Raw genomic sequence first — 114,675 nt, forward strand, 5'->3', positions numbered from 1 at the left:
TATCTGCAGTTGCCGGTGGGTGACAAACGTCGTTCAGGTTTCCTGATCCCTAACGCGAAATACAGCACCACCAACTATTTCGAGTTTTATCTTCCGTATTACTGGAACATCGCGCCGAACTTCGATGCCACCATTACGCCGCACTACATCCATAAACGTGGCAATATCCAGTGGCAGAACGAATTCCGCTACCTGACGCAGGCCGGTTCAGGTCTGGTCGAATTTGACTATCTTCCCTCAGACAATGTGTATCAGGATGAATACAACGCCGGTCAGCATCCGGGTGAAGACAGCAAACACCGCTGGTTGTTCTACTGGCGACATGCGGGTGTGATGGATCAGGTGTGGCGCTTCAACGTCGACTACACCAAAGTCAGCGACTCCACCTACTATAACGATTTCGATTCAAAATACGGCTCCAGTACCGATGGCTACGCGACGCAAAAATTCAGCGTCGGCTATGCGCTGCAAAACTTCAACGCCACGGTGTCGACCAAACAGTTCCAGGTATTCGATAGCCAGTCCCGCAGCAGTTACTCTGCGGAACCACAGCTGGACGTCAACTGGTACCAGAACGATGTCGGGCCGTTCGACACGCGCATTTATGGCCAGGCAGTTCACTTTGTGAACACACAGTCGAATATGCCGGAAGCGACCCGTGTTCACCTCGAACCGGTCATCAATCTGCCGTTGTCGAACGAGTGGGCCAGCCTCAACACCGAAGCTAAGCTGATGGCGACGCACTACCAGCAGACCAACCTCGAAACGTGGAACGGAAACAGCAGCAATAACCAGCTTGATGAGTCCGTCAGCCGCGTACTGCCGCAGTTTAAAGCCGATGGCAAAATGGTCTTTGAGCGTGACATGAACTGGGAAGAAGGCTACTCCCAGACGCTGGAGCCGCGCGTGCAGTACCTGTACGTGCCGTATAAAGACCAGAGCAATATCAATAACTACGACTCCTCGTTGCTGCAGTCTGATTACAGCGGCCTGTTCCGTGACCGTACCTATGGCGGCCTTGACCGCATCGCGTCAGCTAACCAGGTCACGACCGGCGTCACAACTCGCGTTTATGATGCCGCTGCCGTTGAACAATTTAACGTTTCAGTAGGTCAAATCTACTATTTCACCGAGTCTCGTACCGGTGATGACAATATCAACTGGGAAAAAGACAACAAAACCGGCTCGCTGGTGTGGGCGGGCGATACTTACTGGCGCATCTCTGATCGCTGGGGTCTGCGTGGCGGCGTTCAGTACGATACCCGTCTGGACAACATTGCCAACAGCTCCGCGACCATTGAATATCGTCGTGATGAAGACCGTCTGATTCAGTTTAACTATCGCTACGCCAGCCCGGAGTATATCCAGGCGACGTTACCCAGTTCTTATTCAACACGTGAGCAGACGAAAGACGGGATTTCTCAGGTGGGCGCAGTGGCAAGCTGGCCGTTGGTTGACCGCTGGTCAATCGTTGGGGCTTACTACTTCGACACCAATTCGAACAAGCCTGCCGACCAGATGCTGGGCGTGCAGTACAACTCCTGCTGTTATGCGATCCGCGTCGGTTACGAGCGCAAACTTAACGGCTGGGATACCCAAAACAACCAGAGCAAATACGACAACGTTATTGGCTTCAACATCGAGCTCCGTGGCCTCAGTTCCAACTACGGCCTCGGCACACAGCAGATGCTGCGCTCGAATATTCTGCCGTATCGTAGTTCCTTGTAATGACATTAATTTGCAACGAAAACCGCCATTGCGGCGGGTAAAAATGGAAAAAGTATGAAGAACTGGAAAACGCTGCTTCTCGGTCTCGCTATGATAGCGAATACCAGCTTCGCGGCCCCGCAGGTTGTCGATAAAGTAGCTGCCGTCGTCAATAACGGCGTCGTGCTGGAAAGCGACGTTGATGGTTTGATGCAATCGGTGAAACTTAATGCCGGTCAGGCCGGGCAGCAGTTGCCGGATGACGCCACCTTACGCCATCAGATCCTCGAACGTCTGATCATGGACCAGATTGTTTTGCAGATGGGCCAGAAAATGGGCGTCAAGGTCACTGACGAGCAGCTCGATCAGGCGATCGCCAACATTGCTAAACAGAACAATATGTCGATGGATCAGATGCGCAGCCGTCTGGCCTACGACGGGATCAACTACAACACCTACCGCAACCAGATCCGCAAAGAGATGATCATCTCTGAAGTGCGTAACAACGAAGTGCGTCGCCGCATTACCGTGTTGCCGCAGGAAGTTGAGTCGCTGGCGAAGCAGGTGGGCAATCAGAACGACGCGAGCACAGAGCTGAATCTGAGCCATATCCTGATCGCGCTGCCGGAAAACCCGACCTCCGATCAGGTCAACGAGGCTGAAACCCAGGCGCGTTCTATTGTCGATCAGGCGCGTAACGGTGCGGATTTCGGCAAACTGGCGATCACGTACTCTGCTGACCAACAGGCGCTGAAAGGCGGACAGATGGGCTGGGGTCGTATCCAGGAACTGCCGTCTATTTTCGCACAGGCGCTGAGCACCGCGAAGAAAGGCGATGTGGTTGGTCCTGTCCGCTCCGGCGTTGGTTTCCACGTGCTGAAAGTGAATGACCTGCGCGGTCAGTCGCAAAGCATTTCAGTGACCGAAGTTCATGCCCGCCACATCCTGCTGAAACCGTCGCCGATCATGAGCGACGATCAGGCACGTGCGAAGCTTGAGCAAATCGCGGCAGATATTAAGAGCGGCAAAACCAGTTTTGCTGATGCGGCAAAAGAATTCTCCCAGGATCCCGGCTCTGCTAACCAGGGCGGTGATTTAGGCTGGGGCGCGCCAGATATGTACGATCCGGCATTCCGTGATGCGCTGACCCGGCTGAACAAAGGCCAGATGAGCGGCCCGGTTCATTCCTCTTTCGGCTGGCATCTGATTGAACTGCTGGATACCCGCAACGTTGATAAAACCGACGCGGCGCAGAAAGACCGTGCTTACCGTATGCTGATGAACCGTAAGTTTGCGGAAGAAGCCGCCACCTGGATGCAGGAACAACGCGCCAGCGCGTATGTGAAAATTCTGAGCAACTAATGACGTATCGTGTCGTAATCACTCCCGGCGAACCTGCCGGGATTGGCCCGGATCTCGTGGCTCAGCTCGCGCAACGCGACTGGCCGGTCGAGCTGGTCGTTTGTGCAGATGGCGATTTACTGATAAACCGGGCGGCAACGCTCGGTTTGCCGTTGACGCTCCTGCCTTATCACCCCGGGCAACCCGCACTCCCGCAACGCGCGGGCACGCTAACCCTTCTGCCCGTTTCCCTGCATGCTCCGACGGAGCCCGGTGTTCTCAACGTGCTTAACGGCCCCTATGTGGTTGAAACGCTGGCACGCGCCTGTGATGGTGCCGTGAGCGGCGAGTTTGCCGCACTGATCACCGGCCCGGTGCATAAAGGTATCATCAATGATGCGGGGATCGCGTTTACCGGCCACACCGAATTCTTCGAGGAGCGTTCACAGGCCAGCAAAGTGGTTATGATGCTGGCGACCGAAGAGTTGCGGGTGGCGCTGGCAACTACGCATCTGCCACTGAAGGCCATCAGCGACGCCATCACGCCGGATCTGCTGCGGGAAGTGATCACCATTTTGCACGACGATCTGCAGAACAAGTTTGGTATTGCGCATCCGCACGTGCTGGTGTGCGGTCTGAATCCGCACGCGGGTGAAGGCGGCCATATGGGAACGGAAGAGATAGACACCATTATTCCGGTACTGGAAGAGATGCGCGCGAAGGGAATGCACCTGAGCGGCCCGCTACCTGCCGATACGCTCTTTCAGCCGAAGTATCTCGACCATGCGGATGCCGTGCTCGCAATGTACCACGATCAGGGCCTGCCCGTGTTAAAATACCAGGGCTTTGGCCGTGGCGTAAACATTACACTAGGCCTGCCTTTTATTCGAACTTCCGTTGACCACGGCACCGCCCTTGATTTGGCGGGCAAAGGCGAAGCGGAAGTCGGCAGTTTTATTACGGCGCTTAATCTCGCCATCAAAATGATTGTTAACTCTCAATGAATAATCGAGTCCATCAGGGCCACTTAGCCCGTAAACGTTTCGGGCAAAACTTCCTCAACGATCAGTTTGTGATCGAAAGTATCGTCTCGGCTATCAATCCACAGAAAGGCCAGGCGATGGTCGAAATCGGCCCTGGTCTCGCAGCACTGACAGAACCCGTCGGCGAACGTCTGGATAAGCTCACTGTTATCGAGCTTGACCGCGACCTGGCGGCACGGCTGAAAACACACCCGTTCCTCGGCCCGAAGCTGACGATTTACCAGCAGGACGCCATGACCATGGACTTCGGCAAACTGTCTCAGGAGATGGGACAACCGCTGCGCGTCTTTGGTAACCTGCCTTATAACATCTCCACGCCGCTGATGTTCCACCTGTTTAGCTATACTGATGCGATTGCTGACATGCATTTCATGCTGCAAAAAGAGGTGGTTAATCGTCTGGTTGCAGGACCAAACAGTAAAGCGTATGGTCGATTAAGCGTCATGGCGCAGTACTACTGCCAGGTTATCCCGGTGCTGGAAGTGCCGCCTGGCGCGTTTACGCCGCCACCGAAGGTGGATTCCGCCGTAGTACGGCTGGTACCTCACGCCGTGATGCCGCATCCGGTGAAAGAGGTGCGTGCGTTAAGCCGCATCACCACCGAAGCGTTTAACCAGCGCCGTAAAACGATTCGCAACAGTCTGGGGAATGTCTTCAGCGTTGAGGTTCTGACAGCGCTGGGAATCGATCCGGCCATGCGCGCCGAGAATATTTCCGTCGCGCAGTATTGTCTGCTGGCAAACTGGCTGACCGACAATGCCCCCACGAAAGAGAGCTAAAGTATGAACGATAAGCCCCTTGTTTGTGTGCAGGTGCAAAGCGTTTACATCGAATCCCAGTCCTCCCCGGACGAAGAACGTTACGTTTTCGCTTATACCGTCACCATCCGCAATCTGGGGCGATCGTCCGTCCAGCTTCAGGGCCGTTACTGGTTAATCACCAACGGTCATGGTCGTGAAACTGAAGTTCAGGGCGAAGGCGTCGTTGGCGAGCAGCCGCATATCGCCCCTGGCGAAGAATTCCAGTATACCAGCGGCGCTGTCATTGAGACGCCGTTGGGCACCATGCAAGGCCATTATGAGATGGTCGATTTACACGGGAACGCCTTCCAGATAGACATTCCCGTATTCCGTCTGGCTGTACCAACTCAAATTCACTAATACAATGTCGACATACTTAATCGGTGACGTTCACGGTTGCTACGATGAACTGATTTCATTGTTGAAACAGGTAGATTTCTCACCTGAACGTGACACCCTTTGGCTGACTGGCGACCTTGTTGCTCGCGGCCCTGGTTCGTTAGAAGTTCTGCGTTTTGTTAAATCGCTTGGCGATAGCGTACGTATGGTGCTCGGCAACCACGATCTGCACCTGCTGGCTATTTTCGCCGGGATCAGCCGCAATAAACCTAAAGATCGTCTGACGCCGTTGCTGGAAGCACCAGATGCCGACGAGCTTATCAACTGGCTGCGCCGTCAGCCATTGCTGCAAATCGATGAAGAGAAGAAGCTGTTGATGGTCCATGCCGGCGTCACGCCGCAGTGGGATATCGACACGATGAAGCAATGCGCCCGCGATGTAGAAGCGGTGTTGCGCAGCGACTCCTATCCCTTCTTCCTGGATGCGATGTATGGCGACCTGCCCAACCACTGGTCGCCGGAACTGAGCGGCCTCGCCCGGCTGCGTTTCATCACCAATGCCCTGACCCGCATGCGCTACTGCTTCCCTAACGGGCAGTTAGACATGTACAGCAAAGAGTCGCCGGAAAATGTCCCGGCGCCGCTGAAACCGTGGTTTGCACTGAAAGGGCCGGTGACGGACGAATACAGCGTGGTGTTTGGTCACTGGGCGTCGCTGGAAGGCCAGGGAACCCCGGAAGGGATTTATGGTCTGGATACTGGCTGTTGCTGGGGCGGTGTATTGACCTGCCTGCGCTGGGAAGATAAAGCATACTTTATCCAGCCATCAAATCGCCAGATGGATCTGGGTGAAGACGACGAGGCCGTTGCTTCATAATTGCCCCTCTCCCGGCAGGGAGAGGGCGTTTCATCAACGGCGTTCCAGGATTTCAAAACAGTAACTGTGCGAGTTCTGTCCATCGGCGTCGTGGAATTCGCTAAAAACCGATTCCCATTCATCCGGATCGTAATCCGGGAAATGGGTATCGCCTTCCACTTCCGCGTCAATATGCGTCAGATAAAGACGCTGGGCTTTCGGCAGGAACTGCGCGTAGATACGCCCGCCGCCAATCACCATGATCTCTTCAACGTCACCGCAGGCAGCGATGGCTTCATCCACCGATTTCACCCACTGCACGCGATCATCAGTGCCCGGCTGGCTGCTGATGACGATATTCTTCCGCCCTGGCAGAGGACGACCGATGGATTCCCACGTCAGGCGTCCCATCACCACCGGCTTGTTTAACGTATTGCGTTTGAACCAGGCGAGATCGGCTGGCAAATTCCACGGCATGGCGTTTTCCATGCCAATTACGCGATCTACCGCTAACGCCGCAATCAGACTGATCATTGAAAGTTTCCCGGATACAAAAAATTGCCGCCACTATACGGAAAGCAAAATCTTTCGTCGACTGGCGTCAGAGTAAAGAAAGCGAAAAATTCTCGATTTGCTGGCGAGTCCACGTCCCGGAAATGGACCGCCAGCATTACAGTAGTTAAGAAACAAAACGTTAGCCGTAAAGTGTGCGTAACATCACATTTTTACGTTACGCCGTCGGTCGACTTTCCGGTTCGTCCTCAGCGTTACCGGTGTGTTTCCCCTCTTCCGTCCCCTGCCAGCCATGACGCTGAATAATCGACAGATGATTACGGTCTTCATTGATGATGCCGGTCAGCATCGCGCTGGTGCGCTTATACACCGCAGCAAAGGAAGCCTCGTCCTCTTCCGCCATGTCCACCATCTCTTCCACCATCCGCTCGTTAAAGCGGCGGAACAGGTCAGCACGCTCGCGCGCTTCGTACGGGCCAAGCCCCAGCGCTTCCAGCGTCATGCGACCGGACTTGAGCGCCCCTTCGAAAGTTTCACGCTCAGGCGCTTCAACGCCTGCCTGGCGCAACTGAATGTAATGATCCACATCGCGGGCACGGGAGACGATTTTCAGCGTCGGGAAGTGCTCTTTCACCAGCATCGTCAGTTGCAGACTGGTCTGCGGATCATCAATAGCATTGATGAGGACTTCGGCTTTCGCCGCCCCCGCCGATTCGAGTAAATCGACCCGCGTCGCGTCGCCGTAAAAAACTTTCATATCGAATTTACGCAGAGTATCCACGTGGTCGGGATCGTGATCGAGAATAACCATTTTCACGCCGCTGGAGAGCAGCAAACGACCGGCAATCTGCCCATAGCGCCCGAATCCGGCGATGATCACGCGCGGCTGCTCTTCGTCGATCTCATCGGCCTCACGCTCCTCGCCGCCGCCGGATTTTTCTAAACGAGTCAACAGTACCAGCAGGACAGGCGTCGCCGCCATCGACAGCGCCACCGCCAGCGTCAGCGCTTTGGCCCACTCGGGATCCAGTACATCCGCCATTTGCGCCGCGCCAAACACCACAAAGGCGAACTCACTGCCCTGCCCTAACAGCACGGCAAACCAGCGACGTTGCGCCTTCGGTACGCCCAACGGACGCGCCACCAGCCACAGCATCAGCAGCTTAATCAACAGGAAACCGGCGAGCAGAATGAGGATACGCAGCGGGTGCGTCACCAGGGTACCGAAATCAACGGACATACCGACGCCGATAAAGAACAGTCCCAGCAGCAACCCTTTAAACGGTTCGATGTCGCTTTCCAGCGCGTGGCGGTATTCCGAGCTGGCTAACAGCACCCCGGCCAGAAACGCCCCCATCGCCATCGACAGCCCGACCTCTTCCAGCAACAGTCCGAAACCAAACACCAGAAACAGCGCCACGGCGCTGAACACTTCCCGCAGACCAGAGCGGGCGACAAAGCGCAGCACCGGACGGGTCACGTAGCGGCCCAGCAGAACCACCAGCACCAACGCCGCCGCCACTTTCAGCGCCGATAGCGCGAAAGCGCCAAGGGTCGTTGCCGCGCCACTGGTTGCCAGTAGTGGGATCATCGCCACCAGAGGGATCGCGGCGATATCCTGAAACAGCAGCACGGCAAAGGCACCGCGCCCCATGGGTGTCAGGGTCAGGTTGCGTTCATTCATCGCCTGCATAGCGATCGCCGTGGAGGAGAGCGCCAGTGTCATGCCGATCAGTTCCGCTACTTTCCAGTCGAGGCCCAGCAGCATACAGAAACCGCCGATCAGCACGCCACAGGCGACCATCTGTAACGCGCCGCCGCCAAATACCGAGGCGCGCAACTTCCACAGCCGCTGCGGATCAAGTTCGAGACCGATGACGAACAGCATCAGCACCACGCCAATTTCCGCAAAGTGGAGAATCGACTCCGCGTCAGTTACCAGACGCAACCCCCACGGGCCGATAATACAACCGGCAATCAAATACCCGAGTACCGATCCCAGTCCCAGGCGAACGGCAATCGGTACAATCAGCGCCGCCGACCCCAGATAAATCAGCGCCTGTATCAACGTATGACTATCCATGCATCGCCTCCTGCCAGTCGATGAGCCGCTGTCTGAAGTGTCGCGCCTGCGCCTGCAGCGTTTCATCGTCGCAAACAAAGGTGCAGTGCATGGCAAATGGCGGCAACCATTTCAGGCCGCAGTAAAGCGCCGTCGCCTGTAGCGGCTGCGCCAGTACGTCAAAGCCGGGATGGGAACCGATATCGAAATGGCTTTCGCCGCCGCCGGTAGTGACCGCCCACATCAGGCTTTTACCGTGCAGCGCCTTGCCACCGTGACCGTAGGCCCAGCCGTGTGAGAGGACTTTGTCGATCCACAGTTTGAGAAGCGGAGGAATGCTGTACCACTGCATCGGATGTTGCCAGACGATCAGGTCGGCGCGGGAAATCGCCTCCTGCTCGGCAGCAACATCGATATTAAAATCGGGGTAAAGATGATAAAGCGAACGGATTTCGACGCCGTCGAGTTCCCTGACCTGCTCAATCATCCGTTTATTCGCATGCGAATGATGCGGATAAGGATGGGCATAAATAATTAGAATCATGACTTTCTCAGCTGGCTTTAACGCGTGATGTTAATCATAAGCGATTGCCGCTGAAAACGACATGAAAGCGCGTCGTCAGTGATATTTCTGCATAATGGTCATTTGTGCGGTTTTAGTTAACGACAGCCCGCGCGTCTCCGGCGCAAACATGACGGAAACCACCAGCCCCACCAGCGAAATTAACGCCCCCATCAGCATGACGGCATTAATGCCATATTCAGTAATAAACACCGGCAGCGCCCAGGTGGAAATGACCGTCCCGATACGGCTAATGGACATGATAACGCCCACCGCCGAAGCACGAATTTCCGTCGGAAAGAGCTCATTGGGATACAGCCACTGCAAAATACCGGGGCCGCCAGAAAAAAAGGCATAAACCGCAAAAGCAACGACCACCAGCCAAATACCCAGATTGCTCACCAGCCCTAAAACGGCCAGCGCCAGCGTCATCATCGCGAAACTGCCAATCAATAACGGACGACGACCTATTTTATTCAGCCAGTACATCGCCGGAATACAGCCCAGCATAAAAAACAGGCTGATGACCACATTCCCTAATGCCGCATCTCGCCCGTGATCCCAGCCTAATAAGCCAACGATTTGTGGGCCAAACGTATAGATGGCAAACATCGGGATCACCTGGCAGGTCCAGATCACCGCCACGAACAACACGAACGGAAAATGGCGTTTATTGAACAGCTGCATAAACCGCGTTTCCTGCTGTGTCTCTTCGTCAAACACCACCGGTTCGCCAAACAGCTTCAGCATCATCTGCTCGCACTCTTTGATTTTCCCTTTACGCAGCAACCAGCGCGGTGACTCAGGCAAATCAAAGCGGCCAATCAGGATCAGGACGCAGGGAATAAAGGCGCTGCCCAGCATCCAGCGCCAGCCGCCTTCGACGTCGTGCAGCCAGAAACCCACCAGATCAGCGCAGGTGGCGCCGACATACCACATCGCAGCAATAAACCCGACCGCGAACGCACGCTGCCGTGTATTGGAGAATTCGGTAATCATCGATGTTGCAATGGGATAATCCGCCCCGATGACAATGCCAATGAGCACACGCATCACCAGCAATTCCGCCGGCGACGACACAAACATGGTGGCGACAGAAATAAGGCCGATGGCGATAATATCGATAAGAAACATCTTACGGCGACCCACACGGTCGCAAATATAACCAAACAGCGACGTACCAACGAATAATCCGGCCAGTGTTCCTGCGCCGAGTAAGCCAATCCATTCGGCATCCAGATTTAATTCTGGCGTCAGTTGCCCCAGCGCCACCCCAATAATCACCAGCACGTAGCCATCAAGAAACGGGCCGCCGCTTCCCCACAACATGATCCGCCGGTGTATTGAGGTAAAATGAATGTCGTCGAAATTCCTGGGTTGCATTGCTGCCTCCAGTCTCACTGACAAAAAAAGAAATTCCCGCCGCCGATGCTGGCGGGAAAACTAAGAAGACGTTTTATCCGTAACGATATTCCACACCGAACGTGCCGCGCGGGTATTCCCATTTCTCCAGCGCGCTGTCCAGTCCAAGAATTCGGCAGGTGCCGCATTCCAGACAACCGGCATAATCAAAACGAACTGAACCGTCGTCCTGCTTTTTATACAAACCTGCCGGGCAGGCTTTGGTTAATATTTCCATCACCTGCATATCAGGTTGCGATTTCACGATGATGTGAGGATTTTCTTCATCGACGTTGAATTTATTGATGCCCAGTTTGACGTCGACATTCACAGGCGTACTCATATCGCAGTCACTCCCTTAATGCCGTCCTTAATCAGATTCATAAAGCCCACGCGTTTCGCATGCTGGAGGACGGTTTTACGCAACGGCACAGGCGCTTTGCCGGTCACGGTGAATAATTCTTTCGCAATACCAACGGCCATTTCCGGGTAGGCGGTGAACATTCTCGGGTTATCCAGAAACGCGGGCATACGCTGGTACATTTTCATGTCCCGCAACGGTCCCTCTTCGAGGTGGCGAAGATAAGCGCCAAGCCCTTGCTTGCTGAAATCCCCTTTCGCCATCGCCGACAACACCGTTTTCGCCGCCGCTTCACCTGACGCGATGGCTAAATCCATACCGCGAATGGTAAAGCCGAGATTCATACACATGCCCGCGGCATCCCCGGCGATCAGCACACCGTCGCGTACCAGTTCCGACTGCATGCGCAACCCGGCTTCCGGCACCACATGCGCGGCATATTCAAGCATCTTGCCACCGGCAATCAGCGGGGCGACCGCCGGGTGCTGTTTAAAATCTTCCAGCATCTGCGGAACGGATTTTTTCGCATCCTTGATATGGTGCAGGCCGCAGACCAGCCCGAGAGAAATCGTGGATTCGTTGGTATAGAGGAAACCGCCGCCCATCAGGCCATCGGTCGGCGAACCGGCAAACAGCCAGGCTACGCCTTCGTTATTCTGTAAGTTAAAGCGATTCTCCAGCACCTCTTTCGGCAGCTCGATCAGCTCCTTGACCCCGACCGCCACGTTTTCCGCTGCGACCCGTTTTGTCATCCCGAGCTGTTCGGCAAGCAGGGAATTCACCCCGTCCGCCAGAATCACCACTTTCGCTTCCAGCACATCGCCATCGGCTTCAACGCCGACGACTTTGCCGTCTTTTTCCACCAGCCGATCAACGCGAATACCGGTAATGCATTGCGCGCCGGCATTCTCGGCCTGCTCCATCAGCCAGGCGTCAAACTTCCCGCGCAGCACCGACCAGGACACCTCGCCCGGCTGACGCTCGCCGCCGTTGAAGTAGTCGACGGTCAGGGCGCCGGTCTGCGTCATAAAAGAGAGTTTTTCCCGGGCGATCACCCGTTCCACCGGGGCGTGTTCGGCAAACCCCGGAATGATGCGTTCCAGGCTGTGAGCGTACATGCGCCCACCAGTTACGTTTTTCCCACCAGCGACATTTCCGCGCTCTATCAGCAGAACCTGCGCTCCTTCCCTGGCGAGCATCAGCGCGGCAACGGAACCTGCCAGTCCCGCGCCAACGATAATGGCATCGAAGATATCTTCGGACATAACGACTCCAGTACAGACAGTACACGGCAGAGCGCGTGCGCCACTCTGCCGTTCAGGATCAATTCGCCAGCTGGCGGGTCAGGGCCGGGAGGATCTTAAAGAGATCGCCCACGATGCCGTAATCCGCATACTGGAAGATCGGCGCATTTTTATCTTTATTGATGGCAACGATAGTCTGTGCGCCACTCGCCCCCACCATGTGCTGGATCTGACCGGAAATGCCGATTGCCAGATACAGCTCTGGTTTGAGGATCAGATTCGAAATGCCGACATAGCGCTCGTGCTCCATCCATTTCTCGTTTTCCGCCACCGGGCGGGAGCAGGCCAGTTCGGCGCTTATGGCATCGCACAGCGCCGCGGCGATAGCAATGTTTTCTTTACTGCCAATGCCGCGACCGACGCTGACCACCAGCCGGGCTTTGTCCAGATCCACGGAATTGCTTTCCCGGACGCGGGTAGCCGTACGGATAACGGCGGTTGACGGTGCAATCCACTGTACAGGTTGTGCTGCTCCGCTGCGCGCGGTGTCTGGCTGGGCGGCGTCAAAAGCGCCGGTGCCGAGCGTCACCACCTGGAAGGAAGACTGTAACGTCTCTTCGCCAAACGCCAGACCGCCAAACACCATATGTCGGGTGGTGACGGTGCCGCCATCGGCATGCATACTGGCGACGTCGTTCGAAACCGCAGCGCCAAGGCGCGCGCCCAGTCTGGCTGCCAGCAGTTTACCGCGACGGGAGTTCGGCAGCAGGATCAACCCGCCATTCCCCTCGCCTTGCATTTTTTCCGCCATCGCACCGGCATAATCTTCCACAATGCGATCGTCCGGTTTGCCGGTCAGTTGCCACACCTGGGTAGCCCCCAACTGGAACGCACTGACGCTTTGTTCTTCATTTAACGTGAAAACCTGAACGGCTTCGCCCAGAGCGCTTGCGCCGCCCATCAGTTCCGGCAGGCGGGAAAGGGTGTCGCTGAAAACCCAAACACTGGAAAACTTACTCATAACACCCCCTCTTATTTGATGAGCTTGCGCAGATGATCGGCAAAAGCCGCGATGTTGTCGTCACCATCACCTTCAATGATGATGTGCTGACGGGCTTTCTGTTTCGGCGCAGTCACCTGCTGTGCGGAAAGCGCAGTAATCTGCCCGATGCCTGTATCCGCCGCGCTCCATGCCTGTACCGGTTTTTTCGCCGCGCCAAGAATGGCCTTCATAGACGGAATTTGCGGGGCGTTGATATCGGTGGAAACCGCCAGCACTGCCGGTAACGGTACCGTCAGCGTTTCGGTTTCTTCTTCCAGCTCGCGCATCACCACGACCGCGTCCTGCGTTAACGAGACAATCTGACTGATGCCATTGAGCGCCGGAACCTGCAGCGCTTCGCCAAGTAGCAGGCTCACCTGCTGGGCGTAGAGATCGGCAGAACCGTCGCCGCAGAGGATCAGATCAAAACCCAGTTTTTTCGCCGCTGCCGCCAGTCCGGCCGCGGTCTGGTGAGGTAACGCATGTTCAAACTGAGCATCCACCACGACCACCAGTTCATCGGGGCCGCGAGAAAGGACATCTTTGCGCCCTTTGGCGTTGTTCAGCGCTTCTCCGCCTACACTCAGCGCAATCACCTGCGCCTCCGGCATCTGCTGTTTCAGCTGATTCGCCGCTTCAATGGCGTTCAGATCGTACTGGCTGATTTTGACGGCGGCGCGGGAAAAATCCAGAGAACCGTCGCTGCTATTTACCGTAATATCCTGTTCATCGGCAACGCACTTATAGCATGTAATAATCTTCATTACATCTCCTGATATATTCATCTTCTGTCTTCAATGGCGGCAATGAAAATACAAGTATCATGAAGCCATACATAAAAATAAAACCTCAGTCACCAATATTGAACAGATCATTATTTTTTATGGTTAACGTTCAATAGTGTTATACCTCTCACCAATATTGAAAGAGAGGTAAACTAAACAGCAACATTTAAAAATCTAACTCGCTGTTTTTATTTAAAAAATATCATATACCCCAAAGAGAGTAGACGACCTGTTTTCACCGCCCGCCAGAATGTGACCGTCATAACAGAATCAGCGACTTTTAATACCCATCATAATCTCAGGAATGTTGTGATTTATGTTAATAAATATTTAAAACCTCGTTATTTCCCAGGTAAAAACCAGCTGGATAATGTATTGCGTCTTAATTACGTCATCCACAAAATGAAACTGGAATCTATTTATGAACAAAGAAAAGAAAAAAGTGGGAATAGAGCCAAAAGTATTTTTCCCACCCTTAATTATCGTTGGCATATTATGTTGGTTAACCGTCCGCGATCTCGACGCAGCAAATAACGTGATTAACGCGGTCTTCAGTTATGTCACCAATGTCTGGGGATGGGCATTTGAGTGGTATATGGTCGTGATGTTTGGTGGCTGGTTCTGGCTAATTTTTGGTCGTTATGCCAAAAAACGTCTCGGCGATGAGCCGCCAGAGTTCAGCACCGCCAGCTGGATTTTCATGATGTTCGCCTCCTGTACGTCAGCCGCCGTGCTGTTCTGGGGATCGATTGAAATCTACTACTACATCTCCTCGCCGCCGTTCGGGTTCGCGCCCTACTCCGTACAGGCGAAAGAGATGGGTCTGGCCTACAGTCTGCTTCACTGGGGACCGCTGCCGTGGGCAACCTACAGCTTCCTGTCAGTGGCATTTGCCTACTTCTTCTTCGTACGCAAAATGGATGTGATTCGCCCCAGCAGCACCTTAATCCCGCTGATCGGCGAAAAACACTCCACCGGCTTAGTCGGCACCATTATCGACAACTTCTACCTCGTCGCGCTGATCTTCGCGATGGGCACCAGCCTCGGGCTGGCGACGCCGCTGGTCACCGAGTGTATTCAGTTCCTGTTCGGCGTTCCGCATACGCTGCAACTGGACGCCATCATCATCTTCTGCTGGATCGTGCTGAACGCGATTTGCGTGGCCTGCGGTCTGCAGAAAGGGGTGAAAATCGCCAGTGACGTGCGTAGCTACCTGAGTTTCCTGATGCTGGGTTGGGTGTTCATCGTCGCGGGCGCCAGTTTCACCATGAACTACTTCACGGACTCCGTGGGGACGTTGATGATGTATCTGCCGCGCATGCTGTTCTATACCGACCCGATCGCTAAGAGCGGCTTCCCGCAGGGCTGGACCGTCTTCTACTGGGCCTGGTGGGTTATCTACGCCATTCAGATGAGCATCTTCCTCGCACGTATCTCGAAAGGCCGTACCGTACGTGAACTGTGCCTCGGGATGGTCGCCGGTCTGACCGCCGCGACCTGGCTGCTGTGGACCATTCTCGGCAGTAACACGCTGCTGCTGATTGACCACAACATCATCAACATTCCGCAACTGATTGAACAACACGGCGTTCCGCGCGCCATTATCGAAACCTGGGCGGCGCTGCCGTTACGGACCGCCACCATCTGGGGCTTCTTCATTCTGTGCTTTATCGCCACGGTGACGCTGATCAACGCCTGCTCCTATACGCTGGCGATGTCGACCTGTCGTGCGGTGAAAGACGGTGACGAGCCGCCTCTGCTGGTGCGTATTGGCTGGTCCATTCTGGTCGGCGTTATCGGTATCGTTCTGCTGGCGCTGGGCGGGTTAAAACCGATTCAGACCGCCATTATCGCCGGGGGCTGCCCGCTGTTTTTCGTCAACATCATGGTCACGCTCTCTTTTATCAAAGACGCCAAAGTGCACTGGAAAGACTGATTCTCTCCACGGAAAAAACGACACATTAAGAGGTTATCGAGATGGATTTTAGACTGAATGACGAGCAGGAACTGTTTGTCGCCGGTATTCGCGAGCTGATGGCCAGTGAAAACTGGGAAGCGTATTTCGCCGAATGCGATCGTGACAGCATTTACCCGGAGCGTTTCGTCAAAGCGCTGGCGGATATGGGCATCGACAGTCTGCTCATCCCGGAAGAGCACGGCGGACTGGAGGCCGGATTCGTCACCGTTGCGGCGGTGTGGATGGAACTGGGCCGTCTCGGTGCCCCGACCTATGTGCTGTATCAGTTGCCCGGTGGGTTTAACACGGTGCTGCGCGAAGGGACGCAGGCGCAGATCGACAAGATCATGGCATTCCGCGGCACGGGTAAACAGATGTGGAACTCAGCGATCACCGAGCCGAGCGCGGGTTCCGATGTGGGAAGTCTGCAAAGCCATTATACCCGCAAGAATGGCAAGGTTTATCTCAATGGCAGCAAGTGCTTCATCACCAGTAGTGCGTACACTCCGTACCTGGTGGTAATGGCGCGAGATGCCGCGTCACCGGATAAACCCATCTTCACCGAGTGGTTCGTCGACATGACGAAGCCTGGCGTTAAGGTCAACAAGCTGGACAAGCTGGGCCTGCGCATGGACAGTTGCTGCGAAATTACGTTTGACAACGTCGAGCTGGACGAAACGGACATGTTTGGCCGCGAAGGCAACGGCTTTAACCGTGTGAAAGAAGAGTTTGATCATGAGCGCTTCCTCGTGGCGCTCACCAACTACGGTACGGCGATGTGCGCGTTTGAAGATGCGGCGCGCTATGCCAACCAGCGTGTGCAGTTCGGCGAGACCATTGGTCGCTTCCAGCTGATTCAGGAGAAGTTCGCGCACATGGCTATCAAGCTGAACTCGATGAAAAACATGCTGTACGAAGCGGCATGGAAAAGTGATGAAGGCACCATCACCTCGGGCGACGCGGCAATGTGCAAATACTTCTGCGCCAACGCGGCGTTTGAGGTAGTCGATACCGCGATGCAGGTGCTGGGCGGCGTCGGGATCGCCGGTAATCATCGCATTACCCGTTTCTGGCGCGACCTGCGCGTCGATCGCGTCTCCGGTGGGTCGGACGAAATGCAGATCCTGACGCTCGGTCGTTCCGTGTTGAAACAGTACCGTTAACCGGATCCTCCGGGACAGTGTTCCGGAGATCTCAGGGAACTCATTAACGAGGAGACATTATGACAACGCATTTACCGATGCCCGAATTTGGCCCTCTGGCCGGGCTTCGCGTGGTCTTTTCCGGTATCGAAATCGCCGGGCCGTTTGCCGGGCAGATGTTTGCCGAATGGGGCGCAGAAGTCATCTGGATAGAAAACGTCGCATGGGCTGACACTATCCGCGTCCAGCCGAATTACCCTCAGCTTTCGCGCCGCAACCTGCGCGCGTTGTCGCTGAACATCTTCAAAGACGAAGGTCGTGAGGCGTTCCTCAAACTGATGGAAACCACCGATATCTTCGTTGAGGCCAGTAAAGGCCCGGCGTTTGCCCGCCGTGGCATTACCGACGACGTGCTGTGGGAGCACAATCCGGCGCTGGTTATCGCCCACCTGTCCGGTTTCGGGCAGTATGGCGACCCGCAGTACACCAATCTTCCGGCTTATAACACTATCGCGCAGGCATTCAGCGGTTATCTGATCCAAAACGGCGATAAAGACCAGCCGATGCCCGCCTTCCCCTACACCGCCGACTATTTCTCCGGCATGACGGCAACGACCGCCGCGCTGGCCGCACTGTATAAAGCGAAAGCCACCGGCAAAGGGGAAAGCATTGATATCGCCATGTACGAAGTCATGCTGCGCATGGGTCAGTACTTCATGATGGACTACTTCAATGGCGGTGAAATTTGCCCGCGGATGACCAAAGGCAAAGATCCGTACTACGCCGGTTGCGGTCTCTACACCTGCAAAGATGGTTATATCGTCATGGAACTGGTGGGGATCACGCAGATTGAAGAGTCGTTCAAAGATATCGGTCTGGCGCATCTGCTCGGCACGCCGGAAATTCCGCCGGGAACGCAACTGATCCACCGTGTCGAGTGCCCGTACGGGCCGCTGGTGGAAGAGAAGCTGGATGCCTGGCTTGGCGCGCACACCATTGCAGAGGTGCAAAGCCGCTTCGCAGAGCTGAACATCGCCTGCGCGAAAGTGCTGACCATTCCTGAGCTTGAGCACAACCCGCAGTACGTGGCTCGCGAATCTATCACCCAGTGGAAAACCATTAATGGCGAGACCTGTCGCGGCCCGAACGTGATGCCGAAATTCAAAAATAACCCGGGCCAGATCTGGCGTGGCATGCCGGACCACGGCATGGATACCGCCGCCATCCTGCAGAACATCGGCTATAGCGATGCGGACATTCAGGGGCTGGTGGCGAAAGGGCTGGCAAAAGTCACAGAGTAACCGTCTGTTGCCGCCAGGCCGGGGGTCTGGCGGCACAACAATAAAAGCGTGGAAACAGAGCGAATGGATGTGATTGGCGAACAGAATTTGCGGCAGATGTGGGACGATCTGGCGGAAGTTTATGACGATAAAACGGCGTTGATCTTTGAGTCAGCCCGTGGAGAAGTGCGGCAATTCAGTTACCGCAGTCTGAATGAAGACATCAACCGTACCGCGAATCTCTTCCACGCTCTCGGTATTCAAAAGGGCGATAAAGTTGCCCTGCATCTGGATAACTGCCCGGAATTTCTCTTTTGCTGGTTCGGGCTGGCAAAAATCGGCGCCATTATGGTGCCAATTAACGCGCGCCTGCTGTGTGACGAGAGTACCTGGCTGATTCAGAACTGCCAGCCGCGCATGGTGGTCACGACTGAGAATTTCTGCGCCATGTATCAGAGCATACTGGCGCAGAAACAGACCTCGCTGGAAAATGTGCTGCTGATTACGGAAAACGAAGCGCCCACCGGTACGCTGGATTTCCTGCGGCTGCACGCGCAGCAACCCGCCACACTGCAATATGACGTGCCGCTGTCGACCAGCGACACCGCTGAGATCCTGTTTACGTCCGGCACCACGTCACAACCGAAAGGGGTGATCATCACCCACTACAATCTGCGTTTTGCCGGTTACTACACCGCCTGGCAGACCGCGTTACGGCAGGACGATGTTTACCTGACCGTGATGCCCGCGTTTCACATTGACTGCCAGTGTACGGCGGCAATGGCGGCCTTCTCCGCCGGGGCTACCTTCGTCCTGCTGGAAAAATACAGTGCCCGCGCCTTCTGGGGGCAAATCATCAGACATCAGGCCACCGTTACCGAATGCATCCCGATGATGATCCGCACGCTGATGGCGCAACCGCAGGCGAGCAACGAAAAACAGCACCGTCTGCGCGACGTGCTGTTCTATCTCCACCTTTCCGTGGAAGAGAAAGACGCGTTTGTCTCCCGTTTCGGTGTCCGGCTGCTGACCTCGTATGGTATGACGGAAACCATTGTCGGTCTGATTGGCGATCGCCCCGGCGACAAGCGGCGCTGGCCCTCCATCGGCCGCCCCGGTTTTTGCTACGAAGCGGAGATCCGCGACGGCAACAACCAGGTACTTCCCGACGGGCAGACGGGCGAGATTTGCGTCAAAGGCGAGCCGGGAAAAACCCTGTTCAAAGCTTATTACAACCGCCCCGACGCCACCGCAAAAGCCTATGACAACGGCTGGCTGCATACCGGCGATTACGGCTACCGCGATGCCGAAGGCTTTTTCTACTTCGTTGATCGCAGCAGCAACATGATTAAGCGCGGCGGTGAAAACGTCTCGTGCAGTGAAATCGAAAATATTCTCTCGTCGCATCCGCAGATTATGGAAGCGGTGGTGATCGGCGTTGCCGACAGCATTCGCGATCAGGGAATTAAAGCCTTCATCGTGCTCAATGAGGGAGAAACGCTGAACGAAAGCGAGTTCTTCTGCTGGTGCGAGAAAAAAATGGCGAAATTCAAGGTGCCGTCATTACTGGAAATTCGTCAGGATTTGCCGCGCAACTGCTCGGGAAAGGTAATCAAAAAACACCTGAAATAAATGACCGAAAGGAATGAAAACATGAGCGATTCATTACATCTGACTCGCAATGGCGGGATTCTGGAAATTGTGCTCGACAGACCGAAAGCCAACGCCATTGACGCCAGAACCAGTTATGAAATGGGCGACGTCTTTCTGCAGTTTCGCGACGATCCTGAACTGCGCGTCGCCATCATCACCGGCGCCGGTGAACGGTTCTTCTCCGCTGGCTGGGATCTGAAATCCGCTGCGGAAGGCGAAGCGCCGGATGCCGACTTTGGTCGCGGTGGTTTTGCCGGGCTGACCGAAATTTTCAACCTCGATAAACCCGTCATCGCCGCCGTTAACGGCTACGCGTTCGGCGGCGGTTTCGAGCTGGCGCTGGCGGCGGATATGATCGTCTGTGCGGAAAACGCCAGTTTTGCCCTTCCCGAAGCCAAACTGGGCATCGTGCCGGACAGCGGCGGCGTGCTGCGTCTGCCGAAATTTCTGCCGCCGTCCATCGTCAATGAAATGGTAATGACCGGGCGGCGAATGGATGCCCAGGAAGCACTGCGCTGGGGGATCGTCAACCGCGTGGTCAGTGCCGGTGCGCTGATGGAGAGCGCTCGCGAGCTGGCCGCACAAATCACCACCAGCGCGCCACTGGCGGTCGCAGCGCTGAAAGAGATCTACCGCGCCACCAGCGAACTGCCTGTTGAAGAGGGCTACCGGCTGATGCGCAGCGGCGTGCTGAAGCATTATCCCGGCGTGCTGCACTCCGAAGACGCCACCGAAGGCCCGCTGGCGTTCGCCGAAAAACGCGAGCCACAGTGGAAAGGCAGATAAACTCGCCCTGCTCCGGCTCGCCCGGAGCAGGCCCTCGCAGGAGTCAGTCGTGAGTTATTATGTGTTTGAAGGTCTGGTGCCGGTGGTTCACCCCACCGCCTGGGTGCACCCCACGGCAGTTATTATCGGTGACGTGATAGTTGGCGAAGGGGTGTACATCGGCCCGCTGGCCTCGCTACGCGGCGACTACGGGCGGCTGATTATCGAGCGCGGCGCGAACATCCAGGACAGTTGCATCATGCACGGCTATTGCGACACCGATACCATCGTGCGCGAAAACGGGCATATCGGGCACGGCGCGATCCTCCACGGCTGCGTTATTGGCCGCGATGCGCTGGTCGGCATGAACAGCGTGATCATGGATGGCGTCATTATTGGCGAGGAGAGCATTGTCGCGGCCATGAGTTTCGTCAAAGCCGGGTTCAGCGGCGCACCCCGGCAGATGCTGGTGGGCACTCCGGCCCGCTATCTGCGTGACGTCACTGATGAAGAATTGCGCTGGAAGCAGCTTAATACGCAGGAATATCAGGATCTGGCACCGCGTTGTCGGAAAGGGTTACGCGAAACAGTACCGCTGAACGAGCCGGAAGCGCATCGCCCCCGCTTACAGGGCACCACGGCAGTAAAACCAAAGCATCAATAACAACAGGCGCACGCGGCGCCTGTTGGGTATGGCCTTAGCGGCGCATGGATTTTGACAACATCCACTGCCACTTCTGCTCGCGGTTAAGCTCACCTGGCGGCACAACGCTTAAACGCGTCGCGCTATTACAGACCACCTCTTTTGTCAGACGGGTGGTTCTCAGCCGGGAATAGAGCGCGGGGCTGATTTTCTTCACTTTGACCAGACGCTGGCACTGACAGCCGCGACCGGCAAGTTTATTGGGGATCATTTTAGTTTCACATTCGATTTCGCCCACTTCGGCGAGAATGTAGGAAAGGGTATTAATTGCTTTGCTATGTTCGATGTCGAATTCGATAGAGATTTCTCTGGCAGTAATCCAACGATTTTGCGCCATCATCCAGTCGGCAATTAACAAATACAGCGGTTTATCGATATATTCTTCACACATAGATACTCCATTCTATCAAGCCAACAATTTCTCTGGCGGGGCTGATGTCACGGTAGTATACCGCGTCAAAGCCATGCTAAAAGTAAGGTTATTGGAAAGATAATAACGAAGCAACACGGTGATTAGTGTGAACCACGACGTGCCTGGAACAATATTGAAAATTAGTGTGGTTAAACGACAGAATGCAGTGGCAAATGCCACTGCACAGGGTTAATTGTCCAGTTCACCCATCGTTTTAACCTGATCGCGGTTAATTTGTTCGGTTTGGCCCGTTTCTGCATTTTTGTAGGAGACCAGGCCGGTATCCTCATCCACCTGCGGTTTGCCATCAGTCACAATCGTACGGCCATCGGTGGTTTTCATCGCCTGATTTGACGAACACCCCGCCACTGTAAACAGCGTCGCAGCCGCCAGAACCGAACTGATCAAAAGTGTATTACGCATGGTGTTTCCCCCTGCTTTTCCGTTAAGAATAATGATCTGTCTAATCATTTTAGGCTAACTGACGGGGTTAAGCGGGAAAACCAGAACACTCTGAAGAGAGGATATCGGGGAAACCCCGGCGAACAAATGCCCGCCGGGGGTATGACTTACTTGCTAATTTGCGCGTGCATTTCCTGAACGGAAATCACCTTTTCGGTGGCGTCGGAGTTCAGCGCCATGGCGGTGGCGAAACCGCCGTTCAGCGTGGTGTCATAATGCACTTTGTACTGCAGCGCGCTGCGGCGAATCAGCTTGGAGTCTTCAATCGCCTGACGTCCTGCAGTGGTGTTGATGATGTAGGTATATTCGCCATTCTTGATACGATCCTGAATGTGCGGACGCCCTTCATGCACCTTGTTCACCAGACGCGGGTTGATACCCGCTTCACCGAGGACAATCGCGGTGCCGTGGGTCGCATCCAGCTCAAAGCCCTGTTTCAGCAGCTTGGCGGCAAGATCCACCACACGTTCTTTGTCACCTTCGCGAACAGAGAGCAGCGCGCGACCGTTTTTCTTCATCGTCGAGTTGCTGCCAAGCTGTGCTTTAGCGAACGCTTCGGCGAAGGTACGGCCCACACCCATCACCTCCCCGGTAGAGCGCATTTCCGGCCCTAACAGCGGGTCAACGCCCGGGAATTTGTTGAACGGCAGCACCACTTCTTTCACCGAGTAGTACGGCGGGATAACCTCTTTGGTCACGCCCTGCTGCGCCAGCGTCTTGCCGGTCATCACACGCGCCGCCACTTTCGCCAGCTGAACGCCGGTGGCTTTGGAAACGAACGGCACGGTACGCGCCGCACGTGGGTTGACTTCAATCAGATACACTTCGTTGTCTTTCACCGCAAACTGCACGTTCATCAGACCACGCACCTGCAGTTCGAAAGCCAGCTTCTGCACCTGCTGGCGCATCACATTCTGAATTTCCTGGCTCAGGGTATAGGCTGGCAGCGAACACGCGGAGTCGCCGGAGTGCACGCCCGCCTGCTCAATGTGCTCCATGATACCGCCAATCAGCACCATTTCGCCGTCGCAGATGGCGTCAACATCCACTTCCACTGCGTCGTCGAGGAAGCGGTCCAGCAGCACGGGCGCGTCGTTGGAAACGCTGACTGCCGTCAGGAAGTAGCGGCGCAGATCGGCTTCGTCGTAGACGATTTCCATCGCGCGGCCACCGAGTACGTAAGACGGGCGCACCACCAGCGGATAGCCAATCTCTTTCGCCTTCTCAACAGCCATTTCAATGGCGGTGACGGTGGCGTTAGCCGGTTGTTTCAGCTTCAGACGGTCAACCGCCTGCTGGAAACGCTCGCGGTCTTCGGCTCGGTCAATGGCATCCGGGCTGGTACCGATCACCGGGACGCCCGCGGCTTCCAGCGCACGCGCCAGTTTCAGCGGCGTCTGACCGCCGTACTGAACGATAACGCCTTTCGGCTTCTCGATGCGGACGATTTCCAGCACATCTTCCAGCGTCACCGGCTCGAAGTACAGGCGGTCGGACGTGTCGTAATCGGTGGAAACCGTTTCCGGGTTACAGTTGACCATGATAGTCTCGTAACCGTCTTCGCGCAGCGCCAGCGAGGCGTGTACGCAGCAATAATCGAATTCAATGCCCTGGCCGATACGGTTTGGACCGCCGCCGAGGACCATGATTTTTTCGCGGTCAACAGACGGGTTCGCTTCGCACTCATCTTCATAGGTGGAGTACATGTACGCGGTGTCGGTGGCGAACTCCGCCGCACAGGTATCGACGCGTTTATAGACCGGATGCAGGTCGTACTGGTCACGCAGCTTGCGGATTTCCGCTTCGCGTACGCCCGCCAGTTTTGCCAGACGCGCGTCAGCAAAGCCTTTGCGCTTCAGCACGCGCAGGAAGTCAGCGTCGAGGCCATTGATGCCGACATCCGCCACTTTCTCTTCCAGACGCACCAGCTCTTCAATCTGCACCAGGAACCAGCGGTCAATGTTGGTCAGGTTGAACACACCATCGACGGACAGCCCTGCACGGAACGCATCGGCGATGTACCAGATACGCTCAGCGCCCGCGTCTTTCAGTTCACGGCGAATTTTGGTCAGCGCTTCCGGATCATCAAGGCTCACTTTCGGGTCGAAACCGGTGGCGCCCACTTCCAGACCGCGCAGCGCTTTCTGCATTGATTCCTGCTGCGTGCGGCCTATCGCCATCACTTCCCCGACCGATTTCATCTGGGTGGTCAGGCGGTCGTTAGCACCGGCAAACTTTTCGAAGTTGAAGCGCGGAATCTTAGTCACGACGTAGTCGATGGACGGCTCAAACGACGCCGGAGTGCGACCGCCGGTGATGTCGTTCATCAGTTCATCGAGGGTGTAACCCACCGCCAGTTTCGCCGCCACTTTGGCAATCGGGAAGCCGGTCGCTTTCGAGGCCAGCGCCGAAGAGCGGGAGACGCGCGGGTTCATTTCAATCACAATCAGGCGACCGTTTTTCGGATTCACCGCGAACTGAACGTTCGAACCGCCGGTTTCAACGCCAATCTCACGCAGTACCGCCATCGAGGCGTTACGCATGATTTGGTATTCTTTGTCGGTCAGGGTTTGTGCCGGGGCAACGGTGATGGAGTCACCGGTGTGAATGCCCATCGCATCGAAGTTTTCAATGGAGCAGACGATGATGCAGTTGTCGTTCTTATCGCGCACCACTTCCATTTCATACTCTTTCCAGCCAATCAGCGACTCATCAATCAGCAGTTCGTTGGTCGGGGAAAGGTCGAGACCGCGTTCGCAAATCTCTTCAAATTCTTCACGGTTATAAGCGATACCGCCACCAGTGCCGCCCATGGTGAAGGACGGACGAATGATGCACGGATAACCGACGTCAGCCGCCACTGCCAGCGCTTCTTCCATGGTGTGGGCGATGCCGGAGCGCGCGGTGTCGAGGCCGATTTTCTTCATCGCGACATCGAAACGGCGGCGGTCTTCAGCTTTGTCGATGGCGTCAGCGGTGGCGCCAATCATGGTCACGCCAAACTCCGCCAGCACGCCCTGACGCTCCAGCTCCAGCGCGCAGTTCAGCGCCGTCTGGCCGCCCATGGTCGGCAGCACCGCGTCCGGACGCTCTTTTTCGATGATTTTGCGTACCACTTCCCAGTGAATCGGCTCGATGTAAGTGGCATCGGCCATTTCCGGGTCGGTCATGATGGTCGCCGGGTTGGAGTTCACAAGGATGACGCGGTAACCCTCTTCGCGCAGCGCTTTACACGCCTGGGCACCGGAGTAGTCAAATTCGCAGGCCTGGCCGATAACAATCGGGCCAGCGCCAAGGATCAGGATGCTTTTAATATCTGTACGTTTTGGCATGGTTCTCTCAGCTCCTGATTATTTAGCGGTCTTACGGTAGGTCTCAATCAGTTCGATAAAGTGATCGAACAGTGGCGCCGCGTCGTGCGGGCCCGGGCTGGCTTCAGGGTGACCCTGGAAGCTGAACGCCGGTTTGTCGGTGCGATGGATCCCCTGCAGGGTACCGTCAAACAGCGATTTGTGGGTGACGCGAAGGCAGGCAGGCATTGACGCTTCGTCCACCGCAAAACCGTGGTTCTGCGCGGTGATCATAACCGTGTTGTTGTCGATATCTTTTACCGGGTGGTTGCCGCCATGGTGGCCAAACTTCATTTTGACGGTTTTGGCACCGCTCGCCAGAGCCAGTAACTGGTGGCCGAGGCAGATACCAAAGACCGGAATGTCGGTTTCAAGGAACTGTTTAATCGCCGCGATGGCGTAATCGCACGGTGCCGGGTCGCCAGGACCGTTGGAGAGGAAAATACCATCCGGGTTCATCTTCAACACCTCGTCCGCCGGGGTCTGCGCCGGAACTACCGTCAGGCGGCAGCCTCTGTCCACCAGCATACGCAGGATGTTACGTTTGGCGCCGAAGTCGTAGGCCACAACGTGGAATGGCAGTTCGTCTTCTTTTTTCGCTTCCGGCAGGTCGCCGGCCAGCGTCCAGCTGCCTTGCGTCCAGCTGTAGTTCTCGGCGGTGGTCACTTCTTTCGCCAGGTCCATGCCGTTCAGGCCAGGAAACGCGTTGGCTTTTTCCCGTGCCAGCGTGGCGTCAGGGTTATCACCAGCGATGATGCACCCATTCTGGGCGCCCTTCTCGCGCAACAAACGCGTCAGCTTACGGGTATCGATATCGGCAATCGCCACAATGTTGTGACGCTTCAGGTAAGAAGAGAGATCTTCGGTATTGCGGAAGTTGCTGGCAATCAGCGGCAGGTCGCGAATGACCAGACCTTGCGCATGTACCTGAGAGGATTCTTCATCAGCGGCGTTGGTGCCGACATTACCGATATGAGGATAAGTAAGAGTGACGATTTGGCGGGAGTAGGAAGGATCAGTGAGGATTTCTTGATAACCGGTCATTGAAGTATTGAAAACGACTTCCCCAACCGCCGTGCCCGTTGCCCCTATGGCCCGACCGTGAAACTGGGTTCCGTCTTCCAGAACCAAAAGCGCTGACTTTATCAAAACACCCTCCAAAGAATATTCACTCACTTTATCTGCATATTAATTCACAACTACAGGATGAATCAATGCAAATCTGCTGCCCGCGAATTTCTGGCAAACGGCGGCATTCTGGAGATTCGGGGGGTAAAAGTCAACTCAAAACACCAATTTTGCGTGTTATTTTGCGCCACTGGACAAGTTATCCGCTTTTAACAGGCAAAATGATCAGCAAAGTGAGTACAGAAAACGCTTGCGTGACTAAAAGAATGTCATTCACGCTGCCGGAGAGCAAAAAAGTAGACCATCTGGTCAAAATTTACAATTTATCAACACAAATGAGAAAGAAAAAGCCGACTAATAAGCATTTAGCACAGAAAGAGGAACATAACACAAAAAATAAAAGGGCAATAAAACTATTGCCCTATGCAATCAACAGCTTATGACTGCTAATACCACATCACGAACGGTAATACATCTTACAAATTATTCAAATTCAGCACGTCACGCATGTCAAAAAGGCCGCTTTTCTTACCTTTCAGCCACAATGCCGAACGAACCGCGCCGTTGGCGAAAGTCATGCGGCTGGACGCCTTATGGGTGATTTCAATTCTTTCGCCGATATCAGCAAACATCGCGGTATGTTCACCAACAATGTCACCCGCACGGACGGTCGCAAAACCGATGGTGCCAGCAACACGTTCACCGGTATGCCCTTCACGGCTGTAAACGGCACACTCTTTTAGATCTTTATCCAGCGCGTGAGCGATGGCTTCGCCCATTGCCAGCGCGGTGCCTGACGGCGCATCCACTTTATGGCGATGGTGCGCTTCAATGATTTCAATGTCGGTGTAATCGCCCATGACCTTCGCCGCCTTTTCCAGCAGCTTGAGCATCACGTTAACGCCAACGCTGAAGTTGGCGGCGAACACAATGCCGATGTCCTGTGCCGCAGCCTGAATGGCTTGTTTTCCGGCGTCGTCAAAGCCGGTGGTGCCGATGACCATCCCTTTGCCGTTTTCGCGGCAGAACGCCAGATGCGCCAGCGTGCCTTCCGGGCGGGTGAAATCGATAAAAATGTCAAAATCGTCTTTTACCGCCTGCAGACTGCTTTGCACGGTAACGCCGGTTTTGCCCATCCCCGCTAACTCGCCCGCATCACTTCCCAGCAGGGAAGAACCTTCGCGCTCCAGCGCCGCACCCAGTTGTACGCCCTCCAGCTGTGCCGCCGCCTGAATTAACTGACGCCCCATACGTCCGCCCGCGCCCGCAATAGCGACGCGGATTTGTGCATCATGCATATCTATTCTCTTGTGTTGATTTCAGGTAAACCGTTTTTCAGAGTAACCAGCCTCAGCCGGGGCCGCCATCTGAAAACGCCAGTAATTAGAATTTAACGTTAAGTGGCGGGAGATATCAGTAAAAAACATCATCCTCAGCGAAAACCGCAGGATTCCCTGATCACCAGCGCTGGTGGCAGAATAATGCGTTTCGGCGGCTCGTCATTGCCCTGAATCCGACTGAAAAGCAGCTCTCCCGCCTTGCGACCAATCTCTTTTGCCGCCACCGAGACAGTGGTCAGCGCCGGTTGTACCAGCGCGGCTTCGGTAATGTCGTCAAAGCCCACCAGCGCAAAGTCGCGCCCCACTTCCCGCCCCATTTTGCGCAGCGCCTGCATGACGCCCAGCGCGACAATGTCCTGATAACAGACGGCGGCGGTGATCTGCGGGAACTGGCTGAACAGCATTTCCGCCACTCGCGCGCCGTCGCTCTGGCTGGCCTGCGAGGTGACTATCCAGTCCTGATTGGGCGAAATACCGCTTTCCAGCAACTTACTGGTGTAACCGCCAATACGTTGCGAACGAGTGCCAGAATTGAGGCTGCCGCCAATAAACGCAATGTGCTGGTGTCCCAGTCGGAGCAAATGCGCCGTCGCCATCTGGGTGCCGAGAAAGTTATCGGTCCCGACAAAATCAAAATCAGGATCGTTCAGCGGACGCACCACCATGATGGCCGGAATATTGCGTCGCTTGAGCCCGTCGAAAAAGGCCTGTGGGGTTTCCCGGGCGGCACACAACACCATACCGCAGGCGTTATTGCGCATCAGTGAGTCAACAAACTTCTGCTGGCGCTCTTCTGACTCTTCGCTGTTCGCCAGAAACAGCAGCATCTCATGGCGCTCCATTTCATGGCTTAACCCTGCCGTCATCTCACCATAAAAAGGGTTGGTGATGTCGTGCAGCAGCAGACCGACCTGGTTGCTGCTGCGGTTGCGTAAATTGGCAGCAGTCTGGTTATAGACGTAACCGGATTCGTCCAGCGCCTTCAGCACTCGCTCCCGGGTGGCCTGCGAGATACGCCCGCGGTTGCGCAGCACCATCGATACCGTGGCGGTTGAGACCCCCGCCATCCCGGCGACCTGCGCCAGCGTTATTGTGGTCATAACGTCCTCCTTCGTTCCCTCCAGATTAATCGAATAACCTGTAAATTGCATTTTTCCTTGTGAAGCACTTCACACTCTCTGTTTCAGGAGGCCATTTCCTGCGGTTTTTGACAGGTTAATCGCGTTAACCACTCTTCCACATTGAGGTTAATCGATTAATCTTAATTTAACGCAGAGGGAGTTCGCTAATGAAAAAGACGACTTACGATAAATATCCTGAAATGACCGTGTCGGGCTACGATCAACACGCCTGCCGCGGCTGGGACGCGATTATCGCTGAACTTCGCCACCGGATCGCCGGGAAAGCGAAAACCGTGCTGGTGATCGACTGCTACCCTGGCGTCCGGCTCGAAGAACTGGAGCAGGCGTTGCAGGCTGAATTCAGTACCGCTCGCTGGATCAACGCAGAGACCGCACGCCGTGACGAACAGGCGTTACATGCCCTGCTGGCCCGCAACCTGACCGACGACCGGGTTTTTGGTGTGCTCTCCTGCCATCAGTTACCTGAGTTTTTCGAGCCAGTCGCTCTCGCTAACCTGCAAAAGCAGGTGGAGACTACCCCGGAAGCGCTGGTGATTGTCTACGGCCCGGGTGCCGCGCTGGTGCATCCCGGCGATGTGCTGGTGTATGCCGATTTGCCGCGCTGGGAGATCCAGATGCGGATGCGCAGCGGCGAACTCGGCAACTGGGGCGCGGAAAACCACAACGAAGATATCCTGCGCCGCTACAAACGCGCCTTTTTCATCGAATGGCGGGTGTTCGACCGCCATAAAACCCCGTTGCTCAAACGCGCCGATTATCTGCTGGATACCACCGTGGCGAATGCGCCGGCGATGGTCAGCGGTGAGGCGCTGCGCGCCGGGCTGGAACAGCTCACCCGTCGTCCATTCCGCGTCGTGCCGTTCTTCGACCCCGGCGTCTGGGGCGGCCAGTGGATGAAACAACAATTTGATCTCGATCCCATGAAACCCAACTACGCATGGTGTTTTGACTGCGTGCCCGAGGAAAACAGCCTGCTGATGCGGTTTGGCGACGTGCGGATCGAGATCCCCTCTCTGGATTTAGTGCTGCTGCACCCGCGCGCGCTGCTGGGCGAAAAAGTCCACGCCCGCTTCGGTGCGGAATTTCCGATCCGCTTTGATTTTCTCGACACCATTGGCGGGCAGAATCTGAGTTTTCAGGTGCATCCGCTGACGGAATACATCCAGCAGCAGTTTGGCATGCACTACACCCAGGACGAGAGTTACTACATTCTCGACGCTGAACCCGGTGCGGTGGTGTATCTCGGTGTACGTAGCGGTACTGAACCGCAGGCGATGTTTGATGATTTGCGCCAGGCGGCGCGGGGCGAAAAAGCGTTTGACGACGCGCGCTTCGTTAATCAAATCCCGGCCTGCAAACACGATCACTTTTTGATCCCGGCGGGAACCGTCCACTGTTCCGGCGCGGGCACGATGGTGCTGGAAATCAGCGCCACACCGTACATTTTCACCTTCAAGCTCTGGGACTGGGGGCGCCTCGGTCTCGACGGACTGCCGCGCCCGGTGCATCTCGATCACGGCGAGCAGGTCATCGACTGGCAGCGCGATACTGAATGGGTGCATCAGCATCTGGTGAACCGCATTGACGTGCTGGCGGAGGGCGACGGCTGGCGCGAAGAGCGAACCGGGTTGCACGAACGCGAGTTCATCGAAACGCGCCGTCACTGGTTTACCGGCCCGGTCACCCACCATACTGACGGCGGCGTGAACGTTCTCAATCTGGTGGAGGGTGCGCAAGCGCGGGTTGAAAGCCCGAACGGCGCATTTGAACCGTTCGTGGTGCATTACGCCGAGACGTTCATCATTCCGGCGAGCGTGGGCGAGTATCGCATCACGCCGTGGGGCAAAGGGGTGGGTCAGCAACTGGCGACGGTAAAAGCCTGGGTAAGGGGATAACGATGATTCATGTGATGGTGGCCTCTCACGGCCCGCTGGCAGCGGCGATGCGGGAGAGCGCTGAAATGGTGTACGGCGCATTGCCGCACGTTTTTACCGTGACGCTGACGGGCGAAACCGGCATTGAAGGCTTTAAACAGGATTTTGCCCACGTGCTGCACACCGCCAGCCGGGGCGCTGACGGCGTACTGGTACTGTGCGATATGCAAAGCGGAACGCCGTGGAACGTCGCCTGCCAGTATGCGTTTTCGCCTGCGGTGTCGCCGCCGGTAAAGGTCATTGGCGGCGTGAATCTTCCGATGCTGCTGCAGACCGACGAGGTGCTGGATTTTCAGGACGTTCACGCGGCAGCGGCGCAGTTGCTCGCCCTGACGCAACCGACGCTGGTCGTGGCCGAAGCAAACACCAGCGCCCAGTCTGACGATTTTTAAGGAGCCCATTATGAGCATTTCATTTGTACGTATCGATGACCGCGTCATTCATGGGCAGCTCGTCACACGCTGGGCCAAAGAGCTGCCCTGTGATGGCATCGTGGCGATAGATGATGCCGTCGCGGCCGATCCTCTGCTCTCTTCGGTCATGAAAGGGGCGGTGTCCGATACCAAAGTGTGGCTATTTGATACCGCCACCGCGATCGAGAAACTGCCCAAAGTTATTGCCAGTGATAAGCGCTATTTCGTCATCGGCAAGTCACCGGTCACGCTGCAAAAAATAGAACAGGCAGGCATCAGCCTCAAAAACAGCAACGGCAAAATCAACGTTGGCCCGATGAGCGCCCGCGCTGACACGGTCACCATCGGGCCCAATCAGTCAGTTAATGCCGGAGAAATCGCCGCTTTCGACTGGTTGAGCGCGCATGGCCATCATATCGAATTCCGTCTGGTACCGGATGCCAGTCATTACAGCTGGCAGGACGCCCGACAAAAAATGAAATAAGGAGCAGACGATGTTTATCGAAGCGGCATTAATTGGCGTGCTCTGCTATCTGGGCGCGCTCAGTAGTCCCTGGCTGTTTGGCCTGACGGGCGGCTGGTATCTCATCACCCGCCCGCTGGTCTCCGGCATGCTGGTGGGGGTGATCCTCGGTGATATCAAAACCGGGATCATGATTGGCGTGGCGGTGCAGGCGGTGTATATCGCCATGGTGACGCCCGGCGGCTCGATGCCCGCCGACCTGAACTTTGTGGCCTTTCCGGCCATTGCGCTGGGTATTCTTTCCGGCAAAGGGCCGGAAGTAGCGGTCGCGCTGGCCGCCACTATCGGTATTGCAGGCACCATTCTGTTCAACGCCATGATGGTGTTGAACTCCTTCTGGAATCACCGTGCCGATACGGCGCTGGAGCGCGGCGATGAGCGCGGTATTTACCTCAACAGCGCCATCTGGCCGCAGGTCACCAATTTCCTGCTGCGTTTTGTGCCGACGTTTATCGCCGTGTACTTCGGCGCGCAGTACATCAGCGAATTTATGGACAGCCTGCCGAAAGTGGTGCTTTCCATTATGAACGTGCTCGGCGGCATTCTGCCGGCAGTGGGGATTGCTATCCTGCTCAAGCAAATCATTAAGAACTACACCATGCTGATCTACTTTCTCGTTGGCTTCGTGTGCATCGTTTTCCTGAAGCTGAACATGGTCGCTCTGGTGATTGTCGGCGCGCTGCTGGCGCTGATTCACTACAACTATAAACCGGAAGCGCCTCAGGCTGCGCCTTCTGCCCCGGTGGCTGATGATGAGGATGAATTCTGATGGAAGACCGTAAACTGACCCGTAAAGATCTGCGCCGCTGCTGGCGCGCGTGGATGATGCACAACCTGTCGTCGATGAGTTTTGAGCGTCTGGAATCGTTCGGCTTTTGCCTGAGCATGCTGCCCGTCGCGCGGAAACTCTACCCGGACGCCGCCGGGCGCACCGAAATGCTGCGCCGCCACGCCTCTTTCTACAATACCGAGCCGCAAATTGGCGCCATTGTGAACGGAATGGCGTTGGGTCTTGAAGAGAAAAAGGCCAACGGCGAGCCGATCGACGGCGACACGATTAACACCCTGAAAGTCGGGTTGATGGGACCGCTCGCCGGGATCGGCGACTCGATGATCCCCGGCATGCTGATCCCGATCCTGCTCAGTATCGGGATGGCGCTGGCGGCAGGCGGGAGTGTCTTAGGTCCGCTGTTTTATATCGTCGCCTGGCTGGCGATCATCATTCCCGGCTCCTGGTATCTGTTTTTAAAAGGCTACCAGATGGGTTCCGGCTCCGTGGAAATTCTGGTGAGCAGCAAATCCGCCCGCCTGCGTGAAGCGCTCTCACTGCTCGGGGTATTCGTGATGGGCGGTGTGGCGGCGAGCTACGTGAAGCTCGGCACCGGGCTGGAATTCATCACTAAAGACGGCGTCAATATCCACGTGCAGCAGATGCTTGATGGTATCTTCCCGCAACTGCTGCCGCTGGTGGTGGTGCTGGGCACCTGGTATCTGATGGCAAAACGCGGCGTGTCGCCAGTGAAAGCGATGATTCTGTTGCTGGTACTGGCGGCGATTGGCGTCGCCAGTGGATTGTTTGCCGGGTAACCACAACAAAACCGGGGCACACGCCCCGGTCTGTCAGGGATGAAAGTTTTGCCACAGCGCGACCGCTTTATCAGGCCGCGAGATAAACTGGAAACGGGCGGGATCGTCGATAAACTGCTGATAAATCGGCGCTGATGTGATGCCAAACTCCTCATACTGCCGGGGGGCTATCACCTGTAACCGGCCTGGCACATAATGCGGATTATGCAGCCAGACGATCTGTGATTCCTGCACCAGCGGATACCACGCCAGTCCTTTATGCGCGCGTACCGCGTCATACTCAAAGCCGTATTCCCGATCACACCAGGCACCGAACGTCAGCGGCTCGTCCGGGCTCGCGGAAATCGTGGCATGGCCCCAGCCCGGCGGCACCAGCACTTTGTCTCCCGGTCCGGCGATAACGGCGAAACAGCGCCCTGGATCGTCTTCAACATATTCCTGCATGTAGATAATCGCTTTCCCCTGCCAGATCTCATACAGCTCAGGCGGCGACCAGCCGCTGTGCTGACTGATGCGATGCACATGTCCCTGGCTGCGAATCGGTTCTTCACCCAGTTGCCCGGCGGCGTAAGTGACGACACCGAACAACAGCATCCGTTTTTGCAGCTCTTCACGATCCTGGATGCGTGCCACGTCCATCGCAATGGCATACACCTCCTGCGGCCCGTCGCACTGCGGATCACGCAGCGACGGGCGGATTTGATCGAGAGTGCGGATCTCCGGCATCGGGCCGGTGACATCATCGCCATAACTGAAGCCCATCGGCTGATGGTGAATGGTCATGTCGAGGCCGTATTCAGCCATTTTGCACCTCCCTGACCTGCACCTGCCGATCGTCTTCCACTACCCGCCAGGCAAATCCGCCTGCCAGCGCGGCATAATCGTGCCCGGCGGTGGACGACCAGACCGCCAGCGCCGAGAGGATCTCCGTGCCGGTATTGATCAGGCGATGTGCGGTATACCCCGGAATGATGTGCACCGAGCCGGCAAAAACCGGTTCGAGGCGCATCGCGCCTTGTTCATCCTGAAGCAGCAGCAATCCATCACCGCGCAGGCCAAAATAGACTTCACCCTGTTCACGCAGGGCATGGAAATGACCGCGGGTCATAAAATATTCGTCGCCGACTTTTCCGGGGTGAAGATGGGTCACACCTGTAAACAGCTCGCCCGAACCGGATGGGGTATCCAGCATTTCAACGTCATAAACAATCTGTTGGGGATCGGCATGCTGCCAGCCGGAGAAATCAGCAAAGACACCGTGGAGATCGGCGAGACGAGTGGTTTTGCGTAATAGCGGGGTGCGCGAAAACACCCCCGTCAGCCAGTCGACGTGCGGCGGCTGAGACAGAACAGGTTTCATGTTTTTCTCCGGCCCGAGGAGAACAACAAAACAAGCATAGCAGATTAATCGATTAACCCTGTGACCGAATCGACGCTTTATCACAACAGTCACCACCCGGGTGACTGTTGTCTTTCAGGAGGGGAAATTACTGGATTTCGCGGACGTCCATCCGCAGCTCTTTCGGCACTTCAAAGACGATATTTTCTTCGCGGCCTTCCAGCGGAACCGCCTCACCACCGCCCAGTTCCTGCAAACGTGCAATCACGTTCTGCACCAGGATATCCGGTGCCGAGGCACCTGCCGTGACGCCAACGCAGTTCGCGCCTTTTACCCAGTTTTCCTGAATGTCGGTCGCATCGTCGATAAGAAAGGCGGTTTTGCCCATCCGCTGCGCCAGTTCGGCGAGACGGTTGGAGTTTGAGGAGTTTTTGGAGCCGACCACCAGCACCACATCGGCCTGTTCCGCCATCGCGCGCACCGCTTCCTGACGGTTGGTGGTGGCATAGCAGATGTCGTCTTTGCGCGGGCCGACGATTTTCGGGAAACGCTGACGCAGCGCGTCAATCACATCCGAGGTATCGTCAACCGACAGCGTGGTCTGAGTCATAAACGACAGTTTGGTTTCGTTTTTGACATCCAGCTTCCAGACATCATCCGGGGATTCCACCAGATACATGCCCCCTTCCGGGTTGCTGTACTGGCCCATCGTCCCTTCCACTTCCGGGTGTCCGGCGTGGCCGATGAGGATCGATTCTTCACCACGACGACTGGCGCGGGCAACTTCCATATGGACTTTGGTCACCAGCGGGCAGGTGGCATCAAACACCGTCAGATCACGGCTTTTCGCTTCATTGCGTACCGCTTGCGAGACACCGTGTGCTGAAAAAATCAGGATCGCGCCGTCCGGCACTTCGCTGATCTGCTCGATAAAAATCGCCCCGCGTTCACGCAGGCTATCGACCACGTAGCGGTTATGCACCACTTCGTGACGGACGTAAATCGGCGCGCCGTAAATCGCCAGCGCGTTTTCCACAATGCTGATAGCGCGGTCTACACCAGCGCAGAAACCGCGCGGGTTGGCCAACAGAATCTGCATTTAAACCTCCAGCGCCGGATCGATTTCCAGCACTTCGACATCAAAATGGACGGTCTGGTCTGCCAGCGGATGGTTGAAATCCACCATAATGGAATCACCGTTAATCTCGCGGATCACACCAGGCATTTCGCTGCCATCCATTGCGGTAAAGAGCATAATCGCGCCGATTTCCGGCTCGCCGGCATCCATAAATTCGCGACGGGAAAAGTACTGGATGAGATCCGGGCTGGAGACGCCAAAGGCGGCATCCGGCTCCAGCGAGAAGGATTTCTTCTCCCCCTCTTTCAGCCCCAGCAGGTGCTGTTCCAGCCCTTCTGACAGCGACGCGTCGCCCAGACGAAACAGTGCCGGTTTGCCATTGCTGCGGGTCGACTCGGCCGTTGAACCGTCGTCAAGCTTCAGCGTGAAATGCACCAGTACGGCGCTATTGCTCTGTACGGATTTAGACATTCAAATTTGCCTATGGTTTTGCCTCATCGGTTTGCCCGGTGGCGCTTCACTTACCGGGCCTACGTCAGGCCGACATTCTGTAGGCCGGGTAAGCATAGCGCCACCCGGCATTTCTGATTACGCTTGCTTCTTCGCAGCCGCATTCGGCAAAAAGCCTTCCAGCACAATCAACGCTGCGCCGATACAAATCGCGGTATCGGCAAGGTTGAAGGTCGCAAAGTGCCAGTCGCCGACGTAGAAATCGATCATGTCGACGACAAAGCCGTGCCACAGGCGGTCAAACAGGTTGCCCAGCGCCCCGCCGATGATTAACGCGTAGGCGATGTTATTCAGCTTCTGCGTCGCTTTTGAGCGGTACATCAGTACCGTCAGCACTACGCAGATACCGATAGCGATGCCGGCAAAGAACCAGCGCTGCCAGCCACCGCTGTCGGCAAGAAAGCTGAACGCCGCGCCATAGTTACGCGCATAGTGCAGATTCAGCGACGGAAACAGCGAAACCGTATCCCCCAGCGCAAAATTCTGGAGGATCAGGTACTTGCTGCCTAAATCGATAATCAGCACCGCGACGACCACCCACAGCCAGCGCAGTCCGGTAGAACAGACAGAGTTACTCATCAGGCAAACTTACGTTTTTCACCGTCACCGGCGACGTTGCTGACACAGCGTCCGCAGAGTTCTGCGTGTTCCGCCACCAGGCCGACATCAGTGGTGTAATGCCAGCAGCGCGGGCATTTATCACCTTCGGCTTTGCTCAGGGCGATTTTCAGCCCTTTCAGCAGTTCACTCTGCTGAGCGTCTGCCGTCGCCCCGGCATAATCCGCAACTTTCGCGCCGGAGGTCAACAGGACAAATCGCAATTCATCGCCCAGCGCGGTGAGCTTCGCAGAGAGTTCCGGCTCGGCAAACAGCGTCACCGCTGCTTCCAGAGAACCGCCCACTTTCTTATCAGCACGCGCCTGTTCGATCACCTTGTTCACTTCGCCACGGACTTTCAGCAAGTCATCCCAGAAAGCATCGTTCATTGGCTCGGTTGCCGCCAGGCCAAACAGCCCGTCGTACCATTCGCCAGTGAAAACATACTTCTCACGGGAGCCCGGCAGATAACCCCAGATTTCATCAGCGGTGAAGGACATGATCGGCGCCATCCAGCGCACCAGCGCTTCCGCAATGTGGAACAGCGCGGTCTGGCAACTGCGACGGGCAACGCTGTCGGCTTTCGCGGTGTACTGTCTGTCTTTGATGATGTCGAGATAGAACGAGCCCATTTCGATGGAGCAGAAACGCATCAGGCGCTGCACCACTTCGTGGAAATCGTAGGACTCATAGGCTTTAACAATGTCTTCCTGCGCCGCTTTCGCGCAACCCACCGCCCACCGGTCCAGCACCACCATCTCTTCCGGTTTCACCATGTCTTTTACCGGATCAAACCCGTTCAGGTTCGCCAGCAGGAAGCGCGCGGTGTTACGGATACGACGATAGCTGTCGGCGGCACGTTTGAGGATCTCATCGGAGACCGCCATTTCACCGGTGTAGTCCGTTGATGCCACCCACAGACGCAGAATATCCGCGCCCAGTTTGTTCATCACATCCTGCGGGCTCACGGTGTTGCCGATGGATTTGGACATTTTGCGTCCCTGACCATCCACGGTGAAGCCGTGAGTCAACACCTGGCGATACGGCGCTTTGCCTTTCATCGCCGTGGAGATCATCAGCGAGGACATGAACCAGCCGCGATGCTGGTCAGAACCTTCCAGATACATATCGGCGGCATGACCGGCAAATTCCGGGCGCACATCAACGACGGACGCGTGAGTGGATCCGGAATCAAACCACACGTCGAGCGTGTCTGGTACTTTCTCGTAGCTGTCGGCGTCATCACCCATGATGTCGCGCGGGTCGAGATCCCACCACGCCTGGATGCCGTCAACTTCCACACGTTTCGCAACGGCTTCCATCAATTCCAGCGTGCGCGGGTGCAGTTCATGCGTTTCTTTATGCACGAACAGCGACATCGGCACGCCCCAGGTACGCTGACGGGAAATACACCAGTCAGGACGGTTAGCGACCATTGATTCAATACGCGCCTGGCCCCAGTCCGGGATCCACTGCACGCCTTTGATTTCCGCCAGCGACTGCGCACGCAGGCCTTTTTGATCCATGCTCACGAACCACTGCGGCGTGGCGCGGAAGATGATCGGCGTCTTATGACGCCAGCAGCACGGGTAGCTGTGCTGGAGTTTTTCTACATGCAGCAGCGCGCCGCTGTTACGCAGAATATCGACGATAATGTCGTTCGCTTTGAAGACGTTGATGCCGTCCAGCGCCGGGTATGTACCTGGCAGGAAGGAACCGTCCGGGCCCACCGGGTTTGCGATTTCCAGACCGTATTTCAGGCTGATGCTATAGTCGTCCGGACCGTGACCGCCGGCGGTATGTACCGCACCGGTACCCGCTTCCAGCGTCACGTGATCGCCGAGGATCGCCGGGACGTCGAAATTGAGGAACGGATGCTTAAAGCGCATCAGTTCCAGCGCATCGCCTTTGACAGTACCAAGCACGGTGTAATCGGTGATATTTGCGCGTTTCAGCACGCTTTCCAGCAGATCTTTCGCTACGATCAGCGCCTGACCTTCAACCTGTACCAACGCATAGTCAAATTCCGCCGACAGGGAGATTGCACGGTTTGCCGGTAACGTCCACGGCGTGGTGGTCCAGATCACCAGTGAGATCGGGCCGCTGACACCAGGCAGGCCAAATTTGCCCTTGATGGCGTCCTGATCGACCGCCTCAAACGCCACATCAATAGACGGAGAGGTTTTGTCGTAGTACTCGACTTCCGCTTCCGCCAGCGCAGAACGGCAGTCCACGCACCAGTGCACCGGCTTCGCCCCTTTCAGCAGGTGGCCGTTGCCGATGATTTTGCCCAGCGCACGGATGATGTTGGCTTCGGTTTTGAAGTTCATCGTCAGGTACGGATGCGACCAGTCGCCCAGCACGCCAAGACGGATAAAGTCTTTTCGCTGACCATCAACCTGGCCTGCGGCGTACTCACGGCATTTAGCGCGGAACTCGGCGGCAGTGAACTTCTCGCCTGGCTTACCAAATTCCTGCTCAACTTTCAGTTCGATAGGCAGACCGTGGCAGTCCCAGCCTGGAACATAAGGCGAGTCATATCCCGCGAGTCCTTTGGACTTCACGATAATGTCTTTCAGAATCTTGTTGACCGAGTGACCAATATGAATGCTGCCATTCGCATAAGGAGGGCCATCATGCAGAATGAAGGTTTTTTTGCCTTTTTTCGCCGCACGGATGATGCCGTACAGGTCATCATCGGTCCAACGCGCCAGCATTCCCGGTTCGCGCTTAGCGAGGTCGCCGCGCATCGGGAACCCTGTTTCCGGCAAATTCAGGGTCGATTTATAGTCACTCATCAGATTCTCGGTTCCGTATTTAAAACTCGTTCAGGCATTACGCCGGGTTGGATAGCCCAAAAAAATCACGGGCGGTTAATTCATCACGCGCAATCTGCGCTTTTAGTTCATCCAGCGACGCGAATCGCTGCTCATTGCGTATTTTTTTACGCAGTATGACATCTATATGGCGACCATAGAGGTCCATTACAACATCTAACAGATGTACTTCGAGCTGTTGGCGTACGCCAGACACCGTGGGCCGGGTGCCAATATTCGCAACACCAGGCAGGAGTGTGTTACCTAATCCTGCGACTTCCACCGCATAAACCCCTTTTACCGGGGAGACCTGACGACGCAGCGGTAAGTTCGCCGTCGGGAAACCGATGGTGCGCCCAAGCTCATCGCCATGCACCACACGGCCAGAAATAATAAAAGGATGACCCAGCAATTTCTCTGCCTGCAGCAAATCGTCTTCCGCCAGCGCCTGACGCACTGCGGTGCTGCTGATACGCACGCCCCCTTCACAGAAAGTTTGCGTACTGGTGACGTTGAAACCAAACTCCGCACCCGCCTTTTGCAATAACAAGAAATCCCCCTGGCGACCCGCGCCAAAGCGGAAATCATCACCCACCGCGAGATACTGTACACCAAGACGTTTTACCAGCAGATCGCTGATAAATGTTTGCGCCGTCAGGGCGGCAAAGCGACGGTCGAAGCGGAGGCACAAGACATAGTCAACGCCGCTTTCGGCCAGATAGCGCAGTTTTTCACGCAGGCGCGTCAGACGCGCGGGGGCTTTTTCAGCCGAAAAAAGCTCAAGCGGCTGCGGTTCAAAAATCATGACCACCACCGGCACGCCACGCTCGCGGCCTTCTTCGCGTAAACGTTGCAGCAACGCCTGATGCCCACGATGTACGCCGTCAAAATTACCGATGGTCAGCACACACCCGTGCGGGGCCTGACTCAAATTATGTATGCCGCGTATCAGCTTCATGTCTGGCTCAAAACAGTGAAAATCGTTCGAGTATACCTTGTACAGCAGTCAAGGTTAACCCGCGATTACACTCCGCAGCAGAAAGAGATAAGGATTTCATCAACCTTGACGGTAATGGCGAGAAAAACTGCCGTTATGCTGCGATTTTTGTGCCAGAAAAGCTGTATTCGGCAGGCGCAAGCTGTTAGAATCCTGCGCCATCACTACGTAATCAAGTGTCGTCACATTAACGGCGCTTATTTGCACAAATCCATTGACAAAAGAAGGCTAAAAGGGCATATTCCTCGGCCTTTGAATTGTCCATATAGATCATATTTGGGAGTTGGACCTTGGCTAATATCAAATCAGCTAAGAAGCGCGCCGTTCAGTCTGAAAAGGCTCGCAAGCACAACGCTAGCCGTCGCTCTATGATGCGTACTTTCATCAAGAAAGTATACGCAGCTATCGAAGCTGGCGACAAAGCTGCTGCACAGAAAGCATTTAACGAAATGCAACCAATCGTGGACCGTCAGGCTTCTAAAGGTCTGATCCACAAAAACAAAGCGGCTCGTCATAAGGCGAACCTGGTTGCTCAGATCAACAAACTGGCTTAATCGCCCGCTTGTTATCCGCTTTGTAAAAAAGCCCGCTTAACGCGGGTTTTTTTATGTCTGTCATTCAGCGCTTCGGCAACGTAAACAGGGATTTATAGTCACGATGACAGATGCGCTGCACTGCCGGGTGCTGAATCATCCGCTCGGCAAAAATGGCGTGATACTCTTCCATCACACTGTCCAGACGTCCCACCTCCACGATGTTTTCATCGGCATAAAGATCGCTGGCATACAGCGTTGGCGCAACAAAAATGGCATTGTGCGCGGCGCCAAAAGCTTTCATCAGCGCGGCATCGTCGAACTCACCAAGGATCTCCACTTTTAACCCCTGGGTGTTGATCCAGTTCAACAGCTTGCGACCTAACATGGAACGACGACCCGGGATCAGCAGGCGTCGCTCTTCCAGGCACGCCGGAAACGGCTTTTTCGGTAGCGGGCTCATGCTCCAGAAACTGACGCTGCACTCACCGATTTTTACCGAAAACAGCCCTTCCTGTTGCGTGGAGTCGATAGGGCAATCGGAGATAATCATGTCCAGTTTGTGCTGGCTGAGCTGCTCAAGCAGCAGTTCGTGTGTGGATTCAAAACAACGCAGGTGGATCTGTTCATCTTCCACCACGGCGGCATCCAGAATACCGCTCACCAGCCGTTTCGACAGCGCATCCGCAACGCCAACATCGAACAGCAGATTCGCCTCTTTGCGATAGTTGACGACATCCAGCATCTCCTGGCTGAGCGTGAACATCTTGTCCGCGTAGCGGAACACCAGTTCCCCCAGTTCGCTTGGCTCAAGCCCCCTGCCCTTACGTTTGAACAGCCGCCCCTGCAGGCGTTCTTCGAGGGCTTTGATCTGCCCGGTGATGGTTTGCGGCGTCAGGTAGAGTACTTCCGCCGCACCTACGACAGATCCCTCTTTGTAGACATGCCAGAAATAATAAAGATGGTTGTAATTGATATGAGACATGCTTTCACTCCCTGATAAATGTCGTAAAAAGAGCCCCGCAGGGCTCTTTTTTATTCAGGCGGTTCTGACGTCGCCGCGCATCTGGAAGCGTAGCAGACAATAACCGACAACGGCCGAAGCAATGGAGCCAATCAAGATGCCCAGTTTCGCCCAGTTAATCAGCGCCGGATCCACGCCGCCAAACGCCAGGCTGGCGATGAAAATCGACATTGTGAAGCCGATTCCGCACAGGACGCCCACCGCCATGATTTGTCTGCAGGTGGTGCCCTCCGGCAACGACGCCCATTTTAGTTTTAGCGCCAGCCAGCAGAATAAACCAATGCCCAGCGGTTTCCCAATAAACAGGCCGGCAATAATGCCTAAAGGCAACAGCGACATCAGCCCTTCGGGCGTGACGCCGTCGAGGGAAACCCCGGCATTGGCAAAGGCGAACAACGGCAAAATCAAAAACGCGACCCACGGGTGCAGAACGTGCTCAAGTTGCTTTGCCGGTGATTTTCCTGCTTTTTCCTGTAAAGGGATCAGGAAACCAACAATCACCCCGGCGAGCGTCGCGTGAACGCCGGATTTCAGCACCGCCGTCCATAGGATCGCCCCCACCAGAATATAAATGCCTGTCCGACGCACGCCGCTCAGGTTCAGCGCCACCAGCACTACAATTGCCGCTGCAGCAACGCCCAGCGACAACAGTGACAAATCGTTGGTATAAAACAGTGCGATAATCACAATCGCCCCGAGATCATCGATAATCGCCAGCGCCATCAGGAAGATTTTCAGTGCTGCCGGAACGCGGCTGCCGAGCAACGCCAGCACACCCAGCGCAAAGGCGATGTCGGTCGCCGCCGGGATCGCCCAGCCTTCGCGAGCAATCGGATCCTGCGCATTAAACGCCAGATACACCAGCGCCGGCACCACCATCCCACCCAGCGCGGCGATCACCGGGAACACCGCCTGATGGCGGCTGGCGAGCGATCCCTGCAACAGTTCACGCTTGACCTCAAGACCAATCAGCAGGAAAAACACCGCCATCAGGGCATCGTTAATCCACAACAGCATGTTTTTATTGATTTCCAGCGCGCCCACCCGCAACTGCACAGGGGTTTCCAGAAACGAGTGATAAATGCCGCTGGTCGCGCCAGTATTCGCCAACAGCATCGCCAGCGCGGCGGCAAGAATAAGGATGATGCCACCGGATGCATCACTGCTAAAAAAACGGTGTAAATATTTCATGTCAAATCCCGATTCACTTCGATAAAACAGAATAATAGAAATGATACCCGGTCGATTCACTCGAAAAAAGCAGCTTATTTCTGCTTAATAACTCGTAAAAAACGAAAAAAAAGACGCTCAATGAGCGTCTTTTGCAGGAAGGAATTTGCGAGAAGTTAAATCGCCCCTAAATCCTGCCACGGCTGACCTTCACCGCAATTCAGATCAGGTTGCATGCCCTGGTTCCACCACTGAGCCTGGTAAGAATGACCGTTGTAAGTCACGATCTCACCTTCTTTACCAGCGTCAAAACCATAATAGATTTTCTCAGCATCCCAGGTCCCGCCGACAGATACCGGGGTATCGTCTTCTTCTGGTTCGTCGTCAACCGGTTCGTCATCTACTGGTTCAACATCAATCGGATCTTCATCCGGCACAACCGGTTCGTCAGTGGATGAATCCTCTTCGCCAGTGGTATTAATGCCTTTGAAGTAGAACGGCTCCATATCCACGACTTCATTTTCCATTTCATAACCCAGACCTTCACGTGCCGCATTCAGCAGTACACCGTTGTCCTGATCAATAGTCCAGGTAAACAGACCGCCCAGATTATGGCGAGCCGCATATTCACCTTTCAGTTTCACAGAACGTGGGGTGTCGAGAGACATAAAGACGCCACTGTTTGGGTTGAACAGGAAATCAGCATTTGCCACGTCATCGGTATAGACGTTGAAGCCATTACGACCTTTCTGGTTTTCCAGATCCAGATAGTTATAGATGGTGTCATACCATTCGGTGCAACCCGATTCAAAGGTCCCGGTCGTGGTACCCTGCCCCGGGTTGTACGTCCCTTTCAGCGGAGAGAAAGAGCTGATCTCTGCGTTGCGGGCGTTACGGGTATAACCGGCATAACCGATATTGATACGATCTGACGGGAAACCTTCGGCGATCAGGTAATCAACCACCGCTTCAACACTCCAGCTGCCTTCATTCAGCGGCGTCAGGTTGGTGTGGTGAGTCAGTTCTGCCGCCCACGGCGTACCAAAGAAGTCATAGGTCATGACGTTGATGCCATACAGACCGGCATCCAGCAACGCTTTCACATTGGAGTAGCCCAGCACATCAACCACGGCGGAGCTGGCGATAGACACTTTCACATCGCTGCGACCAGCTGCATTCAGCTGCGTTTTCAGCTCCTTGATAAGCATCGCGTAGTTCGCGCCATCTTCCGGACCATGCGGGTTGCCGTTACCAGCGTTGTTCGGATATTCCCAGTCAATATCCACTTCGCTGAACATCGGGAACTGTTTGAACAGTTTCACGACGCCCGCAGCAAACACTTTACGGGAAGCGTCGGTTTTCGCCATTTCGTGGAAACCGTTACTCATGGTCCAGCCACCGATACTCATGGAGAGCGCCAGTTCATGGCCCATGGTTTTGGCTTTCGCCTGCAGATCGCGCAGACCGCCCAGCAGACCATGCGTGGTAGATTCAGTAACTGTTTTCGGATCGACATCCCAGCCGCTGGTTTCCAGGTTGCAGTTGACATAAGACTGGAAATCACCCCACGGGTCGAGGAAAGTCGGCTCATTCGTGACTTTGCCGGTCTGAGAAGCGGCGTTATTGATGGTGGACTGCTTTTCGCCCTGATCGCCAACGATGCCCAGGAAACCAAAAATGATTTTGTCGTAAGCGGTAGGCGCAACATTCGCCAGGTCATATCCACGACCGCGGCTTTCCGGCGTATCCTGGCCCTGCAGACGACCGTCATACTGAGACCAGTCGGTGTAGTAACCAAATACTTTCGGCTTATTGGCTTTCTTATAACGGTTATATACCGGCGTCGCGACGCGAGCCGAAGTATAGCTATATTTTTCAGTTTCAGTCGCAGGTTTAAAACCATCTACGGCATTACTTTGCTCAGTACGGCTGTCGCCCTTAATTAATTTAGACATTCTGATTACCTCGTGAATTTTCGTTTAAAATGCACAGCGATGTGCTGTGGACATACCCTCCCACGATTGCAGAAAATAAGGTAATCACGAATAACAACAATAAAACACGGACAGGCAGGATGATAAAATCAATTTACATCATTGGAATGACACCTCTAAATAATAATAGCCACCGCGTATACCCCCTTCAACTTAAAGCAAATAAAATCCTTTAATATCAATGATATATAATGTTATTTATATATTATATATCTCTCTATTTCCAAAAATGGACAATGTCGCCCATGAAAGAGTAAGAGTTATTCATTAGCTGTGCCAATATTTAACACGTCACTTATTGATTAAGGTATCGCTATGAGCCGCTATATACTCAACGAGAATTTTATTTTTAGCGAAGAAAGTTTAGAAATAGAAAACCGGGACAACGCCAGAAAAATAAAAATGACGCCAATGCGCGCACGTTGCCTGAGCTTACTGATTGAAAAACGTGCAGAAAAAGTGATTGATAAAGGAACTATCACCGCTGAACTGTGGGGAGTGCGTGGTCAGTTTGTCAGTGATGCTAATCTGACTCAACTGTTATATCTGCTGCGCAAAGATCTGCGTGATGTGGGCATCAATGATTTTATTATTACGGTTCCGCGCATTGGCCTGCGGGTGAATCAGGAGACGCGCATCACTGCGGTTGCAGCGCCACTGTATCTGACGAAAGAGAAGAAAATCAAACCAGAGACAGTGCTTATTTCCACGTTGCTTTGTCTTCTTTCACTGCTGGCAACAGTGGGGTTATTTCAGGCTATCTCAGCGAGTTAATAAACAAAAAACCCGAAAGGATCGCACCTTTCGGGTTTTATTCACCATGCTCTGCGCTTAGCGCGTCAAATCATCGAAGAATTTTTTTACGCCGTCGAAGAAGCTTTTGGAGCGCGGGCTGTTTTTCTCACCCGTCGGGCCGCCAAAACTTTCCTGCAGATCTTTCAGCAACTGTTTTTGCTTCTCGTTAAGACCGACCGGGGTTTCCACCACCACACGACACAGCAGATCGCCCTGGGCGCCGCCGCGGACGGATTTTACACCTTTACCGCGCATGCGGAACAGTTTGCCGGTCTGCGTTTCATGCGGCACTTTCAGCATCACGCGACCATCCAGCGTCGGCACTTCGATTTCCCCTCCGAGGGCAGCCATGGCGAAGTTAATCGGCACTTCGCAGTACAGATTATTACCTTCGCGCTCGAAAATCGGGTGCTGTTTTACCTGTACCTGAACGTACAAATCGCCTGCTGGTGCGCCATGCTCACCAGCTTCGCCCTCACCTGCCAGGCGGATACGATCGCCAGTATCCACGCCTGCCGGGATTTTCACCGACAGCGTTTTGGATTTCTCAACGCGACCATGACCGTGGCACTTGGTGCACGGATCTTTAATTAGCGTACCGCGGCCCTGACAGTGCGGACAGGTCTGCTGCACCGCAAAGAAGCCCTGGCGCATTTGTACCTGGCCGGAACCATGACAGGTCGGACAGGTCTGCGGTTGGGTGCCGGGTTTCGCGCCATTGCCGTGGCAGACGTCGCACTCTTCCAGCGTCGGGATACGGATCTCTTTCGTGACGCCGCGCACCGCTTCTTCCAGCGTCAGCTCCATGTTGTAGCGTAAATCCGCCCCGCGTGCGGCGCGCTGACGACCACGACCGCCGCCAAAAATGTCGCCAAACACGTCGCCGAAGATGTCACTGAAATCAGCGCCACCGCCAAAGCCGCCGCCGAATCCGCCACCACCCATACCGCCCTGTTCGAATGCGGCATGGCCGTACTGATCATACGCAGCGCGTTTCTGATCGTCGGTCAGGATCTCGTAAGCTTCCTTGATCTCTTTAAATTTGGCTTCAGCGTCTTTATCACCCTGGTTACGGTCCGGGTGAAATTTCATGGCAAGGCGTTTGTACGCCTTTTTGATTTCACGCTCTTCCGCGGTTTTGGAAACGCCTAAAACCTCGTAGTAGTCTCTTTTAGCCATCTCTTTTCATTGCCCTTAACATGCGAGCACGGGCGGAGAGGAAACCTCTTCGCCCGTGCCAGTCTTTACCCGTTCAAAGGGCGATTATTTTTTGTCTTTCACTTCTTCGAACTCAGCGTCGACAACGTCGTCGTCTTTCGCGTTGTTCTCAGAAGCATCAGCGGAACCCGCCTGCTGCTGGGCGTGCTGCTGTTGAGCAATTTCCAGCAGTTTCTGGGAAGCCTGCGCCAGCGCCTGCATTTTCGCTTCGATATCCGCTTTATCTTCACCTTTCAGCGCGGTTTCCAGCGCGGTCAGTGCAGACTCGATAGCGGTTTTATCGTCTGCCGGCAGCTTGTCGCCCGCTTCTTCAACCTGCTTACGGGTGCTGTGCAGCAGATGGTCACCCTGGTTGCGGGTCTGAACCAGTTCTTCGAATTTACGGTCAGACTCAGCGTTAGCTTCCGCTTCGCGAACCATTTTTTCGATTTCATCTTCGTTCAGGCCAGAAGAAGCCTTGATGGTGATCTTCTGCTCTTTACCGCTGTTCTTATCTTTCGCGGAAACGTGCAGGATACCGTCAGCATCGATGTCAAAGGTAACTTCGATCTGCGGCATGCCGCGCGGTGCCGGGTTAATTCCATCCAGGTTGAACTGACCCAGAGACTTGTTATCGCCAGCGCGTTTACGCTCACCCTGCAGCACATGGATGGTTACCGCAGACTGGTTGTCTTCCGCAGTCGAGAACACCTGGCTGTGTTTGGTCGGGATGGTAGTGTTTTTGTTGATGAGCGAAGTCATCACGCCGCCCATGGTTTCGATACCCAGCGACAGCGGGGTAACGTCCAGCAGCAGTACGTCTTTCACATCACCAGTCAGTACACCGCCCTGAACCGCAGCGCCGATAGCGACAGCTTCGTCCGGGTTAACGTCTTTACGCGGCTCTTTACCGAAGAACTCAGCCACTTTCTTCTGAACCATCGGCATACGCGTCTGACCACCGACCAGGATCACGTCCTGCACGTCAGAAACGGACAGGCCAGCATCCTGCAGCGCCACTTTCAGCGGCTCGATGGAACGGTTCACCAGGTCTTCTACCAGGCTTTCCAGTTTCGCGCGCGTCACTTTAATGTTCATGTGTTTCGGACCGGTCGCATCTGCTGTGATGTACGGCAGGTTAACGTCGGTCTGCTGAGCAGAAGAAAGCTCGATTTTCGCTTTCTCAGCCGCTTCTTTCAGACGCTGCATCGCCAGCGGATCGTTACGCAGGTCAATGCCCTGATCTTTCTTGAATTCGTCGACCAGATAGTTGATCAGACGGGTATCGAAGTCTTCACCACCCAGGTGGGTATCACCGTTGGTTGCCAGAACTTCAAAGGTTTTTTCGCCGTCAACTTCGTCGATTTCGATAATAGAGATATCGAAGGTACCACCACCGAGGTCGTAAACCGCGATAGTACGGTTGCCAACTTCTTTATCCAGACCGTAAGCCAGTGCGGCAGCGGTCGGTTCGTTGATGATACGTTTGACTTCCAGACCTGCGATACGGCCAGCATCTTTGGTTGCCTGACGCTGAGCATCGTTAAAGTACGCCGGTACAGTGATAACCGCTTCAGTTACCGGCTCACCCAAGTAATCTTCCGCCGTTTTCTTCATTTTTTTCAGCACTTCTGCAGAGATCTGCGGCGGTGCCATTTTCTGACCTTTCACATCAAGCCATGCGTCGCCGTTGTCAGCGCCGATGATTTTGTACGGCATGATAGAAACGTCACGCTGAACTTCTTCATCCTGGAAGCGACGGCCAATCAGGCGTTTGATCGCGAACAGCGTATTTTGCGGGTTCGTCACTGCCTGACGTTTAGCCGGCTGACCAACCAGAGTTTCACCATCGTTGGTATAAGCAATGATAGAAGGCGTGGTGCGATCGCCTTCGGCGTTCTCAAGCACACGTGCCGTCGTGCCGTCCATAATCGCTACACAAGAGTTGGTTGTACCCAGGTCGATACCAATAATTTTACCCATCTAAACGTCTCCACTAAAAATTCGTCAACATGTGGTTGTGAACCTGTAATAAGGGCGAAACGTGCGGTTTCAAGCTCCCTGAATCGTTTTTTTTCAGGTTCACCACTGCGGTTGACTACTAGATGGGGTCGCATCGCCGGGCATCAAGGGGTCAGGCAAAAATATTTTCATTACCCGCAGTGAGATCATGGACACACTTTGTGGGCCTGATTATGATGCCGCGCCCCGCAACCAGAGGAATCGCGCGGGGTATCGATATTTCACCATTTTATGATGATTTTTGAGGAATTATGGGCAACACAACGTTGGCTAATCCGGCTCCGCTGGGTCTGATGGGTTTCGGCATGACTACGGTTCTGCTGAACCTGCACAACATCGGGCTTTTCCCGCTTGATGGCATTATCCTGGCAATGGGCATCTTTTACGGCGGTATCGCGCAAATCTTCGCGGGACTGCTGGAGTATAAAAAAGGCAATACCTTTGGCTTAACGGCGTTCACTTCTTATGGTTCGTTCTGGCTGACGCTGGTCGCGATCCTGTTGATGCCGAAAATGGGCCTGACTGATGCAGCAAACTCACATTTCCTCGGCGTTTACCTGGGGCTGTGGGGCGTGTTCACGCTGTTTATGTTCTTTGGAACGCTGACCGGCGCGCGAATGCTGCAGTTCGTTTTCCTGAGCCTGACGGTGCTGTTTGCATTGCTGGCGATAGGTCATCTGGCGGATAACGAGAGCATTGTGCATGTTGCCGGTTGGGTGGGCATCGTCTGTGGGGCGAGCGCGATTTATCTGGCGATGGGTGAAGTGTTGAACGCGCAGTACGGCCGCACCGTACTGCCGATTGGTGAGAAACACTAATTAGCCGTTTGTGCCCGGCGGCGCCTCGCTTGCCGGGCCTGGCAGACGGTAACTATCCCGTCGCAGCCAGAATCCAATTCCCATTCCCATGAGCGACAACGCCAGCACATACCACGCAGGCGCCAGCGGCGACACAACCATCAGCATGGTGACCGCAATCGGCGTCAGACCGCCAAAAATCGCATAAGATACGTTGTAGGAAAACGAGATGCCGGTGAAACGCACTTCCGCCGGGAACGACCGCACCATCACATAAGGCACCGACCCCACCACGCCAACGCACAGCCCCACGAGACCATACAGCGGCATCAGCAATTCAGGATGCGTACCAACCCCGTGATAAAACGCCCAGCTCGCGCCTGTCAGGAATAATGACCCGATGATAAGCGTAAGCCCCGAGCCGAAGCGATCCGCCGCGAAGCCCGCGATCAGACAACCGAAACAGAGCATAATGGTGGCGATACTGTTGGCCTGCAGCGTTAACGCCGGGGCAAAACCGTACTGTTTCTGCAGCCAGACCGGTGACATCAAAATTACCACCACAATTCCAGCGGACAACAGCCAGGTGAGCAGCATGGAGATCACTACCGCCTGCCGGTGTTTCGTCACCACCGTTTTCACTGGCATCTCTTCCGCCAGCGCTTGACGTTCCTGCAGCTCGATAAAAATGGGAGTTTCCTGCAACCAGCGGCGCAGATACATCGCCACCAGGCCAAATGCACCGCCAAGCAGGAAAGGAATACGCCAGCCGCCGTCATGTATGGCCTGCTGGGTCATCGAAGTATTAATCAGCGTCGCCACCACCGAACCAAGCAGGATCCCCACAGTCAGCCCGGCGGTCAGCGTGCCGCAGGCAATGCCAATGCGGCGCGTCGGTACATGTTCAGCCACAAACACCCACGCGCCAGGCACTTCGCCGCCGATAGCCGCGCCCTGCAGAATACGCATCAGCAGCAGTAATAACGGTGCGACAAGCCCTACCGTGGCATAGGTTGGCAGCAGGCCGATCGCCAGCGTCGGGATCGCCATCAGCAGGATGCTGAGCGTGAACATCTTCTTGCGCCCGACCAGATCGCCGAAATGCGCCATAATGATGCCGCCCAGCGGACGGGCCAGATAACCAGCGGCAAAAATGCCGAAGGTTTGCACCTGACGCAGCCACTCAGGGATATCCGCCGGGAAGAACAGTTCACCGATAACCGCAGCGAAGAAGACGAAAATAATGAAGTCATAAAACTCCAGCGCACCGCCGAGGGCGGCCAGCGTCAGGGTTTTATAATCCTGTCGATTCAGAGGGCGTGCGTGCAGTGTCATAGCGGACCGTTTGTTCAGCCAGAGTTACCGGTAGTGTAAATAAAATGTGAATATACCGTAACATCGTTAATGCGCTATGACATGCACAGGTTATGTCACAAAAAATCAGTATTCAGGAGATTGTTTCGCGACGCGCGCTTTTCGGGCGAAATGCTGCTACCACTTGCGGATCGGTTTCCACGTAAGGCCCGTCCAGTAGTTGTATGCAATACGGGACGCTGGCAAAAATCCCCGCCACCACTACCGTACCGTCCGCCGCTTTCACCCCTTCGAGCGTCTCCTGAATCGACTTCGGCTGCCCGGGAAGATTGAGGATCAGCGCCTGCTTGCGGATCACCCCTACCTGACGGGAAAGGATCGCCGTCGGCACGAAATGCAGGCTGATCTGGCGCATCTGCTCGCCGAAGCCTGGCATTTCACGATCGGCTATCGCCAGCGTCGCGTCAGGCGTCACATCGCGACGCGCCGGGCCGGTCCCACCGGTGGTGAGCACCAGATGGCAGCTCATTTCGTCCACCAGCTCACACAGCGTCTGCTCGATGATCGCCTGCTCGTCAGGGATAAGTCGTGTCTGCACCTCAAACGGCGTCGTCAGTGCGCTTTCCAGCCATGCTTCAAGCGCCGGAAGGCCTTTGTCCTGGTATACGCCACTGGAGGCGCGGTCAGAGATGGAAACTAAGCCAATGCGTAAGGTGTTCATATTCGTTCCGTTAACAATAAAACCGTTATGCGGAATGATACACGTTGAGGGGGGAGACAGACAGATTTGCAAAGAGGTAGCGTGACCGGGAACCGGTCACGCCAGTAATGATTACAGCAGATCGCCGATCATTTTTTCCAGTTTGCCCTGGTCAACGGCAAACTTACGGATACCATCCGCCAGTTTGTCGACAGCCATCGGATCCTGGTTGTGCTGCCACAGGAATTCAGATTCCGTGATGCGCGCCGGACGGGCCTTCACTTCACCTTTGAAGGTCAGTTTCGGTTCAATCGCGCCTTCGCTTTCCGCCAGCTCTTTCAGCAGCGCCGGGGCGATAGTCAGGCGATCACAACCCGCCAGTTCGAGGATCTCGCCGACGTTACGGAAGCTTGCGCCCATGACCACGGTTTCATAACCGTGCTGTTTGTAGTACTCATAGATTTCCGTCACGGAAACCACGCCCGGATCTTCTGCCGGTGCGTACTCTTTCTTGTCAGTGTTAGCTTTGTACCAGTCGAGGATACGGCCAACGAAAGGAGAGATCAGGAAAACACCGGCTTCTGCACAAGCACGCGCCTGCGCAAAGGAGAACAGCAGCGTCAGGTTACAGTTGATGCCGTCTTTTTCCAGTTGCTCAGCGGCACGGATGCCCTGCCAGGTGGAAGCCAGTTTGATCAGAATGCGGTCGTTGCCAATGCCCGCGTCGTTGTACAGTTTGATCAAACGCTTCGCTTTGGCGATAGAGGCGTCGGTGTCATAAGAAAGACGCGCGTCAACTTCGGTGGAGATGCGGCCTGGGATCAGCTTAAGAATTTCCAGACCAATATTCACGGCCAGTTTGTCGGTAGCATCTACTACCTGCTGAGCGCGGTCGCTGCTCTGGCTTTTCGCCCAGTTAACGGCGTCGTCGATCAGTTTGCGATATTCAGGGATCTGCGCCGCATTGAGGATCAGAGAAGGGTTCGTTGTCGCATCCTGAGGCTGGTAAAGCTTCATTGCGGCAATATCTCCGGTGTCAGCGACTACGGTGGTGTACTGACGCAGGGAGGTCAATTTATCCGTCATATTGTGTATCTCTTTAAACAGCGTGTTAGGGGGATGTAATCGGTCTTTCTTGATGATAACACGACGTGGGGTCAGCGCAACCTGGACCGTGAAAGACCGCAGAGTATGATAAACTAGGACAATTAATCTTATGAGAGATAAAGGATTATCCCTAAAATGGTAGCACTTACATCAGTAAGTCGGCATGTACAAGAGGACGTCTAATGCCTGATTTTCTTTCTTTTATCAACGACATGCTCTGGGGCTCGGTAATGATTTACCTGTTGCTCGGCGCGGGCGTGTGGTTCACATGGCGGACTGGTTATATTCAGTTCCGTTATGTCCGACAATTCGGGAAAAGTCTGAAAGGCAGTTTCAGGCCTCAGGAGGGTGGTCTGACCTCGTTTCAGGCCCTCTGCACCAGTCTGGCCGCGCGCGTGGGGAGCGGAAACCTCGCGGGCGTGGCGCTCGCCATCACCGCTGGCGGGCCGGGTGCGGTCTTCTGGATGTGGGTCTCCGCTATCATCGGTATGGCCACCAGCTTTGCGGAGTGTTCGCTGGCACAACTTTATAAAGAGCGCGATAGCCAGGGGCAGTTCCGGGGCGGGCCGGCGTGGTATATGGCGCGCGGCCTCGGTATGCGCTGGATGGGCGTCCTCTTTTCTATATTCCTGTTGCTGGCCTACGGGCTGATTTTCAATACTGTGCAGGCCAATTCGGTCGCGCTGGCGGTCAGCTACGCCTTTGAGCTTCCGACCTTTGCAACGGGCCTCGGACTGGTCGCATTAACCCTATTGTGCATCGTACGTGGTCTGCGCGGCGTCGCGCGGCTGTTGCAGTGGGTGGTGCCGTTTATGGCGCTGATCTGGGTTATCGCCAGCGTGGTCATCAGCCTGTGGCATGTCGAGCAACTGCCCACTATCCTGGTGCGTATCATTCGCAGCGCCTTTGGCTGGCAGGAAGCGGCGGCGGGCGCGGTCGGTTATACCCTCAGCCAGGCACTGACCAGCGGTATCCAGCGCGGTATGTTCTCTAACGAAGCCGGGCTGGGTTCCACCCCGAATGCGGCCGCCACGGCAGCGTCTTTCCCACCCCACCCGGCGGCACAAGGGATCGTGCAGATGATCGGCGTCTTCGTCGACACGATGGTGATCTGTACGGCCAGCGCGATGGTCGTTCTGCTGGCAGGCCATGAAACGTCACTGAGCGGCATTGCCGGGATCACCCTCGTGCAGCATGCCATGGAGGATCTGATCGGGAGCTGGGGCGCCAGTTTCGTCGCCTTTGTGGTGCTGCTGTTCGCCTTTACGTCCATCATTGCCAATTATCTGTATGCCGAAAACAATCTCTTCTTTTTGCAGTTGCATACGCCACGAAACATCTGGTTGCTGCGGGCGGTCACGCTGTTGATGGTGATGGCGGGAACGCTGCTCAGCCTGCCGGTCGTCTGGCAACTGGCCGACGTGATCATGGCGCTGATGGCGATCACCAACCTGACGGCGATCCTGCTGCTGTCGCCGGTGGTGAAAATCATCGCCAGCGATTACCTGCGCCAGCGCAAGCTGAGCGTGCGGCCGGTGTTCGATCCCACGCGCTATCCCGATATCCAACAACAACTGGCGCCTGAAAGCTGGGACGATACGCCACGCCAATAGCTGTCATTGATCACTTCGCAGGCGTTTTTTGTTAAAATCGCCGAAAAATGCCTGCAAGGACTGGATATGCTGATTCTTATTTCACCTGCTAAAACGCTCGATTACCAAAGCCCGCTGGCGACCGATCGCTATACCCAGCCAGAACTGCTGGATCACTCTCAGCAGTTGATCCGTGAAGCGCGGAAGCTTTCTGCGCCGCAGATTGCGAAGCTGATGGGCATCAGCGACAAGCTCGCCGATCTCAACGCCACCCGTTTCCATGACTGGCACCCGGATTTCACGCCGCAGAATGCGCGCCAGGCGATCCTCGCGTTTAAAGGCGATGTGTATACCGGCCTGCAGGCGGAAGAATTCAGTGATGCCGATTTTGATTTCGCTCAGCAGCATCTGCGGATGCTTTCCGGCCTGTACGGCGTGCTGCGCCCTCTGGATTTGATGCAGCCCTACCGTCTGGAAATGGGCATTCGCCTGGAAAACGCTAAGGGAAAAGATCTCTACCAGTTCTGGGGCGATACCATCACCAGCAAACTCAACGAGGCGCTGAAGGCGCAGGGTGATGACATTGTCATTAATCTCGCCTCTGATGAGTATTTTAAATCCGTGAAGCCGAAGCAGCTGAAGGGTGACATCATCAAGCCCGTGTTCCTTGATGAGAAGAACGGCAAATTCAAAGTGATCAGCTTCTACGCCAAGAAAGCGCGTGGCCTGATGAGCCGCTACATCATTGAAAACCGTCTGACGACGCCAGAGCAGTTAACCGGCTTTAACAGCGAAGGGTATTTCTTTGACAGGGAAGCGTCCGGAAACGGCGAGCTGGTGTTTAAACGCCACGAACAGCAGTAAAAAACGCCCCGACAGCATACTGACTGCCGGGGACGGTATTACGCTTTGCTCATCAGCAACTGACGCAGCGCCGCGAAATCGGCTGGCAGGTTGTGCGAGAGCAGCGGTAAATCAGCACGTTCGGCCAGTTCTTTCGGCAGCGCCAGCGGCTCACCCAGAATCGCCTCAACACTTTCTTTGAATTTCGCCGGATGCGCCGTACCGAGGAACAGCCCGTACTCGCCGGGGTTCAGTTGATCACGCAGTGCGCGCCAGGCCACTGCCGCATGTGGCTCTGAAACGTAGCCCAGCGCCTTAAGCTCACGCATCGTCGCTTTGGTGGTTTCGTCGTCCACCGTGGCGTAACCCAGCTCTTTCAGACGCCAGATTTTACGGCGGAACAGCTCTTCCACGCGCGGCCAGTTATTCGGCTGGCTGACGTCCATCGCGTTGGAGAGCGTGGCCTGCGTCGCGTTGGGTTTCCACTCGCCGTCTTTCAGGAAGCGCGGCACGGTGTCGTTAACGTTGGTGGCGGCGATAAAACGCTTCACCGGCAGCCCCAGCGCTTTCGCCAGCAGACCGGCGGTCAGATCGCCAAAGTTTCCGCTCGGCACGGAGACCACCAGCTGATTGCGCGCTTCCTGCGGCAGTTGCGCCACCGCTTCAAAGTAGTAGCAAATCTGTGCCAGCAGACGGCTGATGTTGATCGAATTTGCCGAGTTCAGCCCCAGTGCCTTTTTCAGCGCTTCATCATCAAACGCCTGTTTCACCAGCGCCTGGCAGGCATCGAAATCACCGTCGATAGCCACTGTTTCAATGTTGCCGCCCAGCGTGCAGAACAGTTTTTCCTGTAACGGACTAATTTTGCCGCGCGGATAGAGGATCACCACGCGCACATTTTTCATGCCATAAAAGGCATGAGCAACCGCTGCGCCGGTGTCGCCGGAGGTCGCCGTCAGAATAGTGACCGGCTTGTCACCGCTGATGTGGCCCAGCATCTGCGCCATAAAGCGCCCGCCGAAATCCTTGAACGCCAGCGTCGGGCCATGGAACAATTCAAGGCAGCCAACATCTTCCTGCACTTTTTTCACTGGCGCCGGGAAAGCGAACGCCGCGCGTACGCGCTCTTCCAGCAGCTCCTGCGGGATCTCATCACCGATAAACGCGGCGAGGATTTTGGCACTGCGGGTGATGAAATTTTGCTTCAGCATCTCATCAATTTCCGTCAGGCTAAATTCCGGCAGGTCGTGCGGAAAGAATAACCCCTGATTTCTGCCCAGCCCCTGCGTCACGGCCTGTGCGAAACTGACCTGCTCGTTATGATCTTTTAAGTTATAGAGTTTCATTAGTTTTCCACCACGCGTGCGCCCGCTGTATCCAGCCGACAAATATGAACAAAGCCTTCCTGATTTTGCAGATAGTGTTTGCTGAGCCAGTCAGCCACCCGCTGCGCGGTCTCCGGTTTATCACAGAGCGCAAACAGCGTCGGCCCGGAACCGGAAATCCCGCAGGCCAGCGCGCCGATTTCCGCGACGCCCTGTCGCGCGGCATCGAAGCCGGGCAACAGTTTGGTGCGATACGGCTCGGCGATCACGTCCTTCATCAACGCCGCCGCCAGTCGCGGCTGGCGGGAGTAGCAGGCGTGAATGAAACCCGCCAGATGTCGCCCGTGGGCGATACAATCCTGACGGCGATACTGCGCCGGTAAAATCGCCCGCGCTTCGGCGGTCGACACTTTAATGCCCGGATAAGCCAGCACCCACAACCACTCATCAAAGCCTGGCACCTGCTGGCTGATAATGCCGCTCTCTTCGAGAATCAACTGCATACCGCCCAGATAGCACGGCGCGACGTTGTCGTAATGAATACTGCCGGAGATGCGCCCTTCCAGCTCGCCCATCAACGCCAGCATACGATGTTCATTCAGCGGCTTACCGCAGTATTCGTTCATCGCCACCAGCGCCGCCACCACCGAGCAGGCACTGGAGCCAAGACCAGAACCGATCGGCATATTTTTTTCCAGCGTCATGGTCACTGGCACTGTTTTGCCAATCTCCTGACAGAAACGCTCCCAGCACTGCCAGACAATATTTTCCTGCGGATTGGCCGGCAGCTTGCTGGCAAAGTGGCCCGCATTGATCAGACTGAAATGGTCCGCGGCTTCGACGGAAACATTATCGCCCAGCAACGTACCGTCGACCGGTGTCACCGCCGCGCCAAGCACATCAAACCCCACGCTCATATTGGCACTGGAGGCCGGGGCATAGACTTTCACCATCTTAAACTCCTAACTTCCATGATAAGGTGCGCAGCAGATCAGCAAACACACCGGCCGCCGTCACGTCATTGCCCGCGCCATAGCCGCGCAGGATCAACGGCAGCGGCTGATAATAGTGGCTGTAGAAGGCCAGCGCGTTTTCGCCGTTTTTGACTTTATACAGCGGATCGTTACCGTCGACTTCTGCGATTTTCACCCGGCAGACGCCATCTTCTTCAATGTTGCCAACATAACGCAGGACGTTCCCTGCCTCACGCGCTTTTTCAATGCGGGCTGCAAAGGCGGCATCCAGTGACGGCAGGCGCGACATAAAACTGTCGACATCGCCTGCCACGTCAAACCCTTGCGGTAAAACAGGTTCCACCACAATATCGCTGAGTTCGAGACTGCGACCGGTTTCACGGGCGAGGATCAATAGCTTACGCGCCACATCCATGCCGGAAAGATCGTCCCGCGGATCCGGCTCGGTATAACCCATTTCACGCGCCAGTGTTGTGGCCGCGGAGAGGCTCATTCCCTCGTCCAGCTTGCCAAAAATAAACGACAGCGATCCTGACAGAATGCCGGAGAAACGCTGCAACTCATCGCCCGCGTTGAGCAGATTTTGCAGGTTTTCAATGACCGGCAACCCGGCACCAACGTTAGTATCGTAGAGGAATTTACGCCGCGAGCCTGCCGCCGCCTGGCGCAGCTCATGGTAATAATTCATGGAAGAGGTGTTGGCCTTTTTGTTCGGCGTCACCACGTGGAAACCTTCACGCAGGAAATCCGCGTATTGATCCGCGACCGCCTGGCTGGAAGTACAGTCGACGATCACCGGGTTCAGCAAATGGTACTCTTTCACCAGCCGAATCAGTCGTCCGAGGTTGAACGGCTCTTTCGCCTCCGCCAGCGCTTCTTTCCAGTTTTCCAGATTCAGGCCATGCACGCTGGTCAGCAGCGCTTTTGAATTCGCCACGCCGCAGACACGCAGATCGATATGTTTGTTCTTGAGCCAGGTTTGCTGACGTTTAAGCTGCTCCAGCAGCGCGCCGCCGACACCGCCGACGCCAATCACAAACACTTCAATCACCTGATCGGTATTGAACAGCATCTGGTGGGTGACGCGAACGCCCGTTGTGGCATCGTCGTTGTTGACCACCACGGAGATAGACCGCTCCGATGAACCCTGCGCAATAGCAACGATATTGATATTGGCACGGGCCAGCGCGGCGAAGAATTTGGCAGAGATCCCGCGCAGGGTACGCATACCGTCGCCCACGACGGAGATGATCGCCAGACGCTCCATAATTGACAGCGGCTCCAGCACGCCCTCTTTCAGTTCAAGGTAGAACTCATCTTCCATCGCCTTTTTCGCCCGACCGCAATCGGCCTGCGGCACGCAAAAGCTGATGCTGTATTCCGAGGAAGACTGCGTGATCAACACAACGGAGATCCGCGCGCGCGACATGGTGGCAAACACCCGCGCCGCCATTCCGACCATGCCCTTCATGCCAGGCCCGGAGACGTTGAACATCGCCATATTGTTGAGGTTCGAAATCCCCTTCACTGGTAAGCCATCTTCGTCGCGGCTGGCACCAATAAGCGTTCCCGGCGCCTGAGGATTGCCGGTATTTTTAATCAGACAGGGGATCTGAAACTGGGCAATTGGCGCGATAGTCCGGGGATGCAGCACTTTGGCGCCAAAATAGGAGAGCTCCATCGCTTCCTGGTAAGACATTGATTTCAGCAGACGCGCATCCGGCACCTGGCGCGGGTCGCAGGTATACACACCATCGACGTCCGTCCAGATTTCACAACAGTCGGCGCGCAAGCACGCTGCCAGCACCGCTGCAGAGTAGTCGGAGCCGTTACGCCCCAGCACCACCAGCTCGCCCTTCTCATTGCCTGCCGTGAAACCCGCCATCAGCACCATATGATCTGCGGGGATCTGGCTTGCGGCGATACGGCGGGTGGATTCCGCGATATCAACCGTCGATTCAAGGTAATGCCCGACTGCCAGCAGTTTCTCCACCGGATCGATCACCGTCACATTGTGACCGCGCGCTTCCAGCAGGCCCGCCATAATCGCGATAGAGAGTTTTTCGCCACGGCAGATGATTGCCGCGTTGACGCTGTCCGGGCACTGCCCGAGCAGGCTGATACCATGCAAAACGTGTTTAATCTGAGCGAATTCTTGTTCGACAAAGAGTTTCAGTTGTGTCAGCGGGAATCCTGGCTGGGCATCGGCAAGGCCCTGAAGAAGCTCGGCAAAAATGCGTTCGGCGTCACTGATATTCGTAAGAGCGTCCTGGCCACCAATGGTTTTTTCAATCATCGCCACCAGGTGGTTGGTGATTTTGGCCGGGGCAGAGAGCACGGTCGCTACCTGCCCCTGCCTGGCGTTGCTCTCAAGAATATCGGCAACCCGCAGAAAACGCTCCGCATTCGCCACTGATGTACCGCCGAACTTCAACACTCGCATGGTCATACCCCTTGATCTTTAGTCGAAAAAAAAGCCCGCACTGTTCAGGTGCGGGCTTTTTTCTTTATTTCCTGTACGCGTCAGCCCGCACCGTTACCTGTGGTAATGGTGGTGGTGATAATGGTGGTCATCATGCTGATGCGAATCATGTTGTTGTGTGCTCTGTATCGTTATCTGTCTGTGCAGTACCTATATTGGTTAAAGTATCTGCCAGCTCAAGTCAACGAATTTTTAGATTTGTCACGTTCCGTAATCACTTCAGGTTTCGCTAAGTCTTTCCTGATATTTAACCGCATTGCCCGAAATACAGGATTGCAAACAGACCATACCGCTATAACGAGACGGCTAACCAACATTTTACTCTGCGAGATTTTTTTCAATATCATGGAGCAAACGATGCAACATTGCCGTGTCGCGGTGTTCAAGTAGCCCCAGACGTTGCTGCAACCAGTCGGCCAGTTTGACGTCATCCGCTACGTTAAGACGATCGAGCAACGCCATACAACGCGACCGTAATGCCTGGAGCTGATTTTCATCGCCAGACGTTACCGACGCTGATGAATTATGCGTCAATGCAGAAAGCTGATAGCAATACACCATCACCGCCTGACCCAAATTTAACGACGGGTAATCGGCCACCATTGGCACGCCGGTAAGTACGTCTGCAAGCGCCAGTTCGTCGTTGGTCAGGCCGGAATCTTCGCGCCCGAAGACCAGCGCTGCATGGCCCATCCACTGCGATTTTTCCTGCAAAAGCGGGACAAGTTCCTGTGGCGACGCGTAATAGTGAAAGCGCGCCCGGCTGCGTGCCGTGGTGGCAATGGTGAAATCCACGCCCTGCAACGCGTCGGCGAGGGTGGCATAAGTGGTTATATTTTCTAGGATATCGCCAGAACCGTGTGCGACCCACTGCGCGGCAGGTTCGAGATGCGCCTGGCTGTCGACGATGCGGAGATCGTGGAAGCCCATGGTTTTCATCGCTCTTGCCGCCGCGCCAATATTTTCTGCTCTTGCTGGAGCCACCAGCACGATGGATAAATGCATTTTTCCGTTCTCTGCGTTTTTTTCACGGCGCTTAAAATGTGATGCAGCTCAACATATTGCGCAGCGCGAATTTACAAAATTGCAACAAAAATCACTGAAATAGCGTTTCTTAACATATAAAAAACGCTAAACTATTATCTCATAATGATCCGGGATATAATGTTAACAGAAGCGATATATCCCTATGTTTAGTAATGACATTGTCAGAAATTCCGAAAACGGCGGATCAGTGTTGTCCGCTTAATTAGTTAGCCGGTGCAACTAATTAAAATGTTGAAAAATTGTGATAACCGATAGCATTTTGCTGCAGGGATTTCACTAGAGTGTTAACGTGCTACAATTGAACTTGATATATGTCAACGAAGCGTAGTTTTATTGGGTGTCCTGTGTCTCTTAGCCTGTTATGTTGCTGTTAAAATGGTTAGGATGACAACCGTTTTTGACACTGTCGGGTCCAGAGGGAAACTACCCACGACCAAGCTAATGATGTTGTTGACGTTGATGGAAAGTGCATCAAGAACGCAATTACGTACTTTAGTCATGTTACGCCGTTCATGTTAATTTGCGACATGTACCAGGCAGGTCAGGGACTTTGGTACTTCCTGTTTCGATTTAGTTGGCAATTTAGGTAGCAAACATGCAGACCCCGCACATTCTTATCGTTGAAGACGAGTTGGTAACACGCAACACGTTAAAGAGTATTTTCGAAGCAGAAGGCTACGATGTTTTCGAAGCGACCGATGGCGCGGAAATGCATCAGATCCTATCTGAAAATGACGTCAACCTGGTGATCATGGATATCAACCTCCCAGGGAAAAATGGCCTTCTGCTGGCGCGTGAATTGCGCGAGCAGGCGAATGTCGCGCTGATGTTCCTCACCGGTCGTGACAACGAAGTCGATAAGATCCTCGGCCTTGAAATTGGTGCCGACGATTACATCACTAAGCCGTTTAACCCGCGTGAACTGACTATCCGTGCCCGCAACCTGCTTTCCCGTACCATGAATCTCGGTACCGTGAGCGAAGAGCGCCGCAGCGTTGAAAGCTACAAGTTCAATGGCTGGGAGCTGGATATCAACAGCCGTTCGCTGATTAGCCCTAACGGCGACCAGTACAAACTGCCGCGTAGCGAATTCCGCGCGATGCTGCACTTCTGTGAAAACCCGGGCAAGATTCAGTCACGTGCTGAACTGCTGAAGAAAATGACCGGCCGTGAGCTGAAGCCGCACGACCGTACCGTTGATGTCACCATCCGCCGTATTCGTAAGCACTTCGAATCCACGCCGGACACCCCGGAAATCATCGCCACCATTCACGGCGAAGGTTATCGTTTCTGCGGTGACTTACAGGAATAATCCTGCATTTATAGAAGAAAGGCGCCTGATGGCGCCTTTTTTTATTTCCACACGCGTAACTCATCGCCTTCCGGCACGATGGGTTTCGCTTTTGGTTTCGACAGCGAATACCAGTCGAAATGACGCGTCAGGAACATCACCGCACTCAGCGCCACCAGCAGAACGCCAGTGCCCAACAGCAGCGCGCTGTCCTCGGAACGCAACAGTACCCACATCACGCCATCCAGCGCCAGCAGCGCAACGGTGAACAACAAACTGTTACGCCACCCTTTCAGTACCGCCTGCAGGTAAATACCGTTGATGAACGCCCCGGTCAGGCTGGCGGCGATCCACGCGGGAGTAAAGCCAATGTGCTCAGACAACGCCAGCAGCACCAGGTAAAACATAACCAGCGACAGCCCCACCAGCAAATACTGCATCGGGTGCAGACGCAGCGCCGTCAGGGTTTCGAACACAAAGAACGCCATAAACGTCAGCGCAATCAGCAAAATCGCGTATTTGGTAGCCCGGTCCGTCAGTTGATACTGATCCGCCGGGGTGGCGACTGAGACCTTAAACGCGGGCAGTTCGTCCCAGGCGACCCGGTAGCCGCGGTTAAACTGGCTGCCAAGGTCCGTGGCGAACCAGCTGCTCTGCCAGCGGGCGCTGAACCCTTTGTCAGTGATCTCACGCTGAACAGGAAGGAAATCGCCGAGAAACCCCGGATGTGGCCAGTTGCTGGTCAGCGCCAGTTCGCTGTTGCGCCCGACCGGAACAACAGAAAAACTCCCCGTCCCGTTCAGATTTAACGTCATCGACAGCGACAGCGTTCTGGCGTCGAGCATTGCGGTGGAAAGTGGAATATGCAGCCCCGGTAAATCACCGTGGATCCCGCTGCCCGGCTCAACGGTCGCGGGTATTCCGTTCAGCTCTGGTGCTTCAACCACGCCAATCCCGCGTGAATCACCTACCGACATCACCAGAAACGGTTCGCCCAGCGTCACATTCTCTTCCGCTTTCATCAGCGCATCCAGCTTGCTGCGATCAAACTGCGCGTTTACTGTCAGCGTGGTATGCCAGATTTGCCCTTCATAGATGCCAATCTCCCGGGATTCGACGTTTTGCTGCCCCTCAACCGTCAGTGATTCCGGCAGCCAGTAGCGAAAATACATGCGCTTACGCAGCACATTTTTATCGTCCTCAACCACGGTGTAAATTTCGGTCGTCGGAACGGCAATCATCGGGCCAATCAGTTTTTGTGGTCCGCTGGTGCTTTGACGCAAGCTGTCTTCCACCAGAGAACGATAACTGGCGCGTTCCGCCACCAGATCGCTGACCATCATCAATGGCACCAGCAACAGACCGACGCACCCAATCAGGGTGGCAATTTTGAAAAACAGGGGGGATTTAAACATAGCCTTCTCCTTTTTTGATGCTGGCAGGATATCGGGGCTATGTGGGGAGAATTTGAAGTTATGTGAAGGGACGGTGAAGCCGCAACGTCGCCCTGACGCCGCCTTCGGCCAGGTTGATTAACCGGATGTCGCCCTGATGCAGACGCGCCACTTCCTGTACAAATGCCAGCCCAAGCCCACTGCTCTTCTGACCATTTTCCCGCGGCAAGGAATAGAAGCGTTCAAAAATGCGCCCGAGGGCATAATCCGGGATCCCGCTGCCAGTGTCGGTGACACTGAGCCAGGCCTCTTCACCCTGCCTTTCGGCACGCAGGGTAATGGTTCCCCCAACTGGCGTAAAGTCGATGGCATTATCCAGCAGATTCCCCAGCGCCTGCTCCAGCAGATCTTCATCGGCGGTCACTTCACTCGCGGCTGCATCACACTGCAGCGTTATCCCCTTCGCTTCCAGCGCGACGCTGCGCGACTGCGCAAGGCGCGCAAACAGGGGGTCGACAGCGACGGTAAGTTGCGGGATATCGGCACGATTCTCCAGCCGCGCCTGCGCCAGCAGCTTTTCTACCAGCGACTGCATGCGCGCATTCTGTACCAGAATGTTTTCGCTAAACCGGTTGATGACCTCCGGCGGCGGCAATTCTTTGAGGATCTCCGCGGCCCCGCGAATGGCGGCCAGCGGGCTTTTCAGCTCATGGGTCAGAGCGTAGACATACTGCTCAATGTAATTCTTGCCCTCCAACCGCAGCCGCATACTCTCCAGCGCCAGCGCCAGCTTACGCAGCTCGCTGCTGCCCACGTCCGGCAACGGTAGCGCGTTATTTTGCGTAACCGAATCGGCATAACGCGAGAGTTTGCCAATGGAGCGGTTGATCCACCATACCATGCCCGCGCCGACCAGCAGCGCGATGCCCAGCAACGCGCCGCCCGCCCACAACATGCGTCGCTCGCTGCGTTTGATCACCGGTGCCACCGCGCTGTTCGGTTTTCCGACTGAAAGGACGCCTATGATACGGCGGTTTTCCAGCACCGGCGCGGCAACATACATCACCGAACTGTCGGGGTCGGCGGGATCACGCGCGGTGCTGCGGGCACCATATTTCCCTCGCAGCGTCAGCCAGACGTCATTCCAGCGGGAATAATCCTTTCCGACGGCCTTACCTGCGGAATCAAATACCACAATGCCGTTTTCATCGGTCATGTAGACGTGATATTCATTGCGAACTTTATTGATACCGCCAATATTTGCGCGGAACGGGCGGTTCTGTAACTCGTTGAATGCCTGCGCCAGCCTGCCGTGCGCCGGCTCGCCGGATTGCAGATCCTCCCGCGCCAGCGCTGCCAGCAAAGTCGCGGTGTCGATGAGCGTGCCTTCCGTGGCTCGCCGTACGCCCGGTTTGATCTCCTCAACGAAAATGAACAGCACAAACCAGGCGGCAATCGCCACGATCAGGAAATATCCCAGCAACAGCCGCATCCCGATCCGCATCAGTGTAACCCCAGGCTATAACCGAGACCGCGGTGGGTGCTGATCGGCGAGAGATCCGGGTTGATCGCGCGGAGCTTGGCGCGCAGCGTTTTGATGTGGGTATCCACGGTACGATCAAAACTCTCCTGCTCATCGCCCCAGACTCTGTCCATTAGTTGCTGGCGGGAGAAAACGCGCCCTGGCGACTGCAACAGCGTTTTCAGCAGCAGGAATTCGTAGCGCGTCAGTTGCAGCGGCTGACCGCACCAGTCGATATGCGCCGCGGCCTCATTCAACGCAAACTGGCCGATACGCACCACCGGCAGCGGCGTCGCGAATTTTTGCAGACGACGCAGAATGGAACGCACTCTGGCGCACACCTCCCGCGGCGAAAAGGGTTTCGCGACGTAGTCATCGGCACCAATTTCCAGCCCCAGCAGCTTATCAACCTCGTCACTGCGCGCAGTCAGAAACAGTACCGGCAGACCGGGCGCCTGCGCCAGCAATCGCCGACACAGCTCAAATCCGCTGATATCCGGCAGCCCTACATCGAGGATCGCCAGGTCCGGCAGCGACTGTCGCGCCGCGTCCAGCACGGGTAAGCCGCGTTCGAATGCTTTTACCCGAAAACCTTCCTGCTGGAGCATATACATCAGCGTATCAGCGATACCGATTTCATCCTCAACCAGCCAGATCAGAGGGTGTTCCATACACTATTCCGTTATCGGGACCACGGCATAATCGGCACGGCGCTGAGCGCGTTTTTCGGTGAGCCGTCGACGATCCTGTCTGAGTAGGTGAGGTAAACCAGCGCGTTACGTTTGGCGTCAAAGAAACGCACCACCTGCAGCTTTTTAAACACCAGGGAAGTCCGTTTCTGGAAAACCACATCTCCCTGCGCTTTGCCGTTTTTAATCTTTTCACTGACTTCGATGGGCCCAACCTGTTGGCAGGAAATCGCCGCATCTGACGTATCTTCCGCCAGCCCTAAGCCCCCTTTGATGCCGCCGGTTTTAGCGCGGCTCAGGTAACAGGTGACGTTTTTAACGTCAGGATCATCAAACGCTTCGACGATAATCTTATGATCCGGTCCAAACATCTTAAAGACGGTGTCCACGGAACCAATCTGTTCTGCCTGCGCGGTCTGGCCCATAACGCAAAGAACTATTGCTACGATCAAACTCTTATATTTCATATTGTTACCATTTCTAAAAATTCAGTTGCGCAACTATTCAACATTTCAGCAGAAAATATATAGAGATCACAGTGTTAGGATAATTATGCCTGAATTGTGTTCATAATCGCACTTAAGAACAAAAAAAACACTGAATGCTAAAACTTCAAACAATGTTATTATCCGCTACCTTATTATCAGGTATCTGCGATTAAGGACGAGGAATTTATATGGATCAGGCAGGAATTATTCGCGATCTCCTTTCCTGGCTGGAGGGCCACCTGGATCAGCCTTTGTCACTGGATAATGTGTCAGCCAAGGCGGGATATTCCAAGTGGCATTTGCAGCGGATGTTCAAGGACGTGACCGGCCATGCCATTGGCGCCTATATCCGCGCGCGCCGACTGTCCAAATCTGCCGTTGCCCTGCGCCTGACGGCACGTCCAATCCTTGATATCGCCTTACAGTATCGCTTCGATTCGCAACAAACCTTTACCCGTGCCTTTAAAAAGCAGTTCAACCTGACGCCCGCGCTGTATCGCCGCTCGCCGGACTGGAGCGCGTTCGGGATACGCCCGCCGCTGCGTCTTGGCGAATTCGCGATGCCGAAATATGAATTTTTGACCCTGCCGGAGATGCATCTCGTCGGTGTCACCCAGAGCTACACCTGCAAACTGGAAGAGATCTCCGATTTCCGTCATCAGATGCGCATTCAGTTCTGGCGTGAATTCCTCAGCAATACGCCGTCTGTTCCGCCAATGTTATACGGTTTACATGAACCGCGTCCTAGTCAGGAAAAAGACGACGAGCAGGAGGTGTTCTACACCACCGCGCTGACGCCGGAGATGGCAAACGGGCACGTACAGAATACTCACCCGGTCACGCTGGAAGGCGGTGAATATGTGATGTTCACCTACGACGGACTGGGAACCGGGCTGCAGGAATTTATCCTGACGGTCTACGGCAGCTGTATGCCGATGCTTAACCTGACGCGTCGCCGGGGTCTGGATATCGAACGTTTCTATCCTGAAGACGACGTAAAGGGACAGGAAGCGCCGATTCATCTGCGCTGCGAGTACCTGATCCCTGTACGCCGCTAATCGGTCTTAACGTTGTAGCTCATCTAATGCAGGGGCATCGAGATGCGAGACATCCCCTGCGGTCTCCACCACCCATCCAGACGCCAGCCACGGGCTCTGCTGATAATCCACACGGGAAATCGAACAGTTACGTAAACGTAAACGCCGCTCGGCATAAGCCGGAAGCCCGAGGATAGTGCTGACCAGGCAGCCCAGCGCCATGCCGTGGCTGACCAGCAGCGGGCGGCTCCCTTCTGGCAACTCAAGGCAGGAAAGCAGCGCCGCCTGCATGCGGTCGCCGAGCTCCTGCATCGACTCACCATCAGGAATGCGACCGTCCGGCGTCCCGTTGACCAGCTGACGACGCCAGCCCTCTTCCTCTTCGGTCAGCGATTCAATTCTGCGTTTTTCCAGCACGCCCATGTCCAGCTCGCGCAGGCGGGCATCCAGCGTAACACCACATCCGCAGGCGTCGGCGATGATCTCGGCCGTGCGGCGCGTACGCCCTAAATCGCTGGAAATGATATGAGTGATGCCTAATGTTCTGGCGCGTTCACCCACCTGCCAGGCCTGTTGCTCACCTTTCTCGGTCAGCGGACTGTCGGACTGGCCCTGAATGCGTCGCTCGGCGTTCCACTGCGTTTCACCGTGGCGAACAAGGTATACCTGTAACATGCTTTTTATCCGTTATACTGCGATGACAATTTCTTTGTAATGATATCTTGATTATGCACTATGTTGTCTCAGCAACCACCAATCCCGCCAAAATTCAGGCGATTCTTGCCGCTTTTTCCGAGATTTTCGGCGAAGGATCCTGCCATATTGAGGCTATCTCCGTCGAGAGTGGCGTACCGGAACAGCCGCTTGGAAGTGATGAAACGCGCGCTGGCGCACGCAATCGTGTCGATAATGCCCGTCTTGCGCGCCCGGAAGCTGACTTCTGGGTGGCTATTGAAGCCGGTATCGACGAAGGCAGCACCTTCAGTTGGGTGGTGATTGAAAACCGCGAGCAGCGCGGCGAAGCGCGTTCCGCCACGCTTCCGTTGCCGCAGGTCATTCTGGAGAAAGTGCTCGCCGGCGAGGCGCTGGGGCCGGTGATGTCACACTACACCGGCATTGATGAGATTGGCCGCAAAGAAGGCGCCATTGGCGTGTTTACCGCAGGCGCGCTGACCCGCAGCAGCGTTTACCATCAGGCCGTGGTTCTGGCGCTCAGCCCGTTCCACAACGCGGTTTATCGCTGAGTGTGCGGCAACGTCTGTTCGAGCCATTGACGCAGCTCTGCCGGCGCGGATTTCAGGCTGTTCGACCCGCGGGTGATGGTAGCAATGCCCGCGCCAAGCTCGCTTTTCAGTTCGCGCTGGCTCATTTCGCCACGCAAAAGCTCCTCGATAATACGCACGCGGGTGCCCAGCGCTTCGCGTTCATCAGGCGTCATCATCAGGCTGAGCAGCGGAAGGTGCAGATCAGCGCTGTACGCCTGGCGAAGCAGTTCCACAAAACGAAGCCATTCCTGATTACGCTGTTCGGTCACCGCCGCTGAATAAGGGGATTGCTGATTCATGTCAGGCCACCATGTCAGGGTGGGCAGCGAGAGTGCCGCCCACTATTTGTACTCTTCAACGAGTACAAAGCATAACATACTCCCTTCGAATCAGTAACGCTGGCGCCATTCTGAATCGCTCAAAATCACCGGTTTATCGCCCATGAAGTAGCGATAGTAGGCGTCATAAGCCAGCACGTTCTTCACGTAGCTGCGAGTTTCTGAGAATGGAATGCTCTCGACAAACGCCACCGCATCAAGGCGCCCTGCGCTGTTACCGCGCCACGTCCGTACGCGACCGGGACCTGCGTTGTACGCAGCAGAGGCGTAGATGCGATTATTCCCAAACTGCTGATAGACGTATTGCAGATAGCGGGTACCGATATTGATATTGGTTTCCGGATCGAGCAACTGGCTCTGGCTGCTATAACCGGGGATGTTAAACATTTTCACCGTGTGGGCTGCTGTCGCTGGCATCAGTTGCATCAGGCCCGTCGCGCCAACCGGCGAACGCACTTTCGGGTTCCAGGCGCTCTCCTGACGCGAAATGGCCATCGCATAACTTTGTGAGATGTCCTTGCCGCTGGTGTAGCGAGCATACAAATCTCTGTACGCCAGCGGGAAGCGCTCCTGGAGGTTATCCCACAGTTTTCCGGCGATGGTTGCCTGGACGCTGAGATCCCACCAGTCCCGGTCAAAGGCATAACGCGCCAACTGTGCCTGTTCGTTCTTCGTCCGGCTGCTGACCAGATTGGCCCATTCGCTGCGGGCGGTGTTATCCAGCCCCCAGTACATCAGTTCGCGCACCCGCGCCATTTCCTGACCGTTGACCAGCAGCGGCGCGATGGTGCCCTCCGCCTTTTCCACGCGAAGCGGATAATCTTCACCGAGGCGCTGTGCGGCGACCATCGGGTAGAAACCCCGTTGCTGCATCAGCGAGCGCAAAATCTCTTTGGCTTCGGCGTCGCGTCCGCGCTCCATCAGCAGATCCGCCTGCCAGTAGCGCCATTCGTCTTTTTCTTTCGCATCCATTGGCAGCCGCGACAACCAGGTATTGAGGCCGTGACGATCGCCAGTGCCAATCGCCATACGCACGCGGCGCTCCAGCAACGAGGTGGATTGCGTTCGCATGATGGCGTCGTCACGCCAGCGCGCCTGCTCGCTGGTGACGTCATTCCCCATCAGACGCCACGCCACAATGTCGCGCAACTCCTGCGTCTGTTCTTCATTGAGCTGTTGCGCCTGCACCAGCGACGGGATCATCAGACGCGCGTTTTCCGCATCTTGTCGTGCCACGCTGGCAAAAGCGACTGCCGCCATCTGGCGGGTGAAATCCGTCGCACCGGTCGTGCGGGCGAAGGTCAACACATTCTGCGGATTGTTCGCCAGATCAGTCACTGCCGCCGCCATCGTGAGATAGTCGCCCGGCATCTGTGCCGCCAGCGCTTTCACCAGCCCGGTATTGCCCGCTTTCATTGCCAGGCGAATGCGTTCCAGATACGCGAGCGGATCCTGGGTTCCTGACGCGCGCCAGGCGCTGAACAGTTTGTCGCAGGCGTTCGGCTGGCTCTTGCCAGTCAGCCACAGATCTTTCGCTCCGCTCCAGGCCTCCTGCGTCAGCCCGGTGCTGTATTTGGCATAGTAGTAATTACATTGCGCTTCCGTGGTACCTGGTTTTTCCGGGCTGAATGCCAGCAGCCCACGCCAGTCTTCGCGGCGTGCGAGCTCGTTCACAAAGCGGTTTTGCAGCGTACGCGCCGGGGGTAACGTCGGGTTGGCGCGGACAAAATTGGTTACGGTGATCGCCGGTTCGTTCATCAGATCGTCGGTGAGCTGACGGTATTCGAGATAGGGATACAACGGATAGTCTTTCAGCGTGGGCATCAGTTGTGCAACCACATCCATTTGCCGGTTATCCCACGCCTGTTTGACCTGAAGATAGCGGCTACGCTGTTCATCCAGTGAATCAGCATGCGCCAGGCTGTTTACCGTCAGCAGACAGACGCTGGCAGCCAGTAAACGCCAGATCAGGGTTTTCGCTTTTTCCACAAGCTCTTCCTCAATATAAAAATGCAGCATCGTGCCGCTCAGGGCCTCTTTTATGCTAATAAGACATTACCGAATCCGCCATGTTCCGGACACTTTTTTACCTTGCTGGGCTTAGCCAGCGAAAAAGGCTACACTTCGCCTTTGAAAACTTCCGATCAAAATAAAAGAGGCGAAGTCCAACGTGGCTCAATTCGTTTATACCATGCATCGTGTCGGCAAAGTGGTTCCGCCGAAACGTCATATTTTGAAAAATATCTCGCTGAGCTTCTTCCCTGGCGCAAAAATCGGTGTCCTTGGCCTGAACGGCGCCGGTAAATCTACCCTGCTGCGCATTATGGCGGGCATTGATACCGATATCGAGGGCGAAGCCCGTCCGCAGCCTGGCATTAAAATCGGCTACCTGCCGCAGGAGCCTCAGCTGAATCCCGAACATACCGTGCGTGAATCCGTTGAAGAGGCGGTGAGCGAAGTGGTGAATGCGCTGAAGGGGCTGGACGAAGTGTATGCCAAATACGCTGAACCGGACGCCGATTTCGACAAGCTTGCCGCACAGCAAGGTAAGTTTGAAGAAATTATCCAGGCGCACGACGGCCATAACCTGAACGTACAACTGGAGCGCGCCGCGGATGCACTGCGTCTGCCAGAGTGGGAGGCGAAAATCGCCAACCTGTCCGGTGGTGAGCGCCGCCGCGTAGCGCTGTGCCGCCTGCTGCTGGAAAAACCAGACATGCTGCTGCTCGACGAACCGACCAACCACCTGGACGCCGAGTCCGTGGCCTGGCTGGAACGCTTCCTGCACGATTTCGAAGGCACCGTGGTGGCAATCACCCACGACCGTTACTTCCTGGATAACGTCGCCGGCTGGATCCTCGAACTCGACCGTGGCGAAGGCATTCCGTGGGAAGGCAACTACTCGTCCTGGCTGGAGCAGAAAGACCAGCGTCTGGCGCAGGAAGCCTCTGCGGAAGCGGCTCGCCGTAAATCCATCGAGAAAGAACTGGAGTGGGTGCGTCAGGGTGCGAAAGGCCGTCAGTCGAAAGGCAAGGCGCGTCTGGCTCGCTTTGAAGAACTCAACAACACCGAATATCAGAAACGCAACGAAACCAACGAACTGTTTATTCCACCGGGAACCCGTCTGGGCGATAAAGTCGTTGAAGTCAGCAACCTGCGTAAATCCTACGGCGATCGCGTGTTGATTGACGATCTGAGCTTCTCGGTACCGAAAGGCGCGATTGTCGGCATCATCGGTCCGAACGGCGCGGGCAAATCCACCCTGTTCCGCATGATGTCAGGTCAGGAACAGCCGGACAGCGGCAGCATCACCCTCGGTGAAACGGTGAAACTGGCCTCGGTTGATCAGTTCCGTGACAGCATGGATAACAGCAAAACCGTGTGGGAAGAGGTTTCCGGCGGTCTGGATATCATGAAGATCGGCAACACCGAAATGCCGAGCCGCGCCTACGTCGGTCGCTTTAACTTCAAAGGTACGGACCAGGGCAAACGCGTAGGTGAGCTGTCCGGTGGTGAACGTGGTCGTCTGCACCTGGCAAAACTGCTGCAGGTAGGCGGTAACGTGCTGCTGCTCGATGAACCAACTAACGACCTGGATATCGAAACCCTGCGCGCGCTGGAAAACGCCCTGCTGGAGTTCCCGGGCTGCGCGATGGTTATCTCGCACGACCGTTGGTTCCTCGACCGTATCGCAACCCACATTCTGGATTACCAGGACGAAGGTAAGGTCGAATTCTTTGAAGGTAACTTTACCGAGTACGAAGAGTACAAGAAACGCACCCTCGGCGCCGATGCGCTGGAGCCGAAGCGTATCAAGTACAAACGTATCGCGAAGTAATTAACGCTGAATGCCGGATGAGCGTAGCGCCATCCGGCATTTCAGTCTCAGTCCTGCTCGCCCATCATCTCTTTCACCAGCTCCACGCAGCGCAGGAATCGTCCGTCGTAATCCGGCTCTTTCACATGCACAAACTCAATGTTGTTGGCGTTGAGCATTTCGACCAGTAGCGTCTGAAACTCTTTACGAGCAACCGAACTGCCGAGGCTGCGCAGACCGTCCGCTACCCATGGCGTGTTGTTTTCCAGCAGGATCACCAGGTGGAAACGGTATTCATCAATCAGCGCCTGCACAAACGGGTGTTCGCGGCCTTCGTATTTTTTACAGAACGCCTGCGTGGTGACGAAATCGGTATCGACAAACGCGACTTTGTTTGCATATTTTACTGCAAAATCAATATATTGCGCATGGCCAAGCGCTATTTTGTCGTAATCAGAATACTGCAACGCCATCTCATCGCCGCCGAGATGCGAAAAAACATAGTCGCGACCATATTCCCAGGCGCTGGTGGTGTTGAAGATATTGGCAAGCTTGTTCACCAGCGTCGATTTACCGCTCGACTCGCCCCCCAGCACCGCCACCGTGCGCACGAAGAACGGTTTCACTTCCGTCGGGATGTATTCCCAGTAGCGGAACGGGTTCTCACGGATCTGCGCACCGCTGATGTTCATGAAGGTACGCTTCGGATCGATGAGTACCGTTTCAACACCCAGATGCTTCAGATATTGCGGTGCATCCGCTTCTTCAGAGGTGTAGATCCAGTTCGGTTCGATCCCTTTCTCCTCCATGAAGGCGTGAATGCCCCGGCTCCAGACGTCCCAGCCGTGCGGATAGGGCTCCATTCCCTCTTCATTGAAAGCATGAATGCGGATGTTCTTCTGGTACTTAAAAGTTTGCAGCAGCCAGCGCAGGCGATCCGGCACCGTTGGTTGCTGGGACATGGCGCTGTCTTCGAACAGCTCACGATCACGCGTGTCGTCATAACCCATGATGATATGCAGTTCATCCACCTGGCTACAGGCACGCTGGATCAGGTAGATATGACCGGTATGCAGCGGATAAAACTTACCAAACACCACGCCGATGTTTTTCTCACGGCGCGGAAACTCAAGCCCCAGAAAACGGTGCAGGGCTTCCAGCTTTTGCGCGCTGGGGCTTTTGATTTTGGCATTCAGCAACTGGCTTAAATAGCCTTTGGTCATGCCGCTGGCATCCGCCACCTGCTGCAGGGTGCAGCCTTTCTGACGGATGGCGGTTTTCAGATAGTCAAATGACGACATGAATGCCCCTGTGAATTGAAGTTGTGCTTTGTATTATAAGTCGTCAAAGACACTTAACGCATCAGAGAGTTTTTTCACACCAAAGACTTGCATCCCTTCCGGGACTTTTTTCGGCACGTTGGCGGCAGGCACAATCGCCCGACGGAAACCGTGTTTTGCCGCTTCGGAAATACGCTCCTGGCCGCTCGGCACCGGACGAATTTCGCCCGCCAGACCGACTTCGCCAAAGACGACTAAATCCTGCGGCAATGGTCTGTCGCGCAGGCTGGAGACCATCGCCAGCAATAATGCCAGGTCAGCGCTGGTTTCAGTGACTTTTACGCCGCCAACCACGTTGACGAAAACGTCCTGATCAGCCATTTGCAGGCCGCCGTGACGGTGCAGCACCGCCAGCAGGATAGCCAGCCGGTTTTGCTCCAGCCCCACCGCCACACGGCGCGGGTTCGCCATCATGGAGTGATCCACCAGCGCCTGAATCTCGACCAGCAGCGGACGCGTGCCTTCCCACACCACCATCACCGAACTGCCAGAGGTGACTTCATCGCCCCGGCTTAAGAAAATCGCCGACGGGTTGCTGACTTCCCGCAGCCCCTGTTCAGTCATAGCAAATACACCCAGCTCGTTGACCGCGCCAAAGCGGTTCTTATGGCTGCGCAACGTACGGAAGCGGGAATCGGCGTCACCGTCGAGCAATACAGAACAGTCGATACAGTGCTCAAGCACTTTTGGCCCGGCCAGCGAGCCGTCTTTGGTTACATGGCCGACCATCACGATCGCCACACCGCGGGTTTTGGCGAACCGCGTCAGATAAGCGGCGGTTTCACGCACCTGCGCCACGCTGCCGGGCGATGACTGGATATCCGCCATGTGCATCACCTGAATGGAGTCGATGACCATCAGGCGCGGCTGTTCTTCGTCGGCGATCAGGCAGATTTGTTCAATGCTGGTTTCAGACAGCATATTCAGGTTTGCCGTTGGCAGACCGAGACGATGCGCGCGCATCGCTACCTGTTGCAGCGACTCTTCGCCGGTGACATACAGGGTTTTCATCTGCTCTGCGAGGCGACACAGCGTCTGCAGCAACAGCGTGGATTTCCCCGCGCCGGGGTTGCCGCCAATCAGGATCGCACTGCCTGGCACAACGCCGCCGCCCAGCACGCGGTCAAACTCTTTAAACCCGGTGGAGAAACGCGGGAGCGCTTCCAGGCTGATGTCTGACAGCTTCTGGACTTTCGACGGGCCAGCGCTGCCCGCATAGCCGCTCAGACGCTCGTTACGCGCTACCGTGGGCGAAGCGGCAATACGCACTTCGGTGATCGTGTTCCAGGCATGGCAGGCGCTACACTGCCCCTGCCAGCGCGGATAATCCGCACCACACTCGTTACAGACAAATGCGCGTTTCGGTGCTTTCGCCACAGAGACCTCTTACTTTTGATTCAGGCTGCCGGAGAGAATGCAGAAGATCCCCATCAGGTCAGCGTGACGGATAGACACTTCCGTCTGTTCATTAACTTTTGGTTTTGCATGATAAGCAATGCCAAGACTGGCGGCTTTGATCATCGGCAGATCGTTGGCGCCATCGCCCACGGCGACCGTTTGCCCATCCGGAATTTCAAATTTTGCCGCCAGACGCTTCAGGGTATTGGCTTTATACTTCGCATCGACGATATCACCGATCACGTGACCGGTGAGTTTGCCGTCGATGATTTCCAGTTCGTTGGCGACCACGCTGCTGAGGTGCAGTTTATCGCGCAGGTATTCAGCAAAAAAGGTGAAGCCGCCGGAGGCGATCGCCACATGCCAGCCCAGCGCATGGAGCTTCAGCACTAGTTGCGTCAGCCCAGGCATTAACGGCAAACCGTCACGAACCTGGCGTAGAATAGCGGCGTCGGCCCCTTTCAGCGTCGCCACGCGGCTGCGCAGGCTGGCGGTAAAATCCAGCTCGCCGCGCATGGCGCGCTCGGTGACTTCCGCGACCATGTCGCCGGTGCCGGCCAGTTTTGCGATTTCGTCGATGCATTCAATCTGAATGGCGGTCGAATCCATGTCCATCACCAGCAGACCAGGGCTTTTAAGGTGCGGAATTTTACCCAGCGGCGCGACATCCAGCCCGGCATCGTGAGCCAGACGCGTGGCGCGTGGCGTCAGCGAACCGGCCAGGCGGATGACCTGGTAATCTTCCACACACCAGGCGGAGACGATGACCATCGCCGCGCCCAGCGTGCGCTGATAGGTCGTCAGACGTTTTTTATCCAGGCCGCGGCCGTACAACAGCCAGCCGCTGCGGCCAGCATGATAATCGAGCGGCATCACTTCATCGCCGCTTAATGAAAGCGGCAATCCGGGCCACAGAGAGACGTCTTCAGAAAGATCGCACCAGGTCAGACTGTTCGGCATTACAGCTCCACGCATCAACAAACAGGTAAGGAAAATAACGCATGAGGCTACCTTGTAACCAGCGCTTCTGGCAACATTAAGCTGCAAATTTTCAAAGGTGGAATATGGTTCGCGCAAAACTGAAATTTCGGCTGCATCGCGCCGTGATCGTTCTGATATGTCTCGCCCTGCTGGTTGCCCTGATGCAGGGGGCCTCCTGGTTCAGCCAGAACCACCAGCGGCAGCGTAATCCGCAGCTGGAAGAACTGGCGCGGACGCTGGCCCGCCAGGTGACGCAGAACCTGGCGCCGCTGATGCGTACAGATAATCCGGATGAAAAAAAGATCACCCATTTGCTGACGCAACTGACGACGGAGAGCCGCATTCTTGATGCGGGCGTCTACGACGGACAGGGCGATCTCGTTGCCCGCGCCGGGGAAGGCGTCAACGTGCGCGACCGGCTGGCGCTGGATGGCAAAAAAGCGGGCGGCTATTTTAACCAGCAAATCGTCGAACCGGTGCAGGGAAAAAACGGCCCGCTCGGCTATCTGCGCCTGACGCTGGATACCCACACGCTGCCAACGGAAGCCAGGCAGGTGGATAACACCACCAATATTCTGCGGCTGATGCTGCTGTTGTCGCTGGCGATTGGCGTGGTGCTGGCGCGAACACTGCTGCGCGGCAAACGCACCCGCTGGCAGCAGTCCCCTTTCCTGCTCACCGCTAACAAGTCGGTGCCGGAAGAGGATGAGAGCGAGAAGAAAGAAGGATGATAGAATCAGGGCTCGTTTCAGAAAGGAAATCTGCCATGTCGACGCTCCGTCTGCTTATTTCAGACTCTTACGATCCCTGGTTTAACCTCGCGGTGGAAGAGTGTATTTTCCGCCAGATGCCTGCCACTCAACGCGTGCTGTTCCTGTGGCGCAACGCCGACACGGTAGTGATTGGCCGTGCGCAGAACCCGTGGAAAGAGTGCAACACGCGGCGCATGGAAGAAGACAACGTGCGCCTGGCGCGTCGCAGCAGTGGCGGCGGTGCGGTCTTCCACGATCTGGGCAACACCTGCTTTACCTTTATGGCAGGGAAACCGGAATACGATAAAACCATTTCCACTGCCATCGTGCTGAAAGCGCTCAACGCGCTTGGCGTGACGGCGGAAGCCTCCGGGCGTAACGATTTGGTGGTCAAAACGCCGGAAGGCGATCGCAAAGTTTCCGGCTCCGCTTACCGGGAAACCAAAGACCGCGGCTTCCACCACGGCACGCTGTTGCTGAACGCCGATCTCAGCCGCCTGGCTAACTACCTGAATCCTGATAAGAAAAAGCTCCAGGCGAAGGGGATAACCTCCGTGCGCGGTCGCGTGGCGAATCTTATCGAACTGCTGCCGGGGATCACCCACGAGCAGGTTTGCCAGGCAGTCACCGCCGCCTTTTTTGCTCATTACGGCGAGCGGGTAGATGCGGAAATCATCTCCCCGGACAAAACGCCGGACCTGCCTAATTTCGCCGAAACCTTTGTCCGCCAGAGCAGTTGGGAATGGAACTTCGGCCAGGCGCCTGCGTTCTCGCATCTGCTGGATGAGCGTTTTACCTGGGGTGGTGTCGAGCTGCATTTTGATGTCGAAAAAGGTCATATCACCCGTACGCAGGTGTTTACCGATAGCCTTAACCCGGCGCCGTTAGAAGCGCTGGCGGCACGGTTGCAGGGCTGTCTTTACCGGGCGGATATGTTGCAACAGGAGTGCGATGCGCTGTTAGGGGATTTTCCGGAGCAGGAAAAAGAGTTGCGGGAGCTGTCGGCATGGATTGCCGGGGCCGTGCGGTGACAAAAATAGGCCGGGTAAGGCGAAGCCGCCACCCGGCACTCACACTGAAACTACTCTTTATCGCCCAGCAGAACGGATTCCAGCGCGATTTTAATCATGTCGTTGAACGTGGTCTGACGCTCAGCCGCCGTGGTCTGTTCGTGCGTACGGATATGGTCAGACACGGTGCAGATGGTCAGCGCTTTCGCACCGAATTCCGCCGCCACGCCGTAAATACCCGCCGCTTCCATTTCCACACCCAGAATGCCGTATTTTTCCATGACGTCGAACATGGACGGGTCCGGCGTGTAGAACAGATCAGCCGAGAAGATGTTGCCGACGCGGGCATCAACACCCAGCGCTTTCGCTGCATCGACCGCGTTACGCACCATGCCAAAATCCGCGATAGCGGCGAAGTCATGATCTTTGAAACGCAGGCGGTTCACTTTGGAGTCGGTGCAGGCACCCATGCCAATCACCACGTCACGCAGTTTCACGTCCGGACGCACCGCGCCGCAGGAACCCACGCGAATGATTTTCTTCACGCCGAAATCGGTGATCAGCTCTTTGGTGTAGATGGAGCAGGACGGAATACCCATGCCGTGGCCCATCACGGAGATTTTGCGGCCTTTGTAAGTACCGGTGTAGCCCAGCATGCCGCGAACATTGTTCACTTCGCGGAAGTCTTCGAGGAAAGTTTCTGCAATATGCTTCGCACGCAGCGGATCGCCCGGCATCAGTACGACGTCTGCGAAATCACCCATTTCTGCGTTAATGTGGGGGGTAGCCATTCTTAATTCCCTTATTAGTATGTTGTTTATGCCGGGTGGCGGCTACGCCTTACCCGGCCTACAAAATCGCAGGCCCGGCAAGCAAAGCGCCGCCGGGCAATGATCTTAAAACATGGCCTTGCCATATTCCATCGGCGATGTGCCAAAGTAGGTTGCCAGCGTCTGACCGATATCGGCAAACGTCTCGCGATGACCCAGAGAACCGGCTTTCACTTTTGGCCCGTAAACCAGCACCGGAATGTGCTCACGGGTATGGTCGGTGCCTTTCCAGGTCGGATCGCAGCCGTGGTCCGCAGTGAGGATCAGCAGGTCATCTTCACCGACCAACGCCATCAGTTCCGGCAGACGACGGTCGAACAGTTCCAGACCAGCAGCATAACCCGCGACGTCGCGACGATGACCCCAGGAGGAGTCGAAATCGACGAAATTGGTGAAGACAATGGTCTTGTCGCCCGCCTCTTTCATCTCTTTGATCGTGGCGTCAAACAGCGCGTCCAGCCCGGTGGCTTTCACTTTTTTAGTGATGCCGCAGTTGGCGTAGATGTCGGCGATTTTACCTACCGAAACCACCTGGCCGTCTTTTTCATCGACCAGTTTCTGCAACACAGTCGGTGCAGGCGGTTCGACTGCCAGATCGTGACGGTTGCCAGTACGCTGGAAATTGCCCGGTTTGTCGCCGATAAACGGACGCGCGATCACGCGGCCAATGTTATAGCCGCCTTCAGTCAGCTCTTCGCGGGCGATTTCGCACAGCTCATACAACCGGTCGAGGCCAAAGGTCTCTTCGTGGCAGGCTATCTGGAAAACCGAGTCTGCGGAAGTATAGAAAATCGGTTTCCCGGTTTTCATGTGCTCTTCGCCGAGCTGGTCCAGGATCACCGTCCCGGAAGAGTGGCAGTTCCCGAGGTAACCCGGCAGATTCGCGCGTTTCACCAGTTTATCCAGCAATTCCTGCGGGAAGCTGTTTTCGTGATCGGAGAAGTATCCCCAGTCAAACAGTACCGGCACACCAGCGATTTCCCAGTGGCCTGACGGGGTATCTTTCCCGGATGAGAGCTCGTGCGCCCAGGCGTACGCGCCAATGACGTCCGCATTGCCATCCAGACCCGCAGCGATTTTACCGGTTGAGCCTTCGTGGGCTTTCGCCAGGCCCAGACGGGTCAGGTTCGGCAGATTCAGCGGACCTTTACGACCATTGTCAGCGTCCCCTTTGGCGCAGGCTTCCGCGATATGGCCGAGGGTGTCTGAACCCACGTCGCCAAAGCGGTCGGCATCTTCAGTAGCACCGATGCCGAAGGAGTCCAGCACCATAATAAATGCACGTTTCATCAATCTTTCTCCGTACTCTATGCGCTGCAAAAAAGCGATCAGATCAGTATATCGTTACTCGGTAATGCGGCGATAGACTGTTGGTGTCTCTTTTGGTGCTTTTTCACCGACGCTAATTGCCGCTTTAACGGCTTTCGCCGCGTCCTGCCAGCGGGTTTCGTCTGCCGCGTGGATCACCGCCAGCGGGCGCTGTCCGTCAATACGGTCACCCAGACGTACCATCTCCGTGAAGCCGACGCTGTAGTCGATGGTGTCAGACGCCTGACGACGACCACCCCCCATCGACACGACAGCCATGCCCAGCGCGCGGGTATCCATCTGGCTGACGAAGCCTTCAGTATCAGCGTAGACTGCTTTGCTCAGCGTTGCCGTCGGCAAGTAGCTACCATAATTTTCCACAAAATCAGTCGGCCCCTTCTGCGCCGCCACCATGCGACCGAAGGTTTCTGCCGCTTTGCCGTTGTCGAGTACCGCCTGCAGTTTTGCACGCGCGTCGGCGTCATCTTTCGCCAGCTTGCCTGAGATCAGCATCTCGACGCACAGCGCCATGGTGACGTCAAACAGGCGCGGATTACGGTATTCGCCCGTCAGAAACTGCACCGCTTCACGCACTTCGACCGCGTTACCGGCGCTGGAGGCCAGCACCTGGTTCATGTCGGTCAGCAGCGCCGTGGTGCGCACGCCTGCACCATTGGCTACGCCAACGATCGCTTCGGCAAGCGCTTCTGAAAGTTCATAGGTCGGCATAAACGCGCCGCTACCGACTTTCACGTCCATCACCAGCGCGTCCAGCCCTTCCGCCAGTTTTTTGGCGAGGATCGACCCGGTGATCAGCGGGATGGAATCCACCGTCGCGGTAATATCGCGGGTGGCATAAAAACGTTTGTCCGCCGGCGCGAGGGAACTGGTCTGGCCGATAATCGCGACGCCGACATCTTTAATAATTTCGCGGAAACGGTTGTCGTCCGGGAAGATGTCAAACCCCGGGATCGCTTCCAGTTTATCGAGCGTACCGCCCGTGTGCCCCAGGCCGCGCCCGGAGATCATCGGCACATAGCCGCCACAGGCCGCGACCATCGGGCCGAGCATTAACGAGGTGACGTCACCCACGCCGCCGGTGGAGTGTTTGTCTACAATCGGACCGTTGAGATTCAGGCTCTTCCAGTCCAGCACGGTTCCTGAATCCCGCATCGCCATGGTCAGCGAGACACGTTCCGGCATGGTCATGTCGTGGAAGAAGATGGTCATTGCCAGCGCGGCAATTTGCCCTTCCGAAATGGTGTTATCGCGAATGCCGTTGATGAAAAAGCGAATTTCTTCATCGCTGAGTGCGTGACCATCACGCTTTTTACGAATTATTTCTTGTGCGAGAAACAAGGTAACCCCCAGGGGAAAAGAGTAGAAGGCTATTCCAGGCCGGGCAAGCAACGCGCCACCCGGCCATTAAGGCTTAATAAGCGCTTGCGCTCTTGCCGTCGCCGTGACCCAGCGCCTTCAGCAGGCTTGCCAGCAAGCTGGATGCGCCAAAACGGTAGTGGCGGGAATCCGCCCAGTCGGCACCGAACAGTTCGTCGGCAATCGCCAGGAATTGCTGTGCGTCTTCTGCGGTACGTACGCCGCCCGCTGGTTTGAAACCGACGGTTTTCTGCACACCCATATCACGGATAACTTCCATCATGATGCGCGCGCTTTCCGGGGTGGCGTTCACCGGCACTTTACCGGTCGAGGTTTTGATAAAGTCCGCACCGGCTTTGATCGCGATTTCAGATGCTTTACGAATCAGTCGCGCTTCTTTCAGTTCGCCGGTTTCGATGATCACTTTCAGCAGCACGTTTGCCGCCGCACAGGCGTCTTTGCAGGCTTTCACCAGATCAAAACCAACCTGCTCATTGCCCGCAATCAGCGCGCGATACGGGAAAACCACATCCACTTCGTCTGCGCCGTAAGCGATGGCCGCGCGGGTTTCCGCCAGCGCAATGTCGATGTCGTCGTTACCGTGCGGGAAGTTAGTGACGGTTGCGATACGCACATCCGGCGTGCCCTGCGCGTTTAAGGTTTTACGCGCAACAGGGATAAAACGCGGGTAAATGCAGACAGCCGCGGTGTTGCCCACCGGTGTTTTTGCCTGATGACACAGGGCGATGACTTTTGCATCGGTATCGTCTTCGTTCAGGGTGGTCAGGTCCATCAATTTCAACGCGCGCAGGCTGCTTGCGGTTAAATCGGTCATGTTTATCTCCGGATTTCAATTTTCACCATGCGGGTCTGTGATAATTCTAACACTGACCCACGATTACACATCGATCTTCATCACAGTTAGTGAAACTTACATTCATCATTGCATTTTCATAACGCGATGCAGATCACTATTTATTGCCTTTGGAGCGGAACTGGATCAAAAGTCCCACCCGGTGTTTTTCCTACAATGCCCCTCATGCCCATGCGCCTGAGGAACCGCTATGTCTGACTCTTTTGAGCAACGATGCCAGCAGATTGTGACCAGCTTACGTTTATCTCCTGAACAAAAACGCCATTTTTTAGCGCTGGAGGCAGAAAATGCGCTTCCCTGTCCTGCCCTTCCGGCAGAGGCCCGTGCGGCGCTGGATGACGGGGTGATCTGCGATATGTTTGAAGGCCACGCGCCGTTTAAACCGCGCTATGTTCTGCCTGATTACGAACGCTTTCTGGCGAACGGTTCAGAATGGCTGGAGCTGGAAGGCGCGAAAGATCTGGATGACGCGTTGTCGCTTCTGACGATCCTCTACCACCACGTTCCTTCCGTCACCTCGTTGCCGGTCTATCTCGGTCATCTTGATGCGTTGCTGCAACCATATGTTATAATTCTAACACAAGAGGCGATCGATATTCGAATAAAACGTTTCTGGCGCTACCTCGACAGAACCCTGCCGGATGCCTTTACACATGTGAACATCGGCCCTGCCGACACGCCGGTGACGCGCGCCATTCTGCGTGCGGACGCAGAGTTGAAGCAGACGGCGCCAAATCTGACCTTTATTTATGATCCACAAATTACGCCGGACGATCTGCTGTTACAGGTGGCGAAAAATATCTGCGAGTGCAGCAAACCGCACATTTCCAACGGCCCACAAAATGATAAAATTTTCACAAAAGGCCAGTATGGCGTGGTCAGCTGTTACAACTCGCTACCGCTGGCGGGCGGTGGCAGCACACTGGTACGGCTGAATCTGCAACAAGTTGCACTGCGCAGCGACTCCATCGACGATTTCTTCACCCGCGTTTTGCCCTGGTACTGCCAGCAGCAAATCGCCGTGATTGACGCCCGCTGCGAATTTCTTTATCAGCAATCACACTTCTTTGAGCATAGCTTCCTGGTTCATGAAGGGCTGATCGATCCGGGTCGTTTTGTGCCGATGTTTGGCATCTATTCACTGGCAGAAGCGGTCAACGTGTTGTGTGAAAAAGAGGGGCTTGCCGGGCGCTACGGTAAAGACGAGGCAGCCAATGCGCTGGGTTACCGCATCAGCGCACAGCTGGCGGCGTTTGTTGAAAATACACCGGTCAAATATGGCTGGCGGCAGCGCGCCCTGCTCCATGCGCAGTCCGGGATCAGTTCTGACGTCGGCACCACGCCGGGCGCGCGATTGCCTTATGGCGATGAGCCGGATCCGGTAACGCATCTGCGTACCGTTGCGCCGCATCACGCCTGGTATCCGGCTGGGATCAGCGACATTCTGACGCTGGATGAAACCGTCAAACGCAATCCTCAGGCGGTGGTACAACTGTGTCTCGGGGCATTCAAATGCGGTATGCGCGAATTTACGGCAAACGTCAGCGGTAACGATCTGGTGCGCGTCACTGGCTATATGGTGCGCCTGTCAGACCTCGAGAAATACCGCGCCGAAGGTTCCCGCAGCAATACCACCTGGCTCGGTGAAGAAGCGGCGCGCAATACGCGGATCCTGGAACGACAACCGCGAGTGGTCAGCCATGAGCAGCAGATGCGCTTTAGTCAGTAAAATCATCCCCTTTTCCTGTGTTGACGGGCCGGGGAGCCGTCTGGCGCTGTTCCTGCAGGGCTGTAATTTGCGCTGCCGGAACTGCCACAACCCGTGGACCATTGGCCGCTGCGATCACTGCGGAGAATGTGTGGCGCATTGCCCGCACGAGGCGCTGACCCTGCAAGCGAGCCGGGTGGTCTGGCAGGAATCACGCTGTCAGCAGTGCGACACCTGCCTGCAATGTTGCCCGCAACAGGCCACGCCGATGGCGCAAACCCTGGATGAGGAAACCGTCATCAACCACATCGCTGCCGCCGAACCGTTTATTGAGGGGATCACCATCAGCGGCGGCGAGGCGACAACCCAGTTGCCGTTTGTGGCAGCCCTGTTCCGGCGCGTGAAGCAAACGCCAGCCCTGCGCCATCTGACCTGTCTTATCGACAGCAACGGTGAACTGGGGCTTTCCGGGTGGGAAAAACTGCACCCGGTGTGCGATGGCGTGATGGTGGATCTCAAAGCCTGGGGCGACGAACACCACCGCTGGCTGACCGGGCGCGACAACGCGCGAATCAAAGCCAGTATTCGCTGGCTCGCGCAGCATCAGCGGCTGAGCGAACTGCGTTTGCTGGTGATCCCGGAACACAGTGACTATCTGACTTCGATTGAACCGCTGAGCGCGTTTATTGCTGCGCTGGGCGACGTGCCCGTGCGTCTTAACGCGTTTCATGCGCATGGGGTGTATGGCGAGGCGAAAAACTGGCGTAGCGCCCGGCCAGACGACATTCAGGCGCTGGCCGACGCGCTACAGGCCAGGGGGATAACGCAGCTTATCCACCCGGCCCTGTACTTATAGTGCGAGGAATACCCCGGCGATGGTGGCGCTCATCAGGTTAGAGAGCGTTCCCGCCGCCACGGCTTTCAGCCCCAGTTGGGCAATATCATGGCGACGGTTTGGCGCCATGCTGCCCAGGCCACCAATCAGAATGGCGATGGACGACAGGTTAGCAAAACCACACAGGGCAAAAGAGATGATGGCCTTGGTGTGAGCGGAAATCACCTGCAGACCCGCCGCCGCGACGGCCGCATCCTCTTTCAGATATTCACCAAAGTTCATGTAAGCCACAAACTCGTTGATGATCAGCTTCTGACCGATGAATGACCCGGCAACGGTCGCTTCATGCCATGGCACGCCGATGAGCCAGGCGATCGGCGCGAACACCCAGCCAAGCAGCAGTTGCATGGAGAGCTGCGGATAGTCAAACCAGCCGCCAATCCCGGAGAGGATCCCGTTCAGCAGGGCAATCAGCGCAACAAACGCCAGCAGCATCGCGCCCACGTTGAGCGCCAGTTGCATACCGGACGCCGCCCCGGAGGCAGCCGCGTCCAGCACGTTAGACGGACGATCACTATTGTTGCCCTGTGCCTCGAGGTCTGGCGCATCGTTCGGGGTTTCAGTTTCCGGCAGCATGATTTTGGCAAAAAGCAGACCACCTGGCGCCGCCATAAACGACGCGGCAATCAGGTATTCCAGCGGTACACCCATCTGCGCATACCCGGCAAGCACCGAGCCCGCGACGGACGCCAGCCCGCCGCACATCACCGCGAACAGCTCAGAGCGGGTCATGGTCGCAATATACGGACGCACCACCAGCGGCGCTTCCGTCTGCCCGACGAAGATATTCGCGGTGGCGGACAGCGATTCGGTGCGCGACGTTTTCAGCACCGCACGCAGCGCGCCGCCGAGAATGCGGATCACCAGTTGCATAATGCCGAGGTAATAGAGCACGGCAATAAGCGAGGAAAAGAACACAATGACCGGCAGCACACGCAGGGCAAAAATGAAGCCGCCGCCACCAAAGAGTTCGAACATTTTGTCAGAAACCAGACCGCCAAACAGGAAGCCGATCCCTTCATTGCCGTAAGCGATGACGTTAGCCACGCCTTCAGACATCGCCAGCAGCACACGGCGCCCGGCAGGTACATAGAGGATCAGCGCACCGATGCCAACCTGAATTAACCATGCGCCCAGCACGGTACGCAGATTAATGGCCTTTCGGTTACTGGAGAGGAGCACAGCGATAGCAAGAAGCGCCACCATGCCAATGAGTCCCATGAGGATTTGCATACAGAGTCCCTGTAAAATGGATAGTGTTATCAGCGAACCCGCCGATTATAACGATCCGTTACAATTCTGCTTGCCTGATCTCACAATTTTGGCGCAACAATAAGCGATCAATACCTGAGAATGGGATCTACATCACTTTAACAAAGCATTCATAGACCATCGAATAACATTTCCGTGTTACGAATCAATGTATTAGCAATAACTTGCGGCGATTCGGGGCGCAGTTCACACAGGGTGGTAAACACCCGAGCCGCTTGTTCGGGACGGTTCGGCATCCCCTGGAAGCCGTTCAACGGCATGTCGGGCGCATCGGTTTCCAGCAGTAGCGCGCTGAGCGGCAGCCGGGCGATCACATCACGGGTTTTGCTGGCGCGTGGGTAAGTAATCGTACCGCCAACGCCAATTTTATAACCGAGATCGACAAACCGCTCAGCCTGTTGCAGGCTCCCGGAAAACCCGTGCACTACGCCGGTTCGCGGCACGTTGTGGCGCTTAAGGTGCAGCGCCAGCTTGTCGTGCGTACGGCGCGAATGAAGAATGACCGGCAAATCAAAACGCTTCGCCAGTTTCAGTTGTTCATCCAGCAACGCCTGCTGCTTTGCGAATTGCGGATCCTCGCGGTAGAGGTCGAGACCAATTTCACCCACCGCCACCAGTTTTTTCGGCCGCGAAGCCAGCAGGGATTCCAGCGACGCCAGGCAGGCGTCCGTATGCTGTTCTATGACGATCGGATGCAGCCCCAGCGCGGCATACACTGGCTCATGCTGTTCCGCCAGTTGCAGCACCCCGGCAAAGCGGGAGGATTCCGTCGCCGGCACGATAATTTTACCGACGCCCGATTCCGCCGCGCGCCGCAGGCTACGCGCTTCGTCACCGGTAAACGGTGGAAAATCGAAATGGCAATGGGTGTCGATAAAACGGTAAGTCACGCCAGATCCTCGTTATCAAAGCTCGCATCGTTGGCCTGCGGGATGTCCAGCAACGGCGGAACAGTCAGTGCTTCATTCGCCACCGGCGCAGGAACCACAATGCGCGGTTTGTGGCGGTGCAGCGGCGGTTGCTCTGCCAGCAGTTTGCCGACTGTCGCCAGGAAATAACGCCCGCACAAGCGGCCCGTTTTGTAGTCCATGCGCAGCGCCGGAAGGCGGCTTCCCAGCGCCATGCTGTTCAGCGGTTTCGGCGGATAAATTTCGAAAATCCGCAACTTACCCGGCGGCTTCTCAATGAATTTCTGCATGGCGAGATAGGAGGTTTCATGTTGCTGCACCAGATTGACCAGCGGTTGCAGGCTGCTGTCGCCCAGCCAGCGCTCCATTCGTTTGAACCATTGTGGCGTGTAGTACATTTGCGACGGTACGGTGCGGATCACAACGATGGTTTTCGCGCCGCGCCGTGCGGCTTCCTGCACCGGGACGGCATCGCTGATGCCGCCATCCAGATAACTGACGCCATCCAGCAGTACGCCGCTGCGGTAAAACCCGGGGATCGCACTGGAGGCGCGGATCAGATCCAGCCAGGTTTTACTGGTCGGGGAAAAATAGTTGGCAGTGTAATCATCGCCGCGGCAGGCGCACATATAAAATGCTTTGCCAAGTTCAAACTGCCCGGCCGCGTAGTCCATCGCCAGCGGCATTTTGCTGGCGGTCTCGGCCACCAGCCAGTCGAGATCAATAAGATTGCCGCCACGCACAAAGCGCATCGGGTTAAAAAATTCGCGGGAGGTAGTATAGCGGGTGATCACCTTGCGGGCGTAACCCGGCTGATTGCACAAATAAGCGGAAAGGTTTTGTGCACCAGCGGAGGTGCCAAAGTAGAGGTTGAAGGGGTTAAACTGAGCGCGCATAAACTCATCCAGCACCCCGGCCGTAAAAATACCGCGTTGACCACCGCCTTCACACACCAGCGCCAGTGGCCCCGGTTGAAAGGACTTCACGGTTAATGGCGCAATTGTGCCAAGCGTTACGGGAATTCGCTGCCCCACTCTGCTTTCCTGTTTGATGTTGTTATTCCTTCACCATAACGCAGTTTTTTCTCGCCTTAAACCAGTAAAGCCAGTCACGAGGACTGGCTTTTGTTACAACAGATTAACGTGCGCTATGGACGCCGGCGTCCCATAAACAGACTGACCAGGAACAGGATGATACCGACGATAAAGACGATTTTTGCCGCACCTGCCGCTGTACCGGCCAGACCACCAAAGCCCAGCGCGGCGGCAATTAACGCGATAACCAGGAAGATAATGCCCCAACGAAACATACGATTCTCCTTTACCATAGTAAGTGTCATACGTGGCTATGAGTGCTCAGGCGACTCACAGTAGATCGCTTTCTTGTGGTACATGCGCCCCACACACCTGTCCGGGACGCATATTCTGAGAACTGATTACTGCACTTTGAGATCGTTCTTGACGCTTTTCACGCCATCGATCGCTTTGGCGATGCTTTCCGCGCGCTCACTTTGCGCCTGGGACTCCACCGTCCCGGACAGTTGCACCACCCCATCGGTGGTTTCAACTTTCACTTTGCGCGACGGAACGACATCATCAGCCAGCAGTTTGGCCTTGATTTCACTGGTGGTCGCCGCATCACCCGCATAGCCTTTCACCGATTGTGATTTGCTGTCGCGGACGTGCAGTTTGTCGCTGACGGAAGCAACGCCTTCAACACCTTTGGCGACGCTCACCGCCTGTTCGGCCTGAGACTGGCTTTCAACGAACCCGCTCAGGGTGACGACGCTCTTCTCAGTCTTAACGGAGATATCGGTACTCTTAATCGATTCATGATCGACCAGCGCGGCTTTCACCTTCGCCGTGATTGCGCTGTCATCCATGAAATTTCCGACCTTATTCATCGAACTGTCGATTTTTTGCCCTGCGTTATCCGCAGCGGATCCCGCTTTGCTGGTCGTTGATTCAGCCAGCACGGAACCGCTCATCACGGCAGTACCCAGCATCACTGCCAGCAGAGTTTTCGAATTTTTCAGTTTTATCATTATGATCGCTCCTGTCCTGTGGTTTGCTCGCAATCAGCAAGGCTATTGCTGAGCCGCAAAAATTGCGCCTCTGGTCAGCTGTTAATGTCGCGATGATAAAATTCGATGGTTTAACAAGCTACTAAACACGATTTGATTAGGGTATTAAACCAGTGAATTTGTCATCACAATGTTAAATATAGATCACAATTGCGTAATGCGAGGGGATTTAAGAACAATCCGCAAGAGGTTAATAAAACTGGAAATAAACAGGCACGGCGGATGCCGTGCCTGGCGGGAAGGATTAATGTTCGCGTGTTTTGCGGAACTGCACGTCAGGGTAACGCTCCTGCGTGAGGTTCAGGTTGACCATCGTCGGCGCGATGTACGTCAGGTTGTCGCCACCATCGAGCGCCAGCTGGATTTCGTTCTTACGCTTAAACTCTTCGAATTTCTTCACGTCGGTGGATTCCACCCAGCGAGCGGTCGCCACGTTGACAGATTCGTAAATCGCTTCAACGTTGTATTCGCTCTTCAGACGCGCAACCACCACGTCAAACTGCAGCACACCGACCGCGCCGACGATCAGATCGTTGTTGGCAATCGGGCGGAACACCTGTACCGCACCTTCTTCAGACAACTGAACCAGCCCTTTCAGCAGTTGTTTCTGCTTTAACGGATCTTTCAGGCGAATACGGCGGAACAGCTCCGGCGCGAAGTTCGGGATCCCGGTGAACTTCATCATTTCACCCTGAGTGAAGGTATCGCCAATCTGAATGGTGCCGTGGTTGTGCAGACCGATGATGTCGCCCGGATACGCCTCTTCAACGTGCGAACGGTCACCCGCCATAAAGGTCAGCGCATCGGAGATCACCACGTCTTTGCCAATGCGCACCTGGCGCAGCTTCATGCCCTTTTCGTATTTACCGGACACCACACGCATAAACGCCACGCGGTCGCGGTGTTTCGGGTCCATGTTGGCCTGAATTTTAAAGACGAAGCCGGTGAATTTCTCTTCTTTGGCTTCCACTTCACGGGTATCAGTTTTACGCGGCATTGGCGCAGGCGCCCACTCCACCAGACCGTCAAGCATATGGTCGACGCCAAAGTTACCCAGCGCAGTCCCAAAGAAGACCGGCGTGATTTCCCCGGCAAGAAACAGCTCTTTGTCAAATTCGTTAGACGCACCCTGTACCAGTTCCAGTTCATCACGCAGTTGCTGCGCCAGATCGTCACCGACGGCGCTGTCGAGATCCGGGTTGTTCAGCCCTTTGACAATACGCACTTCCTGAATGGTGTGGCCTTTACCGGTCTGGTACAGGTAGGTTTCATCTTTATAGAGATGATAAACGCCTTTAAACAGCTTGCCGCAGCCGATAGGCCAGGTGATTGGCGCGCAGCCAATCTTCAGCTCGTTTTCCACTTCATCCAGCAGTTCCATGGGATCACGGATGTCGCGGTCGAGTTTGTTCATGAAGGTCAGGATCGGCGTATCGCGCAGACGGGTGACTTCCATTAGCTTACGGGTCCGGTCTTCAACGCCTTTCGCCGCGTCGATGACCATCAGACAGCAGTCAACCGCCGTCAGCGTACGATAGGTATCTTCAGAGAAGTCTTCGTGCCCCGGGGTGTCGAGCAGGTTGACCAGGCAGTCGTGATACGGAAACTGCATCACAGACGTGGTGATAGAAATACCACGCTGTTTTTCCATCTCCATCCAGTCGGACTTCGCATGCTGGTTTGAGCCACGGCCTTTAACCGTACCGGCCGTCTGAATGGCCTGTCCGAACAGTAATACTTTTTCGGTGATGGTCGTTTTACCGGCATCCGGGTGGGAGATGATGGCAAAAGTGCGGCGTTTCGCCACCTCTTGCAAATAAGGAGACAACGTCATAGTTAAAGTCTTCTGTGTAAGCGCACGGCGTCAGGCCGTGCACGAGAATCGAAAAATGCGGCTATTTTACTCAAGACCGAAGGTCAGACAATCATTGTTTACACAGGAGTTGCTCCAGTTCATTTAAGGTGCTGACCGTCCACGTCGGCTGGATACCTTCCGGCTGCTCGCGATGGTGCGCATTCAGCCAGCAGGTCGCGAGACCGGAATTGATGCCGCCGAGAATGTCTGACGCGGCGGTATCGCCCACCATCAGCACCCGCGAACGGTCGGGATGACCCGCTTTTTCCAGCGCGTAATCAAAGATGCGCGGATCCGGTTTCGCGACGCCCACCTCTTCGGAAATAATCAGTAAATCAAAATGATCGCGAAGCCCGGTACGCTCCAGGCGAATTTGCTGCAGCGAGGTGAAACCGTTGGTGATGATCCCCATTTTCACCTTGCCCTGCAGGGCATTGAGTAGCGAAACCGCGCCCGGCAGCGGTGCGCAAATCTCCGCCATGGCGTTCATAAACGCATCATTGAGATCGCCCGGCGGCACGTTCAGACGCGCAGACCAGTCCTGAAAGCGCTGGTGTTGCAACTGCAGCGACGTGATCGCGCCGTTCTGATAATCGACCCACAGCGGTTTATTGACGGCCTGGTAGTCCTGGAAATCTTCGGCGGTAAAAGTCACGCTATAGTCGAGAAACATCCGCTGTAAGCCGGTAAAAGAGTCAAACGTAAACAGCGTTTCATCGGCATCAAAGAAAATCCAGTCCCACTTCATCGTATCACCTTGTGTCTTACATACTTATTGGCAGAGCCATAATAATGGCGTCTTCGCGTCCCTCTGCGGTGGGGTAATAGTTCTTGCGAATGGTCGCCTCGTTGAAGCCTAAGCTTTCATAGAGTGCGATGGCGGCGACGTTAGACGCACGAACCTCCAGCCACAGCGTGACGACGCCGTGTTTTTCCAGCGCGTCGATCAGATGTTCCAGCAGCGCCCGTCCCAGCCCGTGGCGCTGGTAAGCGGGATCCACCGCGATATTAAACAGGGTCGCTTCATCCAGCACGACCTGAGTGATCGCAAATGCCGCTATCTCGTTTTCCGTTTCCAGTTTGAGGTTGAAATAACGGTCGCCCTGATTGCTGGCAAAGGTTTTTTCGCTCCACGGAAAGGCGTGAGCGCGTTTTTCAATCTGCCACGCGCGGGGCAAATCAGCCGTGCTGAGGGAAGAAATCGTGTTCATGAGCACAAATTTGTTGCCATAGCGCCATGCGCGCTTCCGCACTGGCCCGTAATTCATCGAATGCAGGCGTCGATACCTGCGCCCCCTCCAGCGAAACGGCGGCGGGCGCTCCCAGCAACCAGCTGTTAGCACGACTGCCCTGTGGCAGCATCACGGCGCGCTCCGGCGTCAATTGCAACACCTGGTCCGGTGAGAGCATTAACGCGCGCAGCACATCGCTGATGAAAGGATCCGCGAGATCGGGCAGCGTCTCAGCCACCATCACCAGCCGCACATGCGGTGGAATTGCTATCGCAATCTCCCCCTGCAATGCGCCCGGACGACGCAGCGACCACTGAGTGATACCCAGTTGCTGTAATTGCCAGTCTCGTCGGGATGTCATCACGCCATTCTCCTGTCTGTCAGGCGCCGAAATATAGCAAATTCGTCGAACTTGCGCCAACAAACCACTATAATCGCCGCCGTCGTTAATTGAGGATTTAGCCATGTCTGCTTTTACCCCGGCAAGTGAAGTCTTGCTGCGTCACAGTGATGATTTCGAACCACGCCGTATTCTGTTTGCCGGTGATCTGCAGGACGATCTCCCCGCTCGCCTTGAGACCGCCGCCAGCCGCGCGCATACCCAGCAGTTTCACCACTGGCAGGTGCTGAACCGCCAGATGGGCGATGACGTTCGCTTTAGCCTGGTGGCGGACGCGACCGATGTGGCGGATTGCGATACGCTCGTCTATTACTGGCCAAAAAACAAGCCCGAAGCGCAATTCCAGCTGATGAACCTGCTGTCGCTGTTGCCAGTGGGCACCGATATTTTCGTGGTCGGCGAAAACCGCAGCGGTGTACGCAGTGCCGAGCAGATGCTGGCCGAATTCGCACCGCTCGCTAAAATCGACAGCGCGCGCCGCTGTGGTTTGTATCACGGTCGCCTCGACACCCAGCCTGCGTTCGACGCTAACGCTTTCTGGAGAGAATATCACCTCGATAATCTGACGATTAAAACCCTGCCGGGCGTTTTCAGCCGCGATGGTCTCGACGTCGGCAGCCAGTTGCTGCTCTCCACGCTGACGCCTCATACCAAAGGCAAAGTGCTGGATATCGGCTGTGGCGCCGGTGTGCTGGCCGCAGCACTCGCCAGCCACTCGCCGAAAGTGCGCTTAACATTGTGCGATGTCAGCGCACCAGCAGTGGAAGCCAGTAAAGCGACCCTGAGCGCGAACGGCATTGAAGGCGACGTGTTTGCCAGCAACGTCTTCTCTGAGGTGAATGGTCGCTTTGATATGATCATCTCCAACCCGCCGTTCCACGATGGCCTGCAGACCAGCCTTGACGCCGCGCAAACGCTGATTCGCGGCGCGGTGCGTCATCTGAATAGCGGCGGCGAGCTGCGCATTGTCGCTAACGCCTTTCTGCCCTACCCGAACGTGCTGGATGAAACCTTTGGTTTTCATGAGGTGATTGCCCAGACCGGGCGTTTCAAAGTTTACCGCGCCATCATGACGCGTCAGGCGAAAAAGTAAGATTTCAACGTCACGGGGCCGATCGCCCATTTTTGCAGCGATCGGCAAAACCCCCACAATTAACTATTGACGAATAGCGGAAAACCACTAGAATGCGCCTCCGTGGTAACGATTCTTTCATAGAGTCGATGGTATGCGAAGGTGGCGGAATTGGTAGACGCGCTAGCTTCAGGTGTTAGTGTCCTTTCGGACGTGGGGGTTCAAGTCCCCCCCCTCGCACCATAATCCACGCAAATATCGCTCGCACTGTGCGAAGGTGGCGGAATTGGTAGACGCGCTAGCTTCAGGTGTTAGTGTCCTTACGGACGTGGGGGTTCAAGTCCCCCCCCTCGCACCAACGAGGCGATATACAAAATAAGATGACTGTGCGAAGGTGGCGGAATTGGTAGACGCGCTAGCTTCAGGTGTTAGTGTTCTTACGGACGTGGGGGTTCAAGTCCCCCCCCTCGCACCAATTATCTTATCTCCTGCTTTTCCTTTCTTATGCTTTATCCCAGCAGTTTCATATTCAGCATGATCAGCATCATTCCGCCGATCAGCGCGACGCATGACGGCAGCAGAACGTAATGGCGCAGCTTGTGGTGCCAGATCATCAATGATGCCAGCAGTAACCCCACGACGATAAGCCCACGCCAGGTCTCCGCAGAAAGATCCGCAAACCCGAGTGCGGCAATGATGCCTCCCGGGATCAACATGCCCCAACCACTTCCTAATGCGCGCTGCAACATGGTTTTGCCTCTCACATCGATAATGATAACCAATAGCATATGATAATTTTTATCATTTATCGCTTTGAGATGCAATGCCGCTTAACTTTACGTAAGCAGTAATGACAGTTCTCCAGGAAGGTGATAAATTGTGCACCTGACATAAATACATTCGATTCTCTAATGTTTTGCCATGCCTCTTATTTGCATGGTGGCTTTCTTCATCTTTGGCGCCGTGGTTTTTTTAATATTCAGATTACTAACGATATATTCTATGACAGCACACGCCTGGCAATCTCTGCGCAGCAAAAAATATCGGCTCTCTTTGCGGTTATTTTTATTTCTTAATTTATTTTCAGCATTCTTTTCTCTGCTGAGCCCGCTCTACAGCGTGTATAGCAGCATCCTGCCGGTGGCGACGATCGCGGTGGGCAGTAGCCTGATATTGTTATGGCACTGGCGTTTTCCACAAAAGAAAATAAACCTTTTATGCATATCTTTAGCAGCAGGTTGTTTGTGGGCATGGCATGTGGGGGTAAAAACTCTCGAGCTGCCGGCGAATAATACGAGTTATGTGATTATCGCGTTATTAACGATTCTTTTTATTGGAACCATTTCTTTTTCTAATAACATCAGAGCGTTTACGCTGAATTCATTGCCGGTGGTAATCACATGTCTGGTCGTCAGCCATGGCGAGCAGTGGATCCGCATGCTTTATTGTTTTGTGCTGCCACTGGTGGGCGTCTCCATCCATTACGTCATTCAGAAACGTTACGATAAGTTTGCCCAGCAACTGATGTATCAGCTTATTGCAGAACGAGAAACGCTGAATGATCTCAGCATGCTCGATCCGCTGACCGGCCTGTACAACCGCCGCGGGCTACAACACCGTCTGGACGAGCAACTGGCGCAGAACACGGAAGATCACTACGTGATGCTGCTCGATATCGATCATTTCAAAGCTTATAACGATCACTATGGCCATATGATGGGCGATAAAGCCCTGATCCGCGTTTCTGCGGCGATTCGCAACGCCGTGCGCTCGCGGGATATCGTCGCCCGTTACGGGGGAGAAGAGTTTATGGTGCTGCTGCCGCAAAGCGACGCCCAGAGCGCGATGCGTACCGCCGAGCGGATCCGCCAGCAAGTGTACGATTTGAAAATCCCGCATATGTTCAACGAGAGCGTGGCGACCAATGTGACGATCAGCATTGGCATCGCGCCGCTGATTGCCAATAACATTAATCTCGCGCTGGAAAATGCCGACCGGGCGCTTTACGAAGCCAAGCATTTGGGTCGCAACAATATCCTCACCAGTGAGCAGTTCACCCCCGCGTGACGCCCTCCCCGTCACGCGCTGGCGATAAAAGCCGCGCTGGCGATAAAAGCCTTGCGATTGTATTTATCTATAGCTAGGATTGGCAATCATTATCATTTAGATTTGTATCCAGCAATCCTATGGCATTTCGTTCCGCGACACTGGCAGCCGACATCATCTGGCGAACCCCGCTTCCTTCACCGGAAAGCGCGCTGGCGGCGTCGGTGCGGGAAAAAATCGCTGAACTGCGCCCGCATTTGCTGGATTTTGTTCGTCTTGATGAAACACCGCCGCATCAGGCGAAAACCCTGGCGCAGTGGACTCGCCCCGGCGAACTAAGCTCCCTGCTGGCGATCTATTCTGACCATATTTACCGTAATCAGCCGACGCTGACCCGCGAAAACAAACCGCTGATTTCGCTCTGGGCGCAGTGGTACATCGGCCTGCTGGTGCCGCCGCTGATGCTGGCGCTGTTAACCGAAGCGCAGACCATCGCGCTCTCCCCGGAACATTTCCATGTCGAATTTCATGAGACCGGCCGCGCGGCCTGTTTCTGGATTGACGTTCACCATGATCGTTTTACCAGCCAGCTATCGCCTGCCGATCGCATGGAAACGCTGATCACGCGCGCGCTGATGCCCGTCGTCGATGCGCTGGCAGCGACCGGTGAGATCAATGCGAAGCTTATCTGGAGCAATACCGGTTACCTGATCCACTGGTATCTGGGAGAAATGAAAACGCTGTTAGGTGATGAACTGCTTGATACGCTGCGCCATCGCTGCTTCTTTGAAAAGCAGCTTTCCGATGGGCAGGATAATCCGCTCTGGCGCACCGTGGTGCCACGCGACGGTTTACTGGTTCGCCGCACCTGTTGCCAGCGTTACCGCCTGCCGGATGTCCAGCAGTGCGGTGACTGTACGCTGAAATAACCAAACACCCGGCAGCCATCGCCGCCGGGCATCTTGTTTATGCCGCCTGTTCGTTCTCTTCTGCCGCACGCTGTGCTTCGGCATCTTCTTGCGCCAGCAGTTGTTTCTCATAAACCTTAAAGAACGGGTAATAGATAACCGCGGATACGCAGGCCAGAATCACCACCAGGATCGCCGCACGGAAATCCCAGCCTAACGCCCACGCCCCGCCAATAGGCGCCGGTGCCGTCCAGGGCACCACGGAAATCACCCGGCCAATCAGATCCAGTTTCATCGCAGCCCAGGCGATGATGGCGTTGATCATTGGCGCTAACAGAAACGGAATAAAAAACACCGGGTTCATGACGATTGGCGTACCGAAAATGACCGGTTCGTTGATATTGAAAATACTGGGCACCACGCTCAGACGGCCAATGGATCGCAAATGCACTGAACGACTGCGCAGATAACAAATCACCAACCCCATCGTCGCGCCGGAACCGCCGACCACAATAAAGAACGTCCAGAAGGCTTCCATGAAGATGTGTGGCAGTGGCGCGCCCTGCGCCAGCGCGGTCTGGTTCATACCCAGGTTGGTAAGCCAGAACATTTGCAGCATACCGGAGACAATCGCCGCCCCGTGAATGCCAGCAAACCACAACAAGTGACCAATCAGTACCGCCAGTAAAATCGCTGGCAGCGAATCAGCCGCCGCCACCAGGGGTTTAAAGATAGCCATAATGGCCTGTGGGATCAGCATGCCAAACTGGCTTTGAATCAGCAGGCTCAACGGATACAGTGTTACCACGACGACCAGCACCGGAATCAGCAAATCAAAGGAGTTTTTGATCATCGGCGGCACCTGGTCCGGCAGACGAATGCCGATATTGCGCACGCGCAGGAAGCGCATCATTTCCACACAATACAACGCCACCAGAATGGCGGTGAAGATCCCCGTCCCGCCCAGGCTGTCTACCGGCAGCGTGCCGTTGGTTTTCGGCGCGGCCACCAGCAGAAACGCCATGATTGACAGCATGGCGCACATGAAGGGGTCGAGTTGATGCGTTTTTTCGTAGTGCTTGCCGAGGTTGTAAGCGATAGCAGCACAAATATAAATGGACATGATCCCCATCGTCATATCAAACGGCGTGAGAATTCGCCCTTCATACTCTTTCGCCAGATCCAGCCATGCACGGGCAAAACCCCAGGTGGTGTCCGGGGAAAATGGCGGATAGGCAAAGACCAACAGGAAGGAACCCACAATCATAAATGGCATCGCGGAAATAAAGCCGTCACGGATCGCCATGACATGGCGCTGGGACGAAATACGACCGGCGATGGGACTGACGTAATTTTCAACAAACCGGAATATCAGATTAAACGCAGCATGGTTAGCAGACATAGCAGCTCTCCTGACAGGCCATAGGCAGTAGCACAGCGATTAAGAGTTTATTGCCATGCGGTGAACTGCCTGGCACGCCGGATAATCCGGCGGTAATGCTCAGTAGGTTACGTTTCATACACGGCTCTAATTATGTGATGACAGAGGAAGTTACAAAATGAGTATTAATCGCCGCGGCGCTGACTGCAACCGGTTACTGTAACCGGTTGCAGTGATTGTGAAGAGGATCGAGAAATCGGCATGTTGTCGAATTATTACGCCGGATATTTACAGCGACTATCCGCTTGTGCCAGATTTGCGATATCCTTTTTGTGGAGATAAAAACGTGAGTTTGCAGTCCGTAAGGCAATTTTTCGCTGAACACGCCCCCGAAATTGAAATTATAGAGCTCAACCAAAGTACCGCCACTGTCGCTCTCGCGGCAGCCGCCCATAATGTCGCGCCCGGCCAGATTGCCAAAACGCTTTCCCTGAAAGTAAAAAATCAGGTGATCCTGGTGGTGGCAAAAGGGGATGCCCGGCTGGATAACAAAAAACTGAAATCCACTTTTGGCGCGAAGGCCCGCATGCTGAGCAGTGACGAAGTCGTCACCAGCACCGGACATCCGGTAGGCGGTGTCTGCCCTTTTGGGCTGGAAACACCGCTCGCGGTCTATTGTGATGTGTCGCTCAGACAGTACCAGGAAGTGCTGCCCGCAGCGGGCGGGATCCACAGCGCGGTGCGGATTTCGCCAGAGCGCATGGCGGAACTGACACACGCGACCTGGATTGACGTCTGCCTGTAAACTGACAGACCGTTAAAGTTTAGCCGCCAGACCGGGTTGACCCTTCACCTTACTGGCGGGTAAATGCATGATGATATCGGCCGCGCTCAATAACCCCATATCAGAATTCACCCCCAGCTTTGCCATCGCATTAAACTTATGCGCGCGTATCGTTTTGATATTACGCGCCAGCTGTGTGGCGATTTCCGGCATCGAATAGCCGTACGTCATGTAGCGCAGAATGGCGAGCTCCGTCGGGCTCAGACAGCCATTGTGACTCATGACCCATTGGTTAATGTCATCGTCGCTCTCCTGACGCGTGCCATTGAGCAGCGCCAGCAGCCGTTCGCTTAACGAGGCGACCGACTCTGATTTGCTCAAAATGCCGTGCAACCCTGAGGGAGACAAGTGGCGGATCAATAGCGCCTCATCGGCATTGTTGGTCAGCACAATGCGTTTCGTCTCCGGGTGCGACTGTGAGACGGCATTCAGGCACAGCAAGCTTTCCTGACGCAGTTCTCGCCCGCCTGAGAGCGAGTAAATGACGGCCCAGAAGGGTTGCCGGGCCATTGCCGCGTTGAGCGCCTGAACATGGCGAAAAAGATGGATAATGTAGCGGCCATCGGATGACTGGTGGAATAAATGGCAAAGACCCGCTTCGGTCAATGTACAGCGTTCTACGATAGCGACATGTCGCTTGTGTGCATCGTTTTCCATTCTTCCTGTTCTCCATAAACAGCGAATAAATTCAGCTCTTTCATTCCTCGTGAGCTGTTAATCCATGCGTACATTTCCGCATTGCTGCGCAAAGCCAGACGGCGCATGGCGCTATTTTTCTGCGCGCTGATGGTTTTGTTGCTTTTCTTCAACAAAGAGGCGATTTGGTTGATGCACCATCCCTTTGCCAGCAGACGCAACACCTTGCGCTCGGAAATTGTCAGGACATCCTGCTCGTCATCGTCGTAATCGTCTGTTTCCGCAGGGCAGAGCAGCGTCTGGCTGATCCTTTCCGCCGAGGCCAGCCCGCTACGAAAGACTCGCGCCAATTGTTCCACCGGCTCCGCATCGGACAGCAGCGTGCTCTCCGGGCGCAGCAGATATTCCACCGCGAAGGGGTAGCAGGCGCGCGACACCAGGAAAACCCAGTGAATGTCCCGGTACTGGGAAATCAGCGAATAATATTGCGCACAAAGGCTACGCGCCTGATGGCTTTCCCCTGTCAGCTCAACCACTACCAGCATGGCGCGCCGCAGTTGCAGCAGCGTCAGCTCTTCATGTGAGCCACAGTACGTCATTTCGTAGTCAGGTAAGCTGTCACGAATAATGCCGTGCAGCCCCACCTGAACGACCGGTGATTTACTAATGATAATTCCGTAATTGCAGCATCCCGCTCGCATAAAATCTCCGCCTCCCGCAAATTATTTGAAACATTAAGGACATATAACCAGAAAAGAAGAACAACACATTGCACATCACATGCAATGAATCATTTATTTAGTGAATAAATAAAATAATGGCTGAATCTCTGAGAGAATCGCCCAGGCACTATCTCACATCAGGGATAAAAAATTAATCGTGTACAGATTAGAAAATATAAAAAGAATAATTAGCAAAATTAAATATCCTCATTTGTCAGTTAATTCTCAGCCGATATATATTAGTGGAAAGCGTAAGAGATGAGATTAATGCGGATGAGAGGCGTTCCATCTGGCGAAAATCGCATTTTTCGCACATTGTTTGATCTTAACCCGAAGCTCCTCCGCGGCGCTTCAGGTAAAAGTATTCCATTGCGCGCGACTCCCCTGCGCGCCTGACGGCAGAGTGATTCATGGAAGTTGAGCAAGATGAACAGCGACAGGTCACGCGCTTGTGTATCCAGTGCGGCCTTTTTTTACTGCAGCACGGCGCGGAAAGCGCGCTGGTCGAAGAACTATCCACCCGTCTGGGGCTGGCGCTTGGAATGGACAGTGTGGAAAGCGCGATTTCCGCGAATGCCATCGTCCTTGCCACGATCAAAGACGGGCACTGTCTGACCTCCACCCGCAAAAATACCGATCGTGGCATTAACATGCACATCGTCACCGAGGTGCAGCACATCGTCATCATGGCTGAGCATAACCTGCTGGACTATAAAGACGTTGAAAAGCGCTTTGCGAATATTCGACCGCTGCGCTATCCCGGCTGGCTGGTGGTGTTAATGGTAGGTCTCTCCTGCGCCTGTTTCTGTAAACTGAACAACGGCGGCTGGGATGGCGCGGTGATTACGTTCTTCGCCAGCACCGTCGCGATGTACGCCCGTAGACTGCTGACCAAACACGCCATCCATCCGCAAATCAGCTTCTGTATTACTGCTTTTGTCGCCACCACCGTCTCGGGGTTGCTGTTGCGGCTGCCGATTTTTGCGCATACGCCAACCATTGCAATGGCGGCGAGCGTGTTGCTGCTCGTCCCCGGGTTTCCGCTGATTAACGCGGTGGCCGATATGTTTAAAGGGCATATCAATACCGGTCTGGCGCGCTGGGCGATTGCCAGCCTGCTGACGCTAGCGACCTGTATTGGCGTGGTGATGTCGATGACGTTATGGGGGCTTCCGGGATGGGCGTAATTGATTTTCTGCTCGCGCTGACACAGGACATTGTGCTGTCGGCGATCCCTGCCGTGGGCTTTGCCCTGGTATTCAACGTACCGCAACGCGCACTACCCTGGTGTGCACTGCTGGGGGCGATTGGTCATAGTTCGCGCATGGTAATGATGACCGCCGGGTTTAACATCGAATGGTCCACGTTTGTTTCCTCGATGCTGGTCGGCAGCATCGGTATTCAGTGGTCCCGCTGGTATCTTGCGCACCCCAAAATATTCACCGTCGCCGCCGTGATCCCGATGTTCCCCGGTATTTCGGCGTATACCGCAATGGTGTCGGCGGTGAAAATCAGCCACTTTGGCTATTCGCCTGAGTTAATGGAACTTTTAATCAGTAATTTTCTGAAAGCCTCATCCATCGTCGGCGCCCTGTCCATCGGGCTTTCCGTGCCTGGGTTATGGCTTTATCGGAAACGTCCGCGCGTCTGACGGGCGGCAGCATCCCACACAGGGACTATCATTACATGTTAACAATCCATAAAAATGGGATCGATTTTCTGTTCAACATGCAATGAGGAACCTGTTATGTCATTAGAAAAAGTGGTCTACACCGCCAAAGCTAAAGCCACCGGAGGGCGTGATGGTCGTGCTGTCTCCTCTGACGGCGTGTTAGACGTGAAGCTGGGTGTGCCGAAAGAAATGGGCGGCGCAGGCGGCGACGTCACCAACCCGGAACAATTGTTTGCCGCGGGTTATTCCGCCTGTTTCCTCGGGGCGATGAAATTCGTTGCCGGGCGCGACAAAATCTCTATGCCAAAAGACGCGTTCATTGAAGGCGAAGTGGGTATCGGACCGCTGCCAACCGGTTTTGGTATTGAAGCCAAACTGAACATTCATCTGCCTGGCATGGACGAAGCCGAGGCGAAGAAACTGGTGGATGCCGCGCATATCGTTTGCCCGTACTCCAACGCCACCCGCAACAATATTGATGTGACCCTGAATATCATCGCCTGATGTTATTCCCGACACCCTCTCGCACAGAGAGGGTGTGCCGGTTCCCCTCCTCTCTGTGCTACTATGTGCCAATATTCGGTTGCGGACTCTCCGCGTCTTCTCCGTTATCTTTCTGTGTTGAGATGGTGATATGACTTCTCGTATTTTGACTTCCGAGGTCATCGGTATTGACGCCTTAGTGGATAATCACGCCACGATACTGGCACAGGCTGAAGGCGGCGCTGTGGCGGTTTTCGCCAATAACGCCCCCGCATTTTACGCGCTGACACCTGAGCGTCTGGCGCAATTGCTGGCGCTGGAAGAAAAGCTGTCGCGCCCCGGTAGCGATGTCACGCTCGATGCGCAACTGTTTGCCGAACCGGCGTCCGGGCCGGTTGCCGTGCCGATGGGCAAATTCGCTATGTATCCCGACTGGCGTCCTGATGAGGATTTTCCGCGTCTTGCCGCGCTGTGGGGTATTGCGCTGAACGCCCCGGCAACGCCGGAAGAGCTGGCGTCGTTTATCACGTACTGGCAGGCGGAAGGAAAAGTGTTTCACCACGTACAATGGCAGCAAAAACTGGCCCGCAGCATTCAGACAGGCCGCGCCAGCAGTGGTGGACAACCGCCCCGCGATAACAGCATGATGTCAGAGCCGGATAAATCGATTCCGTTTGGATTCAGGGGAGCAAAATGAAAAACCTTGGCGATTTAATGAAACGCCTGCAAAAGGTGATGCCAGCGCATATCGAACCCGCGTTTAAAACCGGGGAAGAGTTGCTCGCCTGGCAAAAAGCGCAGGGGGAAATTCGCTCGGCAGCCATCGCGCGTGAAAACCGGGCGATGAAAATGCAGCGCACCTTTAACCGCTCGGGTATTCGCCCGCTGCATCAAAACTGCTCCTTTGATAACTACACCGTGGAATGTCAGGGACAACTGGATGCGCTCAATATGGCGCGCCAGTACGTCGAAGAATTTAACGACAGCATCTCCAGCTTTATCTTTTCCGGCAAACCCGGCACCGGCAAAAACCATCTTGCGGCCGCCATCTGCAACGAACTGCTGCTGCGGGGCAAATCGGTGCTGATCATCACCGTGGCCGATATTATGTCCGCCATGAAAGGCACTTTTGGCAATCGCGACGTCAGCGAAGAGCAGTTGCTGAGCGATCTCAGCAATGTGGATCTGCTGGTGATCGACGAGATAGGCATGCAGAACGAATCCCGTTATGAGCAGGTGATCATCAATCAGATCGTTGATCGTCGCTCTTCCTCTAAACGCCCTACCGGCATGCTGAGCAACCATAATTCGCAGGAAATGACCCGCCTGTTAGGCGAGCGCGTGATGGACCGCATGCGCCTCGGCAACAGTCTGTTCGTCACTTTCGACTGGTCGAGCTTCCGCCCGCGCGTCACCGGTAAAGAGTATTAAAAACCTCGCGTCTGAGCCTGACCGCGTTCGGACGCGCCTTTCCTTTCCCCACCATATCGGGTGTGAGCCCGATCAAAAAAGTCCTTTTCTAAACCAATTCTGAACCACAGCACAATTCGATGACAGTAAAATTGCACTAAGGTGACGGTACAATTAAAGTGTGGCTCGGAAAATTGTGCTGATTGGCCAGCGTGCGGCTGGCGCTATTGAGGGTGCGTTGTGTCAGAGTTGCTATCCATCGCTCTTTTTCTTGCCTCCGTGGTCATTTATGCCTGGAAAGCGGGACGTAACCGCTGGTGGTTTGCCGCCACCCTGACCGTGCTCGGCCTGTTCGTCGTACTCAATATCACGCTATATGCCAGTGATTATTTTACCGGCGACGGCATTAACGACGCCGTGCTTTATACCCTCACCAACAGTCTGACTGGCGCAGGCATCAGCAAATATATCCTTCCGGGTGCCGGGCTGATTGTGGCGCTGGTGCTGGTTTTCGGCGCACTGGGCTGGATTTTACGCCGCCGACATCTCCCTCACCATTTTGGTTACAGCCTGGTGGCGCTGCTGCTGGCGCTGGCTTCCGTTGATGCCAGCCCGGCGTTTCATCAGCTCAGTGAACTGGTGAAATCGCAGTCCCGCGACGGCGACCCGGATTTTGCTGCGTACTACAAAGAGCCGTCGAAAACGATCCCCAATCCGAAGCTGAACCTGGTGTACATCTACGGGGAAAGCCTTGAGCGCACCTATTTCGACAACGTCGCGTTCCCGGATCTGGCACCGGAGCTGAATAAGCAAAAAGACGGCAGCATTGATTTTAGCCATACTACCCAGCTACCGGGCACCGATTACACCATCGCTGGCATGGTCGCGTCGCAGTGCGGCATTCCGCTGTTTGCGCCATTTGAGGGCAACGCCTCGGCTTCCGTCTCCAGCTTTTTCCCGCAGAATATCTGCCTTGGCGATATCCTGAAAAATTCCGGTTATGAAAACTATTTTGTGCAGGGCGCTAACCTGCGCTTTGCCGGTAAAGACGTGTTTCTCAAATCCCACGGTTTTGACAACCTGTACGGCGCGGAAGAGCTGAAAACGGTGGTCGATGACCCGAACTATCGCAACGACTGGGGTTATTACGACGACACCGTGCTGGACGAAACCTGGAAGAAATTCGAGGAACTCTCCCGTGCGGGCAAGCGTTTCTCGCTGTTCGCGCTGACGGTTGATACTCACCACCCGGACGGTTTTATTTCGCGCACCTGCCAGCGCAAGCGCTATGACATCAATGGCAAAGCCAATCAGTCATTCAGCGCCGTCAGTTGTAGCCAGGAGCACATCGCCGCGCTGATCAGCAAGATCAAAGCGTCGCCTTACTTCAAAAACACGGTGATTGTGGTTTCATCGGATCATCTGGCGATGAAAAATACCGCCTGGGATCAGCTCAACAAACAGGATCGCAATAACCTGTTCTTCGTCATTCGCGGCGACCAGCCGCAGCAGGAAGTGGTAGGCATTAAGCGCAGCACGATGGATAACGGCGCAACGGTGCTGGATATCCTCGGTGGCGATAACTTTATCGGCCTCGGGCGCAGCAGCCTGTCCGGCCAGTCGCTGTCTGAAGTGTTCCTCAACATGAAAGAGAAAGTGCTGGCGTGGAAGCCGGACATCATTCGCCTGTGGAATTTCCCGAAAGAGATGAAAGACTTCACTGTGGATGCGGACAAAGGCATGATCGCCTTCTCTGGGACCCATTTCCGCCTGCCACTGCTGCTGCGCGTCTCCGATTCCCGCGTTGAGCCGCTGCCGGAAAGCGAATATTCCGCCCCCCTGCGCTATCAACTGGCAGATTTCGCTCCGCGCGATAATTTCGTCTGGATCGATCGCTGCTACAAGATGGGCCAGCTGTGGGCACCGGAAATGGCGCTTTCCACTGACTGGTGTGTCTCACAGGGGCAACTGGGCGGCGAGCAGAAAGTCCAGCACGTCGATAAAGCGCAGTGGAAAGGCAAAACCGCCTTTAAAGATACGGTTATCGACATGACGCGCTACAAAGGCAACGTCGATACCCTGAAAATTGTCGATGACAACATTCGCTATAAAGCCGATAGCTTTATCTTCAACGTCGCGGGCGCCCCGGAAGAGGTTAAGCAATTCAGCGGCATTTCGCGCCCGGAACTGTGGGGCCGCTGGTCTAATGCGCAGCTTGGCGACGATGTGAAAATTGAATACAACGCACCGCTGCCGGAAAAATTCGACCTGGTGATCACCGCCAAAGCCTTTGGCCCGAACGCCAACAAACCGATTCCGGTGCGCGTCGGTGATAGCGAGCAGTTACTCACACTCAGCAACACACTCACTACCACCACATTGCACTTCGAGAACCCGTCGCGCAGCAATCTGCTGCAAATTGTGCCGCCGGATCCGCAAGCCACCAACGAGGGCAATATCCTCGGCCATTCGCCGCGCAAGCTGGGTATTGGCATGGTGGAAATTAAAGTGGTGAAAACCGAAGGGTAATACGAGGGGAGCAATAGCTCCTCTTTCTTATCTCAGCACCGCCCGCATTTCATACTGGCTTACCGGCATCGTCATATACCCTGCTGAGGCAAACAGCGTGGCAAACGACTCGGGCACCGACACCACTGTCGCCAGCGCCGGGAATTGTTGATTCAGCGCCCGCAACATCTCGCGCCCCTGCCCGCGCTGGCGCCATTCCGGGGCGACATAAAGCATCCGCAACTGCGGTTTGTTCGCCAGAAACGACACCACCGCATACGCCTGTTGATGGACAAACGCGCGGCACGGCAGCGTGATAAACGTTGTCGGATCCATCAGCCACGGCAATCTTTCTGTCGACGCCGACATCAGCGTACGTACCAGCGGCATCACCGCGGTCTCCTGTAATGACCGTGCGGTCACCTGCCCCGGCTGCATGCCCTGATAACCAAACACTCCCTGCGTGAGGGTAAAACCGAGCGATTTATATAGCGCCACGCCGGGCTGGTTGTCGCTGATCACCTCCAGCCACATATCCTCCACACCCTCATTTCCCAGCGCCGCCATCAATGGCGCCAGCAGTTTTTTGCCGAGCCCCTTGCCGCGATACGCCGGACGAATAGCAAATGCCGCCAGACGGGACGACGCCCCGCGCCGGGTGATAATCGCCACGGCAACAGGGTTATCGCCGTCCATCCAGACACAGGAATCCACCAGGCTGAGCCCTTCCGCGCCAAAGCGCTGCGCAAACACCGGCACCGGCAACGAGACCGGGATACTGTAGCCTTCGAAACAGTCGCCAAGCATGGCGGCAAGCTGTTCGCAGCTATAACGGGTCGCCGGGACGACGGTAATTGGCATAGAATTCTCCTTATTCAACATGGACAGACTACGCGATGAAATCTAACACCTTTCCGGACGCGATACTGTTTCGCCGGACGCAAAACAACGATGTCCCCGCGCTTCCCGCGATTGAACGATCGGCGGGACAGACGTTCTTAACTATTCCGTCACTGGCCTGGCTGGCGCAGGACGATATTGTGAACGCGGCGACGCATCACCAGTATGCAGAGCGCGGTCAAAGCTGGGTTGCGGTTCATGATCAACAGCCGATCGGTTTTTTACTGCTGGAGCCGCTGGATGACGCGCTGTATATCGCTGAATTCTCACTGCATCAGGCATGGCAGGGAAAAGGTATTGGTCGTCGCTTTCTGCATTTTATTTGCGACCACGCCCGTGAAGCGGGCTATCCGGCGTTAACGCTGACCACATTTCGCGAAGTGCCGTGGAATGCGCCGTTCTACGCGCAACTGGGTTTTGAAATTGTCGATGATGCCAGGTTGGCGCCCGGGCTGGCGGCAAAACGTGAAACAGAAACGGCGCATGGCATACCGCGAGAATCGCGATGCGCCATGCGCCGTACGTTGTAACCCCGGCGGGCAAATGCTGCCGGGGTTCAGTCAGTCAATCAGAAGGATTCCCAGCTGTCGCCGCTGTCCGTTACGGCCACTTTTTTCAGTTGAGCCGGTGCCGGAAGCGATTTTGTCGGGGTCGTCTGTTTCGCCTGTTGCTGCTGGATGCGAAACACCGCGACGGCCTGCGTCAGGCGGCTTGCCTGCTCTTCCAGCGCGGCAGCGGCGGCGGCGGATTCTTCCACCAGCGAGGCGTTCTGCTGCGTCACGCGATCCATCTCGGCCACGGCCAGGCCGACCTGGTCAATGCCACGGCTCTGCTCGTCGGACGCCGAAGCGATTTCGCCCATGATATCGGTCACGCGGGTCACCGCATTGACGATCTCATCCATGGTTTCACCTGCGCTTTCCACCAGTGTAGAACCAACGTCCACACGGCTGACGGAATCTTCAATCAGGCTCTTAATCTCACGCGCCGCCTGGGCACTGCGCTGCGCGAGGTTACGGACTTCACCAGCCACCACCGCAAACCCGCGGCCCTGTTCGCCAGCGCGTGCCGCTTCCACCGCGGCGTTCAGCGCCAGAATGTTGGTCTGGAAGGCGATGCCGTCGATGACGCTGATGATGTCGGCGATTTTCTGCGAGCTGCCAGCGATGTCACGCATGGTCTGCACCACGTTATCCACCACTTTACCGCCTTTCTGCGCCGTTTCGGACGCGCTCAGCGCCAGATTGCTGGCCTGACGGGCATTTTCGGCGTTCTGCTTCACGGTCGCCGTCAGTTGTTCCATACTCGCGGCGGTCTCTTCCAGAGACGCGGCTTGCTCTTCCGTACGTGAAGAGAGATCGTTGTTACCCATGGAAATTTCACTGGCGCCGCTGTAAATCGCATCCGCGCCGTTACGCACTTCACCGACGGTGCGCACCAGCTCACCCTGCATATGACGCAGAGAATCCGCCAGTTGCCCCATTTCGTTAGTGCCTTCCACGTCGATGCGTTTCACCAGATCGCCGCTGGCGATATGACGAATGCTGCCAATCAGACGGTTCAGCGGGCCAAGCAGTGTTTTATGGATGCCCAGCCAGACCACAACGATCACCGCCATCACGACGATCAGCACGCTAATCAGCACCCAGATCGCCTGTGAATAGGAATTGCTGCTATCGCTAACCGCGATTTCATACAGATGATCGTTCTGTGCCAGGTAGTTGACGTACTGTTTCTCAAAGCCGTCCTGGTAACCTTGCGTCGGCTGATCGAAGAACTCGTTAATTTTGCCTGCACCCAACAGCTGGATCAGCTCCGCCAGCGCGCCGTGGTAAATATCATAATTACGTTTGATTTCCAGCGCAGCGGCTTCACTTTGACGCGGGTCACGCGGCAGCGCCTCATATTCAGCCCAACGTTTCTCTGCTTCCACCAGCGATTTCGACGCGATCTGCATCAAATCAGCCACGGTCGCACCGCTGCCGATATTGCTCTGATCCATCATGTAACGGATACCCGCGCGGTTCAGCGTGTTACGGGTCTGCAGCAGTGCCACCCAGCTGGCGTTCAGCGTAGACTGCTGCTGGCGAATGGTCTGCAATACAGTGAAGTTCTCTTTGTCGTGCTTGAGCGCGTTAAAGAACAACCCGCCCGACGTCAATTGCAAAAGTCCAAATAACATAAGCACCAGCACGAGACTGGTGACAATCCTGATACGGTTTAACATGTTTTTCTCTTTCCTTTCGACAGATGACGGTATTTTCGGCCTGAGAAGGAAAAACTTTACGGGTATTCGTGCTGGAAATGCGGGGAAGGAAAAGACAGGTCGCCTCTTTCTCATGGCGAGAGAGAGGCGATCACAGCGGTCAGGCAGGGTATTCGTTCCAGGTTAACTGAAAATGTGGGCCATCTTTCAGCGTTTTCCAGTCACCGCCCCATTCGATGGTGTGACCGAGGCTTTTCGCCGCCTGCTTAAAAGCGTTGGAGATAAGCTCGTAATCGGCGAAATCCCATGAACCCGCTGGTGTGGGGTAAGCGAAAACATCAATCGCATGACCGGTCAGATGACGGCTGTTCATCGTCTGGGATTTCCCGGTTCTCACCATCTCTTTCTGTTTTTCTACAGAACGCAGACCTTCGGTAATACCAAAATCAATCAGCGTCAGATCCAGTGCTTTCTGGCAAATAGCCACCAGATCAGGATGCACACCCTGCAGATTTTTCACACTTCGTTCACTAAATTTAAAGCTTTGCATAATAACCTCAATAATTCATTTGCGTTTCAGCAGATCAAAAATGGATGTTGTCTTTTCAGGTTTTTCGCAGAAAAAACTCAAAAGACGGACGGAAACTACCGAGCCAATTAACGCGCCGATGGTGTCGGGAACATCTACGGTAATTTTTAAAAAATCCTGCAGCAGGACAAATGCCAGCCCGGCAACAAAATGGGCAGACAATACGCCAACAATAAAAGACGCGGTAAATAACGCCAGACGTGCTTTGGTATTAAAATCTTTTGCCGTCACCGTAAAAACAATGCTGCCAGCAAGTGCAGCCATAATAATGTGCGGGCTATGAAAGGTCGTAACCTCAGTCTGTATTACATATTTTTCCACCAGCGATAAAGCTGCCAGCACACTTTCTTCACTGACCATAAACCACCTCAAAGAATGAAATAAATTGAAAAGCCCCTCGTGCTTAAGGAAATTCTAAATTGAGTAAGAACACAGATTGAGCAAAAAACAAACATAGTTAACTCTTTTCGCTTCATTTCCTGAAAGGTTATTTGAAGGCAGGGAATATAAGTTTCTTTTTTTTGCGCAGCATTGGCTAAATCCTGGTGAATCAACAGATTTCCACCCACCTATACTCCATCTCATTCACGAACGATTCGTGTAATGCAAGCAACATTCATATATTTAAATCGAGGTATTATCATGACGTGGAAAAATGTTAGTGGGATTTCTAAATTCCAGATCTGGACTGAGGCTTGTGCGTCAAGCACCGATGGTTCCGACGCGTGGCTGTTTGTAAACGGTCGTCATCAGATTAAAGTGACCGTCGGCCTTACTCTTGCACTGTATGATGGCACCACCGAACTTCCGTCTTTGGATGAAGTAAAAAAAGCATTGACGTTGGTCAATAACAAAGATGGCGGCAACCTCAAATATCTGGTCGCGGGTAGTGCTGGTTCTTATTGCAAGGTTTACGAACCAAATCATTCATCACTGCAAGCCAATTTAAAAGCAAATAGCTTTAAGTATATCGTTGAGTACTATTACTCCAGTAATACGTCGAAAAACCCCAATATCGCCAGTGAAGAAATTTCTGTAAAGCTGACATATACTGACCGCGACGGCAAAGTTTTTATCAATGATATGTCTGCTAATGGTGATTATTATCAGAAAGGGTTTGTTAAAGTACATTGCCTTCAAGCAAAGAAAAACAAACACAAACTGGTGAAAAACTCATCGCAACCTTATTATAATAACTTCGATTATTGCAGCTGGGAACATGAAGATCCGTATGTCGATGTGTATCGCATGACGATTGAAGACACTTACTTCAAAATCCAGGACTTTAGTTTAACGCCCCAGTCATGGCGCAAAAAACAAAAAGGGATCACTTGCCTTGCGCTGGATATGTATCAGAGCGATGGTGCAAAATGGCAAAATACCACTCAATGTTTCTGTCCAACGCTGGATTATGGCTTGGGCGAAAAATGGTATTCAGTTGATGCCTATGTTTATGAATGGCCAGATCCAAATAACGCCGCTTATTTCGGCAATTTCCGTATTGAAGGCTATACACAAAAAGCCCATGAGATCGTCTTCTTCTGCACAACGATTGATTACAATCAGCGTGATTCTAACCATTGTACTCAGCGTACAGCAGCGCATTTTATCACGCACGATCAGTTTGGCAACGAGACTACGGTTGATGTAGATATTCAATGGGGCAGCCCGTGCTACCACATGGTCTGGCCAACGCTGGACGGCAATATTCCTCCTTTCGGTTAATAACCCTTCGGTGCAGCCTGAACATTTCAGGCTGCAAATAACGCTTTCTTTTTTTTAAGGGTAATATCATGACCCAGTCCTATACTACACAAACACCAAACTTTATTAGCTCCGGTTCTTCGGATGTTGATCCACGAACCCGTTTATTTAGCTTTGACTGTACCTTTTCCAGCGTAAAGGCCAACAATGGCATGGGGCCGGAATTTGGTATTACCGTTGGCTACAACCCGGCAACCGAAAATAACTACTGGGCGCTGGGTAAAGGCATGGCGTTTAACCTGACGCTGTATGCGAAAAAAACCGGCGATCTGATGCTCAGCTCTGGTGAGAGTTACAAAGTGAACGACAGCGGCTCTGCCCCTATCATTCAGCAACAGAAGATGAAAACGGTGAATTTTGTCCGCGTCGACAGTAGAAATTACCGCGTTACCGAGCGCAGCGGTACGGTGACATTTTTGAAAGACATCTTCGGTAATGGGATCTTCTATCCGGAAAAAATCGCTACCCCGCTGGGGCGCGTCATGACGTTGAAATGGGGCAACTCAAATATGGGGCCGGTGCTCACCGCTATCGTTGACGATGACAACGTGACCTACTGCAACTTAACCTACGTCTCCGATAAAACCACGCTGGTGTTCTACCCCGGCCAGCCGGAAAGCTTCACCATTACACTTGCAATGTTGAATGGCTATCTGAACTCCATCACCCATTCTGAACTGGGCAGCAGAACACCGTGGACGCTGAAATATCAGGACGTCGGGATGGGCAACGGTCTGCAGACGTTGACGGAAATCACCACACCGACCGGGTTGCGTAAGACCGCAACCTATAACTATGGTCAGAAAACCGGTCTGATGCGTTTTCCGCAGGCTGCCGGGCTTCCGCCGCTGCCTGCTGTGACACAGCTTAAGGTGTCTCCTGGTCAGGGCCAGCCGGATATAGTGACGCAATACTCTGCCACAGAAAACAACAGCGATGCCTCAAACGCATTCCCGAACTACCTCGGTTACGGGTACAAATACGGCAGCGGCTGGAATAAAGATTCAGATTTCATGTACGGCAGTGTCGACCCGGATTTCACTTATCGCACCTATGTTACGCAGTCGGGTACTGACGGCGGCAACAGCATCAAAACAACCTACATCTATGACAACTACCATCTGCTGAAGTCAACAGAGACCGTGCAGGGGGCCACGCGCCATCTGGTCGAGATGAAATACTATCTTGATGATTATCCGCACAAAAACTTTGACGCCCTGCCAACACAGTTCCAGTTCCCGAAACGCCAGAGCGAAAGCTGGAGCGTTAATGGCTCCACTTTTAAACAGAATACCGGTTATGAGTACGATACCAATGGCAACCTGACGAAGCAGATCGATCTCTGTGATGATAATGGCAATGTCGCCGCT

Annotated in this window: 110 protein-coding genes, 3 tRNA genes and 1 other annotated feature (2 of these 114 cut by a window edge); of the genes, 47 read left to right on the forward strand and 66 right to left on the reverse strand. The window is 55.1% G+C overall.

Annotation, left to right across the window (positions count from 1 at the left end):
- The 6 genes in view from lptD to apaH are tightly spaced (at most 54 nt apart) and all read left to right on the forward strand, a layout consistent with a single transcriptional unit that may run on beyond the window.
- Positions 1-1,728 carry the 3' portion of an LPS assembly protein LptD gene (gene lptD, locus QMG90_RS17925; RefSeq protein WP_283283997.1) on the forward strand. The gene continues 642 nt to the left of window position 1, outside the view, so only the last 1,728 of its 2,370 coding nucleotides appear in the window; the start codon falls outside the window, past its left edge; it ends in the stop codon at positions 1,726-1,728.
- A gap of 54 nt (positions 1,729-1,782) precedes the next feature.
- A complete protein-coding gene (gene surA / locus QMG90_RS17930) occupies positions 1,783-3,069 on the forward strand; it encodes a peptidylprolyl isomerase SurA (protein ID WP_283280989.1) in 1,287 nt (428 codons plus the stop codon).
- Positions 3,069-4,052 (forward strand): 4-hydroxythreonine-4-phosphate dehydrogenase PdxA, encoded by a 984-nt coding sequence (pdxA, locus tag QMG90_RS17935; protein ID WP_283280990.1) that lies wholly within the window; start codon positions 3,069-3,071, stop codon positions 4,050-4,052. Before surA ends, pdxA begins: the two co-directional genes overlap by 1 nt.
- On the forward strand, positions 4,049-4,870 hold the full coding sequence (rsmA, locus tag QMG90_RS17940; RefSeq protein WP_283280991.1) for a 16S rRNA (adenine(1518)-N(6)/adenine(1519)-N(6))-dimethyltransferase RsmA: 822 nt from the start codon (positions 4,049-4,051) through the stop codon (positions 4,868-4,870). The genes pdxA and rsmA overlap by 4 nt, the downstream gene beginning before the upstream one ends.
- Before the next feature lie 3 nt (positions 4,871-4,873).
- Positions 4,874-5,251 carry a Co2+/Mg2+ efflux protein ApaG gene (apaG, locus tag QMG90_RS17945; protein WP_283280993.1) on the forward strand — a complete coding sequence of 126 codons (378 nt, stop codon included), beginning with the start codon at positions 4,874-4,876 and terminating at the stop codon, positions 5,249-5,251.
- Between the two features lie 4 nt (positions 5,252-5,255).
- Complete coding sequence (gene apaH, locus QMG90_RS17950; protein WP_283280994.1) at positions 5,256-6,107, forward strand: bis(5'-nucleosyl)-tetraphosphatase (symmetrical) ApaH; 852 nt, start codon at positions 5,256-5,258, stop codon at positions 6,105-6,107.
- A gap of 33 nt (positions 6,108-6,140) precedes the next feature.
- Here apaH and folA read toward each other — a convergent pair whose 3' ends face one another.
- The 8 genes from folA to fixA all read right to left on the reverse strand — a co-directional run bounded on the left by folA (position 6,141) and on the right by fixA (position 14,035).
- Positions 6,141-6,620: a type 3 dihydrofolate reductase gene (folA, locus tag QMG90_RS17955; protein WP_054178328.1), complete on the reverse strand. Its 480-nt coding sequence runs from the start codon at positions 6,618-6,620 to the stop codon at positions 6,141-6,143.
- Between the two features lie 196 nt (positions 6,621-6,816).
- A complete protein-coding gene (gene kefC, locus QMG90_RS17960) occupies positions 6,817-8,682 on the reverse strand; it encodes a glutathione-regulated potassium-efflux system protein KefC (protein WP_283280995.1) in 1,866 nt (621 codons plus the stop codon).
- A complete protein-coding gene (gene kefF / locus QMG90_RS17965; RefSeq protein ID WP_283280996.1) occupies positions 8,675-9,205 on the reverse strand; it encodes a glutathione-regulated potassium-efflux system oxidoreductase KefF in 531 nt (176 codons plus the stop codon). The genes kefC and kefF overlap by 8 nt, the downstream gene beginning before the upstream one ends.
- A 75-nt stretch (positions 9,206-9,280) precedes the next feature.
- On the reverse strand, positions 9,281-10,606 hold the full coding sequence (locus QMG90_RS17970; protein WP_283280997.1) for an MFS transporter: 1,326 nt from the start codon (positions 10,604-10,606) through the stop codon (positions 9,281-9,283).
- Positions 10,607-10,679: 73 nt separating this feature from the next.
- Complete coding sequence (fixX, locus tag QMG90_RS17975) at positions 10,680-10,967, reverse strand: ferredoxin-like protein FixX (protein ID WP_283280998.1); 288 nt, start codon at positions 10,965-10,967, stop codon at positions 10,680-10,682.
- Positions 10,964-12,250: an FAD-dependent oxidoreductase FixC gene (fixC, locus tag QMG90_RS17980; RefSeq protein WP_283281000.1), complete on the reverse strand. Its 1,287-nt coding sequence runs from the start codon at positions 12,248-12,250 to the stop codon at positions 10,964-10,966. The genes fixX and fixC overlap by 4 nt, the downstream gene beginning before the upstream one ends.
- Before the next feature lie 58 nt (positions 12,251-12,308).
- On the reverse strand, positions 12,309-13,250 hold the full coding sequence (locus tag QMG90_RS17985) for an FAD-binding protein (protein WP_283281001.1): 942 nt from the start codon (positions 13,248-13,250) through the stop codon (positions 12,309-12,311).
- A gap of 11 nt (positions 13,251-13,261) precedes the next feature.
- Positions 13,262-14,035: a putative electron transfer flavoprotein FixA gene (gene fixA / locus QMG90_RS17990; protein ID WP_283281002.1), complete on the reverse strand. Its 774-nt coding sequence runs from the start codon at positions 14,033-14,035 to the stop codon at positions 13,262-13,264.
- A 442-nt stretch (positions 14,036-14,477) separates the two neighbouring features.
- On the opposite strand from fixA, the gene caiT reads away from it, so the two are divergent.
- From caiT to caiE, 6 genes are all read left to right on the forward strand, one after another.
- On the forward strand, positions 14,478-15,992 hold the full coding sequence (caiT, locus tag QMG90_RS17995; RefSeq protein ID WP_283281004.1) for an L-carnitine/gamma-butyrobetaine antiporter: 1,515 nt from the start codon (positions 14,478-14,480) through the stop codon (positions 15,990-15,992).
- A 41-nt stretch (positions 15,993-16,033) separates the two neighbouring features.
- Positions 16,034-17,176, forward strand: a complete 1,143-nt coding sequence (gene caiA / locus QMG90_RS18000; RefSeq protein WP_283281005.1) for a crotonobetainyl-CoA dehydrogenase — start codon at positions 16,034-16,036, stop codon at positions 17,174-17,176.
- 59 nt (positions 17,177-17,235) lie between these two features.
- Positions 17,236-18,456 carry an L-carnitine CoA-transferase gene (gene caiB, locus QMG90_RS18005; protein WP_283281006.1) on the forward strand — a complete coding sequence of 407 codons (1,221 nt, stop codon included), beginning with the start codon at positions 17,236-17,238 and terminating at the stop codon, positions 18,454-18,456.
- Positions 18,457-18,519: 63 nt separating this feature from the next.
- On the forward strand, positions 18,520-20,067 hold the full coding sequence (gene caiC, locus QMG90_RS18010) for a crotonobetaine/carnitine-CoA ligase (RefSeq protein WP_283281008.1): 1,548 nt from the start codon (positions 18,520-18,522) through the stop codon (positions 20,065-20,067).
- Positions 20,068-20,088: 21 nt separating this feature from the next.
- Positions 20,089-20,874 (forward strand): crotonobetainyl-CoA hydratase, encoded by a 786-nt coding sequence (gene caiD / locus QMG90_RS18015; protein ID WP_283281010.1) that lies wholly within the window; start codon positions 20,089-20,091, stop codon positions 20,872-20,874.
- A 49-nt stretch (positions 20,875-20,923) separates the two neighbouring features.
- Positions 20,924-21,517: a carnitine operon protein CaiE gene (gene caiE / locus QMG90_RS18020; protein ID WP_283281011.1), complete on the forward strand. Its 594-nt coding sequence runs from the start codon at positions 20,924-20,926 to the stop codon at positions 21,515-21,517.
- A gap of 34 nt (positions 21,518-21,551) precedes the next feature.
- Here the strand turns inward: caiE and caiF are convergent, their stop codons facing one another.
- The 4 genes from caiF to carA all read right to left on the reverse strand — a co-directional run bounded on the left by caiF (position 21,552) and on the right by carA (position 26,929).
- Positions 21,552-21,947 carry a carnitine metabolism transcriptional regulator CaiF gene (gene caiF / locus QMG90_RS18025; protein ID WP_283281012.1) on the reverse strand — a complete coding sequence of 132 codons (396 nt, stop codon included), beginning with the start codon at positions 21,945-21,947 and terminating at the stop codon, positions 21,552-21,554.
- A gap of 210 nt (positions 21,948-22,157) precedes the next feature.
- The gene (locus tag QMG90_RS18030; RefSeq protein ID WP_283281013.1) at positions 22,158-22,391 is read right to left on the reverse strand and encodes a YgdI/YgdR family lipoprotein; all 234 of its coding nucleotides are present in this window, start codon (positions 22,389-22,391) and stop codon (positions 22,158-22,160) included.
- Between the two features lie 146 nt (positions 22,392-22,537).
- Positions 22,538-25,762 carry a carbamoyl-phosphate synthase large subunit gene (gene carB / locus QMG90_RS18035; protein WP_283281014.1) on the reverse strand — a complete coding sequence of 1,075 codons (3,225 nt, stop codon included), beginning with the start codon at positions 25,760-25,762 and terminating at the stop codon, positions 22,538-22,540.
- 18 nt (positions 25,763-25,780) lie between these two features.
- Positions 25,781-26,929: a glutamine-hydrolyzing carbamoyl-phosphate synthase small subunit gene (gene carA / locus QMG90_RS18040; RefSeq protein WP_283281016.1), complete on the reverse strand. Its 1,149-nt coding sequence runs from the start codon at positions 26,927-26,929 to the stop codon at positions 25,781-25,783.
- Between the two features lie 65 nt (positions 26,930-26,994).
- Here carA and QMG90_RS18045 point away from each other — a divergent pair, with 65 nt between their 5' ends.
- On the forward strand, positions 26,995-27,351 hold the full coding sequence (locus QMG90_RS18045; RefSeq protein WP_283281018.1) for a hypothetical protein: 357 nt from the start codon (positions 26,995-26,997) through the stop codon (positions 27,349-27,351).
- 33 nt (positions 27,352-27,384) lie between these two features.
- Here the strand turns inward: QMG90_RS18045 and dapB are convergent, their stop codons facing one another.
- Positions 27,385-28,206 (reverse strand): 4-hydroxy-tetrahydrodipicolinate reductase, encoded by an 822-nt coding sequence (gene dapB / locus QMG90_RS18050; protein ID WP_283281020.1) that lies wholly within the window; start codon positions 28,204-28,206, stop codon positions 27,385-27,387.
- A 134-nt stretch (positions 28,207-28,340) separates the two neighbouring features.
- Positions 28,341-29,348, reverse strand: a complete 1,008-nt coding sequence (locus QMG90_RS18055) for a LacI family DNA-binding transcriptional regulator (RefSeq protein WP_283281021.1) — start codon at positions 29,346-29,348, stop codon at positions 28,341-28,343.
- Positions 29,349-29,536: 188 nt separating this feature from the next.
- Between QMG90_RS18055 and QMG90_RS18060 the strand changes: the two genes are divergently transcribed.
- From QMG90_RS18060 to QMG90_RS18080, 5 genes are read left to right on the forward strand one after another with little or no spacing between them, the layout of a single operon-like run.
- The gene (locus tag QMG90_RS18060; RefSeq protein WP_283281022.1) at positions 29,537-31,285 is read left to right on the forward strand and encodes a class I mannose-6-phosphate isomerase; all 1,749 of its coding nucleotides are present in this window, start codon (positions 29,537-29,539) and stop codon (positions 31,283-31,285) included.
- 2 nt (positions 31,286-31,287) lie between these two features.
- Positions 31,288-31,716, forward strand: a complete 429-nt coding sequence (locus tag QMG90_RS18065) for a PTS sugar transporter subunit IIA (RefSeq protein ID WP_283281023.1) — start codon at positions 31,288-31,290, stop codon at positions 31,714-31,716.
- Between the two features lie 10 nt (positions 31,717-31,726).
- A complete protein-coding gene (locus QMG90_RS18070) occupies positions 31,727-32,221 on the forward strand; it encodes a PTS sugar transporter subunit IIB (RefSeq protein ID WP_054178319.1) in 495 nt (164 codons plus the stop codon).
- Between the two features lie 10 nt (positions 32,222-32,231).
- A complete protein-coding gene (locus tag QMG90_RS18075; RefSeq protein WP_283281024.1) occupies positions 32,232-33,029 on the forward strand; it encodes a PTS mannose/fructose/sorbose/N-acetylgalactosamine transporter subunit IIC in 798 nt (265 codons plus the stop codon).
- Positions 33,029-33,847: a PTS system mannose/fructose/sorbose family transporter subunit IID gene (locus QMG90_RS18080; protein ID WP_283281025.1), complete on the forward strand. Its 819-nt coding sequence runs from the start codon at positions 33,029-33,031 to the stop codon at positions 33,845-33,847. The genes QMG90_RS18075 and QMG90_RS18080 overlap by 1 nt, the downstream gene beginning before the upstream one ends.
- A 33-nt stretch (positions 33,848-33,880) precedes the next feature.
- On the opposite strand, the gene QMG90_RS18085 is transcribed toward QMG90_RS18080, so the two are convergent.
- From QMG90_RS18085 to ribF, 7 genes are all read right to left on the reverse strand, one after another.
- Positions 33,881-34,651, reverse strand: a complete 771-nt coding sequence (locus tag QMG90_RS18085) for a glucose-6-phosphate isomerase family protein (RefSeq protein WP_283281026.1) — start codon at positions 34,649-34,651, stop codon at positions 33,881-33,883.
- Positions 34,644-35,207 (reverse strand): glucose-6-phosphate isomerase family protein, encoded by a 564-nt coding sequence (locus QMG90_RS18090; protein ID WP_283281027.1) that lies wholly within the window; start codon positions 35,205-35,207, stop codon positions 34,644-34,646. Before QMG90_RS18090 ends, QMG90_RS18085 begins: the two co-directional genes overlap by 8 nt.
- A gap of 127 nt (positions 35,208-35,334) precedes the next feature.
- Positions 35,335-36,285, reverse strand: a complete 951-nt coding sequence (gene ispH / locus QMG90_RS18095; RefSeq protein WP_283281028.1) for a 4-hydroxy-3-methylbut-2-enyl diphosphate reductase — start codon at positions 36,283-36,285, stop codon at positions 35,335-35,337.
- A complete protein-coding gene (gene fkpB, locus QMG90_RS18100; protein WP_283281030.1) occupies positions 36,286-36,735 on the reverse strand; it encodes an FKBP-type peptidyl-prolyl cis-trans isomerase in 450 nt (149 codons plus the stop codon). It lies immediately after the preceding gene.
- Between the two features lie 117 nt (positions 36,736-36,852).
- Positions 36,853-37,353 (reverse strand): signal peptidase II, encoded by a 501-nt coding sequence (gene lspA / locus QMG90_RS18105; protein WP_283281031.1) that lies wholly within the window; start codon positions 37,351-37,353, stop codon positions 36,853-36,855.
- Complete coding sequence (gene ileS / locus QMG90_RS18110) at positions 37,353-40,169, reverse strand: isoleucine--tRNA ligase (protein ID WP_283281033.1); 2,817 nt, start codon at positions 40,167-40,169, stop codon at positions 37,353-37,355. Before ileS ends, lspA begins: the two co-directional genes overlap by 1 nt.
- A gap of 37 nt (positions 40,170-40,206) precedes the next feature.
- A complete protein-coding gene (gene ribF / locus QMG90_RS18115) occupies positions 40,207-41,145 on the reverse strand; it encodes a bifunctional riboflavin kinase/FAD synthetase (RefSeq protein ID WP_283281034.1) in 939 nt (312 codons plus the stop codon).
- A 329-nt stretch (positions 41,146-41,474) separates the two neighbouring features.
- Here ribF and rpsT point away from each other — a divergent pair, with 329 nt between their 5' ends.
- On the forward strand, positions 41,475-41,738 hold the full coding sequence (gene rpsT / locus QMG90_RS18125) for a 30S ribosomal protein S20 (protein ID WP_049849781.1): 264 nt from the start codon (positions 41,475-41,477) through the stop codon (positions 41,736-41,738).
- 64 nt (positions 41,739-41,802) lie between these two features.
- Here the strand turns inward: rpsT and nhaR are convergent, their stop codons facing one another.
- The 3 genes from nhaR to QMG90_RS18140 form a co-directional block, all read right to left on the reverse strand.
- Complete coding sequence (nhaR, locus tag QMG90_RS18130) at positions 41,803-42,702, reverse strand: transcriptional activator NhaR (protein WP_283281035.1); 900 nt, start codon at positions 42,700-42,702, stop codon at positions 41,803-41,805.
- A 54-nt stretch (positions 42,703-42,756) separates the two neighbouring features.
- Complete coding sequence (gene nhaA / locus QMG90_RS18135; RefSeq protein WP_283281036.1) at positions 42,757-43,932, reverse strand: Na+/H+ antiporter NhaA; 1,176 nt, start codon at positions 43,930-43,932, stop codon at positions 42,757-42,759.
- A gap of 155 nt (positions 43,933-44,087) precedes the next feature.
- A complete protein-coding gene (locus QMG90_RS18140) occupies positions 44,088-45,866 on the reverse strand; it encodes a glycoside hydrolase family 18 protein (protein WP_430381664.1) in 1,779 nt (592 codons plus the stop codon).
- A gap of 354 nt (positions 45,867-46,220) precedes the next feature.
- Between QMG90_RS18140 and QMG90_RS18145 the strand changes: the two genes are divergently transcribed.
- Entirely contained in the window at positions 46,221-46,679 is a 459-nt protein-coding gene (locus QMG90_RS18145) for a winged helix-turn-helix domain-containing protein (RefSeq protein WP_283281037.1), read from the forward strand.
- A 57-nt stretch (positions 46,680-46,736) separates the two neighbouring features.
- On the opposite strand, the gene dnaJ is transcribed toward QMG90_RS18145, so the two are convergent.
- Positions 46,737-47,879, reverse strand: a complete 1,143-nt coding sequence (gene dnaJ / locus QMG90_RS18150) for a molecular chaperone DnaJ (RefSeq protein ID WP_283281038.1) — start codon at positions 47,877-47,879, stop codon at positions 46,737-46,739.
- 84 nt (positions 47,880-47,963) lie between these two features.
- On the reverse strand, positions 47,964-49,880 hold the full coding sequence (gene dnaK, locus QMG90_RS18155) for a molecular chaperone DnaK (RefSeq protein ID WP_283281039.1): 1,917 nt from the start codon (positions 49,878-49,880) through the stop codon (positions 47,964-47,966).
- 290 nt (positions 49,881-50,170) lie between these two features.
- On the opposite strand from dnaK, the gene satP reads away from it, so the two are divergent.
- Positions 50,171-50,737 carry an acetate uptake transporter gene (gene satP, locus QMG90_RS18160; RefSeq protein WP_283281040.1) on the forward strand — a complete coding sequence of 189 codons (567 nt, stop codon included), beginning with the start codon at positions 50,171-50,173 and terminating at the stop codon, positions 50,735-50,737.
- Here the strand turns inward: satP and QMG90_RS18165 are convergent, their stop codons facing one another.
- From QMG90_RS18165 to tal, 3 genes are all read right to left on the reverse strand, one after another.
- Complete coding sequence (locus tag QMG90_RS18165) at positions 50,738-52,051, reverse strand: MFS transporter (protein ID WP_283281041.1); 1,314 nt, start codon at positions 52,049-52,051, stop codon at positions 50,738-50,740.
- A gap of 112 nt (positions 52,052-52,163) precedes the next feature.
- Positions 52,164-52,751, reverse strand: coding sequence for a molybdopterin adenylyltransferase (mog, locus tag QMG90_RS18170; RefSeq protein WP_283281042.1), 588 nt, complete (start codon positions 52,749-52,751; stop codon positions 52,164-52,166).
- Between the two features lie 111 nt (positions 52,752-52,862).
- On the reverse strand, positions 52,863-53,816 hold the full coding sequence (tal, locus tag QMG90_RS18175) for a transaldolase (protein WP_283281043.1): 954 nt from the start codon (positions 53,814-53,816) through the stop codon (positions 52,863-52,865).
- A 203-nt stretch (positions 53,817-54,019) separates the two neighbouring features.
- Here tal and QMG90_RS18180 point away from each other — a divergent pair, with 203 nt between their 5' ends.
- Both QMG90_RS18180 and yaaA read left to right on the forward strand, forming a co-directional pair.
- Positions 54,020-55,450: an alanine/glycine:cation symporter family protein gene (locus QMG90_RS18180; protein WP_283281044.1), complete on the forward strand. Its 1,431-nt coding sequence runs from the start codon at positions 54,020-54,022 to the stop codon at positions 55,448-55,450.
- Between the two features lie 66 nt (positions 55,451-55,516).
- Complete coding sequence (gene yaaA, locus QMG90_RS18185; RefSeq protein WP_283281045.1) at positions 55,517-56,293, forward strand: peroxide stress protein YaaA; 777 nt, start codon at positions 55,517-55,519, stop codon at positions 56,291-56,293.
- 38 nt (positions 56,294-56,331) lie between these two features.
- Here yaaA and thrC read toward each other — a convergent pair whose 3' ends face one another.
- The 6 genes from thrC to yjjY form a co-directional block, all read right to left on the reverse strand.
- A complete protein-coding gene (gene thrC, locus QMG90_RS18190; RefSeq protein WP_283281046.1) occupies positions 56,332-57,618 on the reverse strand; it encodes a threonine synthase in 1,287 nt (428 codons plus the stop codon).
- Entirely contained in the window at positions 57,618-58,550 is a 933-nt protein-coding gene (gene thrB, locus QMG90_RS18195) for a homoserine kinase (protein ID WP_283281047.1), read from the reverse strand. The genes thrC and thrB overlap by 1 nt, the downstream gene beginning before the upstream one ends.
- Before the next feature lies 1 nt (position 58,551).
- Positions 58,552-61,014: a bifunctional aspartate kinase/homoserine dehydrogenase I gene (gene thrA / locus QMG90_RS18200; RefSeq protein WP_283281048.1), complete on the reverse strand. Its 2,463-nt coding sequence runs from the start codon at positions 61,012-61,014 to the stop codon at positions 58,552-58,554.
- 24 nt (positions 61,015-61,038) lie between these two features.
- Positions 61,039-61,156 (reverse strand) — a sequence feature (Thr leader region).
- The gene (thrL, locus tag QMG90_RS18205) at positions 61,095-61,163 is read right to left on the reverse strand and encodes a thr operon leader peptide (RefSeq protein WP_072170912.1); all 69 of its coding nucleotides are present in this window, start codon (positions 61,161-61,163) and stop codon (positions 61,095-61,097) included. It overlaps the preceding feature by 62 nt.
- 208 nt (positions 61,164-61,371) lie before the next feature.
- Positions 61,372-62,058, reverse strand: coding sequence for a tRNA/rRNA methyltransferase (locus tag QMG90_RS18210; RefSeq protein WP_283281049.1), 687 nt, complete (start codon positions 62,056-62,058; stop codon positions 61,372-61,374).
- Positions 62,059-62,459: 401 nt separating this feature from the next.
- Positions 62,460-62,600, reverse strand: coding sequence for a YjjY family protein (gene yjjY / locus QMG90_RS18215; protein ID WP_152958365.1), 141 nt, complete (start codon positions 62,598-62,600; stop codon positions 62,460-62,462).
- Positions 62,601-62,695: 95 nt separating this feature from the next.
- Between yjjY and arcA the strand changes: the two genes are divergently transcribed.
- The gene (gene arcA, locus QMG90_RS18220) at positions 62,696-63,412 is read left to right on the forward strand and encodes a two-component system response regulator ArcA (protein WP_038155765.1); all 717 of its coding nucleotides are present in this window, start codon (positions 62,696-62,698) and stop codon (positions 63,410-63,412) included.
- Between the two features lie 41 nt (positions 63,413-63,453).
- Here arcA and creD read toward each other — a convergent pair whose 3' ends face one another.
- The 4 genes from creD to creA are packed head-to-tail and all read right to left on the reverse strand — an operon-like array spanning position 63,454 to position 67,463.
- Positions 63,454-64,806 (reverse strand): cell envelope integrity protein CreD, encoded by a 1,353-nt coding sequence (gene creD, locus QMG90_RS18225; protein ID WP_283281051.1) that lies wholly within the window; start codon positions 64,804-64,806, stop codon positions 63,454-63,456.
- 58 nt (positions 64,807-64,864) lie between these two features.
- A complete protein-coding gene (creC, locus tag QMG90_RS18230) occupies positions 64,865-66,289 on the reverse strand; it encodes a two-component system sensor histidine kinase CreC (RefSeq protein ID WP_283281053.1) in 1,425 nt (474 codons plus the stop codon).
- Entirely contained in the window at positions 66,289-66,978 is a 690-nt protein-coding gene (gene creB / locus QMG90_RS18235; RefSeq protein WP_283281054.1) for a two-component system response regulator CreB, read from the reverse strand. The genes creC and creB overlap by 1 nt, the downstream gene beginning before the upstream one ends.
- A gap of 11 nt (positions 66,979-66,989) precedes the next feature.
- Positions 66,990-67,463, reverse strand: a complete 474-nt coding sequence (gene creA, locus QMG90_RS18240; protein WP_283281055.1) for a protein CreA — start codon at positions 67,461-67,463, stop codon at positions 66,990-66,992.
- Between the two features lie 209 nt (positions 67,464-67,672).
- Here creA and robA point away from each other — a divergent pair, with 209 nt between their 5' ends.
- Entirely contained in the window at positions 67,673-68,542 is an 870-nt protein-coding gene (robA, locus tag QMG90_RS18245) for an MDR efflux pump AcrAB transcriptional activator RobA (RefSeq protein ID WP_283281056.1), read from the forward strand.
- A gap of 6 nt (positions 68,543-68,548) precedes the next feature.
- Here robA and gpmB read toward each other — a convergent pair whose 3' ends face one another.
- Positions 68,549-69,196, reverse strand: coding sequence for a 2,3-diphosphoglycerate-dependent phosphoglycerate mutase GpmB (gene gpmB, locus QMG90_RS18250; protein WP_283281057.1), 648 nt, complete (start codon positions 69,194-69,196; stop codon positions 68,549-68,551).
- A gap of 53 nt (positions 69,197-69,249) precedes the next feature.
- On the opposite strand from gpmB, the gene yjjX reads away from it, so the two are divergent.
- Entirely contained in the window at positions 69,250-69,765 is a 516-nt protein-coding gene (yjjX, locus tag QMG90_RS18255; protein WP_283281059.1) for an inosine/xanthosine triphosphatase, read from the forward strand.
- On the opposite strand, the gene trpR is transcribed toward yjjX, so the two are convergent.
- Together trpR and sltY are read right to left on the reverse strand one after the other, a co-directional pair.
- Entirely contained in the window at positions 69,756-70,085 is a 330-nt protein-coding gene (gene trpR, locus QMG90_RS18260) for a trp operon repressor (RefSeq protein ID WP_038155773.1), read from the reverse strand. The genes yjjX and trpR overlap by 10 nt on opposite strands.
- Before the next feature lie 90 nt (positions 70,086-70,175).
- On the reverse strand, positions 70,176-72,113 hold the full coding sequence (gene sltY / locus QMG90_RS18265; RefSeq protein WP_283283999.1) for a murein transglycosylase: 1,938 nt from the start codon (positions 72,111-72,113) through the stop codon (positions 70,176-70,178).
- Between the two features lie 181 nt (positions 72,114-72,294).
- Between sltY and ettA the strand changes: the two genes are divergently transcribed.
- The gene (gene ettA, locus QMG90_RS18270) at positions 72,295-73,962 is read left to right on the forward strand and encodes an energy-dependent translational throttle protein EttA (RefSeq protein ID WP_054178289.1); all 1,668 of its coding nucleotides are present in this window, start codon (positions 72,295-72,297) and stop codon (positions 73,960-73,962) included.
- Positions 73,963-74,009: 47 nt separating this feature from the next.
- Here the strand turns inward: ettA and nadR are convergent, their stop codons facing one another.
- From nadR to serB, 3 genes are read right to left on the reverse strand one after another with little or no spacing between them, the layout of a single operon-like run.
- Positions 74,010-75,242, reverse strand: a complete 1,233-nt coding sequence (gene nadR / locus QMG90_RS18275) for a multifunctional transcriptional regulator/nicotinamide-nucleotide adenylyltransferase/ribosylnicotinamide kinase NadR (RefSeq protein WP_283281061.1) — start codon at positions 75,240-75,242, stop codon at positions 74,010-74,012.
- Positions 75,243-75,275: 33 nt separating this feature from the next.
- Complete coding sequence (gene radA / locus QMG90_RS18280; protein WP_283281062.1) at positions 75,276-76,658, reverse strand: DNA repair protein RadA; 1,383 nt, start codon at positions 76,656-76,658, stop codon at positions 75,276-75,278.
- Between the two features lie 9 nt (positions 76,659-76,667).
- A complete protein-coding gene (serB, locus tag QMG90_RS18285; protein WP_283281063.1) occupies positions 76,668-77,639 on the reverse strand; it encodes a phosphoserine phosphatase in 972 nt (323 codons plus the stop codon).
- Between the two features lie 104 nt (positions 77,640-77,743).
- Between serB and QMG90_RS18290 the strand changes: the two genes are divergently transcribed.
- A complete protein-coding gene (locus tag QMG90_RS18290; RefSeq protein WP_283281064.1) occupies positions 77,744-78,391 on the forward strand; it encodes a YtjB family periplasmic protein in 648 nt (215 codons plus the stop codon).
- A gap of 35 nt (positions 78,392-78,426) precedes the next feature.
- Positions 78,427-79,443, forward strand: coding sequence for a lipoate--protein ligase (gene lplA, locus QMG90_RS18295; RefSeq protein WP_283281065.1), 1,017 nt, complete (start codon positions 78,427-78,429; stop codon positions 79,441-79,443).
- Positions 79,444-79,493: 50 nt separating this feature from the next.
- Here lplA and deoD read toward each other — a convergent pair whose 3' ends face one another.
- From deoD to deoC, 4 genes are all read right to left on the reverse strand, one after another.
- Positions 79,494-80,213, reverse strand: a complete 720-nt coding sequence (gene deoD, locus QMG90_RS18300) for a purine-nucleoside phosphorylase (protein WP_283281066.1) — start codon at positions 80,211-80,213, stop codon at positions 79,494-79,496.
- Between the two features lie 105 nt (positions 80,214-80,318).
- On the reverse strand, positions 80,319-81,542 hold the full coding sequence (deoB, locus tag QMG90_RS18305; protein ID WP_283281067.1) for a phosphopentomutase: 1,224 nt from the start codon (positions 81,540-81,542) through the stop codon (positions 80,319-80,321).
- Between the two features lie 54 nt (positions 81,543-81,596).
- On the reverse strand, positions 81,597-82,919 hold the full coding sequence (deoA, locus tag QMG90_RS18310; RefSeq protein WP_283281068.1) for a thymidine phosphorylase: 1,323 nt from the start codon (positions 82,917-82,919) through the stop codon (positions 81,597-81,599).
- Positions 82,920-82,992: 73 nt separating this feature from the next.
- Positions 82,993-83,772, reverse strand: a complete 780-nt coding sequence (gene deoC, locus QMG90_RS18315) for a deoxyribose-phosphate aldolase (protein WP_283281069.1) — start codon at positions 83,770-83,772, stop codon at positions 82,993-82,995.
- A gap of 229 nt (positions 83,773-84,001) precedes the next feature.
- Here deoC and QMG90_RS18320 point away from each other — a divergent pair, with 229 nt between their 5' ends.
- On the forward strand, positions 84,002-85,540 hold the full coding sequence (locus QMG90_RS18320; protein WP_283281070.1) for a YjjI family glycine radical enzyme: 1,539 nt from the start codon (positions 84,002-84,004) through the stop codon (positions 85,538-85,540).
- Positions 85,512-86,375, forward strand: coding sequence for a YjjW family glycine radical enzyme activase (locus QMG90_RS18325; protein ID WP_283281071.1), 864 nt, complete (start codon positions 85,512-85,514; stop codon positions 86,373-86,375). Before QMG90_RS18320 ends, QMG90_RS18325 begins: the two co-directional genes overlap by 29 nt.
- Here the strand turns inward: QMG90_RS18325 and QMG90_RS18330 are convergent.
- From QMG90_RS18330 to QMG90_RS18370, 9 genes are all read right to left on the reverse strand, one after another.
- Positions 86,370-87,647, reverse strand: coding sequence for a NupC/NupG family nucleoside CNT transporter (locus tag QMG90_RS18330; protein WP_283281072.1), 1,278 nt, complete (start codon positions 87,645-87,647; stop codon positions 86,370-86,372). The two genes, QMG90_RS18325 and QMG90_RS18330, sit on opposite strands and share 6 nt — an antisense overlap.
- Before the next feature lie 149 nt (positions 87,648-87,796).
- The gene (locus QMG90_RS18335) at positions 87,797-88,576 is read right to left on the reverse strand and encodes a TatD family hydrolase (RefSeq protein WP_283281073.1); all 780 of its coding nucleotides are present in this window, start codon (positions 88,574-88,576) and stop codon (positions 87,797-87,799) included.
- A complete protein-coding gene (locus QMG90_RS18340) occupies positions 88,573-89,628 on the reverse strand; it encodes a patatin-like phospholipase family protein (RefSeq protein ID WP_283281075.1) in 1,056 nt (351 codons plus the stop codon). Before QMG90_RS18340 ends, QMG90_RS18335 begins: the two co-directional genes overlap by 4 nt.
- 113 nt (positions 89,629-89,741) lie before the next feature.
- Positions 89,742-89,903, reverse strand: coding sequence for a DUF1328 domain-containing protein (locus QMG90_RS18345; protein ID WP_007373037.1), 162 nt, complete (start codon positions 89,901-89,903; stop codon positions 89,742-89,744).
- A gap of 126 nt (positions 89,904-90,029) precedes the next feature.
- A complete protein-coding gene (gene osmY, locus QMG90_RS18350) occupies positions 90,030-90,644 on the reverse strand; it encodes a molecular chaperone OsmY (protein WP_283284000.1) in 615 nt (204 codons plus the stop codon).
- A gap of 277 nt (positions 90,645-90,921) precedes the next feature.
- Entirely contained in the window at positions 90,922-92,511 is a 1,590-nt protein-coding gene (prfC, locus tag QMG90_RS18355) for a peptide chain release factor 3 (RefSeq protein WP_283281079.1), read from the reverse strand.
- A gap of 91 nt (positions 92,512-92,602) precedes the next feature.
- Complete coding sequence (gene yjjG, locus QMG90_RS18360; RefSeq protein WP_283281081.1) at positions 92,603-93,280, reverse strand: pyrimidine 5'-nucleotidase; 678 nt, start codon at positions 93,278-93,280, stop codon at positions 92,603-92,605.
- 16 nt (positions 93,281-93,296) lie between these two features.
- Positions 93,297-93,743, reverse strand: a complete 447-nt coding sequence (rimI, locus tag QMG90_RS18365; protein WP_283281083.1) for a ribosomal protein S18-alanine N-acetyltransferase — start codon at positions 93,741-93,743, stop codon at positions 93,297-93,299.
- The gene (locus QMG90_RS18370; protein WP_283281085.1) at positions 93,712-94,125 is read right to left on the reverse strand and encodes a DNA polymerase III subunit psi; all 414 of its coding nucleotides are present in this window, start codon (positions 94,123-94,125) and stop codon (positions 93,712-93,714) included. Before QMG90_RS18370 ends, rimI begins: the two co-directional genes overlap by 32 nt.
- 103 nt (positions 94,126-94,228) lie before the next feature.
- On the opposite strand from QMG90_RS18370, the gene rsmC reads away from it, so the two are divergent.
- The 4 genes from rsmC (at position 94,229) to QMG90_RS18390 (ending at position 95,711) form a co-directional block, all read left to right on the forward strand.
- Entirely contained in the window at positions 94,229-95,257 is a 1,029-nt protein-coding gene (gene rsmC, locus QMG90_RS18375) for a 16S rRNA (guanine(1207)-N(2))-methyltransferase RsmC (protein WP_283281086.1), read from the forward strand.
- 135 nt (positions 95,258-95,392) lie between these two features.
- Positions 95,393-95,479 (forward strand) — tRNA-Leu (locus QMG90_RS18380).
- 28 nt (positions 95,480-95,507) lie between these two features.
- A tRNA-Leu gene (locus QMG90_RS18385) sits at positions 95,508-95,594 on the forward strand.
- A gap of 30 nt (positions 95,595-95,624) precedes the next feature.
- Positions 95,625-95,711: transfer RNA gene (locus QMG90_RS18390), tRNA-Leu, on the forward strand.
- 34 nt (positions 95,712-95,745) lie between these two features.
- On the opposite strand, the gene QMG90_RS18395 is transcribed toward QMG90_RS18390, so the two are convergent.
- Positions 95,746-95,985, reverse strand: coding sequence for a DUF1435 domain-containing protein (locus QMG90_RS18395; protein WP_283281088.1), 240 nt, complete (start codon positions 95,983-95,985; stop codon positions 95,746-95,748).
- A 253-nt stretch (positions 95,986-96,238) separates the two neighbouring features.
- On the opposite strand from QMG90_RS18395, the gene QMG90_RS18400 reads away from it, so the two are divergent.
- Together QMG90_RS18400 and fhuF are read left to right on the forward strand one after the other, a co-directional pair.
- A complete protein-coding gene (locus QMG90_RS18400; RefSeq protein ID WP_283281090.1) occupies positions 96,239-97,303 on the forward strand; it encodes a GGDEF domain-containing protein in 1,065 nt (354 codons plus the stop codon).
- A 119-nt stretch (positions 97,304-97,422) separates the two neighbouring features.
- Positions 97,423-98,211: a siderophore-iron reductase FhuF gene (fhuF, locus tag QMG90_RS18405; protein ID WP_283281092.1), complete on the forward strand. Its 789-nt coding sequence runs from the start codon at positions 97,423-97,425 to the stop codon at positions 98,209-98,211.
- A 37-nt stretch (positions 98,212-98,248) separates the two neighbouring features.
- On the opposite strand, the gene QMG90_RS18410 is transcribed toward fhuF, so the two are convergent.
- Positions 98,249-99,592 (reverse strand): PTS sugar transporter subunit IIC, encoded by a 1,344-nt coding sequence (locus QMG90_RS18410; RefSeq protein ID WP_283281093.1) that lies wholly within the window; start codon positions 99,590-99,592, stop codon positions 98,249-98,251.
- Between the two features lie 325 nt (positions 99,593-99,917).
- Between QMG90_RS18410 and QMG90_RS18415 the strand changes: the two genes are divergently transcribed.
- Positions 99,918-100,376: a YbaK/EbsC family protein gene (locus QMG90_RS18415; protein ID WP_283281095.1), complete on the forward strand. Its 459-nt coding sequence runs from the start codon at positions 99,918-99,920 to the stop codon at positions 100,374-100,376.
- Positions 100,377-100,388: 12 nt separating this feature from the next.
- Here QMG90_RS18415 and bglJ read toward each other — a convergent pair whose 3' ends face one another.
- Together bglJ and QMG90_RS18425 are read right to left on the reverse strand one after the other, a co-directional pair.
- Complete coding sequence (gene bglJ / locus QMG90_RS18420; RefSeq protein ID WP_283281096.1) at positions 100,389-101,072, reverse strand: DNA-binding transcriptional activator BglJ; 684 nt, start codon at positions 101,070-101,072, stop codon at positions 100,389-100,391.
- Entirely contained in the window at positions 101,033-101,752 is a 720-nt protein-coding gene (locus QMG90_RS18425; RefSeq protein ID WP_283281097.1) for a helix-turn-helix transcriptional regulator, read from the reverse strand. The genes bglJ and QMG90_RS18425 overlap by 40 nt, the downstream gene beginning before the upstream one ends.
- 431 nt (positions 101,753-102,183) lie before the next feature.
- On the opposite strand from QMG90_RS18425, the gene QMG90_RS18430 reads away from it, so the two are divergent.
- From QMG90_RS18430 to opgB, 6 genes are all read left to right on the forward strand, one after another.
- A complete protein-coding gene (locus QMG90_RS18430) occupies positions 102,184-102,960 on the forward strand; it encodes a threonine/serine exporter family protein (RefSeq protein WP_283281098.1) in 777 nt (258 codons plus the stop codon).
- Complete coding sequence (locus tag QMG90_RS18435; RefSeq protein WP_283281099.1) at positions 102,951-103,424, forward strand: threonine/serine exporter; 474 nt, start codon at positions 102,951-102,953, stop codon at positions 103,422-103,424. The genes QMG90_RS18430 and QMG90_RS18435 overlap by 10 nt, the downstream gene beginning before the upstream one ends.
- A 96-nt stretch (positions 103,425-103,520) precedes the next feature.
- Complete coding sequence (locus tag QMG90_RS18440) at positions 103,521-103,949, forward strand: organic hydroperoxide resistance protein (RefSeq protein WP_283281100.1); 429 nt, start codon at positions 103,521-103,523, stop codon at positions 103,947-103,949.
- A 130-nt stretch (positions 103,950-104,079) separates the two neighbouring features.
- Positions 104,080-104,625 carry a primosomal protein DnaT gene (gene dnaT / locus QMG90_RS18445; RefSeq protein WP_283281101.1) on the forward strand — a complete coding sequence of 182 codons (546 nt, stop codon included), beginning with the start codon at positions 104,080-104,082 and terminating at the stop codon, positions 104,623-104,625.
- On the forward strand, positions 104,622-105,359 hold the full coding sequence (gene dnaC / locus QMG90_RS18450; protein ID WP_283281102.1) for a replicative helicase loader DnaC: 738 nt from the start codon (positions 104,622-104,624) through the stop codon (positions 105,357-105,359). The genes dnaT and dnaC overlap by 4 nt, the downstream gene beginning before the upstream one ends.
- Positions 105,360-105,578: 219 nt before the next feature.
- The gene (gene opgB / locus QMG90_RS18455; RefSeq protein ID WP_283281103.1) at positions 105,579-107,867 is read left to right on the forward strand and encodes a phosphatidylglycerol--membrane-oligosaccharide glycerophosphotransferase; all 2,289 of its coding nucleotides are present in this window, start codon (positions 105,579-105,581) and stop codon (positions 107,865-107,867) included.
- A gap of 27 nt (positions 107,868-107,894) precedes the next feature.
- Here opgB and QMG90_RS18460 read toward each other — a convergent pair whose 3' ends face one another.
- Positions 107,895-108,707 carry a GNAT family N-acetyltransferase gene (locus tag QMG90_RS18460; RefSeq protein ID WP_283281104.1) on the reverse strand — a complete coding sequence of 271 codons (813 nt, stop codon included), beginning with the start codon at positions 108,705-108,707 and terminating at the stop codon, positions 107,895-107,897.
- A 35-nt stretch (positions 108,708-108,742) separates the two neighbouring features.
- Between QMG90_RS18460 and QMG90_RS18465 the strand changes: the two genes are divergently transcribed.
- Complete coding sequence (locus QMG90_RS18465; RefSeq protein WP_283281106.1) at positions 108,743-109,276, forward strand: GNAT family N-acetyltransferase; 534 nt, start codon at positions 108,743-108,745, stop codon at positions 109,274-109,276.
- 38 nt (positions 109,277-109,314) lie between these two features.
- On the opposite strand, the gene tsr is transcribed toward QMG90_RS18465, so the two are convergent.
- From tsr to QMG90_RS18480, 3 genes are all read right to left on the reverse strand, one after another.
- Complete coding sequence (gene tsr / locus QMG90_RS18470) at positions 109,315-110,973, reverse strand: methyl-accepting chemotaxis protein (protein ID WP_283281108.1); 1,659 nt, start codon at positions 110,971-110,973, stop codon at positions 109,315-109,317.
- Between the two features lie 139 nt (positions 110,974-111,112).
- A complete protein-coding gene (locus tag QMG90_RS18475; protein WP_283284001.1) occupies positions 111,113-111,505 on the reverse strand; it encodes a M15 family metallopeptidase in 393 nt (130 codons plus the stop codon).
- A 12-nt stretch (positions 111,506-111,517) separates the two neighbouring features.
- Positions 111,518-111,901 (reverse strand): putative holin, encoded by a 384-nt coding sequence (locus tag QMG90_RS18480; RefSeq protein WP_283281110.1) that lies wholly within the window; start codon positions 111,899-111,901, stop codon positions 111,518-111,520.
- A gap of 282 nt (positions 111,902-112,183) precedes the next feature.
- Here QMG90_RS18480 and QMG90_RS18485 point away from each other — a divergent pair, with 282 nt between their 5' ends.
- A complete protein-coding gene (locus QMG90_RS18485) occupies positions 112,184-113,266 on the forward strand; it encodes a hypothetical protein (protein WP_283281112.1) in 1,083 nt (360 codons plus the stop codon).
- A gap of 68 nt (positions 113,267-113,334) precedes the next feature.
- Positions 113,335-114,675: the 5' end (the start) of a hypothetical protein gene (locus QMG90_RS18490; protein ID WP_283281114.1), read on the forward strand. 2,538 nt of this gene lie beyond the right edge of the window; 1,341 of the gene's 3,879 nt are visible here — the first part of the coding sequence; its start codon is at positions 113,335-113,337; the stop codon falls past the right edge of the window.

This window comes from Trabulsiella odontotermitis, assembly GCF_030053895.1.
GTDB lineage: Bacteria > Pseudomonadota > Gammaproteobacteria > Enterobacterales > Enterobacteriaceae > Trabulsiella > Trabulsiella odontotermitis_C.

What these genes read in the sequence shown, in the direction of transcription:
- surA (WP_283280989.1), top strand. Translation starts at nt 1,783, where the DNA reads ATGAAGAACTGGAAAACGCTGCTTCTCGGTCTCGCTATGATAGCGAAT.
- pdxA (WP_283280990.1), top strand. Translation starts at nt 3,069, where the DNA reads ATGACGTATCGTGTCGTAATCACTCCCGGCGAACCTGCCGGGATTGGC.
- rsmA (WP_283280991.1), top strand. Translation starts at nt 4,049, where the DNA reads ATGAATAATCGAGTCCATCAGGGCCACTTAGCCCGTAAACGTTTCGGG.
- apaG (WP_283280993.1), top strand. Translation starts at nt 4,874, where the DNA reads ATGAACGATAAGCCCCTTGTTTGTGTGCAGGTGCAAAGCGTTTACATC.
- apaH (WP_283280994.1), top strand. Translation starts at nt 5,256, where the DNA reads ATGTCGACATACTTAATCGGTGACGTTCACGGTTGCTACGATGAACTG.
- folA (WP_054178328.1), bottom strand. Translation starts at nt 6,620, where the DNA reads ATGATCAGTCTGATTGCGGCGTTAGCGGTAGATCGCGTAATTGGCATG.
- kefC (WP_283280995.1), bottom strand. Translation starts at nt 8,682, where the DNA reads ATGGATAGTCATACGTTGATACAGGCGCTGATTTATCTGGGGTCGGCG.
- kefF (WP_283280996.1), bottom strand. Translation starts at nt 9,205, where the DNA reads ATGATTCTAATTATTTATGCCCATCCTTATCCGCATCATTCGCATGCG.
- QMG90_RS17970 (WP_283280997.1), bottom strand. Translation starts at nt 10,606, where the DNA reads ATGCAACCCAGGAATTTCGACGACATTCATTTTACCTCAATACACCGG.
- fixX (WP_283280998.1), bottom strand. Translation starts at nt 10,967, where the DNA reads ATGAGTACGCCTGTGAATGTCGACGTCAAACTGGGCATCAATAAATTC.
- fixC (WP_283281000.1), bottom strand. Translation starts at nt 12,250, where the DNA reads ATGTCCGAAGATATCTTCGATGCCATTATCGTTGGCGCGGGACTGGCA.
- QMG90_RS17985 (WP_283281001.1), bottom strand. Translation starts at nt 13,250, where the DNA reads ATGAGTAAGTTTTCCAGTGTTTGGGTTTTCAGCGACACCCTTTCCCGC.
- fixA (WP_283281002.1), bottom strand. Translation starts at nt 14,035, where the DNA reads ATGAAGATTATTACATGCTATAAGTGCGTTGCCGATGAACAGGATATT.
- caiT (WP_283281004.1), top strand. Translation starts at nt 14,478, where the DNA reads ATGAACAAAGAAAAGAAAAAAGTGGGAATAGAGCCAAAAGTATTTTTC.
- caiA (WP_283281005.1), top strand. Translation starts at nt 16,034, where the DNA reads ATGGATTTTAGACTGAATGACGAGCAGGAACTGTTTGTCGCCGGTATT.
- caiB (WP_283281006.1), top strand. Translation starts at nt 17,236, where the DNA reads ATGACAACGCATTTACCGATGCCCGAATTTGGCCCTCTGGCCGGGCTT.
- caiC (WP_283281008.1), top strand. Translation starts at nt 18,520, where the DNA reads ATGGATGTGATTGGCGAACAGAATTTGCGGCAGATGTGGGACGATCTG.
- caiD (WP_283281010.1), top strand. Translation starts at nt 20,089, where the DNA reads ATGAGCGATTCATTACATCTGACTCGCAATGGCGGGATTCTGGAAATT.
- caiF (WP_283281012.1), bottom strand. Translation starts at nt 21,947, where the DNA reads ATGTGTGAAGAATATATCGATAAACCGCTGTATTTGTTAATTGCCGAC.
- QMG90_RS18030 (WP_283281013.1), bottom strand. Translation starts at nt 22,391, where the DNA reads ATGCGTAATACACTTTTGATCAGTTCGGTTCTGGCGGCTGCGACGCTG.
- carB (WP_283281014.1), bottom strand. Translation starts at nt 25,762, where the DNA reads ATGCCAAAACGTACAGATATTAAAAGCATCCTGATCCTTGGCGCTGGC.
- QMG90_RS18045 (WP_283281018.1), top strand. Translation starts at nt 26,995, where the DNA reads ATGCAAATCTGCTGCCCGCGAATTTCTGGCAAACGGCGGCATTCTGGA.
- dapB (WP_283281020.1), bottom strand. Translation starts at nt 28,206, where the DNA reads ATGCATGATGCACAAATCCGCGTCGCTATTGCGGGCGCGGGCGGACGT.
- QMG90_RS18055 (WP_283281021.1), bottom strand. Translation starts at nt 29,348, where the DNA reads ATGACCACAATAACGCTGGCGCAGGTCGCCGGGATGGCGGGGGTCTCA.
- QMG90_RS18060 (WP_283281022.1), top strand. Translation starts at nt 29,537, where the DNA reads ATGAAAAAGACGACTTACGATAAATATCCTGAAATGACCGTGTCGGGC.
- QMG90_RS18065 (WP_283281023.1), top strand. Translation starts at nt 31,288, where the DNA reads ATGATTCATGTGATGGTGGCCTCTCACGGCCCGCTGGCAGCGGCGATG.
- QMG90_RS18070 (WP_054178319.1), top strand. Translation starts at nt 31,727, where the DNA reads ATGAGCATTTCATTTGTACGTATCGATGACCGCGTCATTCATGGGCAG.
- QMG90_RS18075 (WP_283281024.1), top strand. Translation starts at nt 32,232, where the DNA reads ATGTTTATCGAAGCGGCATTAATTGGCGTGCTCTGCTATCTGGGCGCG.
- QMG90_RS18080 (WP_283281025.1), top strand. Translation starts at nt 33,029, where the DNA reads ATGGAAGACCGTAAACTGACCCGTAAAGATCTGCGCCGCTGCTGGCGC.
- QMG90_RS18085 (WP_283281026.1), bottom strand. Translation starts at nt 34,651, where the DNA reads ATGGCTGAATACGGCCTCGACATGACCATTCACCATCAGCCGATGGGC.
- QMG90_RS18090 (WP_283281027.1), bottom strand. Translation starts at nt 35,207, where the DNA reads ATGAAACCTGTTCTGTCTCAGCCGCCGCACGTCGACTGGCTGACGGGG.
- ispH (WP_283281028.1), bottom strand. Translation starts at nt 36,285, where the DNA reads ATGCAGATTCTGTTGGCCAACCCGCGCGGTTTCTGCGCTGGTGTAGAC.
- fkpB (WP_283281030.1), bottom strand. Translation starts at nt 36,735, where the DNA reads ATGTCTAAATCCGTACAGAGCAATAGCGCCGTACTGGTGCATTTCACG.
- lspA (WP_283281031.1), bottom strand. Translation starts at nt 37,353, where the DNA reads ATGAGTAACTCTGTCTGTTCTACCGGACTGCGCTGGCTGTGGGTGGTC.
- ileS (WP_283281033.1), bottom strand. Translation starts at nt 40,169, where the DNA reads ATGAGTGACTATAAATCGACCCTGAATTTGCCGGAAACAGGGTTCCCG.
- ribF (WP_283281034.1), bottom strand. Translation starts at nt 41,145, where the DNA reads ATGAAGCTGATACGCGGCATACATAATTTGAGTCAGGCCCCGCACGGG.
- nhaR (WP_283281035.1), bottom strand. Translation starts at nt 42,702, where the DNA reads ATGTCTCATATCAATTACAACCATCTTTATTATTTCTGGCATGTCTAC.
- nhaA (WP_283281036.1), bottom strand. Translation starts at nt 43,932, where the DNA reads ATGAAATATTTACACCGTTTTTTTAGCAGTGATGCATCCGGTGGCATC.
- QMG90_RS18140 (WP_430381664.1), bottom strand. Translation starts at nt 45,866, where the DNA reads ATGTCTAAATTAATTAAGGGCGACAGCCGTACTGAGCAAAGTAATGCC.
- QMG90_RS18145 (WP_283281037.1), top strand. Translation starts at nt 46,221, where the DNA reads ATGAGCCGCTATATACTCAACGAGAATTTTATTTTTAGCGAAGAAAGT.
- dnaJ (WP_283281038.1), bottom strand. Translation starts at nt 47,879, where the DNA reads ATGGCTAAAAGAGACTACTACGAGGTTTTAGGCGTTTCCAAAACCGCG.
- dnaK (WP_283281039.1), bottom strand. Translation starts at nt 49,880, where the DNA reads ATGGGTAAAATTATTGGTATCGACCTGGGTACAACCAACTCTTGTGTA.
- satP (WP_283281040.1), top strand. Translation starts at nt 50,171, where the DNA reads ATGGGCAACACAACGTTGGCTAATCCGGCTCCGCTGGGTCTGATGGGT.
- QMG90_RS18165 (WP_283281041.1), bottom strand. Translation starts at nt 52,051, where the DNA reads ATGACACTGCACGCACGCCCTCTGAATCGACAGGATTATAAAACCCTG.
- mog (WP_283281042.1), bottom strand. Translation starts at nt 52,751, where the DNA reads ATGAACACCTTACGCATTGGCTTAGTTTCCATCTCTGACCGCGCCTCC.
- tal (WP_283281043.1), bottom strand. Translation starts at nt 53,816, where the DNA reads ATGACGGATAAATTGACCTCCCTGCGTCAGTACACCACCGTAGTCGCT.
- QMG90_RS18180 (WP_283281044.1), top strand. Translation starts at nt 54,020, where the DNA reads ATGCCTGATTTTCTTTCTTTTATCAACGACATGCTCTGGGGCTCGGTA.
- yaaA (WP_283281045.1), top strand. Translation starts at nt 55,517, where the DNA reads ATGCTGATTCTTATTTCACCTGCTAAAACGCTCGATTACCAAAGCCCG.
- thrC (WP_283281046.1), bottom strand. Translation starts at nt 57,618, where the DNA reads ATGAAACTCTATAACTTAAAAGATCATAACGAGCAGGTCAGTTTCGCA.
- thrB (WP_283281047.1), bottom strand. Translation starts at nt 58,550, where the DNA reads ATGGTGAAAGTCTATGCCCCGGCCTCCAGTGCCAATATGAGCGTGGGG.
- thrA (WP_283281048.1), bottom strand. Translation starts at nt 61,014, where the DNA reads ATGCGAGTGTTGAAGTTCGGCGGTACATCAGTGGCGAATGCGGAGCGT.
- QMG90_RS18210 (WP_283281049.1), bottom strand. Translation starts at nt 62,058, where the DNA reads ATGCATTTATCCATCGTGCTGGTGGCTCCAGCAAGAGCAGAAAATATT.
- yjjY (WP_152958365.1), bottom strand. Translation starts at nt 62,600, where the DNA reads ATGACTAAAGTACGTAATTGCGTTCTTGATGCACTTTCCATCAACGTC.
- arcA (WP_038155765.1), top strand. Translation starts at nt 62,696, where the DNA reads ATGCAGACCCCGCACATTCTTATCGTTGAAGACGAGTTGGTAACACGC.
- creD (WP_283281051.1), bottom strand. Translation starts at nt 64,806, where the DNA reads ATGTTTAAATCCCCCCTGTTTTTCAAAATTGCCACCCTGATTGGGTGC.
- creC (WP_283281053.1), bottom strand. Translation starts at nt 66,289, where the DNA reads ATGCGGATCGGGATGCGGCTGTTGCTGGGATATTTCCTGATCGTGGCG.
- creB (WP_283281054.1), bottom strand. Translation starts at nt 66,978, where the DNA reads ATGGAACACCCTCTGATCTGGCTGGTTGAGGATGAAATCGGTATCGCT.
- creA (WP_283281055.1), bottom strand. Translation starts at nt 67,463, where the DNA reads ATGAAATATAAGAGTTTGATCGTAGCAATAGTTCTTTGCGTTATGGGC.
- robA (WP_283281056.1), top strand. Translation starts at nt 67,673, where the DNA reads ATGGATCAGGCAGGAATTATTCGCGATCTCCTTTCCTGGCTGGAGGGC.
- gpmB (WP_283281057.1), bottom strand. Translation starts at nt 69,196, where the DNA reads ATGTTACAGGTATACCTTGTTCGCCACGGTGAAACGCAGTGGAACGCC.
- yjjX (WP_283281059.1), top strand. Translation starts at nt 69,250, where the DNA reads ATGCACTATGTTGTCTCAGCAACCACCAATCCCGCCAAAATTCAGGCG.
- trpR (WP_038155773.1), bottom strand. Translation starts at nt 70,085, where the DNA reads ATGAATCAGCAATCCCCTTATTCAGCGGCGGTGACCGAACAGCGTAAT.
- nadR (WP_283281061.1), bottom strand. Translation starts at nt 75,242, where the DNA reads ATGTCGTCATTTGACTATCTGAAAACCGCCATCCGTCAGAAAGGCTGC.
- serB (WP_283281063.1), bottom strand. Translation starts at nt 77,639, where the DNA reads ATGCCGAACAGTCTGACCTGGTGCGATCTTTCTGAAGACGTCTCTCTG.
- QMG90_RS18290 (WP_283281064.1), top strand. Translation starts at nt 77,744, where the DNA reads ATGGTTCGCGCAAAACTGAAATTTCGGCTGCATCGCGCCGTGATCGTT.
- lplA (WP_283281065.1), top strand. Translation starts at nt 78,427, where the DNA reads ATGTCGACGCTCCGTCTGCTTATTTCAGACTCTTACGATCCCTGGTTT.
- deoD (WP_283281066.1), bottom strand. Translation starts at nt 80,213, where the DNA reads ATGGCTACCCCCCACATTAACGCAGAAATGGGTGATTTCGCAGACGTC.
- deoB (WP_283281067.1), bottom strand. Translation starts at nt 81,542, where the DNA reads ATGAAACGTGCATTTATTATGGTGCTGGACTCCTTCGGCATCGGTGCT.
- deoC (WP_283281069.1), bottom strand. Translation starts at nt 83,772, where the DNA reads ATGACCGATTTAACCGCAAGCAGCCTGCGCGCGTTGAAATTGATGGAC.
- QMG90_RS18320 (WP_283281070.1), top strand. Translation starts at nt 84,002, where the DNA reads ATGTCTGACTCTTTTGAGCAACGATGCCAGCAGATTGTGACCAGCTTA.
- QMG90_RS18325 (WP_283281071.1), top strand. Translation starts at nt 85,512, where the DNA reads ATGAGCAGCAGATGCGCTTTAGTCAGTAAAATCATCCCCTTTTCCTGT.
- QMG90_RS18330 (WP_283281072.1), bottom strand. Translation starts at nt 87,647, where the DNA reads ATGCAAATCCTCATGGGACTCATTGGCATGGTGGCGCTTCTTGCTATC.
- QMG90_RS18345 (WP_007373037.1), bottom strand. Translation starts at nt 89,903, where the DNA reads ATGTTTCGTTGGGGCATTATCTTCCTGGTTATCGCGTTAATTGCCGCC.
- prfC (WP_283281079.1), bottom strand. Translation starts at nt 92,511, where the DNA reads ATGACGTTGTCTCCTTATTTGCAAGAGGTGGCGAAACGCCGCACTTTT.
- yjjG (WP_283281081.1), bottom strand. Translation starts at nt 93,280, where the DNA reads ATGAAGTGGGACTGGATTTTCTTTGATGCCGATGAAACGCTGTTTACG.
- rimI (WP_283281083.1), bottom strand. Translation starts at nt 93,743, where the DNA reads ATGAACACGATTTCTTCCCTCAGCACGGCTGATTTGCCCCGCGCGTGG.
- QMG90_RS18370 (WP_283281085.1), bottom strand. Translation starts at nt 94,125, where the DNA reads ATGACATCCCGACGAGACTGGCAATTACAGCAACTGGGTATCACTCAG.
- rsmC (WP_283281086.1), top strand. Translation starts at nt 94,229, where the DNA reads ATGTCTGCTTTTACCCCGGCAAGTGAAGTCTTGCTGCGTCACAGTGAT.
- QMG90_RS18395 (WP_283281088.1), bottom strand. Translation starts at nt 95,985, where the DNA reads ATGTTGCAGCGCGCATTAGGAAGTGGTTGGGGCATGTTGATCCCGGGA.
- QMG90_RS18400 (WP_283281090.1), top strand. Translation starts at nt 96,239, where the DNA reads ATGACAGCACACGCCTGGCAATCTCTGCGCAGCAAAAAATATCGGCTC.
- fhuF (WP_283281092.1), top strand. Translation starts at nt 97,423, where the DNA reads ATGGCATTTCGTTCCGCGACACTGGCAGCCGACATCATCTGGCGAACC.
- QMG90_RS18410 (WP_283281093.1), bottom strand. Translation starts at nt 99,592, where the DNA reads ATGTCTGCTAACCATGCTGCGTTTAATCTGATATTCCGGTTTGTTGAA.
- bglJ (WP_283281096.1), bottom strand. Translation starts at nt 101,072, where the DNA reads ATGGAAAACGATGCACACAAGCGACATGTCGCTATCGTAGAACGCTGT.
- QMG90_RS18425 (WP_283281097.1), bottom strand. Translation starts at nt 101,752, where the DNA reads ATGCGAGCGGGATGCTGCAATTACGGAATTATCATTAGTAAATCACCG.
- QMG90_RS18430 (WP_283281098.1), top strand. Translation starts at nt 102,184, where the DNA reads ATGGAAGTTGAGCAAGATGAACAGCGACAGGTCACGCGCTTGTGTATC.
- QMG90_RS18435 (WP_283281099.1), top strand. Translation starts at nt 102,951, where the DNA reads ATGGGCGTAATTGATTTTCTGCTCGCGCTGACACAGGACATTGTGCTG.
- QMG90_RS18440 (WP_283281100.1), top strand. Translation starts at nt 103,521, where the DNA reads ATGTCATTAGAAAAAGTGGTCTACACCGCCAAAGCTAAAGCCACCGGA.
- dnaT (WP_283281101.1), top strand. Translation starts at nt 104,080, where the DNA reads ATGACTTCTCGTATTTTGACTTCCGAGGTCATCGGTATTGACGCCTTA.
- dnaC (WP_283281102.1), top strand. Translation starts at nt 104,622, where the DNA reads ATGAAAAACCTTGGCGATTTAATGAAACGCCTGCAAAAGGTGATGCCA.
- QMG90_RS18460 (WP_283281104.1), bottom strand. Translation starts at nt 108,707, where the DNA reads ATGCCAATTACCGTCGTCCCGGCGACCCGTTATAGCTGCGAACAGCTT.
- QMG90_RS18465 (WP_283281106.1), top strand. Translation starts at nt 108,743, where the DNA reads ATGAAATCTAACACCTTTCCGGACGCGATACTGTTTCGCCGGACGCAA.
- tsr (WP_283281108.1), bottom strand. Translation starts at nt 110,973, where the DNA reads ATGTTAAACCGTATCAGGATTGTCACCAGTCTCGTGCTGGTGCTTATG.
- QMG90_RS18480 (WP_283281110.1), bottom strand. Translation starts at nt 111,901, where the DNA reads ATGGTCAGTGAAGAAAGTGTGCTGGCAGCTTTATCGCTGGTGGAAAAA.
- QMG90_RS18485 (WP_283281112.1), top strand. Translation starts at nt 112,184, where the DNA reads ATGACGTGGAAAAATGTTAGTGGGATTTCTAAATTCCAGATCTGGACT.